Origin of the sequence: Streptomyces sp. NPDC046876, from assembly GCF_040645035.1 — a bacterium.
Lineage (GTDB): Bacteria > Actinomycetota > Actinomycetes > Streptomycetales > Streptomycetaceae > Streptomyces.
Genome location: NZ_JBEYXK010000002.1, coordinates 1 through 115,343 on the forward strand (window position 1 = coordinate 1; position 115,343 = coordinate 115,343).

Annotated in this window: 97 protein-coding genes and 1 pseudogene (1 of these 98 running past the window's edge); 42 read left to right on the forward strand and 56 right to left on the reverse strand. The window is 72.8% G+C overall.

The genetic code is table 11. The features are described from left to right. Positions 1–99: 99 nt before the first annotated feature. Positions 100–1,029 carry a sterol desaturase family protein gene (locus ABZ924_RS01730; protein ID WP_361902408.1) on the reverse strand — a complete coding sequence of 310 codons (930 nt, stop codon included), beginning with the start codon at positions 1,027–1,029 and terminating at the stop codon, positions 100–102. A 135-nt stretch (positions 1,030–1,164) separates the two neighbouring features. Between ABZ924_RS01730 and ABZ924_RS01735 the strand changes: the two genes are divergently transcribed. After that, positions 1,165–4,281 (forward strand): NACHT domain-containing protein, encoded by a 3,117-nt coding sequence (locus tag ABZ924_RS01735; RefSeq protein ID WP_361902411.1) that lies wholly within the window; start codon positions 1,165–1,167, stop codon positions 4,279–4,281. Between the two features lie 22 nt (positions 4,282–4,303). On the opposite strand, the gene ABZ924_RS01740 is transcribed toward ABZ924_RS01735, so the two are convergent. From ABZ924_RS01740 to ABZ924_RS01755, 4 genes are read right to left on the reverse strand one after another with little or no spacing between them, the layout of a single operon-like run. Then, complete coding sequence (locus ABZ924_RS01740; RefSeq protein WP_361902414.1) at positions 4,304–5,533, reverse strand: amidohydrolase family protein; 1,230 nt, start codon at positions 5,531–5,533, stop codon at positions 4,304–4,306. Continuing rightward, positions 5,523–6,815 carry an amidohydrolase family protein gene (locus ABZ924_RS01745; RefSeq protein WP_361902417.1) on the reverse strand — a complete coding sequence of 431 codons (1,293 nt, stop codon included), beginning with the start codon at positions 6,813–6,815 and terminating at the stop codon, positions 5,523–5,525. Before ABZ924_RS01745 ends, ABZ924_RS01740 begins: the two co-directional genes overlap by 11 nt. Before the next feature lie 13 nt (positions 6,816–6,828). Continuing rightward, positions 6,829–7,713, reverse strand: a complete 885-nt coding sequence (locus tag ABZ924_RS01750; protein WP_361902420.1) for an SDR family NAD(P)-dependent oxidoreductase — start codon at positions 7,711–7,713, stop codon at positions 6,829–6,831. Position 7,714: 1 nt separating this feature from the next. Then, a complete protein-coding gene (locus ABZ924_RS01755; protein WP_361902423.1) occupies positions 7,715–8,512 on the reverse strand; it encodes an acetoacetate decarboxylase family protein in 798 nt (265 codons plus the stop codon). Positions 8,513–8,645: 133 nt separating this feature from the next. On the opposite strand from ABZ924_RS01755, the gene ABZ924_RS01760 reads away from it, so the two are divergent. The 8 genes from ABZ924_RS01760 (at position 8,646) to ABZ924_RS01795 (ending at position 15,666) form a co-directional block, all read left to right on the forward strand. After that, a complete protein-coding gene (locus ABZ924_RS01760; RefSeq protein ID WP_361902427.1) occupies positions 8,646–9,278 on the forward strand; it encodes a helix-turn-helix domain-containing protein in 633 nt (210 codons plus the stop codon). A gap of 65 nt (positions 9,279–9,343) precedes the next feature. Then, positions 9,344–10,321, forward strand: a complete 978-nt coding sequence (locus tag ABZ924_RS01765) for a DEDDh family exonuclease (RefSeq protein WP_361902943.1) — start codon at positions 9,344–9,346, stop codon at positions 10,319–10,321. Positions 10,322–10,384: 63 nt separating this feature from the next. Further along, a complete protein-coding gene (locus ABZ924_RS01770; RefSeq protein WP_361902430.1) occupies positions 10,385–10,618 on the forward strand; it encodes a hypothetical protein in 234 nt (77 codons plus the stop codon). 72 nt (positions 10,619–10,690) lie between these two features. After that, positions 10,691–11,482 (forward strand): SURF1 family protein, encoded by a 792-nt coding sequence (locus tag ABZ924_RS01775; protein ID WP_361902433.1) that lies wholly within the window; start codon positions 10,691–10,693, stop codon positions 11,480–11,482. Positions 11,483–11,492: 10 nt separating this feature from the next. Further along, positions 11,493–12,248 (forward strand): SDR family oxidoreductase, encoded by a 756-nt coding sequence (locus ABZ924_RS01780; RefSeq protein ID WP_361902436.1) that lies wholly within the window; start codon positions 11,493–11,495, stop codon positions 12,246–12,248. Between the two features lie 427 nt (positions 12,249–12,675). Further along, the gene (locus ABZ924_RS01785; protein WP_361902439.1) at positions 12,676–14,058 is read left to right on the forward strand and encodes an FAD-dependent oxidoreductase; all 1,383 of its coding nucleotides are present in this window, start codon (positions 12,676–12,678) and stop codon (positions 14,056–14,058) included. Between the two features lie 59 nt (positions 14,059–14,117). Then, positions 14,118–14,867 carry a hypothetical protein gene (locus tag ABZ924_RS01790; protein WP_361902442.1) on the forward strand — a complete coding sequence of 250 codons (750 nt, stop codon included), beginning with the start codon at positions 14,118–14,120 and terminating at the stop codon, positions 14,865–14,867. A gap of 91 nt (positions 14,868–14,958) precedes the next feature. Then, the gene (locus ABZ924_RS01795; protein ID WP_361902445.1) at positions 14,959–15,666 is read left to right on the forward strand and encodes a hypothetical protein; all 708 of its coding nucleotides are present in this window, start codon (positions 14,959–14,961) and stop codon (positions 15,664–15,666) included. A 34-nt stretch (positions 15,667–15,700) separates the two neighbouring features. Here the strand turns inward: ABZ924_RS01795 and hemE are convergent, their stop codons facing one another. After that, positions 15,701–16,765, reverse strand: coding sequence for a uroporphyrinogen decarboxylase (hemE, locus tag ABZ924_RS01800; protein WP_361902448.1), 1,065 nt, complete (start codon positions 16,763–16,765; stop codon positions 15,701–15,703). Between the two features lie 91 nt (positions 16,766–16,856). On the opposite strand from hemE, the gene ABZ924_RS01805 reads away from it, so the two are divergent. From ABZ924_RS01805 to ABZ924_RS01815, 3 genes are all read left to right on the forward strand, one after another. Continuing rightward, positions 16,857–17,513, forward strand: a complete 657-nt coding sequence (locus tag ABZ924_RS01805) for a DUF3000 domain-containing protein (RefSeq protein WP_361902451.1) — start codon at positions 16,857–16,859, stop codon at positions 17,511–17,513. Between the two features lie 328 nt (positions 17,514–17,841). Then, entirely contained in the window at positions 17,842–18,504 is a 663-nt protein-coding gene (locus ABZ924_RS01810) for a response regulator transcription factor (RefSeq protein WP_007267191.1), read from the forward strand. A 259-nt stretch (positions 18,505–18,763) separates the two neighbouring features. Further along, a complete protein-coding gene (locus tag ABZ924_RS01815; protein WP_361902454.1) occupies positions 18,764–20,044 on the forward strand; it encodes a ribonuclease D in 1,281 nt (426 codons plus the stop codon). Between the two features lie 113 nt (positions 20,045–20,157). Here ABZ924_RS01815 and ABZ924_RS01820 read toward each other — a convergent pair whose 3' ends face one another. Next, complete coding sequence (locus ABZ924_RS01820; protein WP_361902457.1) at positions 20,158–21,327, reverse strand: alpha/beta fold hydrolase; 1,170 nt, start codon at positions 21,325–21,327, stop codon at positions 20,158–20,160. Positions 21,328–21,656: 329 nt separating this feature from the next. Here ABZ924_RS01820 and ABZ924_RS01825 point away from each other — a divergent pair, with 329 nt between their 5' ends. The 8 genes from ABZ924_RS01825 (at position 21,657) to ABZ924_RS01860 (ending at position 33,189) form a co-directional block, all read left to right on the forward strand. Next, positions 21,657–22,883, forward strand: coding sequence for an acetyl-CoA C-acyltransferase (locus ABZ924_RS01825; RefSeq protein WP_361902460.1), 1,227 nt, complete (start codon positions 21,657–21,659; stop codon positions 22,881–22,883). Continuing rightward, positions 22,880–25,018, forward strand: a complete 2,139-nt coding sequence (locus ABZ924_RS01830; protein ID WP_361902463.1) for a 3-hydroxyacyl-CoA dehydrogenase NAD-binding domain-containing protein — start codon at positions 22,880–22,882, stop codon at positions 25,016–25,018. Before ABZ924_RS01825 ends, ABZ924_RS01830 begins: the two co-directional genes overlap by 4 nt. A gap of 132 nt (positions 25,019–25,150) precedes the next feature. Next, positions 25,151–26,191 (forward strand): signaling protein, encoded by a 1,041-nt coding sequence (locus ABZ924_RS01835; protein ID WP_361902466.1) that lies wholly within the window; start codon positions 25,151–25,153, stop codon positions 26,189–26,191. 165 nt (positions 26,192–26,356) lie between these two features. After that, on the forward strand, positions 26,357–28,351 hold the full coding sequence (locus ABZ924_RS01840; RefSeq protein ID WP_361902469.1) for a hypothetical protein: 1,995 nt from the start codon (positions 26,357–26,359) through the stop codon (positions 28,349–28,351). Between the two features lie 87 nt (positions 28,352–28,438). Then, on the forward strand, positions 28,439–29,944 hold the full coding sequence (locus tag ABZ924_RS01845; protein WP_361902472.1) for a bifunctional cytidylyltransferase/SDR family oxidoreductase: 1,506 nt from the start codon (positions 28,439–28,441) through the stop codon (positions 29,942–29,944). A gap of 2 nt (positions 29,945–29,946) precedes the next feature. Further along, positions 29,947–30,753 (forward strand): rhamnogalacturonan acetylesterase, encoded by an 807-nt coding sequence (locus tag ABZ924_RS01850; RefSeq protein ID WP_361902475.1) that lies wholly within the window; start codon positions 29,947–29,949, stop codon positions 30,751–30,753. Positions 30,754–30,764: 11 nt separating this feature from the next. Continuing rightward, entirely contained in the window at positions 30,765–31,574 is an 810-nt protein-coding gene (locus ABZ924_RS01855) for an Ig-like domain-containing protein (protein ID WP_361902478.1), read from the forward strand. A 13-nt stretch (positions 31,575–31,587) separates the two neighbouring features. Then, positions 31,588–33,189: a glycosyltransferase family 2 protein gene (locus ABZ924_RS01860; protein WP_361902481.1), complete on the forward strand. Its 1,602-nt coding sequence runs from the start codon at positions 31,588–31,590 to the stop codon at positions 33,187–33,189. An 81-nt stretch (positions 33,190–33,270) separates the two neighbouring features. Here ABZ924_RS01860 and ABZ924_RS01865 read toward each other — a convergent pair whose 3' ends face one another. After that, on the reverse strand, positions 33,271–34,419 hold the full coding sequence (locus tag ABZ924_RS01865) for a hypothetical protein (protein ID WP_361902484.1): 1,149 nt from the start codon (positions 34,417–34,419) through the stop codon (positions 33,271–33,273). 126 nt (positions 34,420–34,545) lie between these two features. Here ABZ924_RS01865 and ABZ924_RS01870 point away from each other — a divergent pair, with 126 nt between their 5' ends. Continuing rightward, complete coding sequence (locus tag ABZ924_RS01870) at positions 34,546–35,670, forward strand: LCP family protein (protein ID WP_361902487.1); 1,125 nt, start codon at positions 34,546–34,548, stop codon at positions 35,668–35,670. A 6-nt stretch (positions 35,671–35,676) separates the two neighbouring features. Here the strand turns inward: ABZ924_RS01870 and ABZ924_RS01875 are convergent, their stop codons facing one another. The 6 genes from ABZ924_RS01875 to ABZ924_RS01900 form a co-directional block, all read right to left on the reverse strand. Continuing rightward, positions 35,677–37,173: an amino acid permease gene (locus tag ABZ924_RS01875; protein ID WP_361902490.1), complete on the reverse strand. Its 1,497-nt coding sequence runs from the start codon at positions 37,171–37,173 to the stop codon at positions 35,677–35,679. Between the two features lie 153 nt (positions 37,174–37,326). Further along, positions 37,327–39,243, reverse strand: coding sequence for a 1-deoxy-D-xylulose-5-phosphate synthase (gene dxs, locus ABZ924_RS01880; RefSeq protein ID WP_361902493.1), 1,917 nt, complete (start codon positions 39,241–39,243; stop codon positions 37,327–37,329). Positions 39,244–39,498: 255 nt separating this feature from the next. Further along, complete coding sequence (locus tag ABZ924_RS01885; protein ID WP_361902946.1) at positions 39,499–40,758, reverse strand: sugar ABC transporter permease; 1,260 nt, start codon at positions 40,756–40,758, stop codon at positions 39,499–39,501. Positions 40,759–40,799: 41 nt separating this feature from the next. Next, complete coding sequence (locus tag ABZ924_RS01890) at positions 40,800–41,588, reverse strand: ATP-binding cassette domain-containing protein (protein ID WP_361902496.1); 789 nt, start codon at positions 41,586–41,588, stop codon at positions 40,800–40,802. A gap of 276 nt (positions 41,589–41,864) precedes the next feature. Beyond that, positions 41,865–42,986: a substrate-binding domain-containing protein gene (locus ABZ924_RS01895; protein WP_361902499.1), complete on the reverse strand. Its 1,122-nt coding sequence runs from the start codon at positions 42,984–42,986 to the stop codon at positions 41,865–41,867. A 118-nt stretch (positions 42,987–43,104) separates the two neighbouring features. Beyond that, positions 43,105–44,307: an ROK family transcriptional regulator gene (locus ABZ924_RS01900; protein ID WP_361902502.1), complete on the reverse strand. Its 1,203-nt coding sequence runs from the start codon at positions 44,305–44,307 to the stop codon at positions 43,105–43,107. Positions 44,308–44,896: 589 nt separating this feature from the next. Here ABZ924_RS01900 and ABZ924_RS01905 point away from each other — a divergent pair. Together ABZ924_RS01905 and ABZ924_RS01910 are read left to right on the forward strand one after the other, a co-directional pair. Then, positions 44,897–46,153: a helix-turn-helix transcriptional regulator gene (locus ABZ924_RS01905; protein ID WP_361902505.1), complete on the forward strand. Its 1,257-nt coding sequence runs from the start codon at positions 44,897–44,899 to the stop codon at positions 46,151–46,153. Between the two features lie 85 nt (positions 46,154–46,238). Further along, positions 46,239–46,682, forward strand: a complete 444-nt coding sequence (locus ABZ924_RS01910; protein WP_361902508.1) for a hypothetical protein — start codon at positions 46,239–46,241, stop codon at positions 46,680–46,682. On the opposite strand, the gene ABZ924_RS01915 is transcribed toward ABZ924_RS01910, so the two are convergent. From ABZ924_RS01915 to acnA, 4 genes are all read right to left on the reverse strand, one after another. After that, positions 46,675–47,604, reverse strand: a complete 930-nt coding sequence (locus ABZ924_RS01915; RefSeq protein WP_361902511.1) for a carbohydrate ABC transporter permease — start codon at positions 47,602–47,604, stop codon at positions 46,675–46,677. The genes ABZ924_RS01910 and ABZ924_RS01915 overlap by 8 nt on opposite strands. Positions 47,605–47,617: 13 nt before the next feature. Further along, positions 47,618–48,562: a sugar ABC transporter permease gene (locus tag ABZ924_RS01920; protein WP_361902514.1), complete on the reverse strand. Its 945-nt coding sequence runs from the start codon at positions 48,560–48,562 to the stop codon at positions 47,618–47,620. 17 nt (positions 48,563–48,579) lie between these two features. After that, entirely contained in the window at positions 48,580–50,010 is a 1,431-nt protein-coding gene (gene ngcE / locus ABZ924_RS01925; protein WP_361902516.1) for an N-acetylglucosamine/diacetylchitobiose ABC transporter substrate-binding protein, read from the reverse strand. Between the two features lie 304 nt (positions 50,011–50,314). Continuing rightward, complete coding sequence (acnA, locus tag ABZ924_RS01930) at positions 50,315–53,029, reverse strand: aconitate hydratase AcnA (RefSeq protein WP_361902519.1); 2,715 nt, start codon at positions 53,027–53,029, stop codon at positions 50,315–50,317. Between the two features lie 241 nt (positions 53,030–53,270). On the opposite strand from acnA, the gene ABZ924_RS01935 reads away from it, so the two are divergent. Further along, the gene (locus ABZ924_RS01935) at positions 53,271–54,146 is read left to right on the forward strand and encodes an alpha/beta hydrolase (RefSeq protein ID WP_361902522.1); all 876 of its coding nucleotides are present in this window, start codon (positions 53,271–53,273) and stop codon (positions 54,144–54,146) included. Between the two features lie 756 nt (positions 54,147–54,902). On the opposite strand, the gene ABZ924_RS01940 is transcribed toward ABZ924_RS01935, so the two are convergent. After that, a complete protein-coding gene (locus ABZ924_RS01940) occupies positions 54,903–55,904 on the reverse strand; it encodes a LacI family DNA-binding transcriptional regulator (RefSeq protein ID WP_361902525.1) in 1,002 nt (333 codons plus the stop codon). A gap of 97 nt (positions 55,905–56,001) precedes the next feature. Here ABZ924_RS01940 and ABZ924_RS01945 point away from each other — a divergent pair, with 97 nt between their 5' ends. Next, the gene (locus ABZ924_RS01945) at positions 56,002–57,960 is read left to right on the forward strand and encodes an amidohydrolase (protein WP_361902528.1); all 1,959 of its coding nucleotides are present in this window, start codon (positions 56,002–56,004) and stop codon (positions 57,958–57,960) included. A 30-nt stretch (positions 57,961–57,990) separates the two neighbouring features. On the opposite strand, the gene ABZ924_RS01950 is transcribed toward ABZ924_RS01945, so the two are convergent. After that, entirely contained in the window at positions 57,991–58,875 is an 885-nt protein-coding gene (locus ABZ924_RS01950; protein WP_361902531.1) for a haloalkane dehalogenase, read from the reverse strand. Between the two features lie 122 nt (positions 58,876–58,997). Between ABZ924_RS01950 and ABZ924_RS01955 the strand changes: the two genes are divergently transcribed. Together ABZ924_RS01955 and ABZ924_RS01960 are read left to right on the forward strand one after the other, a co-directional pair. Further along, complete coding sequence (locus tag ABZ924_RS01955) at positions 58,998–59,501, forward strand: MarR family transcriptional regulator (RefSeq protein WP_361902535.1); 504 nt, start codon at positions 58,998–59,000, stop codon at positions 59,499–59,501. A gap of 81 nt (positions 59,502–59,582) precedes the next feature. Continuing rightward, positions 59,583–61,112: a UDP-N-acetylglucosamine 1-carboxyvinyltransferase gene (locus ABZ924_RS01960; protein ID WP_361902538.1), complete on the forward strand. Its 1,530-nt coding sequence runs from the start codon at positions 59,583–59,585 to the stop codon at positions 61,110–61,112. Positions 61,113–61,207: 95 nt separating this feature from the next. Here the strand turns inward: ABZ924_RS01960 and ABZ924_RS01965 are convergent, their stop codons facing one another. Together ABZ924_RS01965 and ABZ924_RS01970 are read right to left on the reverse strand one after the other, a co-directional pair. After that, complete coding sequence (locus ABZ924_RS01965) at positions 61,208–61,639, reverse strand: hypothetical protein (protein WP_361902541.1); 432 nt, start codon at positions 61,637–61,639, stop codon at positions 61,208–61,210. Between the two features lie 91 nt (positions 61,640–61,730). Beyond that, positions 61,731–62,615 (reverse strand): hypothetical protein, encoded by an 885-nt coding sequence (locus tag ABZ924_RS01970; protein ID WP_361902544.1) that lies wholly within the window; start codon positions 62,613–62,615, stop codon positions 61,731–61,733. 210 nt (positions 62,616–62,825) lie between these two features. On the opposite strand from ABZ924_RS01970, the gene ABZ924_RS01975 reads away from it, so the two are divergent. Further along, positions 62,826–63,026, forward strand: coding sequence for a ferredoxin (locus ABZ924_RS01975; protein ID WP_361902547.1), 201 nt, complete (start codon positions 62,826–62,828; stop codon positions 63,024–63,026). Continuing rightward, positions 62,990–63,538 carry an NUDIX hydrolase gene (locus ABZ924_RS01980; protein WP_361902550.1) on the forward strand — a complete coding sequence of 183 codons (549 nt, stop codon included), beginning with the start codon at positions 62,990–62,992 and terminating at the stop codon, positions 63,536–63,538. Before ABZ924_RS01975 ends, ABZ924_RS01980 begins: the two co-directional genes overlap by 37 nt. Before the next feature lie 23 nt (positions 63,539–63,561). Here the strand turns inward: ABZ924_RS01980 and ABZ924_RS01985 are convergent, their stop codons facing one another. The 3 genes and pseudogenes from ABZ924_RS01985 to ABZ924_RS01995 form a co-directional block, all read right to left on the reverse strand. Continuing rightward, positions 63,562–63,654 carry a DUF6193 family natural product biosynthesis protein gene (locus tag ABZ924_RS01985; protein ID WP_361902553.1) on the reverse strand — a complete coding sequence of 31 codons (93 nt, stop codon included), beginning with the start codon at positions 63,652–63,654 and terminating at the stop codon, positions 63,562–63,564. Positions 63,655–63,691: 37 nt separating this feature from the next. Then, positions 63,692–64,060, reverse strand: a pseudogene (locus ABZ924_RS01990) (DUF6193 family natural product biosynthesis protein); the annotation flags it as partial. A 268-nt stretch (positions 64,061–64,328) separates the two neighbouring features. After that, positions 64,329–64,970, reverse strand: a complete 642-nt coding sequence (locus ABZ924_RS01995) for an NAD(P)H-binding protein (protein ID WP_361902556.1) — start codon at positions 64,968–64,970, stop codon at positions 64,329–64,331. Between the two features lie 59 nt (positions 64,971–65,029). On the opposite strand from ABZ924_RS01995, the gene ABZ924_RS02000 reads away from it, so the two are divergent. From ABZ924_RS02000 to ABZ924_RS02015, 4 genes are all read left to right on the forward strand, one after another. Further along, a complete protein-coding gene (locus tag ABZ924_RS02000; RefSeq protein WP_361902559.1) occupies positions 65,030–65,395 on the forward strand; it encodes a helix-turn-helix domain-containing protein in 366 nt (121 codons plus the stop codon). A gap of 134 nt (positions 65,396–65,529) precedes the next feature. Continuing rightward, positions 65,530–66,177: an excalibur calcium-binding domain-containing protein gene (locus ABZ924_RS02005; RefSeq protein WP_361902562.1), complete on the forward strand. Its 648-nt coding sequence runs from the start codon at positions 65,530–65,532 to the stop codon at positions 66,175–66,177. Between the two features lie 122 nt (positions 66,178–66,299). Next, complete coding sequence (locus ABZ924_RS02010) at positions 66,300–67,727, forward strand: cytochrome P450 (RefSeq protein WP_361902565.1); 1,428 nt, start codon at positions 66,300–66,302, stop codon at positions 67,725–67,727. Between the two features lie 61 nt (positions 67,728–67,788). Next, positions 67,789–68,490, forward strand: a complete 702-nt coding sequence (locus ABZ924_RS02015) for a DUF1963 domain-containing protein (RefSeq protein ID WP_361902568.1) — start codon at positions 67,789–67,791, stop codon at positions 68,488–68,490. Positions 68,491–68,653: 163 nt separating this feature from the next. Here ABZ924_RS02015 and ABZ924_RS02020 read toward each other — a convergent pair whose 3' ends face one another. From ABZ924_RS02020 to ABZ924_RS02040, 5 genes are all read right to left on the reverse strand, one after another. Further along, positions 68,654–70,801, reverse strand: a complete 2,148-nt coding sequence (locus ABZ924_RS02020) for a xanthine dehydrogenase family protein molybdopterin-binding subunit (protein WP_361902571.1) — start codon at positions 70,799–70,801, stop codon at positions 68,654–68,656. Continuing rightward, positions 70,798–71,835, reverse strand: coding sequence for a xanthine dehydrogenase family protein subunit M (locus ABZ924_RS02025; protein ID WP_361902574.1), 1,038 nt, complete (start codon positions 71,833–71,835; stop codon positions 70,798–70,800). Before ABZ924_RS02025 ends, ABZ924_RS02020 begins: the two co-directional genes overlap by 4 nt. Continuing rightward, positions 71,832–72,377 carry a 2Fe-2S iron-sulfur cluster-binding protein gene (locus ABZ924_RS02030; RefSeq protein WP_361902949.1) on the reverse strand — a complete coding sequence of 182 codons (546 nt, stop codon included), beginning with the start codon at positions 72,375–72,377 and terminating at the stop codon, positions 71,832–71,834. Before ABZ924_RS02030 ends, ABZ924_RS02025 begins: the two co-directional genes overlap by 4 nt. 352 nt (positions 72,378–72,729) lie before the next feature. Continuing rightward, positions 72,730–73,146 (reverse strand): hypothetical protein, encoded by a 417-nt coding sequence (locus tag ABZ924_RS02035; RefSeq protein ID WP_361902577.1) that lies wholly within the window; start codon positions 73,144–73,146, stop codon positions 72,730–72,732. Positions 73,147–73,190: 44 nt separating this feature from the next. Further along, positions 73,191–74,639, reverse strand: coding sequence for an MFS transporter (locus tag ABZ924_RS02040; RefSeq protein ID WP_361902952.1), 1,449 nt, complete (start codon positions 74,637–74,639; stop codon positions 73,191–73,193). Between the two features lie 271 nt (positions 74,640–74,910). Here ABZ924_RS02040 and ABZ924_RS02045 point away from each other — a divergent pair, with 271 nt between their 5' ends. Continuing rightward, on the forward strand, positions 74,911–77,088 hold the full coding sequence (locus tag ABZ924_RS02045) for a prolyl oligopeptidase family serine peptidase (protein ID WP_361902580.1): 2,178 nt from the start codon (positions 74,911–74,913) through the stop codon (positions 77,086–77,088). Positions 77,089–77,222: 134 nt separating this feature from the next. Here the strand turns inward: ABZ924_RS02045 and ABZ924_RS02050 are convergent, their stop codons facing one another. The 5 genes from ABZ924_RS02050 to ABZ924_RS02070 all read right to left on the reverse strand — a co-directional run bounded on the left by ABZ924_RS02050 (position 77,223) and on the right by ABZ924_RS02070 (position 83,006). Next, positions 77,223–78,167: an oligopeptide/dipeptide ABC transporter ATP-binding protein gene (locus ABZ924_RS02050; RefSeq protein ID WP_361902955.1), complete on the reverse strand. Its 945-nt coding sequence runs from the start codon at positions 78,165–78,167 to the stop codon at positions 77,223–77,225. Positions 78,168–78,268: 101 nt separating this feature from the next. Then, a complete protein-coding gene (locus tag ABZ924_RS02055) occupies positions 78,269–79,312 on the reverse strand; it encodes an ABC transporter ATP-binding protein (RefSeq protein WP_361902585.1) in 1,044 nt (347 codons plus the stop codon). After that, positions 79,312–80,298 carry an ABC transporter permease gene (locus ABZ924_RS02060; RefSeq protein ID WP_361902588.1) on the reverse strand — a complete coding sequence of 329 codons (987 nt, stop codon included), beginning with the start codon at positions 80,296–80,298 and terminating at the stop codon, positions 79,312–79,314. Before ABZ924_RS02060 ends, ABZ924_RS02055 begins: the two co-directional genes overlap by 1 nt. Continuing rightward, a complete protein-coding gene (locus ABZ924_RS02065; RefSeq protein WP_361902591.1) occupies positions 80,295–81,254 on the reverse strand; it encodes an ABC transporter permease in 960 nt (319 codons plus the stop codon). Before ABZ924_RS02065 ends, ABZ924_RS02060 begins: the two co-directional genes overlap by 4 nt. 9 nt (positions 81,255–81,263) lie before the next feature. Then, complete coding sequence (locus ABZ924_RS02070) at positions 81,264–83,006, reverse strand: ABC transporter substrate-binding protein (protein ID WP_361902594.1); 1,743 nt, start codon at positions 83,004–83,006, stop codon at positions 81,264–81,266. 185 nt (positions 83,007–83,191) lie between these two features. Between ABZ924_RS02070 and ABZ924_RS02075 the strand changes: the two genes are divergently transcribed. Further along, positions 83,192–84,091 (forward strand): RICIN domain-containing protein, encoded by a 900-nt coding sequence (locus ABZ924_RS02075; protein ID WP_361902597.1) that lies wholly within the window; start codon positions 83,192–83,194, stop codon positions 84,089–84,091. On the opposite strand, the gene ABZ924_RS02080 is transcribed toward ABZ924_RS02075, so the two are convergent. The 9 genes from ABZ924_RS02080 to ABZ924_RS02120 form a co-directional block, all read right to left on the reverse strand. Next, positions 84,080–84,790, reverse strand: a complete 711-nt coding sequence (locus ABZ924_RS02080; RefSeq protein WP_361902600.1) for a GntR family transcriptional regulator — start codon at positions 84,788–84,790, stop codon at positions 84,080–84,082. The genes ABZ924_RS02075 and ABZ924_RS02080 overlap by 12 nt on opposite strands. 56 nt (positions 84,791–84,846) lie before the next feature. After that, the gene (locus ABZ924_RS02085) at positions 84,847–85,803 is read right to left on the reverse strand and encodes an ornithine cyclodeaminase family protein (protein WP_361902603.1); all 957 of its coding nucleotides are present in this window, start codon (positions 85,801–85,803) and stop codon (positions 84,847–84,849) included. After that, on the reverse strand, positions 85,800–86,852 hold the full coding sequence (locus tag ABZ924_RS02090; RefSeq protein ID WP_361902606.1) for a proline racemase family protein: 1,053 nt from the start codon (positions 86,850–86,852) through the stop codon (positions 85,800–85,802). The genes ABZ924_RS02085 and ABZ924_RS02090 overlap by 4 nt, the downstream gene beginning before the upstream one ends. Next, positions 86,849–87,853 carry a proline racemase family protein gene (locus tag ABZ924_RS02095; protein ID WP_361902608.1) on the reverse strand — a complete coding sequence of 335 codons (1,005 nt, stop codon included), beginning with the start codon at positions 87,851–87,853 and terminating at the stop codon, positions 86,849–86,851. Before ABZ924_RS02095 ends, ABZ924_RS02090 begins: the two co-directional genes overlap by 4 nt. A gap of 16 nt (positions 87,854–87,869) precedes the next feature. Beyond that, positions 87,870–88,733, reverse strand: a complete 864-nt coding sequence (locus ABZ924_RS02100; protein WP_361902958.1) for a dihydrodipicolinate synthase family protein — start codon at positions 88,731–88,733, stop codon at positions 87,870–87,872. Between the two features lie 183 nt (positions 88,734–88,916). Continuing rightward, positions 88,917–90,380 carry an NAD(P)/FAD-dependent oxidoreductase gene (locus tag ABZ924_RS02105; protein WP_361902611.1) on the reverse strand — a complete coding sequence of 488 codons (1,464 nt, stop codon included), beginning with the start codon at positions 90,378–90,380 and terminating at the stop codon, positions 88,917–88,919. After that, entirely contained in the window at positions 90,361–90,696 is a 336-nt protein-coding gene (locus ABZ924_RS02110) for a (2Fe-2S)-binding protein (protein WP_361902614.1), read from the reverse strand. Before ABZ924_RS02110 ends, ABZ924_RS02105 begins: the two co-directional genes overlap by 20 nt. A 235-nt stretch (positions 90,697–90,931) precedes the next feature. After that, the gene (locus tag ABZ924_RS02115; RefSeq protein ID WP_361902617.1) at positions 90,932–92,071 is read right to left on the reverse strand and encodes an FAD-binding oxidoreductase; all 1,140 of its coding nucleotides are present in this window, start codon (positions 92,069–92,071) and stop codon (positions 90,932–90,934) included. A gap of 103 nt (positions 92,072–92,174) precedes the next feature. Further along, positions 92,175–94,610, reverse strand: a complete 2,436-nt coding sequence (locus tag ABZ924_RS02120) for a collagenase (protein WP_361902620.1) — start codon at positions 94,608–94,610, stop codon at positions 92,175–92,177. A gap of 242 nt (positions 94,611–94,852) precedes the next feature. Between ABZ924_RS02120 and ABZ924_RS02125 the strand changes: the two genes are divergently transcribed. Beyond that, positions 94,853–96,223 (forward strand): aminopeptidase P family protein, encoded by a 1,371-nt coding sequence (locus ABZ924_RS02125; RefSeq protein WP_361902623.1) that lies wholly within the window; start codon positions 94,853–94,855, stop codon positions 96,221–96,223. Between the two features lie 142 nt (positions 96,224–96,365). Here ABZ924_RS02125 and ABZ924_RS02130 read toward each other — a convergent pair whose 3' ends face one another. The 3 genes from ABZ924_RS02130 to ABZ924_RS02140 all read right to left on the reverse strand — a co-directional run bounded on the left by ABZ924_RS02130 (position 96,366) and on the right by ABZ924_RS02140 (position 98,380). Continuing rightward, positions 96,366–96,746 (reverse strand): hypothetical protein, encoded by a 381-nt coding sequence (locus tag ABZ924_RS02130; RefSeq protein ID WP_361902626.1) that lies wholly within the window; start codon positions 96,744–96,746, stop codon positions 96,366–96,368. A gap of 81 nt (positions 96,747–96,827) precedes the next feature. Next, positions 96,828–97,241 (reverse strand): RidA family protein, encoded by a 414-nt coding sequence (locus ABZ924_RS02135; protein WP_361902629.1) that lies wholly within the window; start codon positions 97,239–97,241, stop codon positions 96,828–96,830. Next, positions 97,238–98,380 (reverse strand): acyl-CoA dehydrogenase family protein, encoded by a 1,143-nt coding sequence (locus ABZ924_RS02140; protein WP_361902631.1) that lies wholly within the window; start codon positions 98,378–98,380, stop codon positions 97,238–97,240. Before ABZ924_RS02140 ends, ABZ924_RS02135 begins: the two co-directional genes overlap by 4 nt. Positions 98,381–98,520: 140 nt before the next feature. Between ABZ924_RS02140 and ABZ924_RS02145 the strand changes: the two genes are divergently transcribed. The 5 genes from ABZ924_RS02145 to ABZ924_RS02165 all read left to right on the forward strand — a co-directional run bounded on the left by ABZ924_RS02145 (position 98,521) and on the right by ABZ924_RS02165 (position 102,822). Continuing rightward, positions 98,521–100,140 carry an AMP-binding protein gene (locus ABZ924_RS02145; protein WP_361902634.1) on the forward strand — a complete coding sequence of 540 codons (1,620 nt, stop codon included), beginning with the start codon at positions 98,521–98,523 and terminating at the stop codon, positions 100,138–100,140. Between the two features lie 4 nt (positions 100,141–100,144). After that, on the forward strand, positions 100,145–100,951 hold the full coding sequence (locus ABZ924_RS02150) for a PaaX family transcriptional regulator C-terminal domain-containing protein (RefSeq protein WP_361902637.1): 807 nt from the start codon (positions 100,145–100,147) through the stop codon (positions 100,949–100,951). A 129-nt stretch (positions 100,952–101,080) separates the two neighbouring features. Then, a complete protein-coding gene (locus ABZ924_RS02155) occupies positions 101,081–101,446 on the forward strand; it encodes a hypothetical protein (protein WP_361902640.1) in 366 nt (121 codons plus the stop codon). A gap of 81 nt (positions 101,447–101,527) precedes the next feature. Then, the gene (locus tag ABZ924_RS02160) at positions 101,528–102,367 is read left to right on the forward strand and encodes a GNAT family N-acetyltransferase (RefSeq protein WP_361902643.1); all 840 of its coding nucleotides are present in this window, start codon (positions 101,528–101,530) and stop codon (positions 102,365–102,367) included. Further along, positions 102,364–102,822 (forward strand): hypothetical protein, encoded by a 459-nt coding sequence (locus tag ABZ924_RS02165; RefSeq protein ID WP_361902646.1) that lies wholly within the window; start codon positions 102,364–102,366, stop codon positions 102,820–102,822. The genes ABZ924_RS02160 and ABZ924_RS02165 overlap by 4 nt, the downstream gene beginning before the upstream one ends. A gap of 170 nt (positions 102,823–102,992) precedes the next feature. On the opposite strand, the gene ABZ924_RS02170 is transcribed toward ABZ924_RS02165, so the two are convergent. From ABZ924_RS02170 to ABZ924_RS02200, 7 genes are all read right to left on the reverse strand, one after another. After that, the gene (locus tag ABZ924_RS02170; RefSeq protein ID WP_361902649.1) at positions 102,993–105,251 is read right to left on the reverse strand and encodes a bifunctional salicylyl-CoA 5-hydroxylase/oxidoreductase; all 2,259 of its coding nucleotides are present in this window, start codon (positions 105,249–105,251) and stop codon (positions 102,993–102,995) included. Between the two features lie 4 nt (positions 105,252–105,255). After that, positions 105,256–106,083, reverse strand: coding sequence for an enoyl-CoA hydratase family protein (locus tag ABZ924_RS02175; RefSeq protein ID WP_361902652.1), 828 nt, complete (start codon positions 106,081–106,083; stop codon positions 105,256–105,258). Between the two features lie 109 nt (positions 106,084–106,192). After that, positions 106,193–107,212, reverse strand: a complete 1,020-nt coding sequence (gene argF / locus ABZ924_RS02180) for an ornithine carbamoyltransferase (protein ID WP_361902655.1) — start codon at positions 107,210–107,212, stop codon at positions 106,193–106,195. Positions 107,213–107,401: 189 nt separating this feature from the next. Then, entirely contained in the window at positions 107,402–108,628 is a 1,227-nt protein-coding gene (locus ABZ924_RS02185) for an arginine deiminase (RefSeq protein ID WP_361902658.1), read from the reverse strand. A gap of 87 nt (positions 108,629–108,715) precedes the next feature. Further along, positions 108,716–109,216: a hypothetical protein gene (locus ABZ924_RS02190; protein WP_361902661.1), complete on the reverse strand. Its 501-nt coding sequence runs from the start codon at positions 109,214–109,216 to the stop codon at positions 108,716–108,718. Between the two features lie 158 nt (positions 109,217–109,374). After that, positions 109,375–111,951, reverse strand: a complete 2,577-nt coding sequence (locus ABZ924_RS02195; protein ID WP_361902664.1) for a polynucleotide kinase-phosphatase — start codon at positions 111,949–111,951, stop codon at positions 109,375–109,377. After that, complete coding sequence (locus ABZ924_RS02200; RefSeq protein WP_361902667.1) at positions 111,948–113,462, reverse strand: 3' terminal RNA ribose 2'-O-methyltransferase Hen1; 1,515 nt, start codon at positions 113,460–113,462, stop codon at positions 111,948–111,950. The genes ABZ924_RS02195 and ABZ924_RS02200 overlap by 4 nt, the downstream gene beginning before the upstream one ends. A 215-nt stretch (positions 113,463–113,677) precedes the next feature. Here ABZ924_RS02200 and ABZ924_RS02205 point away from each other — a divergent pair, with 215 nt between their 5' ends. After that, positions 113,678–114,100, forward strand: coding sequence for a hypothetical protein (locus ABZ924_RS02205; protein ID WP_361902669.1), 423 nt, complete (start codon positions 113,678–113,680; stop codon positions 114,098–114,100). Between the two features lie 33 nt (positions 114,101–114,133). Here ABZ924_RS02205 and mmuM read toward each other — a convergent pair whose 3' ends face one another. Both mmuM and ABZ924_RS02215 read right to left on the reverse strand, forming a co-directional pair. Further along, entirely contained in the window at positions 114,134–115,033 is a 900-nt protein-coding gene (gene mmuM / locus ABZ924_RS02210; RefSeq protein ID WP_361902672.1) for a homocysteine S-methyltransferase, read from the reverse strand. Positions 115,034–115,049: 16 nt separating this feature from the next. Further along, positions 115,050–115,343, reverse strand: partial view of an LLM class F420-dependent oxidoreductase gene (locus tag ABZ924_RS02215; RefSeq protein ID WP_361902675.1) — the 3' portion only. Its footprint extends 630 nt past the window's final position; 294 of the gene's 924 nt are visible here — the last part of the coding sequence; its start codon lies off the right edge, out of view — the gene reads right to left on this strand; its stop codon occupies positions 115,050–115,052.

A 115,343-nucleotide genomic window follows, 5' to 3' on the forward strand; every position in this document is an offset into this window, starting at 1 on the left:
GGGCCGGCGGGCGGCCCGGCGGCCGGGCGCGCGGCCGGGCCGCCGGCCGGGGCGCGGGGCCGGTCGCGGCGCCGCCCTGCGGCGGCACCGCCACCGCGCTCACGCGGCGCGCTCCGGGCTGCCGGCGGACCCGCGGCTCGGGGCCGAACCGGTCGCACCGGTCGTACCGGCTGCACCGGTCGCAGCGGCTGCGGCGGCGGCCGCGGGGCTCCAGCCCGGGCCGCGGAAGACGCGGCCCGCGCGCTCGCGCCAGGTGGCGGCCGCCCGGACGTCGCGGGCGATGGCGGCGTACTCGTGGGTGGCGACGCGCAGCGGGTTGTAGGTGCTGATGTTCTTCGTCAGCCCGAAGACGGGCCGCTCCTCCTCGCCGACCCAGGAGCCGAACATCCGGTCCCAGATGATCAGGATGCCGCCGAAGTTCCGGTCCAGGTAGCCGCCCTGGGAGGCGTGGTGGACGCGGTGGTGGGAGGGGGTGTTGAAGACGTACTCGACCGGGCGGGGCAGCTTGTCGATGCGCTCGGTGTGGATCCAGAACTGGTAGAGGAGGTTGACCGAGTAGCAGAAGGCCACGGCCGCCGGGTGCACGCCGAGGGCGATCATCGGCAGGTAGAACGGCCAGGAGGTGGCGCTGGTCCACGGCTGGCGCAGGGCGGTGGTCAGGTTGAACTTCCGGCTGCTGTGGTGGACGACGTGGCAGGCCCACAGGATCCGGATGACGTGGTGCCCGCGGTGCTGCCAGTAGTAGAAGAAGTCCTGGGCGAACAGCATGAGCAGGAAGGTCCACCACAGGAACGGCACCCGCAGCGGGGTCAGTTCGTAGACCGCGGTGTAGATGGCGACGACGGGGATCTTCCAGAGGAAGTCGAAGAAGATGCTGCCGATGCCCATGGCGAGGCTGGTGACGGCGTCCTTGGTCTCGTACCCCGCGGCGTCCTCGTCGGGATGGATCCGGTAGCTCACCACCTCGATCACGGTGAGCAGGACGAAGGCGGGTATCGACCACAGCACGACATCGGGCAGGTTCGGCATGCCCGCACCATAGAGGCGGCTCCCGGGGCGCCGCTAGGGGTTGTTACCGATCGGTATCCATCGGGGTTACCGGCGGTTCGCGCTGTAGGGTCCAAGGCCGGGAGAAGCGGACGAAAGGGCGGGGGCGCCGGGGAAATGACGGGCTTCGAAACGGCGGTCTTACGGGCGGCGAGCACGGCGGCGGGGTCGCTGCTGAGGTCGCGACTCGGGCAGGTGCCCGGCGCCGGACTCACGGACGGGGCGGTGCGCCCGGCACAGCGCTGGCGCCGCCCCGCGCAGCTCGCCGCGCCCGAACTCCGGCAGCTCGCCGCGGGTTTGGCCGAGCGGCTGGGGCCGGCCGCGGCCCGGCTGCCGGAGCACGAGCGCCTCGCGGCACTGGACGCGGCGGCCGATGCCTTCGCCGCACTGGGCAAGGTCGACGCCGACGCCCTGTTCGCGGCCGACCTGGACCCGGCGGCCCTGGCGGCCCGGCTGCCCGTGCCGCCGGCCGCGGGGCTGAGCGCGGCGGCGGAGGCCGCCTGCCGGGACCTGATCCGGCTGGCGTGCGTCCACGCGGTGGAGTACCTGACGACCCTGCCGGCGTTCGGGGCCCGGGCCGATGTGGAACTGGTCCGCAGGACCGGCGAGCTGGCGCGCGCCGTGGACCGCCTCGGCGAGGAGCGCAGCGGCGCCGCGCACGCCTTCGAGGAGCGGTACGCCCGCTACCTCGCCGAGGCGCACGGGCGGCTCCAGCTGTACGGGCTGACCACAGGGCGGGCCCGGGAGGAATGGCCGCTGGACCTCGCGTACATCAGCCTCGCGGTCAGCGGGGTGGGCGCGGAGCAGCAGCTGCTGCCCGGCGAGCCCGGTGTGCACCACCGGAGCACCGTCAAGGCCGAGCAGGCGCTCGGCACGGCGGACCGGGTCCTGCTGCGCGGCCCGGCCGGCTCGGGCAAGAGCACCCTCGTCCAGTGGCTCGCCCTGAACGCGGCCCGGCAGACCGCCGGGCCCTGGAGCACCTGCGTGCCGTTCGTGCTGCGGCTGCGCGCGTTCACCACGGCCGAGAACCTGCCGCTGCCGGAGGACTTCCTCAAGGCCTCGGGGATACCGCTGTCGGCCCCGGCCGGCTGGGTCGAGGACCTGATGCTGAGCGGGCGGGCGCTGGTCCTGGTCGACGGGGTCGACGAGGTCCCGCAGCGGCTGCGCACGCGTACGGAGACCTGGCTGCGCTCCCTGGTCTCGGCCTTCCCGAAGGCCCGGTACGTGGTGACCACCCGGCCCTCGGCGGTCCCGGAGGACTGGCTCGCCGGGCAGGGGTTCACCCCGCACACGCTGCTGCCGATGGAGCGGCAGGACATCGGGGCGTTCATCGCGCACTGGCACCGGGCCGCGCGCGCCGAGTGCGGCCCCGGCGGGCCCGGCTGGCCCGGCTCCGCCCGGGAGGAGCTCGACGCGTACGAGGCCTCGCTGCTGGAGGCCGTCTCCGCCCGCCGGGACCTGGGCCGACTGGCGACGAACCCGCTGATGTGCGCCCTCCTGTGCGCCCTGAACCGGGACCGGCGGATGCAGCTGCCGCGGGCCCGCAAGGAGCTGTACGACGCGGCCCTGGACATGCTGCTGGTCCGGCGCGACACCGAGCGGGAGATCGCCGGGGTCGAAGGGGTCTACCTGACCCGCGACGAGCAGATCCTGCTGCTCCAGCGGTTCGCGTACTGGCTGATCCGCAACGGGCAGGTGGAGGCGGGGCGCGACGAGGCCGTCGAGCTGGTGGACGAGTGGCTCGAGGCGATGCCGCAGGTGCGGGAACAGGGCGCTGCGGAGCAGGTGTTCGCGCACCTGCTGATCCGCAGCGGGCTGCTGCGCGAGCCGGTGAAGGGCTCGGTGGACTTCGTCCACCGCACCTTCCAGGACTACCTGGGCGCCAAGGCGGCGGTGGAGTCACGGGACTTCGGCGTGCTGGTGAAGAACGCGCACGACGACACGTGGGACGACGTCGTCCGCATGGCCGTCGGCCACGCCCGCCCCGACGAGCGCACCCGCATCCTGCGGGGGCTGCTGCGCCGCGCCGACAAGGTCAAGGGCGCCAGCAGCCGCCTGGTCCTCCTGGCCGCGGCCTCCCTGGAACACGCCCCCGAACTGGACCCGGCCCTCCGCCGCGAAATCCAGTCCCGCACGGCCGAACTCCTGCCGCCGCGCACGCCCGAGCAGGCGGAGGAACTGGCCAAGGCCGGGGAGCTGGTGCTGGACTTGCTACCGGGCCCCGAGGGACTGTCCGAGGACGAAGCGGCCGCGTGCGTACGGACGGCGACGACGGTCGGCGGGGCGCGGGCGATGGCGGTCGTCGCCCGGTTCCGGCAGGACGGGCGCACCTCCGTGCAGTGGGAGGTGGGCCGGGGCTGGCAGTACTTCGACGCGGGGATGTACGCCGACGAGGTGCTGGCCGATGCGGTCCTCGGAAGGACGATGCTGATGGTCCGCACACCCGAGCAGATGGCCGCCCTGCCCAAGGTGCAGCAGGTGGAGAGCCTGCACATCAGCGACGCCGAGGGCATCCCGGAGTCCCTGGCCGGCCTGCCTCTGAAGAGCCTGGTCCTCTTCCAGAGCGGGCTGACGGACCTGGATGCCCTGACGGTCAACGAGGAACTGGACTACCTGGGCCTCTACAGCTGCACGAACCTGTCCGGGCTGGGACCGCTCACCGCCCTGCCCCGGCTCGCCACCCTGGTGCTGAGCAACCTGCCCTTCGGGCTGGACGCTTCGCCCCTGGCCGAGCTGCGGGCCCTCGAATGGCTGACGCTCAACACGCCCTCGAGCGTGGCGCTGGTGTCCCACCTCCCGGCCCCGCAGTCGCTCAAGGGACTCGCCCTGCGCCATCCCGGGATCCTGCTCGACTCCCTGGAGCGCTGGCCGGGCCTGGAAACGCTGACCGTCAGCGAGCCCGCGCACGTCAGCCGGTTGAAAGCGCTGCCGCCGCTTCCGCACCTGCGCTCCCTCAACGTGGCCGACCATGGGGAACTGGACCTCACGACCCTCCTCGGCCAGTCCCGGGTGGAGAGCGTGCACCTCGGCAACTGCCGCTGCCCGGACGGGCTGGCGGCGCTCCGCGACCTCCCCGCGCTGCGGCGCTTGGTCCTGACGGGCTTGAGCAGCCACTACGACCTGGCCCCGCTCGCCGACCTGGAGCAGCTCACCATCGAGCTCGGCTCGAACGTCCGGGCCGACGGCCTCGACCGGATCCCGCCCGAGCGGATCAAGAGGCTGAGCCCCTGGTGACCCGCCCCGGCGGAGCCCGGCGTCACCAGACCCGGACCGAGCCCCCGCGGGCGAAGGCCGGGCTGGTGGCGTCCGGCGGGGGCGCGGCCAGCGGCTCGGCGATCTCCGCGACCAGCGGCCCGTGCTTCGCCGCCACCGCATCCAGCAGCGCCAGGTCGAAGCCGTACACGCGGGCCGCGTTGCCGCCGACCATGGCGGCGACCTCCTCCCGCGGCACCCCCGCGTAGGCGATCCGCAGGCCCTCGCGGGAGTACGGGGTGGTTCCCTCGTCGTGGGGGTAGTCGCTGCCCCACATGATCTTGTCGAGGCCGATCCGCTCCCGCAGCGGGACCTCGTGCGGCCGCATGAAGCTCGCGCCCACGAAGCAGTTGTCCCGCCAGACATCGCTCGGCCCCTTGCCCATGGCCTCCGCGAGCCCCGCGCCGAACTTGGACTCCGCCGTGGCGGCCCTGGTCGCGGCGGAGACCAGGCGGCCGTGGTAATAGTCCAGCATGTCGAGCACGCCCGGGATCCAGCCCGAGCCCTGCTCGGTCAGGACCAGCTTCAGCCGCGGGTGGCGCCGGAACGCACCGCCGAAGATCAGGTGCCACAGGGCCCGGTGCGAGAACCAGGTCGTCTCCACCATGAAGACCGCCCGCGCCGCCGGTTCCGGTCCCAGCGGCGGCGACGCGGAGCCGCCGTGGTGGTTGACCGGGACGTCCAGCTCGTCGCAGACCGCCCAGATCGGGTCGTACGCCTCGGAGTACAGCTCGGGGACCGCCGAGCCGGGCGGGACCCCGGGCAGCAGGATGCCGCCGGTCAGGCCCGCCTCCCGGGTGCGGCGGATCTCCGCGACCGCCGCGTCCACGTCGTTGAGGAGGATCTGCGCGACGCCCGCCCGCCGGCCCGGGGCCTGCGCGCAGAAGTCGGCGAGCCAGCGGTTGTGCGCCTGCAGCCCGGCCCAGCGCTGCTCGTACTCGGCGCGGGTGGGCGGCTGTGCCATCAGCGAGGCGTTGGGGAAGAAGGGCGGGATGGTGTTCGGGAAGACGACCTCCGCCACGATGCCGTCGGCCTCCAGCTCGGCGAGCCGGCGGTCGGAGTTCCAGTTGCGGTCGGCGGTGTCGGCGAGGAGGTCCTCGTACGGGTTGACGTACGCGGCCGCCCAGGCGTCGAAGTCGTCGTGGTGCTTCTTGGCCAGGTACGGCTTGTAGTCGAGGAGGTCGGCGCCCGCGTGGCAGTCCGCCGAGACGACCGTGTAGCGGTCATCGGCCATCGCAGACCCCCAGCACCGGGAAATCGTGCTCGGTCAGCCAGTGCCGGCCCACCTCGCGCGAGCGGGCCCAGGAGGCCTCGACGGCGGCCTGGTCGGGCGACTGGCCGAGCTCCGCCGGCGTGGGGCCGATGCGGCGGGCGATCGGCGCCAGCTCCGCCGTGTCGAAGCCGAAGACCTCCGCCGCGGCCAGGCCGAGCATCCGGCGGGTCTCCGCCACCGGGATGTCGTGGAAGGTCTTGGCCAGCCAGTTGCGGGTGTCGGGCCAGGTGCCCTCGGGGTGCGGGAAGTCCGAGCCCCACAGGATGTTGTCGACGCCGATCTCGTAGCGCTGGGCGAGTTCGCGCCGCTTGGTGTTGGTGGCGCAGACGAACACCTGGCGGTCGAGGTACTCGCTCGGCGGCCGCTTGAGCTCGGCGAACGGCGACAGCTTCTTGCCTCCGTGCGCGCCGAGGTAGAGCCGGTCCATGAACCAGAGCTGGTTGGGCAGCCACCAGCAGCCGGATTCGGCCACGCCGAACTTCAGCCCGGGGTGCCGCTCGAAGACCCCGGACCAGAGCAGGAACCACAGCGGGCGGGCCGGCCACCAGGTGACCTCGGAGACGTAGATGCCGAGGTGGTCGCCGTACTCGTGGCGGGGCGCGGCCCCCGAGTGGGTGACGATCGGCATGGCCGTCTCGGCGGCCGCCGCCCACACCGGGTCGTAGCGGCGGTCGTGGTAGGGCGCCCGGTCCACCCACATGGACGGGATCATCAGGGCGCCGAGCCCGGACTCCTTGGCCCGGTGGATCTCGGCGACGACCCGGTCCGGCTCGCCGGTGATCGGCAGCAGGGCGACCCCGCAGTGCCTCTCGGGGTGCTCCGAGACGAACTCGGCGAGCCAGCGGTTGTGCGCCTGCGCTCCCGCCATGCCGAGCTCTGGGTCCTGGTCGCCGGAGAGGCCGAGGCCCACTCCGAAGGGGGCGGCGGTCTGGCTGTCGACGGCGTCCGCGTCGGGGAAGACGACCTCGGCGGCCACGCCGTCGCCGTCGAGCTCCTTCAGGCGCTGGGCGACGTCCCAGCCGCCGCGCAGGCCCTCCTCGTTGTCGTGGAACCACTTCTCGGCGAAGGCCTCGTTGCGGATGCCGAGCCGGGTGGCCTCGGCGCGGCGGGCGTCGCGCTGTCCGAGGAACTCGTCGAAGGCGCGGTGGAAGCGGGAGTCGAGGTAGGGGCGGTACTGCTCGGTCGGCAGGCCGGCGTGGCAGTCGGAGGAGATGATCAGGTAGGGGTCTTCGTGCGCGCTCACGGTGTGTCCCTCCTCAGTCGAGGATGAAGCTCTCCAGGTAGGCGGGGTTGGCGCGGTCGAGCATCGACTGCGACCGGGCGCGGATCTGCCGGTCGCTGTGCTCGCTGGCCGGGAGCATCCAGAAGCGGTCGGCGCGGATGCCGTCGACGACGTGCTCGGCGACCTCCTCGACCGGGGTGAAGGCCACCTCGTGCCCGGCCGCGCGCATCGCGGCCTCGTACTGGTCGAGGGTCCGGTACGGGGACCTGCGCGGCCGCTCCTTGGCGTAGCGCTCGGGCCGGTTGCGGTGCGACTCCCACAGCCCGGTGCGCAGCATGTGCGGTCCGGGGAAGAGGACGGAGGCGCCGACGGAGGCGCCCTCGGCCTTGAGGTGGGCGTAGAGGGATTCGGTCATGGTGACCACGGCCGCCTTGGTGACGGCGTAGACGGAGGCGGTGGGCAGGGGCGCGATGCCGCCGTCGCCGGAGGAGGTGTTGACGACGTGGCCGGGCCCGCCGCCCGCGATCATGTGGGGGACGAAGGCCTGGATGCCGTGGAAGACGCCCCAGACGTTCACGGAGAAGGCCCACTTCCAGTCGTTGGGCTCGTGCTCCCACATGCGTCCCTCGGCGCCGGAGCCGACGCCCGCGTTGTTGCACAGGACGTGGACGGCGCCGAAGGCCCCGTACGCGGCGTCGGCGAGGGCCTGGACGGCCTCGCGGTCGCTGACGTCGACGGTTTGGGCGAGCACCTCGGCCCCCTCGGCCCGCAGGTCTGCGGCGGCCTTGCCCAGGGCGCCCTCCTCGACGTCGGCGAGGACGACCTTGAGTCCCTCGGCGGCGAAGCGGCGGGCCATGGCCAGGCCGATGCCGCTCGCGGCGCCGGTGACGACGGCCACCTGTCCGGTTTCGAGCCGCATGTCAGGCACTCCCCTCCGGCGGGCCGTCGAAGGCCTGTTGCGGGTCGTCGTAGCGCTGGTGGAGGTACGGGAGCAGGGCCCGGGCGCTGACCCGTTCGACGACCCGGCCCTGCTGGTCGGTGGTCTTCTCGCCGATGGTCAGCTCCACGAGGCGGCGTACGGGCAGGTCGGCGACCGGGTCGAACATGGACTCCCGGAGGACCACGTCACCGGTGAGGTGCTCCAGCCTGCGGACCTTCTCGTTGCGCGTGCAGTGCACCAGGACCGGGTCGCTCTCGAAGCCGGAGCCGTCGACCGCCGGGAGGAACTTGAAGTAGAAGTCGGTCTTCTGCGCCGGCTCGGGCACCGGCAGTTCGCGGTCCACCGCCCCGCGCACCTCGACGAAGGCGATGCCGTGCCGGGCGAGGGCGGCCCGGACCACCAGACCGTCGCGTTCGACGGTGACCTCGCCGAGCTTCTTGGGCTCGCCGAAGACCTCGCGGCCGCCGGTCAGGGCCCGCTCGTGCGTCATGGGCATGACCAGCGGGTACCAGCCCTCGACCCCGCCGTGGCGGGCGGCGACGGCCACCGATCCGGCGCCGAGCGGGTAGCCGGGCAGGTCGACCTTGCTGATGTTGGCCCGTACCAGGGGCCGTTCGGCCGGCTTCAGCGGCGGCGGCAGGACGGCCGCCACCACGTCCGGGTCGGTCTCCCAGACGGCCACGACTCCGGTGGACCAGATGTCGGGGAGGTTCGAGCTCTTCTCGCGCGACGCGGCGATCTCCGCCTCGGTGCGCGCTCCGTACCGTACGCGTGCCATGTTCCGCACCATCCTTCGGTCGGGCCTGTAACACAGTTACACCGCCGCCGATGAAGGGTAAAGAGGGCCGCACACAAGGAAACTGACGGTGCATCGGAAATTCGTCGAACGGTCCGACCCGGGGAGGACGCCCATGGCGAGGAGCCCGCTCACCCGCGAGGCGGTCCTGGCGGCCGCCGCCGCGCTGGTCAGACGGCACGGCCCGGTCGCCCTCACCATGCGGGGGCTCGCCGCCGAGCTGGGCACGGCGGTCACCTCGATCTACTGGCACGTGGGCAACCGCGAGCAGCTCCTGGACGCGCTCGTCGAGCGGACCGTGCGGGACATGGAGGCCATCCGGCCGGCCGGCCGCACCCCCGCCGAGCGGATCCTGTCCGTCGCCCGCACCCTGCGCCGCGAGCTGCGCGAGCGCCCGCACCTGATCGCGATGGTGCACGAACGCGGCCTCACCGACCGCATGTTCCTGCCCGCCCAGCAGGCGCTGGTCCAGGAGGTGCACGCGGCCGGGCTGCGCGGCACCCGGGCCGCGGACGCCGTCCGCGCGATCCAGTTCCAGATCATCGGCTTCGTCCTGGTCGAGCGCCACCGCGAGCGCTCCCCCGCCCAGTCCCCCGCCGAGAGCGAGCTGTGGGACCCGGCCGACGCCCCGCACGACGCCCCGCTCGCCCGGGCCCTGTCCCGGCCGGCCGATCCGGAACACCTCTTCCTGCTCTCCGTACGGGCCCTGGTCCGCTCCCTGCTGGCACCGGCCGCGCCCCCGCGGTGAACCGGCCGCGGCGGCCGGGCCGCTGCCCGCCGGGGCCGGGGTGTCAGTCGGTGCCGATATCCTCTGTGACCATGCTCGACGACCGTACGACCGCAGAGACGACGTGGCCGACCGCGTACCCCCAGGGGTACGCGGTCGTCGACGTGGAGACCACCGGGCTCGCTCGCGACGACCGGATAGTGTCCGCGGCCGTCTACCGGCTCGACGCGCAGGGCAACGTGGAGGACCACTGGTACTCCCTGGTCAACCCGCAGCGGGACCCGGGCCCGGTGTGGATCCACGGGCTGACCAGCGAGATGCTCCAGGACGCCCCCCTGTTCCAGGACATCGCCGCGGAGTTCGCGACCCGGCTCGCCGACCGGGTCCTGGTCGCGCACAACGCCATCTTCGACTGGCAGATGATCGCCCGGGAGTACGCGCGGGCCGCCGTGACCGCGCCGGTCCGTCAGCGGCTGTGCACCATCGCCCTGTCGAAGGAGCTGAACCTGCCGCTGCCCAACCACAAGCTGGAGTCGCTCGCCGCGCACTTCGGGGTGGTCCAGCAGCGCGCCCACCACGCCCTCGACGACGCCCGCGTCCTCGCGGAGGCCTTCCGCCCCTCGCTGCACGCCGCGGCGCAGGGCGGCGTGCGGCTGCCGCTGCTGGAGTGCCGGCCGCTGACCGAGTGGACGGACTCCCCGGTCACCGCGCGGATCGGCCACCAGGCCTCGTACCGGGGCGGCAGCTGGCGGCCCTCCCGCAAGCGGCCGCCGTGCCCGCACCCCAACCCGGGGCGCTTCGAGGACGGCAAGCCGCTGAAGCAGGGCATGCGGGTCGCCTTCTCGGGCGACACCTCCATCGACCGCGAACTGCTGGAGGACCGGGCGGTCGAGGCGGGGCTGCACGTCGCGACGAGTGTGTCGCGGCTCACGAGCCTGCTCGTCACCAACGACCCCGACTCGGCGACCTCGAAGACCGTCAAGGCCAAATCCTTCGGCACCCCGGTCGTCGACGAGGCCGCCTTCACCCAGCTGCTGCGGGACGTGGCTGCGGCAGACGGGTGAGCCTCGGGCGACTCGCCCGGCGCCCGCTTCCCCGGCCCGCCGCCGCGTCCCACCCTGTGGCGCATGGCACGTTGTGAGGTCTGCGGAAACGATTACGGCATGTCCTTCGAAGTGCACGCGCAGGGCGCGGTGCACGTCTTCGACTGCTTCGCCTGCGCCATCCACCGCATGGCGCCCATCTGCGAGCACTGCCGGGTCCAGGTCATCGGACAGGGCGTGGAGGTCGGAGGGCAGTGGTACTGCGGGGCGCACTGCGCCCGGGCGGAGGGGAAGGTGGGCATCGTCGACCGCGTGTGACGTCCCTCTCCCCCGGCCCCGGACGGCCACCCGGCCGCCGGGGTCCTCCCGGCTGGGGGTACCGTCGTGGGCGTGTACCGCTTTGTGCTGACCCGGCAGTGGGTGACCCTCACCCTCGTCGCCCTCGTCCTCATCCCCGTGATGATCAAGCTGGGCTTCTGGCAGTACCACCGCCACGAGCACCGCGTCGCGCAGAACGAGCTGATCACGTCGAACCTGCGCGCGGAGCCCGCACCCGTCGCCGAGGTCACCTCCCCCGGCCACCGCGTCCCCCGCTCCGACTACTGGCGCGCCGTCACCGCCACCGGCACGTACGACTCCGCGCACGAGGTGGTCGTCCGGATGCGGACCTCCAATGACGACAAGGTCGGCTTCCACGTCCTGACCCCGCTCGTCATGGGCGACGGCCGGGCGGTCCTGGTCAACCGCGGCTGGGTGCCCGCCGGCGACGACCCGGCCGGCTATCCGCCGGTGCCGCCCGCCCCCTCCGGCGAGGTCACCGTCACCGGCCGGCTCAAGGCCGACGAGACCAGCGGCGGCAGCGGCATCAAGGACCGCAAGGGCCTCCCGGACCGCCAGGTGATGCTGATCAACAGCGCGCAGGCGGCGGAGTACCTCGGACGGCCCGTCCTCGGCGGCTACCTGGAGCTCACCGCGCCGCTCCCGGCGAGCGGGGGCCCCGAGGCGATCGCCGACCCCGACCACGACTCGATCGGCCCGCACATGGCGTACGCCGTGCAGTGGTGGCTGTTCGCCGCGGCGGTGCCGGTGGGCTGGCTGGTCCTCGTACGGCGCGAGCGGCGCGACCGGGAGGCCGCCGCGGCGGCCGCAGCCCCCGTGCGGGAGCCGGCGCCGACCGCGTAGGTTGTCCGGCATGGATCTTGGACTGAAGGACCGTGTCTACGTCGTCACCGGAGCCACCCGCGGGCTGGGCTTCGCCGCGGCGCGCGAACTCACCGCCGACGGCGCGAAGGTCGTGCTGACGGGCCGCGATGCGGCGCGCGCCGAAGAGGCCGCGGCCGCACTGGGCCCGAACGCCGTCGGGGTCGCCGCCGACAACGCCGACCCCGCGGCCGCCGAGCGGCTGATCGCCACGGCGAAGGAACGCTTCGGCCGCTTCGACGGCATCCTCGTCAGCGTCGGCGGTCCGGCGCCGGGTTTCGCGGCCGACCTCACCGATGCGCAGTGGGCGGGCGCGTTCGAGTCGGTGTTCCTGGGCGCGGTGCGGCTCGCGCGGGCGGCCGCGGCCGAGCTGGGCGAGGGCGGGGTCATCGGCTTCGTGCTGTCGGGCTCGGTCCACGAGCCGATCCCCGGCCTGACCATCTCCAACGGCCTGCGGCCGGGGCTGGCGGGCTTCGCGAAGTCCCTGTCGGTGGAGCTCGGGCCGCGCGGCATCCGGGTGCTCGGGCTGCTGCCGGCGCGGATCGACACCGATCGGGTGCGGGAGCTGGACGCACTGTCCGGCGACGCCGCCGCTGCCCGGACGGCGAACGAGGCGCACATCCCGCTGCGGCGCTACGGCACGCCCGAGGAGTTCGGGCGCACCGCCGCGTTCCTGCTCTCGCCGGCGGCCTCGTACCTGACCGGCATCATGCTGCCCATCGACGGCGGCTTCCGCCACGGCTTCTGACCCGCTGCGCGGAGCCGTTCCCCCACCCCGCCCCTTCTCCCCCAGCTACCGCTGGGAGGTGCCCCCAGAAACCGGAGCCTGCGGCCCCGGGCCCCGCTCGCCTCAATCGCCGGCGGGCTCAAAGATCGGGGCTCCGCCCCGGACCCCGTTCCGGGCGCTCCGCGCCCGGTGCGCTCAAACGCCGCGCGGGCTGGATATTCCAGCCTCGCCGGCGTTTGAGGCGCGGGGTCTGGGGCGGAGCCCCAGGCGGGGTCCGGGGCCGCAGGCCACGGATTCGGGAAGGGGCGGGGTGGGGAAACGGCTCCGCGCAGCGGTCAGCCGCGCCGCGGACCCGACTGAGTCTGCCGGGGATTCCGACTGAACACCCGTACGCCCGTAGCGTGTTCCCCGAAGATGGCGGCGGCGGCAGCGAAGGACGGTGCGGACGATGGCAGCGGAGCGACTGGTGGTGGTCGGGGGTGACGCGGCGGGCATGTCCGCCGCGTCCCAGGCCCGACGGCTGAAGGGCCCGGCGGAGCTGGAGATCACCGCCTTCGAGCGCGGGCACTTCACCTCGTACTCCGCCTGCGGGATCCCGTACTGGATCGGCGGCCAGGTCCCCGACCGGGACCGGCTGATCGCCCGTACCCCCGAGGAGCACCGGGCCCGCGGCATCGACCTGCGCACCCGCACGGAGGTCGTGGAGCTCGACCCGGCCGCCGCCCGGGTCCGGGTCCGCGACCTGGACTCGGGGGCCGAATCCTGGACCGGCTACGACAAGCTCGTCCTGGCCACCGGCGCCCGGCCGGTCCGGCCGCGGCTGCCCGGGATCGGCGCGCACGGGGTCCACGGGGTCCAGACGCTGGACGACGGGCAGCGCCTGATGGACACCCTGGAGCGCACGCCGGGCCGGCGGGCGGTGGTCGTCGGCGCGGGCTACATCGGCGTGGAGATGGCCGAGGCGCTGGTGCACCGCGGGTACGAGGTCACCGTCCTGCACCGCGGCGAGCAGCCGATGGCCACCCTCGACCCGGACATGGGCCGCCTGGTGCACGGGGCGATGAACCGCATGGGCATCGCCACCGCCTCCCGCGCCGAGGTGGTGAAGATCCTGACCGACGAGGAGGGCCGGGCCCGCGCGGTGGCCACGGCGGCCGGGCAGGAGTACCCGGCGGACGTGGTGGTCCTCGGCATCGGCGTGGAGCCGCGCACCGCGCTCGCCCGGGCGGCGGGCCTGCCGCTCGGGGAGTCGGGCGGCCTGCTGACGGACCTGTCGATGCGGGTGCGCGGGCACGGGAACATCTGGGCCGGCGGCGACTGCGTGGAGGTCCTGGACCTGGTCGCCGGGCGCCACCGGCACATCCCGCTGGGCACCCACGCGAACAAGCACGGGCAGGTCATCGGCTCGGGCGTGGGCGGCGGCTACGCCACGTTCCCGGGGGTGGTGGGGACCGCGGTCAGCAAGGTCTGCGACCTCGAGATCGCCCGGACCGGCCTGCGCGAGAAGGACGCCCTGGACGCGGGCCTGCGCTTCGTGACCGCCACCATCGGCTCCACCACCACGGCCGGCTACTACCCGACGGCGGCCGACATGACGGTCAAGATGCTGGCGGAGCGGCGCACCGGGCGGCTGCTCGGCGTGCAGATCGTCGGCGGGGCGGGATCGGCGAAGCGGGTGGACATCGCGGCGGTCGCCCTGACCGCGGGCATGACGGTGGAGCAGGTCGTCGCCCTCGACCTCGGCTACGCGCCGCCGTTCTCCCCGGTGTGGGACCCGATCCTGGTCGCGGCCCGCAAGGCGGTGTCGGCCGTACGCGCGGCGGGGGCGTAGCGGCCCCCGATATCCTGAAACCGGACATCGGGGGCTTTCCTCTCACGAAGGGCAGCACGATGAACCGGCACCGGCGCAACGCGCTCCTCGCCGTCCCACTCCTCGCGTCCTCGGTCGCCCTCGCCCTCACCCCTGCCCACGCGGCTCCGGGCCGCACGTCGGGGACCGGCTCCGCCCGTCCCGTGCCCGCCTGCGCGTTGATACCGCACGCCACCGGCGGGGCGGGCGGGAACAAGGGCTACGACCTCCACCTGAGCGGGTTCTCCCCGCAGCAGCCGGTACGGATCGAGGGGCCGAAGACGTCGTTCAAGACCACGGTGGACGCCCAGGGCAAGCTGGAGCGGCAGGACGTCCGGTACGGCACGTACCAGGTCAGCTACAAGCCGGAGGGCGCGGACCAGAGCGAGAGCGTCCACTGCCAGACGCCGCCGCGCACGCAGCAGGACGGCGGCAAGCACGAGGGCGTCCAGGGGGACGTGACGGTCACCAGGATCGGCGTCCTGACCCTCACCAAGGACCAGACGGTCGACTGCAACGCGCCGCAGAAGGCCGAGTTCGACGGCCTCATCGAGGTGACCGGCACCGGCACGGTCAGCTGGTACTGGACCCTGTTGTCCAGCGCCGACCCGATACAGAAGCGCTCCCACACCTTCGAGCCCGGCAACACGGGGCACAGCGACCTTCTGGTGGTGCCGGCGGGAACGCCCACGACCGCCTCCAAGGCAGAGGTCCGCGTCACCCTCCACGTGCCGAAGTTCAACCTGGTCAAGGAGAGCGATCTGGTGACCTTCACCTGCAAGAAGCCGTGATCCCGTCCGCGCCGGACGGCCGGGCATCGCCCCTGGTGCGCCGATATCGTGAAAGGGAAGCTCGGGGGTCCCGCTTCAGAAGGTCGCCACCATGAAACGCCGCCGCCGTCTGCTGTTCCTCGCGCCGCTCCTGGCCTCCTCGGTCGCCGTCACCCCCGCCTTCGCCGCCGTGCAGCCCCGTGCCGGGGAGCCGGCAGCCGTGCCGGCCGTCGGCCTCTGCGCGCTGATTGCGCACGGACCGGGCGTGACCGTGTACGACCTCCAGCTTTCCGGCTTCCCGGCCGGCCAGTCGGTCAAGGTCGAAGGCCCACGGACGGACTCCCGCGTCACCGTGGACGACCTCGGCGAGTTCAGCAAGCCGGACGTCCCGTACGGCAGGTATGCGGTCAGCTTCAAGGACCCGGAGAAGAACGGCTGGCAGCGCGTCCAGTGCCAGATCCCTCCGCGGGAGAAGGCGGGCGGCAAGGGGAACGTCAAGGTCACCCTGGTCGAGATCGTGGACAAGACTCCGGCGACCGCCGTCGACTGCTCCAAGGAGAACGAGGTGGTCTTCGAGGGGAAGATCCACGGCGCCGGCAAGGGCAAGGTCGGCTATTACTGGCTGCAGTTCTCCAGCCAGGATCCCGTCGACCCCGGCACGGCCGAGTTCAACGGCCAGACCGAGGTCGTCTCCGTCCCCCGGGTGGTCAAAGTTGCGCCGAACTCGATCCAGCGCGACATCGCCGCCACGCTGCACGCGCAGAACATGACGTCGGAGAAGCTGACCGTCCACCTGACCTGTACCAACGCCAAGCCGTGACGACCCGCCGGGGCGGCCCCCGGCGGGCGACGGGTCAGCGGGCGGTGCGGGTGTGGACGTAGTCCACCAGGCGGGTCAGGGCCTCCGGGTCCGTGGTCGGCAGGACGCCGTGGCCGAGGTTGAAGACGTGGCCCTCCAGGCCGGCCGCGGCCGCGAGGACCTCGTCCGTCTTGGCCTCCACGGCCTCCGGGGTGGAGAACAGCACCGCCGGGTCCAGGTTCCCCTGGAGCGCCTTGCCGGGTCCGACCCGCCGGGCCGCCTCGTCCAGCGGGATCCGCCAGTCCACGCCGACGACGTCCGCACCGGCCTCGCCCATCAGGCCGAGCAGTTCGCCCGTGCCGACACCGAAGTGGATCCGCGGGACGCCGTACGAGGCGACGGACTCGAAGACCTTCGCCGAGGCGGGCATCACCGAGCGGCGGTAGTCCGCCGGGGCGAGGGCGCCGACCCAGGAGTCGAACAGCTGGACCGCCGAGGCGCCGGCCTCGATCTGGACCTTCAGGAAGGCGGAGGTGATCTCGGCCAGGCGGTCGAGGAGGTCCGCCCACAGCTGCGGGTCCCCGTACATGAGGGCCTTGGTGTGCTCGTGGTTGCGCGACGGGCCGCCCTCGACGAGGTAGCTCGCAAGGGTGAAAGGCGCACCGGCGAAGCCGATCAACGGCGTGGAGCCGAGTTCACCCGTGAGCATGCCGATCGCCTCGGTGACGTACGAGACGTCCTCGGGGGTCAGGTCGCGCAGCTGTGCGAGGTCCTCGCGGCGCCGGATCGGCTGGGCGACGACCGGCCCGATGCCCGGCTTGATGTCGAGGTCGATGCCGATGGCCTTCAGCGGGACCACGATGTCGGAGAAGAAGATCGCGGCGTCCACCTTGTGGCGGCGCACCGGCTGGAGGGTGATCTCCGTGACCAGGTCGGGCCGCATGCACGACTCCAGCATCTGGGTCCCCTCGCGCACCTTGCGGTACTCGGGAAGCGAGCGCCCTGCCTGCCGCATGAACCAGACCGGCGTGTGCGGTACCGGCTCGCGGCGGCACGCCTTCAGGAAGGCGGAATCGTACGTCTGACTCGGCTGGCCCGTGGGGCGGTCGTTGGCGCTCACGCGCCAAATCTTCGCACGTATGAAGAAGTGCCCGGCCCGGCGCGGGTGTCCCTGCGCCGCAGGAGCCCTCGTTCCGCCTAGTCTTCCGGGCATGGCTGCGGCTCAGGGACGATTTTCAGATGGCGCCGACGGTATGGACAGCGGGAAGGAGAGCTCCGTCCCGCTCCCGTTCCGACGGGCGGTCGAGGGCTTGAAGAAGGCGCGCCTGCGACCGGGGATCGAGATCGATCCCGCCAGACCGCCCCAGCGGCTGGCCCCGTACGCGTACGCGCTGGAGGCGGCGGTCGTGGACGGCGAGGACGACCTCGCCGACGGCCGGCTGATCCTGCTGCACGACCCGGCGGGGCACGACGCCTGGCGCGGGACCTTCCGCCTGGTGACCCTCGTACGGGCGGAGCTGGAGCCGGAAATGGCCGCGGACCCCCTGCTGCCGGAGGTGTGCTGGTCCTGGCTGACGGGGGCGCTGGACGCGCGCGGGCTGTCGTACGCCGAGACCGGCGGCACCGTGACCATGGCCGCCTCGCACTACTTCGGCGGGCTCGCCGAGCGGCGTGCGGCGACGCAGATCGAGATCCGGGCCTCGTGGACGCCGCGCGAGGGCGTGGGCGGGGTGCCGGACACGCCGGGCCACCTGGCGGCCTGGTGCGAGCTGCTGTGCCAGATCGCGGGGCTGCCGCCGATCGGCCCGGGCGAGTCGGGCACGGGCGTGGTCTCCCTGCCACAGCGGCGCGGTCCGCACCATCCGTAGCGGGGGCGGCGTACGGCCGCACCCGTGCGGACGGTGCCGCCGTACGGAGGCGCCCGCCCGGGGGCCGTGGCCCCGTGCGGGCGACGGCGGGTGGAACGGCTGATCGAAAGGCTTCGGCCCGGCGCCCGAAAGCGGCACAGATTGTGGGCATCTGATCACCCGATGATCGATCGTGCGTCCGAATTGCCCGAATTGTTACTCACCAAATCGTGATCATTCCCTAAAGCCGGGCGGGTGACGTGCCGAAGGAGTCAGTGACCATCCGCACGGTTCGCACCGGCTTCCTTCCCCAGAGCCGGCCGTCCCGCCACTCCCCCAGGAGGCCTAGGTGTCCGTTCTTCTCGAGCAGCCCGCAAGCCTGGTCGCCTACCGCCCGAACAAGCCGACGGCCATGGTCGTCGTGGCCGACCCGCGCGTCCGTTCCACCGTGACCCGCCATCTGTGGGCCCTCGGAGTCCGCGATGTGATCGAGGCGTCGTCCATCGCGGAGGCCCGCCCCCGCGTCGGCAGCCCGCGCGACATCTGCGTGGCCGACGTGCACCTGCCCGACGGTTCCGGTCTGACCCTGCTCTCCGAGACCCGCGCGGCGGGCTGGCCGAACGGCCTGGCCCTGTCCGCCGCCGACGACATCGGTGCCGTGCGCAACGCCCTCGCGGGCGGAGTGAAGGGCTACGTCGTCACCGGCACGCGGACCAACATCGGGCTCCCCACCCGCCCCGGCGCCGCCCCCATCGGCGCCGCCGCCGCGCGCATGCACCGCCGCCCCCCGGGTGCCCCGAGCCACCCGGGCGGCTACCGCGAGCTCTCCGGCCGCGAGGTCGAGGTCCTGCGCCTCGTCGCCGAGGGCCAGTCCAACAAGGCCATCGGCGTCTCGATGGGCCTGTCCGCCCTGACCGTGAAGTCCCACCTCGCCCGCATCGCCCGCAAGCTCGGCACCGGCGACCGCGCCGGAATGGTCGCCGTCGCCCTGCGGACCGGGATCATCCACTGACCTCGAAGAAGACACCGCCGAAGACACCGCCGAAGAGACCACCGAAGGCAAGACCGAAGGCAACGCCGAAGTCACCACCAAAGGCAAGACCGAAGTCACCACCGAAGGCAAGACCGAAGTCACCACCGAAGACACCACCGAAGGCAACGCCGGGGGCAACGCCGCAGTAACCCCGGGCAAACGGCGGGACCCCGCCAGCGCGCCCGTCGACGGAACGTTCCGGCGACGGGCGCGTCCGATCCGCGGATACCCTTGAGCGGTGACCGACGCCCAAGAGACCGCAGCACACCTGCGCACCACCCCCGGGGGCGGCCCCCCGGACGACGACACTCCGTCCGATGGGCTGCCGATTCCGCTGCTCGAACCCCGCGAGGGCATCCCTCCGGTGGTCGCCGACGAGGAGGCCCTCGCCCGCGTGGTCGCGGCCTTCGCCGCGGGCACCGGGCCCGTGGCCGTCGACGCCGAGCGCGCCTCCGGATACCGCTACGGCCAGCGCGCCTACCTCGTGCAGCTGCGCCGCGAGGGCGCGGGATCCGCGCTGATCGACCCGGTCGGCTGCCCCGACCTGTCCGCGCTGGGCGAGGCCCTGTCCGGGACCGAGTGGATCCTGCACGCCGCCACCCAGGACCTGCCGTGCCTGCGCGAAATAGGCATGGTCCCCACCTCCCTCTTCGACACCGAGCTCGCCGGCCGCCTCGCCGGCTTCCCCCGGGTCGGGCTGGGCGCGATGGTCGAGAGCGTGCTCGGCTACGCGCTGGAGAAGGGGCACTCCGCCGTCGACTGGTCCACCCGTCCGCTCCCCGAGCCGTGGCTGCGCTACGCCGCGCTCGACGTGGAGCTGCTGGTCGACCTGCGGGACGCGCTGGAGAAGGAGCTGGACCGGCAGGGCAAGCTGGAATGGGCCCGGCAGGAGTTCGCCGCCATCGCCGCCGCACCGCCCGCCCCGCCGCGCAAGGACCCCTGGCGCCGCACCTCCGGCATGCACAAGGTGCGCCGCCGCCGACAGATGGCCGTCGTCCGGGAGCTGTGGGAGGTCCGCGACCGCATCGCCCAGCGCCGCGACGTCTCGCCCGGCAAGGTCCTGAGCGACGCCGCGATCGTCGAGGCCGCGCTCGCCGTGCCGGCGCACCTCCACGCGCTGTCGGCCCTGCCCGGGTACGGGCAGCGGATGGGCCGGCGCCAGCTGGAGCAGTGGATGGCCGCCGTGGACCGGGCCAGGGCACTGCCCGAGAACGAGCTGCCGCAGCCGGGTGCCGCCCCGGCCGGCCCCCCGCCGCCGCGCTCCTGGGCCGACAAGGACCCGGCCGCCGCGGCCCGGCTGTCGGCGGCGCGCACCGCCGTGTCGGCGCTGGCGGAGCGGCTGAACCTGCCGCAGGAGAACCTGGTCACCCCGGACACGGTCCGCCGGCTGTGCTGGGAGCCGCCGCAGCGGCTGGAGCAGGACACGGTGTCCGAGGCCCTGGCGGGCTACGGCGCCCGCCCGTGGCAGATCGAACAGGTGACCCCGGCCCTGGTCAGAGCCCTGGCCACGACCGCCTGACCGTCAGCGCCCGCCCGCGGGCGCACGGCGCGAGAGCCCCCGGCCCTCCCGGCCGGGGCTCTCGCGCGGGCCGGCCCCGCGAGTACGCCGCCGCCCCGGCGCCCCGGGGCGCCCTACGGCACGGGCTGCGGCGTGACGTCGTCGTTGTCGTCCAGGTGGAAGCTGCCCTTGTCCTTCCCGAACACCTTGCCGTGCTTGAGCCACTGCTTCGACATGGTCTGCAGCGTCGTGCGCCGGCCCTCCCAGGCCATCTGGTGGCTGGCGCAGGACACCTTGAACATCAGCTTGTTCTCACCCGCGATGGCCTTGTAGAGCTCCGTGACGGACAGGGGCCCGGTGGTGACGGTCTTGTCGAGGTCCCCGTACACGATGAAGACGGGGACCGGACCGCCGAGCGTGCCGTGCAGGGGCGCGGTCTTCTTGTTCCAGCCCCACCAGAAGGTCTGGCGCTGGCGATTGATCCCTTCCGCCCCGCCGCCCGGCAGCGGCTTGCCCCACGTGCGGCCCACGGGGTCGCTCGCCATGATCGCTTCCCAGACCGTGTCCACGATGCCCGGCGCCTTCTGGCTCGGGCAGTCGGGGCTGGTCTCGGCCTTCCAGGCGTCGTCCACGCCCTTCTTGATGCCGAGGGCCATCGGGTACGGCGGGGTGTTCGTGGGCAGCTGGACCGGGGCGCCGAACTCGGTCCCGGGGGCGCTGTCGGTGCCGTTGGGCGGGAAGACGGGTGCCTGGAACATCAGGCTGCGGACGTTGTCCTTGTGCTGGATGGTGTAGGGGCCCAGCGCGTACGCGGCGGCGGAGTTGCCGATCAGGTCCACCTGCTTCACGCCGTGGAGGTCCTTGATGTACTCGACGACCGTGTGGAGCTCGTCCCAGTCGCTCTGCGAGTTGCCCAGCTGGTGGGGGTACGTAGGGGGGCCGTCGGAGGGCAGCGGCAGGTTGGGGTACGTGACGCGGTCGTGCTGGGCCGGGTTGCCGTTGTACGCGGTGTCCATCTCCGGGCGGGGCGAGAGCCCCATCCCCTGGAGGTCCATCATGAACACGTCGTAACCGGCGTGCGCCAGCACCCTGGACCAGCTGTAGTCGCCGAGACCGATGTCGTACACCGCCAGGACCGGAACGGTCCTGCCGTGCAGCATCAGGACGGCGCGGCGCTCCTCTGGCGGGGTGTGCTCCGGTGTGCCGTCGTATTCGCGGACGAAGAGCTTCACGAGGCTGTTGTAGTTGGCGGGCACGGTCGACTTGTGCTCGACGGCGTGGTCGGTCTGCTTGATGGGCGCCATGCGGGACTCCGATCCTTCGGGGCAGGCCGGGAGGCGGGCGCCCCCGGGCGGAGCCAAGGATCGGCGCCGCCGGGACTGCCGGTCGGCAGCCGGGCCGGGCCGACGGCCGGGAACGACCCCATCGGGGCGTCCGGCCGCTCCGATCGGGCGGGCGCGCGCAGGGGGCGCGCGGGGGTCTTGGCGGCGGGCGCGGGTGTGACGTTCACCGCGTATGGGGGGAGGGCTGTGCACATTGGTTACCCGCAAGTAGCATGACGGGGTGAGCGGGCGCTCAGTCTCTGCGCCCGTCACGCGCAGCAGTGCCATCCCGCACCTGGAGGAGAGCCAACGTGCCTCGTACCGTCAGGGACGTCGTCTTCGTCGACGGCGTCCGCACCCCGTTCGGCAAGGCGGGCCCGAAGGGCATCTACCACGAGACCCGCGCCGACGACCTCGTCGTGAAGGCGATCCGGGAGCTGCTGCGCCGCAACCCGGACCTGGACCCCAAGAAGATCGACGAGGTGGCCATCGCCGCCACCACGCAGATCGGCGACCAGGGCCTCACGCTGGGCCGCACGGCCGGCATCCTCGCGGGCCTGCCGCAGTCGGTCCCGGGCTACTCCATCGACCGCATGTGCGCCGGCGCGCTGACCGCCGTGACCGCCGTCGCGGGCGGTGTGGCCTTCGGTGCGTACGACGTCGCCCTCGCCGGCGGTGTCGAGCACATGGGCCGCCACCCCATGGGCGAGGGCGTCGACCCGAACCCGCGCTTCGTCTCCGAGAAGCTGGTCGACGAGTCCGCCCTGTTCATGGGCATGACCGCCGAGAACCTGCACGACCGGTACCCGACGATCACCAAGCTCCGCGCCGACGAGTACGCCGTGCGCTCGCAGGAGAAGGCCGCCAAGGCGTACGCCGACGGCAAGATCCAGCAGGACCTGGTCCCGATCTCGGTGCGCAACACCAACGCGGAGGTCGGCGAGACGGGCTGGGGCCTGGTCACGTCCGACGAGCCGATGCGCCCGGGCACCACGCTGGAGAACCTGGCGAACCTGAAGACCCCGTTCCGTACGCACGGCCGGGTCACCGCGGGCAACGCCGCCGGTCTCAACGACGGCGCCACCGCCGCGATCATCGCCTCCGAGGACTTCGCCCGCGAGAACAACCTCCCGGTCAAGATGCGCCTCGTGTCCTACGCCTTCGCCGGCGTGGAGCCGGAGGTCATGGGCTACGGCCCGATCCCGGCCACCGAGAAGGCCCTCGCCCAGGCGGGCCTGTCCATCGAGGACATCGGCCTGTTCGAGATCAACGAGGCCTTCGCCGTCCAGGTCCTCGCGTTCCTGGAGCACTACGGCATCGCCGACGACGACGCCCGCGTCAACCAGTACGGCGGCGCCATCGCCTTCGGCCACCCGCTGGCCTCCTCCGGTGTCCGCCTGATGACGCAGCTGGCCCGCCAGTTCGAGGAGCAGCCGCACGTCCGCTACGGCCTGACCACCATGTGCGTGGGCTTCGGCATGGGCGCGACGGTCATCTGGGAGAACCCGAACTTCAACGCCGAGGGAGACTCCAAGTGAGCACCACCGCTGAGCTCCTGAAGGGCGCGGCCGAGCTGTTCCCGGACGAGGTCGTCACCCAGGCGCACGTGCGCCACCTGGACCTGCCGTTCGGCGCCGGGCGCTTCGCGCTCATCACGCTGGACAACGGCTTCGACCACACCAAGCCGACCACCTTCGGCCCGCAGTCCCTGGCCAACCTGAACGCGGCCGTCGACCAGGTCGAGCAGGAGGCCATCGCCGGCTCCATCGTCGGCGCGGGCATCACCGGCAAGCCGTTCATCTTCGCGGTCGGCGCCGACCTCAAGGGCGTCGAGCTGCTGAAGAGCCACGACGAGGCGCTGGCCATCGGCAAGGGCGGCCACGACGTCTTCAAGCGCCTGTCGGCGCTGGCCGTCCCCACCTTCGCGTACTACAACGGCGCGGCGATGGGCGGCGGTGTCGAGGTCGGTCTGCACTGCACCTACCGCACCGTCTCCAAGGCCATCCCGGCCTTCTCGCTGCCCGAGGTCTTCCTCGGCCTGGTCCCCGGCTGGGGCGGCTGCGCCATCCTGCCGAACCTGATCGGCGCCGAGCGCGCGGTCTCGGTGATCATCGAGAACTCGCTGAACCAGAACAAGCAGCTGCGCGGCAAGCAGGTCTTCGAGCTCGGCATCGCCGACGCGATCTTCGAGGGCGCGGACTTCCTGGAGCAGTCGCTGCTGTGGACCGCGAAGGTCCTCAAGGGCGAGACCGAGGTCGTTCGGGCCGAGGTCGACCGCGGCGAGGCCTGGGACGCGGCCGTGGCCAAGGGCCGCTTCATCGCCGACTCCAAGGTGCACGGCGCGGCCCCGGCCGCCTACCGCGCGCTCGAGATCATCGAGGCGGCCAAGGACGGCGACCTGCAGAAGGGCTTCGACGCCGAGGACAAGGCCCTGGCCGACCTCATCATGGGCGGCGAGCTGCGCTCGGGTATCTACGCCTTCAACCTGGTCCAGAAGCGCGGCAAGCGCCCGGCCGGCGCCCCGGACAAGTCCCTGGCGCGCCCGGTGACCAAGGTCGGCGTCGTCGGCGCGGGCCTGATGGCCTCGCAGCTGGCGCTCCTGTTCCTGCGCCGCCTGGAGGTGCCGGTGGTCCTCACCGACATCGACCAGGAGCGCGTCGACAAGGGTGTGGGCTACGTCCACGCCGAGATCGAGAAGCTGCTGGGCAAGGGCCGGATCAACCAGGACAAGGCCAACCGCCTCAAGGCGCTGGTGAGCGGTGTCCTGGACAAGGCCGAGGGCTTCGCGGACGCGGACTTCATCATCGAGGCCGTGTTCGAGGAGATGTCCGTCAAGCAGAAGGTGTTCGCGGAGGTCGAGGCGGTCGCCCCGGCGCACGCGATCCTCGCCACCAACACCTCCTCGCTGTCGGTGTCGGAGATGGCCTCCAAGCTGCAGCACCCGGAGCGCGTGGTCGGCTTCCACTTCTTCAACCCGGTCGCGATCCTCCCGCTGCTGGAGATCGTCCGCGGTGAGAAGACCGACGACGCCTCGCTGGCCACGGCCTTCGGTGTCGCCAAGAAGCTGAAGAAGACCGCGGTCCTCACCAAGGACGCCCCGGCGTTCGTCGTGAACCGCATCCTGACCCGCTTCATGGGCGAGATCCAGAACGTCATCGACGAGGGCACCCCGGTCGTCACGGCGGAGAAGGCCATCGAGCCGCTCGGCCTGCCGATGTCCCCGCTGGTGCTGCTGGAGCTCGTGGGCCCGGCGATCGGCCTGCACGTCTCCGAGACCCTGAACGCCGCCTTCCCGGAGCGCTTCACCGTCTCGCCGAACCTCAAGCGCGTGGTCGAGGCCGGCAAGCGCGGCTTCTACGTGTACTCCGCAGAAAACAACTTCAAGCCGGAGCTGGACCCCGAGGTCGCCGCGCTGCTGGTCCAGGGCGACTCCGTCCTGACCGAGGAGCAGGTCCGCGACCGCGTCCTGGACGCGGTGGCGCAGGAGATCGGCCTGATGCTGGAGGAGGGTGTCGTGGCCGAGGCCCAGGACATCGACCTCTGCCTCATCACGGGCGCCGGCTGGCCCTTCCACCTGGGCGGCATCACGCCGTACCTGGACCGCGAGGGCGTCTCGGAGCGCGTGAACGGCAAGAAGTTCCTCGCCCCGGGTCTGGCGAGCGTCCCGGCCTGACACCGGCCGCCGCCGCCACGGCTTGACGCCGTGTGAGCAAACGGACGCCCGTCCCCGCGAGCGGGGGCGGGCGTCCGCGCATTGCGGGGCCCGGCGCCGGGGCGGGCCGGGTGAGCTGGCAGAATACGGACCATGGCGGATGGCAAGAGACCCTTCAGCCGCCGGACCCTGCTGTTCGCGGGCGGCGCGGTGGCCGCCGGGCTCGGTACGAGCGGCCTGGCGTGGGCGCTGCGGCCCGGCCCGGGCGAGCAGGGCGACCCCCAGCCCTTGGCCGGCGAGTTCGACATGCGCACCGGTGCGCAGCTGCTGGCGCCGTCGCCCCTGTTCAACACCACGGGCCCGCAGTCGTTCGCGTTCGACGACACCAACGGGCAGGTCTACGTGCTGCAGACGGTGCAGAGCGGTCTGCAGCTCGACGGCGAGGACGAGGCGCGCGACTCCGGCGAGCGCAAGTCCGCCGGGGATATGTGCCTCACCCGGCTGAGCAGTTCCGGGAAAACCCTCGGGCACATGTATCTGCGCGGCTTCGGCCACGGAATTTCCTTCGGCGTGGAGCCGACGGGATCGCGTACGTTCATATGGCTGGAGGGCCGGGCCGATCCGGAGAGCGGCTACGGGCGCACGGTGGTGCGCGTGCCGTTCAAGGACGGCGAGGTCCTCGACAGTTCCCACGAATCGGTCCGGCATTTCGACCCGGTGCCCGGTTCCGTCGACGTGTGTCCCGCGCTCGACCTGGAGGACGAGCGGGTCCTGGTGAGCCACGAGGAGGAGGGCGTGCACCGGTTCTCGGTGTACGGGATGGCCGACTTCCTCGACGGGCGCTTCGACGCGGCGCAGACGATTCGGGCCGGTGTGCAGGTCAAGGAAGAGGAGTGGTTCCAGGGCTGCGCGCTGTACGGCGACTACGTGTACGTGCTGACGGGCAACCCCTACAGCGGGAAGAACGGCAAGAATCCGCGAAAGTCGGGCGGAAATACCTATATCTCCGCAATCGACGTGCGCACCGGCAAGGCGCAGGGGCGCCACCACGTGACGGTGGCCCCGGATCTGGCGTTTCGGGAGCCTGAGGGAATCGCGGTGAGTCGCGTCGGCGGGCAACCCGCTTTGTGCATCGGATTTTCCGTGAAGGAGAAGGACCGGCGCGACCTGGCGCTCTATCGGTTCACGCCCTGAGATCGAGATCGCCCGCCGAGGGGATCGTCGTCACATATTCGCGCAACAAGGCCCTTAATCATTGGCCTGTGGTTCACGGCACGTTCTAGAGGCGTCCACCAGGCTGCTTATACTACTGCGACACTTCACGCGACCCTTATACCTCCACGGGGGAGGCACCGCACCATGGGCTCCAAGCGGCTGCGCGCCGCGCTCGGCGTCGGAATCACCGCCGCGCTCATCCTCAGCTTCCTCGGGATGCTCGTGGCCGTCGCGTTCGTCTCGCTCCCCCTCTTCACCGGCTGCGCGGCCCTCAGCTACGTCGCCGACCTGATGCTCCACAACACCGAGTCGCCGACCCTGGAGAAGCTGCGCGACTCGCGCTTCGGCCTGACCATGCGCTTCCTGATCCGGCAGTTCCTGCTGCTGGGCCTGTGCGGAGCCGTGGCCGACATCGAGTCGTTCGTGGCGCAGATGACCACCATCGGCCTGCTGCTGCTGTTCATCCTCCAGCTCGCCTACGGGGCCCTGCTCAAGCACGTCCGCAAGATGCGCAACGAGCTGCCCTTCACCACCCGCGGACTGGACCTGGAGGCACTCGGCATCCGCCGCATGCCCCACCCGTTCCTGATGAACAAGCACGTCAGGAAGACCCTGCACCTGGACATCCCGCTCGTGGCCGGAGCGCTGGCCACCATCGCCACGGACGACTGGCGCTGGGTCACGTACGGCATGATCACCACCGTCTTCCTCGCCTACTTCTCCCTGCTGGTGCTGGTGCCCGACGCGCGCAACGCGCTCAAGCTGCCCACCACCGACGAGGCCATCGACGAGCTCAACCACCAGCTGGCCGAATACCGCCCCCAGGTCGCGCTGTACTTCACGTTCGCCGCCATCTCCAAAGACTTCATGTACCAGGTGAACATGTGGCTGGAGGCCCTGGAGGCGCTGGACCTGCGGCCCATCATCGTGCTGCGCGAGCGGGCCACCCTGCGCTACCTGGACGCGACCTCCGTCCCCGTCATCTGCATTCCCAAAGCGGACAATCTCGCGCGAATAGAGATGAACGAGCTCCGTGTCGCCCTTTATCCGGGCAATGCGGGCAAGAACGTGCACATGCTCCAGCGCGCCGAGGTCAAGCACGTCTTCATCGGCCACGGCGACAGCGACAAACTCGCCAGCAGCAACCGCGTCAGCAAGGTCTTCGACGAGATCTGGGTCGCCGGCCGGGCGGGCCGCGACCGCTACGAGCGCATCAAGCACGCCGTCTCCCCGCACCAGATCGTCGAGGTCGGCCGCCCCCAGCTGATGCCCCTGCACAGCTGGACCGGCAGGGTCTCCGGGCCCATCCCCACCGTCATCTACGCCCCCACCTGGGAGGGCTGGACCGACGACGCCTGCTACACCTCCGTCATCCCGGCCGGCGAGAGGCTCATCAAGGCCCTCCTCGACTACGACCGCGAGATCCGGATCATCTACAAGCCGCACCCGCTGACCGGCTCGCGCTCCCCCGTCGCCGCCGCGGCCCACCGGCGCGTCATCGCCCTCCTGGAGGAGGACAACGCCCGCCGCTTCGGGCGCAACCTCACCGACTCCAAGGCCGCGGCCAAGAAGCTCGCCCGGATCGACCAGCGCATCGCCGACCTCTCCGAACGCGGCGTCCGCTCGAAGTACCCCGACCTCACCGAGGAGGAGCGCACCGCGCGCATCCGGCGCAGCCGCAACCAGGCCGGGGCCCTGTACTGGAGCGCCATGCCCGACGCCGCGCACCACGTGGTCACCGAGCGCATCCCGGCCCTGTACGACTGCTTCAACCAGTCCGACCTCCTCATCGGCGACATGTCGAGCGTGGTCTCCGACTTCGTCGCGACCCTGAAGCCGTACGCGATCTTCAACCTGGAGGGCCTGCCCGACCAGGACTTCCGCAACGAGCAGCGCACCGCGTACGCCTCGTACCTGCTGGACGCCGACTGCAACGGCCTGGCCGAGGCCATCGAGGCCACGCTCAACCCCTCGCAGGACGTCATGGCCCCCTACCGCGAGCAGCTCAAGGAGTACCTCCTCGGCGGCGAGTACCCGCCCTCGATCGTCCGCTTCAACGCGGCGGCCAACGACCTCTACCGGCGGGGACTGCGCGACTTCCCCATCGAATACCCGGAGCAGGCGCCCTTCCCCGTCTAGCCGCCGCGCCCCGGATCCTCCCGTCCCACCGCGTCGCCGGCGTCCCCACCGCAGTGCCGCATCCCCCCGCTCAGGAAGAAGCAGACCGTGCCCCCGAGACCTGTCCCCCATCGCACCATCGCCGTCGTCCTCGCCGGTGGCACCGGCCAGCGCATCGGGCTCGAGATACCCAAGCAGCTGCTCAAGATCGCCGGGAAGCCGATCCTGGAGCACACCCTGCACGTCTTCGAGAACGCGCCGGACGTCGACGAGGTGCTCCTCCTGATGACGCCCGCCTACCTGGAGGACGCCCGCCGCATCGTCGAGCGGGCCCGCCTCGGCAAGGTCACCGCGGTCCTGGCGGGCGGCTCGACCCGCAGCGAGACCACCCGCATCGCCATCCGCGCCGCCGCCGAGCGGCTCGCCGAGGGCGAGGACTGCAACCTCCTCTTCCACGACGCCGTGCGCCCGCTGCTCTCGCAGCGCGTGGTGCGCGAGTGCGTCGAGTCCCTGGAGCGCTACCAGGCCGTCGACGTCGCCATCCCCTCCTCCGACACGGTCATCGTGACCCGGACCCACGGCGACGACGGCGAGTTCATCACCGAGGTGCCCGACCGCTCCCGGCTGCGCCGCGGCCAGACCCCGCAGGGCTTCCGCCTCTCCACGATCCGCGCCGCGTACGAGCGGGCGGCCGCCGACCCGTTCTTCCAGGCCACCGACGACTGCTCCGTGGTCGTCAAGTACCTGCCGGACGTCCCGGTCCACGTGGTCACCGGCGACGACTACAACATGAAGGTCACCCAGCCCGTCGACGTGTTCATCGCCGACAAGCTGTTCCAGCTCGCCTCCCACGCCGCGCCCGCGCAGGCCGGCGAGGCCGCCTACCGCGAGCAGCTGGCCGGCAGGACGATGGTGGTCTTCGGCGGCTCGTACGGCATCGGCGCCGACATCTGCCGCATCGCCGAGGGCTTCGGGGCCCGCGTCTACGCCCTGGGCCGCTCCACCACCGGCACGCACGTGGAGAACCCCGCCCACGTCGAGGAGGCCCTGGCCAAGGCCTACGGCGAGACCGGCCGGGTCGACTACGTCGTCAACACCGCGGGCGTGCTGCGCGTCGGCCGCCTCGACGAGACCGACAACGACACCGTTCGCGAGGCGCTGGAGGTCAACTACCTCGCGCCCGTGAACATCGCCCGGACCTCCTACAAGTACCTCAGCGAGACCGGCGGCCAGCTGCTGCTGTTCACCTCCAGCAGCTACACCCGCGGCCGCGCCGAGTACAGCCTGTACTCCTCCACCAAGGCCGCCATGGTCAACCTGACCCAGGCGCTGGCCGACGAGTGGGCCGAGGACGGCATCCGCGTCAACTGCGTGAACCCCGAGCGCACCGCCACCCCGATGCGGACCAAGGCCTTCGGCCAGGAGCCCGAGGGCTCGCTGCTGACCTCCGAGTCGGTGGCGCTGACCTCGCTGGACGTCCTGCTCTCCGAAATGACCGGCCACGTGATCGACGTACGCAGGCAGGACCCCACCTCGACCCCGGCGCAGCGCTCCGGTTTCGAGGAGGCGCTCGCGAACGTGCTGATCCAGACCACGGAGGACCAGGGGGTCTAGGCGTGACGTACGCACCCTCCCCGCAGCCGGGCCGCCGCCCGAGGATCTTCGTGGTCGGCGGCTCCAACGCGGTCAGCCGCCCGTACAGCTTCCTGCCGATGGCCGGATGGGCGCAGACGCTCCCGCTCTTCCTCACGGACGAGGTGGAGGTGGTCGCCTGCGCCCGGGCGCGGGCCAGCTCCAAGAGCTTCCGCGAGCGCGGCCGGCTCCAGTGGATCCTGGAGAACATGGAGCCGGGCGACTACCTGCTGTTCGGCTTCGGCCAGAACGACATCAAGCCCGACCCGGGCCTGCACACCGAGCCGTACTCCACCTTCCTGGAGCACATGGCCGCGTACGTGCACGGCGCGCGCGAGCGCGGGGGCCACCCGGTGATCTACCTGCCGTACGAGCGGCGGCGGATCGACCGGCACGGCAACGTGGCCCGCTTCCTCGGCGACTACCCGGCCGCCGCCCGGCTGCTGGCCGAGGAGGAGCACGTACCGGTCGTCGACGTGTACGGGCAGAGCCTGCAGTGGTGGGAGGAGCTCGGGCCGGAGGCGAGCAAGGCCGTCTTCGTGTACCTGCGCCGCGGCGAGCCCCTCCAGAAGCACATCCTGGACGGCGACAACGTGCACCTGAGGGCGGAGGGTGCGATCGAGGTCGCGCGCTTCACCGCGCGCAGCATGCTGGAGCAGGGCATCATCCCGGCCCACTGGGTCCGGGACCTGGACCGCACGCGCTTCGACTACAGCGAGATGGGCTGGCTGGACGAGGAGACCTTCCGCCACCGCACCGCGTCCCGCGTCTCCACGTACCCCGGCGCCTGAGGAGTCGTCCCGTGAACCACCTCCTGTGCCGCGGCCGGGCCCTCGGCGAGGGCGCGGCGCCCGGCGCCGTGTACGCGGCCCTGTACAGCTCGGCGGACCCGCGCCGCGGCGTCGCGCCCGGCGAGACGCTCCAGCTCGGCCTGTCCGTGGCGCCCGACCAGGGCGCCCCGCGCGGCTGCGGCTACCTGCTCCAGGCCCCCCTGGCCGAGGCGGCCGACATCGTCGGCATGCAGGGCCTGGAGTTCTTCCCCAAGCAGCGCTGGTTCCGCCTCCGCGCCGAGGCCGGCGAGACCGCGACCGGTGTCCTGCACCTGCGGGTACGCGACACGGCCGCGGCCCGGCGGATCCGGCCGCAGATCATGGTCGGCGTCCCGGACGCGAGCGGGCGCAGGACCACCCGCACCGCGAAGCTCGACGCCGAGGCGCTGCCGCTGCGGGCGCCCGCCGCCCGGGGCCTGCGCCTGACGGCGCAGCCGGGCGGGTCCGGCTCGGTGAACGTGCTGTCCGCGTGCCCCGCGGGCAGTACGGCGATCGGCGTGTCGGCGCCCCGCCACGGCGAGGCGCAACTGTCGTACGACGGCTGGGTGACGTACAGCCCGGCGCCCGGTTTCACCGGGTACGACCGGTTCGCGTACACGGTGGGCACCCCGGCCGGGGAGCAGCAGACCTCGCACGTGAACGTCTTCGTCGGCTCCCTGGACCACGCCCCGGGAGCCTTCCCGGCGCACCCGACGGAGGTCGCGTTCCGGCCCTGGCAGTGGCCGGAGCTGACCGGCGAGATGCCATGGCCCCGCCCCGACCAGTCCGCGCACACCCGATGAGGAACACAGCAGCATGAACACCGCCGTCGTGAGCCCCGCCGACGTCAAGGACGTGTCCGTCGCGATCCGGGTCTCCAACCAGGCCGCGGCGCTCGACGCCTGCCTCGCGTCCGTCCTCGCGCAGACCATCGGCACGGACCGGCTGGAGATCATCGGCGTCGACGACGGGTCGACGGACGAGAGCGGCTCGGTCCTGGCCCGGGCCGCGCACCAGTACCCGGCGTTCGTCCGCGTGGGGCAGGTCTCGCAGGGGCTGAGCCCGGCGGCGGCCCGCAACTGGGCGCTGAGCCAGGTGCGCGGACGGTACGTCATCTTCCTGGAGGCGACGGACCGGCTGGCGCCGGACGCGCTGGAGCGGATGGTCGCGGCGGCCGATGCCAACGAGGCCGACGTGGTGCTGGGCAAGCTGGAGAGCTCGGGCCGGCACGCGGTCGCGACCTCGATGTTCCGCAAGAACCAGGCGTACACCGACGCGTACGACTCGCGCGTGTACTGGTCGCTGACCCCGGACAAGCTGTTCCGCACCGCGCTGCTGCACCGCCGCGGACTGGTCTTCCCCACCGACATGCCGATCGGCGACGACCAGGTCTTCACCGCCGGTGCGTACCTCGGCGCGGACAACGTGTCGGTCGTCGGCGACGCGGTCTGCATCGTCAAGGGCCCCTCGCCCGCGAACCGGGCCACCCTGTCGGACCGGGTCGCGCTCGCCTCGCGGATGCTGGCGATGATCGCCTCGCAGCTGCCGCCGGGACCGCGCCGGGACCGGCTCCAGTCGCGCCACCTGGAGGTGGAGCTCGGCAAGGCCTCCGCGGCGGCGCTGCTGTCGGCGACCGACCCGGCCGAGCGGGACCAGGCGCTGTGGGCCGCGGCCGAGGTGCTGCGGGGCCAGGCGGCGCCGGGGGCGCTGGCGCTGCTGCCGCGGATGGTGGCCGTCCGGTTCGCGCTGCTCGCGCAGGGCCGGTTCGCGGAGGCGCAAACGATGGCCGCGTTCGAGGCCGACAAGGACCGGCCGGCCGTCCGCAAGACGGTCGAGAACGGCCGGGTCTACACGACGCTGCCGTTCTTCCGGGACCCGCAGGTCCCGCTGCCGGACGAACTGTTCGACATCACCGGTGACATGACGGTCAGTCAGCAGCTGCAGCGGGCCCGCTGGGACGGGCCGATGCTGCTGCTCGACGGCTACGCCTTCTTCGAGCAGCTGTCCACGAAGGACCGGGCCACCCGGGTGGTGCTGCGCGAGCGGACGAGCGGCGCGCAGGAGAGCCACGCGGTGACGGCCCGCCGGGACGACACCCTGACCAACTCCAAGGGCAAGGCCCGGGCGATGGGCCGGTTCTCGGCGCGCGTGAACCTGGCGCAGACCTCCAGCGGCTGGCCGCTGCCGCCGGGCACCTGGGACCTGTACCTCTCCGTGTCCTTCGAGGGCGTCCGGCAGGAGGTGCGGCTCGGCGCGCGGCGCGCGCCCGAGCTGGACACGACGGCCCGGATGCCGGTGCGGATCGCGGACGCGCCCGGTGCGCCGGGGATGGAGCTGGCGGCGACTCCGTACTACACGCAGGACGGCGGCCTGAGCATCGAGGTCGTGCAGCGGGCGCCGCTGCCGGGGAGCGCCTGAGCCGGACGCGTGCCCGGGCACCCGCCCGGGCAGTGCTCAGGCCCGGCCCCAGGCCCGGGCCAGGCGCGCGCTCAGGCGCGCTCAGGTCAGGGGCTCCCACGGGCCGAAGGCCAGCCCCTGGGCGCCGGTGTCCTGGCGGGCGCACATCGGGGCGCCCGTCTCGTCGAACGCGGCGACGACGAGCCGGCCGGCCGCATCGACCGCCACCTGCGGGGCGTAGGCCCCGTGGCCGCCGAGGGAGGCCCACCAGGTGCCGTAGCCCTCGTTCTCGGTGACGTACGCGGTGACCTCGATGTCGCGCTCGGCGCCGGTCTGCGCGAGCACCGTGCAGTCGTAGCCCCCGACCATGGCGCGCGCGACGCCGGGCGCGCCGCGGCCGCCCGCCCCGCCGAGGCTCATCAGCCCGCCCTGGACGCCCGGTCGGGCGGCCCGCCAGGCGACGAGCGAGCCGTCGCCCGGGTAGCGCCAGAAGTACGTGACCCTGCGGGCGCCCGTCTCGCAGACGGCCGGGCTGCCGGGGACGACCGGCGTGGGGATGGTCTCGGCGAGCCCGAAGCGGCCCTGGCCGATGCCCGTCCAGCGGTCGGCGCCGGAGGGCCCGACGGCGAGCATCTCCAACTGCCCGCCGGCCGGCATCATCGGGGTCACGTCGCCCCGATAGCTCTGCGCGGCCACCGGCTTCCAGCCGCCCCAGGCGCCCTCGGCGTTGCGGCTGCGCCGCAGGATGCCGGAGTGCTGGAGGGAGACGATGACGTGGATCGAGCCGGAGCGCTGGTTGACGGCGATGCGCGGGGGGCCGGTCAGCCGGTCGTCGGCGGGGCCGCCGCGCAGGCCGGGAACGCCCAGGCCGTGCCAGTCGATCATGCCGCGGCCGGACTGGAACTGCGTGGAGACGATCACTTCCGGCCGCTCCGAGCCGTCCTCCGCGGCCCTGAGCGCGACGAAGTGCACGTACCCCTCGCGGCTCTGCGCCATGGCGGCGGGGCCCAGCCAGCCGGGGACCTCGAAGGCCTCGGGGCCGGTCCAACCGCTGTGCGGGGCTGCGGTCTCGGTCCAGCGGTGCAGGCCGCTGCGGGTGCAGGCGTACGCGGTCAGGCGGCCGTCGGCCCCCGCGAACAGCCACTTTCCGGCCGGCGGGGAGGTCAGGCGCGGGCCCGGTCCGCCCGTGCGGGCGTCCTGCGTCCCGGGAGCCGAAGAGGCGGTTCCGTTCCCGCCTTTGCCTCGGTTCACGCCGCTGTCCACCCTTCTGCCGACTATGTCCGAGCCCGAGGAGCCGGGCCTTCACCCGAAAGAACCAGCCACTCGAAAGCGTGTCTTATGATGCACCCCATTCGATGATAGAAGGGCACTGCCTCCATGACCGACCGCCCCTCGGCCCCCTCTCCGACGCCCGGGCGCAAGGCCCGGCGCGGCGGCCGGCGCGTCCTGCGGATCCTTCTGCTGACCGTGGCAGTGCTCGTCCTCGCGGCGGGCGGCGCCGGCTGGTGGGCGTACAGCCACCTGAACGGCAACATCGACAGCGTGGACCTGGACCGGGCGATCGGCGACGACCGCCCGAAGAAGGTCGTACCGGGAGCGCAGAACGTCCTCGTCCTCGGCTCGGACTCACGCGCCGGCGCCAACGCGGACCTGGACCACGGCGACGTCAGCGGCGCCCGCTCGGACACCGCGATGCTGATCCACCTTCCCGAGGGGCGCTCCAAGGCCACCGCGATCAGCATCCCGCGCGACACCCTGATATCCCGGCCCGAATGCAAGGACGCCGACGGCAAGACCGTCGACGGCGCCGACCGGGTGATGTTCAACTCCGTCTACTCGCTCGCCGGACCGGCCTGCGTGGTCAAGACCGTCGAGCAGATGTCCGGCATCCGCGTGGACCACTTCGTCGAGGTCGACTTCGCCGGCTTCAAGGGCCTGGTGGACGCGCTCGGCGGGGTCACCGTCACCCTGGACAAGCCGATGAGCGGGGCGAAGGGCGGCCTGAAGCTGGATGCCGGCACCCACCGGCTGAACGGCACCGACTCGCTGAAGTTCGTCCGCACCCGCTACGGCTACGGCGACGGCAGCGACCTCGGCCGCATAGGCCTGCAGCAGCAGTTCATGATGGCGATGCTCTCCGAGATCAAGAAGCAGGACGCCCTCGGCAACCCGGCCCGCCTCTACAAGCTCGCCGACGCCGGCACCAAGTCGCTGACCACGGACTCCGAACTCGCGTCGCTGACCGCGCTGGCCGACTTCGCCCAGAGCATGAAGGGCGTCAACCCGGACACCCTGGAGACCATCATGCTCCCGGTCGCGTACGACAAGGTGGACCCGAACCGGGTCGTGGTCGCACAGGAGCAGGCCTCCCGGCTGTGGGAGGCCCTGCGCACCGACCAGAAGGTGCCCGCCTCGGCGAAGGACTCCCCCGCCAAGGGCGGCGGCGAGGGCGCCAGGTCCAAGTCCCCGGCGCCCTCGCCGTCCCCGTCGCTCTTGCGGTAGGCGTTCCTAGTACTTCGCGTCCCGGCCCTCACGGCCGAGCCGGCTGTGCCAGACGCCGTAGAAGGAGTAGATGACGAAGCCGATGGCCATCCAGATGCCGAACCGGGCCCACGTCTCCGCCGGCAGGTTCAGCATCAGCCAGAGCGAGGCCAGGATCGACAGGATGGGAATCAACGGCACCCACGGGGTGCGGAAGGAGCGGTGCAGATCGGGGCGGGTGCGGCGCAGGATGATCACACCGAGCGCGACGACCACGAAGGCGAAGAGCGTTCCGATGTTCACCAGTTCCGCAAGCTTCTCCAGGCTGATGAACCCTGCGAGGACGGCGATGAGCACACCGAGCAGGATGGTCGCCCGGTAGGGGGTGCGGTACTTGGGGTGGGTGACGGAGAAGACCCGCGGGAGCAGGCCGTCACGGCTCATCGCGAAGAACACCCGGGTCTGGCCCAGCAGCAGGATCATGCAGACGGTGATCAGGCCTACGGACGCACCGAGGCTGATGGCACCGGCGAAGAAGGGCTGGTTCACCGACTTGAAGGCCTCGGCGAGCGGGGCGGTGGGCGACATCTGCGTGTAGTGCTGCATACCGGTGACCACCAGCGTCACGGCCACGTAGAGCACCGTGCAGATGAGCAGCGAGCCCAGGATGCCGCGCGGCATGTCACGCTGGGGGTTCTTGGTCTCCTCGGCGGCGGTGGCCACCACGTCGAAGCCGATGAAGGCGAAGAAGACCAGGGAGGCGGCGGTGAAGATGCCCATGACGCCGAAGTTGGTGGGCGCGTATCCGAAAATCAGCTGGACCAGCGGGGCCTTCCAGCCGCTGCCTCCGGCCTGTGGCTCGGCCGGCGGGATGAACGGCTTGTAGTTGTCCGCCTTGATGAAGAACAGGCCCGCGATGATGACGAGCAGGACCACGGTCACCTTGATGGCGACGACGATGGCGGTGATCCGGGCCGACAGCTTCGTCCCGATGACGAGGATCGCGGTCAGCACCAGAACCAGCAGGCAGGCCAGCAGGTCGAAGGTGCCGCCCTCGTCGGGCCCGGAGAGCCCGGCGGGCAGGTTCCAGCCGAGGTTGGTGTGCATGAGGTGGCGCACGTAGCCGGACCAGCCGACCGCCACGACGGCGGTGCCGAGGGCGAATTCGAGCACCAGGTCCCAACCGATGATCCAGGCGGGCACCTCTCCGATGGAGGCGAAGGAGAACGTGTACGCCGAGCCCGCCACCGGCACGGTGGACGCGAACTCGGCGTAGCAGAGCGCCGCCAGGGCGCAGACCACGCCGGCGGCCACGAAGGCGAGGGCCGTGGCGGGACCGGCGTTGTTCCGGGCGGCGATGCCGGTGAGAACGAAAATGCCGGTGCCGATGATGACGCCCACACCGAAGACGGTCAGGTCCCAGGCGGAGAGCGACTTGCGGAGCGCGTGTTCCGGCTCCTCCGTGTCCCGGATGGACTGTTCCACCGTCTTGGTGCGGAAGGGGCTGTTGAGATCCGTACTCACCGACGCACCTCCGAAAGGTGACGACGCACGCGGACGGGCCGGGAGGCCCACCCTTCCCAGGGTGATCTCCCGGCCCGTGACGTGCAACCGCGCATCGGTCCACGGCCCGGCGCGCCGGGCGGCTTTCGGACGGGTCAGCCGCCCCCGGGCCGTCTAGTCGACCGCGGCGGCCGGCTCGCTGTCGAAACGGCCGTCCAGCTTGGCGACCAGGCCGGTGACCTGCCGGGCGATGTCCGGTGCGGTCAGGCCGATCTCCGCCAGGATCTCCTTGCGCAGGGCGTGGTCGAGGAAGCGCTGCGGGATGCCGAAGTCGCGCAGCGGTACGTCGACGCCCGCGTCGCGCAGCGCCTGCGAGACGGCGGCGCCCACACCGCCGGTGCGGCCGTTGTCCTCGACGGTGACGACGACGCGGTGCTGCTCCGCGAGCGGGGCGAGGGCCTCGTCGACCGGCTTGACCCAGCGCGGGTCGACGACGGTGGTGGAGATGCCCTGCTTGTCGAGGAGGTCGGCGATCTCCAGGCACATCGGGGCGAGCGCGCCGACCGAGACGAGCAGTACGTCCGGACGGGTGACCTCGGGGGCGGGGGCGCGCAGCAGGTCCATGCCGCCGATCCGGCCGACGGCCGGGACGGCCGGGCCCACCACGCCCTTGGAGAAGCGGACCACGGTCGGGGCGTCCTTGACCTCGACGGCCTCGCGCAGCTGGGCGCGCAGCTGCTCGGCGTCGCGCGGGGCGGCGAGCCTGAGGCCGGGGACGACCTGCAGGATCGACATGTCCCACATGCCGTTGTGGCTGGCGCCGTCGTCACCGGTGACGCCGGCCCGGTCCAGGACGAAGGTGACGCCGCACTTGTGCAGGGCGACGTCCATCAGGACCTGGTCGAAGGCCCGGTTGAGGAAAGTGGCGTACACGGCGAAGACCGGGTGGACGCCGCCCGTGGCCAGGCCCGCCGCGGAGGTCGCGCCGTGCTGCTCGGCGATGCCGACGTCGTAGATGCGGTCCGGGAACGCCTCGGCGAACTTGTTGAGGCCGACCGGGTGGAGCATGGCGGCGGTGATGCCGACCACGTCCGGGCGCTCGTGGCCGATCTTGACCATTTCGTCGGCGAAGACGGAGGTCCAGCTGGCGGCGGCCGTCTTGACCGGCAGGCCGGTGTCGGGGTGGATGACGCCGACCGCGTGGAAGCGGTCCGCCTCGTGCTCCAGGGCCGGGGTGTAGCCGCGGCCCTTCTGGGTGAGGCAGTGCACGATGACCGGGCCGCTGAAGCGCTTGGCGCGCTGGAGGGCGGACTCCAGGGCCTCGATGTCGTGGCCGTCGATGGGGCCGATGTACTTCAGGCCCAAGTCCTCGAACATGCCCTGCGGGGCGATGAAGTCCTTCAGGCCCTTCTTGGCGCCGTGCAGGGTCTCGAAGAGCGGCTTGCCGACGACGGGGGTGCGCTCCAGGATCTCCTTGCCGCGGGCGAGGAAGCGCTCGTAGCCGTCGGTGGTGCGCAGGGTGGCCAGGTGGTTGGCGAGGCCGCCGATGGTGGGGCCGTACGAGCGCTCGTTGTCGTTGACGACGATGACCAGCGGGCGGTCCTTGGCGGCGGCGATGTTGTTCAGCGCCTCCCAGGCCATGCCGCCGGTCAGGGCGCCGTCGCCGATGACCGCGGCCACGTGGTGGTCGGCGCGGCCGAGCACCTCGTTCGCCTTGGCCAGGCCGTCGGCCCAGCCCAGCACCGTGGAGGCGTGGGAGTTCTCGATCACGTCGTGCTCGGACTCGGCGCGCGAGGGGTAGCCGGAGAGGCCGCCCTTGGTGCGCAGGCCGGCGAAGTCCTGGCGGCCGGTGAGGAGCTTGTGGACGTAGGCCTGGTGGCCCGTGTCGAAGAGGACCTTGTCCTTGGGCGATTCGAAGACCCGGTGCAGGGCGATCGTCAGTTCGACCACGCCGAGGTTGGGGCCGAGGTGCCCGCCGGTCTTGGAGACGGCGTCGACGAGGAAGGACCTGATCTCGGCGGCGAGCTGAACCAGCTCCTCCTGGCTGAGCCGGTCCAGATCGCGCGGTCCCTTGATGCGGGTCAGCAGCACCCGTGCCTCCTTGCAGTTGCTTGCTGGTCTGTCGAGTCTAATGTTCCGTCGCCGACCGCGGTCATCGGGCTGCCGCAGGCGGGTCACAGCTTTGTCATTCCTGTACGGATCCGTCCGAAGTCACACATCACATTCGGGCGTATTCCCACACAGTTGCCCGCATGTGCGTACGTCCGGACGGACGCACAGATGCCCGGCGCCACCGCGGGGTGGCACCGGGCACTGTGACCGGTCTGACCGCGCCGGGGCGCGGTGTCAGGCGCGTCCGGCCGACTTCTGGGTCTTGCGGGTGACCGAGTCGATCACCACGGTGGCCAGCAGCACCGCACCGGTGATCATGTACTGGATGGGCGTGGCGATTCCCTCGAGAGCCAGACCGTACTGGATCGAGGTGATGACCATGACGCCGAGGAGGGCGTTCCAGGTCCGGCCGCGGCCGCCGAAGAGGCTGGTGCCGCCGATCACGGCCGCCGCGATCACGTTCATCAGCAGGTCGCCGGCGCCGGCGCTCTGGTTGGCCGCCGCGATCTTGGAGGCCCAGAAGAGGCCGCCGACCGCCGCGAAGGTGCCGGAGATGGCGAAGACCGCGATGCGGATGCCGGTGACGTTGATGCCCGCGCGGCGGGAGGCCTCGACGCTGCCGCCGAGGGCGAACACGTTGCGGCCGAAGGTGGTGCGGCGCAGGAGGAAGTCCGTGCCGACCAGGACCAGGACGAAGAGCACCACCGCGAGCGGGAGGCCCTTGTACTGGTTAAACACCGCGGCGGGGCCGAAGGTGAACACGGCGAGCAGGCCGGTGCGCAGCAGGATCTCGCTGGTGGGCCGGGAGGGGACGCCCGCGGCCTGGCGGCGGCGGTTGTCGGAGTACGCGCCCACGAAGTACACGGCCGTGGCGATGGCGGCCAGGCCGTAGGCGGCGGCCACGTCGGCGAAGTAGTACGTGGTGAGCTGCCCCACGACACCGTCGGCGTCGATGTTGATCGTGCCGTTGCTGCCGAGGATCTGGAGCATGGCGCCGGACCAGAACAGCAGGCCGGACAGGGTGACGGCGAAGGCCGGCGCGCCGATCTTGGCGAAGAAGAAGCCGTGGATCGCACCGATCAGGGCGCCGCCGGCGACGGCCACGAGGATCGCCACCCACTCGTTGACGCCGTTGGTGACGGCCAGGACGGCGAAGAGGGCGCCCGAGACACCGCTGACGGAGCCCACGGACAGGTCGATCTCGCCGAGCAGCAGCACGAAGATGATGCCGACGGCCATCATGCCGGTGGCGACCATCGTGATGGCGATGTTGGTGAGGTTCTCCGGGGAGAGGAAGTTCGAGTTCAGCCCCTGGAAGATGCCCCAGATGACGATCAGGCCGATGACGACCGGGAGGGAGCCCAGGTCGCCGGACTTCATCTTGCGGCCGAACTCGCTCAGGTAGCCGGACAGGCCCTGCTCGCGCACGAGCAGGCGCGGGTCCACCGCGGGAATGGCGTCGGCCGGGGCGGCGGGGTTGGCCAGCTTGGCCACGTCCTCCGCGGTGTGGTGCCCCGCGGTGTGGTGTTCGGTGCTCACTTGCGCGCCTCCCCGGTGCGGGCCGCCCGGCGGGTCACGGCGTTGTCCGTGGCTCCGGTGATGGCGGAGATGATCTCTTCCTGCGAGGTTTCGGCGACCTTGAAGACACCGTTGTTGCGGCCCAGCCGCAGCACCGCCACCCGGTCGGCGACGGCCTTCACGTCGGCCATGTTGTGGCTGATGAGGATGACCGCGTGGCCGCGCTCGCGCAGCCGCTCCACGAGGTCGAGGACCTGTGCGGTCTGCTCGACGCCGAGGGCCGCGGTGGGCTCGTCGAGGATGACGAGCTGGGGCTCGCCCAGCATCGAGCGGGCGATCGCCACGGTCTGGCGCTGGCCGCCGGAGAGCGAGGCGATGGGGATGCGGACACTGGGGATCCGGATGGACAGGGTGGTCAGGAGCTCGCGGGCGCGGCGCTCCATCTCCACCTCGTCCAGGACGCCGCGGCGCTTGAGCTCGCGACCCAGGAAGAGGTTGCCGACGACGTCGATGTTGTCGCACAGCGCGAGGTCCTGGTAGACCGTCGCGATGCCCAGGTTCTGGGCGTCGTGGGGCTTGCCGATCGAGACCGGCTTGCCCTGCCACTCGATGACGCCGTCATCGATGGGGTGGACGCCGGCGATCGTCTTGACGAGCGTGGACTTGCCGGCGCCGTTGTCGCCGACCAGGGCGACCACCTCGCCGGAGTGGATCTCGAGCTCTACGTCGGTGAGCGCCTGGACGGCACCGAATCGCTTCGAGACCCCTCGCAACGCCAGCACGGGCGCAGCGGACACATGAACCATCTCCTTCGCCGCCTGACCGGCGGGGATGTCGTGCAGAAAGTGCAGGAGCGGGGTGGGTGAGGAATCGTTTCTGCCCGGCGCCCCGCGGTGGCGGGGAAAGCGGGGGCGGGGCGCCGGGCAGGCGCGGGGGTCCCGGTGGGCCGGAGGCCGCGGGGGCGGGCCTCCGACCGGCGGGGACGCTGTGGCCTCGCACCGCCGCAGGGCCGGTGCGGGGCCTCGGCCGGCCCGATCGGGCCGGCGTGGCCTACGTGCGGCCCGGACGGGGGCCGCGGGGGCCTACTTCAGGCCGAGGGCGGAGCAGGCGGCCGCGTACTTGTCGGTGCAGATCTCGTCGGCCGTGTAGACACCGTCCTTGATGACAGTGTCCTTGATGTTGCTCTTGGTCAGCGAGACGACCGGGACGAGGACCGAGGGGACGTCCTTGGTGGTGGGGCTGTCGTACTTCGACGTGGCCACCGAGTCGAGCTTCTCACCCTTGGCGAGCGCGACGGCCATCTTGGCGGCGGCCTCGGCCTCGGGGGCGTACGGCTTGTAGACGCTCATGAACTGCTCACCGGCGACGATGCGCTGCACGCCGGCGAGTTCGGCGTCCTGGCCGGTGACCGGGGGCAGCGGGCTCATGCCGGCGGCCTTCAGGGCGGTGATGATGCCGCCGGCCATGCCGTCGTTGGCGGAGTAGACGCCGATGATCTTGTCCTTGCCGAGCGCGGAGATCGCGCCCGCCATGTTGGTGTTGGCGTTCTCCGGCTTCCACTCCTTGGTGTCGTACTCCTTGCCGATGTTCACCTTGCCGTCGAGGACGGAGTGGGCGCCCTTCTTGAACAGGGCGGCGTTGGGGTCGGTCACCGACCCGTTCATCATGACGATGTCGCCGTCCTTGGCCTTGTCGCCCAGGGCCTCCAGCAGGGCCTTGCCCTGGACCTTGCCGACCTCTTCGTTGTCGAAGGAGGTGTAGGCGTCGATCGGACCCTCGGCGAGGCGGTCGTAGGAGACGACCGGGATGCCGGCGTCCTTGGCCCGCTTGACCGCGCCGGCGATCGCCTTGGAGTCGACCGCGTCGACGATCAGGACGTTCACCTTGTTGGTGATCATCGTGTCGACCTGCGAGTTCTGCGTGGTCGCGTCCTGCTTGGCGTTGGCGTAGACGACCGTGCCCTTGCCGCCGGTGAGCTCGGCGACCTTCTTCTCGATGAGCGGCTTGTCGAACTTCTCGTAGCGCGCGGTCTGGTTCTCGGGCAGGAGCAGACCGATCTTGATGGCCCCGCCGGAGGCCGCGGCGGAGGCGGCGGACTCCTTGGGCTTGGTGCCGGCTTCCTTGGCACTGCCACAGGCGGCGAGGGACACGGCCGCAGCGCCGGCGGCGACGACAACGGCAGCTCTACGGATACGCGCGTTCATTTCCTGAACCTCCCTGACGAGGCCGCAACGCTGCGGCCGAGGTGGGTGTGAGTCAACCTCGGCCGCAAGTTTGTCGTCAAGGAGTGAATCCTTAACGAGATGACAACGGTGCCATCCGTTATCTAACTGAAGGCAAGAGCTTCAGCGACGACGAATCGGCCAGAAGGGTCGAATCACCCATCTCGCTGAGCACTAGGGCCAGCGCCCCCAGCACCTCGGCGCGGGGGCCCAACGAGCCGGTGAGAACGGAGAGTTGGCGGGCCGCACTGGGGATCGCGTACCGCCCTACGGACTCGCGTATGGGCGCCAGCACCAGCTCACCGGCCTCGGCGAGCGAACCGCCGAGCACCACGCGGCTCGGGTTCAAAACGTTGCAGAGGTTCGCGACACCACTACCCACATGGCGGCCCACGTCGGCGATGACCCGGCGGCATCCCGGGTCGCCCTCGCGGGCCAGCTCCACCACCCGCTCCATCGTCAGCTCTGGCCCGTGCGTGCTCTGCAGCAGCGGCAGCACGTAGCGGGCCGCCGCGAAGGTCTCCAGGCAGCCGCGGTTGCCGCAGCGGCAGACGGGGCCGGACTCGTCGAGCGTGATGTGCCCGATCTCCCCGGCCGTGCCGCCCGGGCCCCGGTAGATCTGGCCGTTTATCACCAGGCCGGCGCCCACACCGCTCGCCACCTTGATGTACGCGAGGTCCTTGACCCCCCGGCCGCTGCCCCACACCAGCTCGCCCAGCGCGCCGAGGTTGGCGTCGTTGTCCACGTACACCGGCACGCCCAGGCGCTGCGACAGCTCCTGGCGCGGGTTGATCCCCGCCCAGCCCGGCAGGATCGCCGTGGAGCCGAGCGTCCCGGACTCCACGTCGATCGGGCCCGGGACGCCGAGACCGACGCCGATGACCTTCTCCAGGCCGACCCCTATGGTCTGGATCAGCCGCCCGACCAGGGCTTCCGCCCGGTCGAAGCCGTCCGCCCAGGAGGCGTCCACGTCGAGCGGGGCGGACTCCTCGGCCAGCACCTGGTGGGCCAGGTTGCCGACCGCGACCCGCAGGTGGGTGTGGCCGAAGTCCACGCCGATGACGATGCCCGCGTCGCCGCTGAGGGAGACGCTGCGCGCCCGGCGGCCGCCGGAGGAGGTGTCCGTGACCTCGACCGTCCCGCCGTCCTTGAGTTCCCGGACGATGTTGGAGACCGTGGCCGCCGACAGTCCGGTGGACCGGGCGATCTCCGCCTGGGTCAGCGAACCCGCGAGCCGCACGGCCCGCACGACCCGTTCGAGATTCGCGCGGTGCAGCGAAGACTGCGATCCGGGAGTCTGCACGACTCATCCACTCCTGCCCATAAGCGACGGCGACCGTCGCCCCCCGGCCGGCGATCGCGGCTGCTGGCTCCGAGACCCCGGCGTCTCTACAACTTGTGAACCTTAAGTCGAGCCTTTGGGCCTCCACACGTCAAGAGGCGGACACATCACGAAACGGACCTTCCCGGTCATAAGTATGAGAGACATCCTTCTAGATCGTGCCACGGCCGCCGAGACGCCGGCCCTCTGTGGCCCTTCCCCCCTCGCCGCACCCCCGCCGGCCGACGCGCCCCGCCTCCCAGGCCGCCGCCCCCGGCCGATGCCCGCGATCATGCTGCGGGTGCAGAACCCGGCCTACGCCCTCGCGCAGCCGGCCCCGCCGCGATACCGCACGGGCGGTGGCGGCGGGTACCGCCGGGCCTCTGGCTGCCGTTCTCGCCGACGTCGGCGCGTGGGCTTCGTCCCGCTGACGCCGTTGCCGTCTGACGGGACGCGGGGCGCCGGTCAACCCGCGGTCGCAGGGGCGCACTTGGGCGTTCTGGATCACACGCGACCGGCCGCGCCCCCTACCCTGACAGCGTCGAGCTGCAAGGAGAGAGGCGAGGCCGCCATGTCACCTGATGCTACTCCGGGGCCGTACGACAACCCCGTCGCGTTCGGGCAGAGAGTCCAGATCTACCGCAACCGCCGAGGCATGACCCGCGAGCAGCTGGCGGGGCTCCTCGGCCACCATCCGTCATGGGTGAAGAAGGTCGAGACCGGCAGCCTGCAGATGCCACGGCTGCCGGAGATCCTCCGCATCGCCGAGATCCTCCGCGTCCGCCGACTGGACGACCTCGTGGGCGAGGTCGGCGCGGAACCGCACGTCGACCTGTTCGCCGGGCCGGGGCACGACAGGCTGCCGGCCGTCTCCGCCGCCCTGGACGCGTTCCCGTCCTGCGGCGAACGCCAGGCGCCGGAGGCCGCCTACCTGCGGGCCGCCGTGGACTCCGCCTGGTCGGCACGGCACGGTGCACCGCACCACCGGGAGGTGCTGGGCGGCCTCCTGCCCGGCCTCATCCGGGACGCCCGGCTGCTGGTGCGCCAGGCGGACACGGCGCAGGACCGGCGCACGGCGCAGGCGCTGCTGGCCGAGGTGTACTTCCTCGCCCAGTTCTTCGTCGCCTACCAGCCGGATGCCTCGCTCCTGTGGCGCATCGCCGATCGTGGCATGGTCGCGGCGCAGGAGTCCGAGGATCCGCACGCGATCGGAGTGGCGGCCTGGCTCACGGCGCAGGCCCACCGCGACTCGGGCCCCGGCCACTACGACGCGGCGGACGCCGTCGTCATGGACGCCCTGCGGCTCTTGGAGCCGCTCCTGCCCGGCGCTCCCGTCGACGTCCGGGCCGCGGCGGGCGCCCTGAAGTTCGAGGCGGGCCATACCGCGGCCCGGCGCAGGGACAGCGGCACGGCGTGGGGCTGGTGGGACCGGGCCGACCTCATCGCGCAACGGCTCCCCGCGGCCTACTTCCACCGCGTGACCAGCTTCGGCCGGGCCGTGATGGGTGCCCACGGCGTCACGGTCGCCGTGGAACTGCGCGCCGGGGGCGAGTCCGTACGGCAGGCCAACCGGGCCGGGGCCCTGTCCATCGCCTCCCGACCGCGAAGGGCCCGGCACCGGATCGAGCAGGCCCGCGCGTACCACCTCGACGGCCAGTACGAGGCGGCGCTGACCACGCTGGAGCAGGCTCACGCGACCGCACCGGAGACGGTCCGGTACAACGGCTACGCGAAGCGGATGGTGCTGGAGGAGGCGGCTTCCCGGATGCCCGAGCGCCGGCAGCGCGCGAGCCGGCTCGCCGTCGACATCGGCATGCCGGCCGCTTGAGCAAAGGGGCCGAAACCGGCCCCCCACCGGCCCGAAGGGCGCCTACTGTCGTCCCATGGCCCGCGGACGACGGTAGGGAGCAGCCGTGCACGGCGAAGAGGGGCACGACCAGGAGCAGGAAGCGGTCGGGATCGGATGCACCGACCTCGGTGCGCTGCTCCTCGACCTCGCGACCGTCATCGAGGCGGCCGTGGAGGCCGAGGCCGAGCGGGACGTCGTCGCGGCGCTCACCACCGAGCCTGCGGCGCAGGCGCTGGCCGGGCTGACCGACCGGCTGATCACGCACTGCAAGACCCTCGCGGTCGGCCTCGGCGAGATCCCCCCGCCCCAGCGGTCCGCGCGGGCGGTCGGCGCCCTGCGGGACTGGGCCGACCTGGCCTCGGGGGACCCGGCGGCGGAGGCCCGCCAGGACCGGAGCGGCAACCTCGCGTACGCCCGCCTGCTGGCGCTGCTCGCCCGGACCATGCTCAGGGCCCTGCGCGAGCACCGCGCGAAGCCCAGGCAGCGGGCGCCGCATCCGGCTACTTGAGCGTGGCCGACGTCAGGCCGGCCTGGATCTGCCGTTGGAAGGACAGGTAGACCACCAGCATCGGGATCATCGCGATGGTCACGCCGGCGAACAGCACGGGCAGGTCGGTCTCGTAGCCCATCTGGTACTGCAGCTGGATCAGGCCCTGGGTCAGCATGTAGCGCTCGGGGTCCGAGCCGGTCTGCGGCTGCATCAGCACCGAGGGCAGGATGTACTGGTTCCACTGGCCCAGGACGTTGAAGATCCCGACGCTGATCAGGCCGGGCCGGGCCATCGGGAGCATCACCTGGAAGAAGATCCGGGTGTCGGAGGCCCCGTCGATCACCGCCGCCTCGTGCACGGCCGTGGGCAGCGTCCGGAAGAAGGAGTGCATGAAGAAGACGGTGAACGGCATCGAGTACGCGACGTACACCAGGATCAGGCCCTGGTAGGTGTTGAGCATGTCGAAGCGCTTGACCATGAAGAACAGCGGGACGAGCGCCAGGAAGACGGGGAACATGGCCCCGCTGACGAAGAAGTAGTAGACGACCCGGTTGCCCGGGAAGGGGTAGCGGGCCAGCACGTACGCGGCCATCGAGCCCAGCAGCATGGTCAGCGGGACCGAGAAGGCCATCACGATCAGCGTGTGGGCGAAGTAGTCGCCGATGCCCTTGTCCCAGGCCCGGGAGAACGCGTCGAAGTGCCAGTTCGAGGGCCAGCTGAGGGCCGAGCCCCCGATCTGCGCGTCCGTCTTGAACGACCCGAGGGCCAGCCAGACGAGCGGCAGCACGATCAGCACCGCCCAGACGGCGAGGAAGCCGTGGGAGAAGACGTTCAGCGCCGTCCCGTCGGAGCCCCGCCCGGCGCCCGGCGCGGAGCGGCCGCCGCCGCCCCCGGGCTTCTCGGCCGAGGACTCGCCCGGCGCCTTGATCACTGTGGTCATGGTGGTCTCCCGCTCAGAACTCGATGCGCTCGCGGCGGGTGGCGCGCAGCGTGACGACGGAGAGGATCATGGTCAGCAGGAGCATCACCACGCCCATGGCGCAGGCGTAGCCGCTCTTGCCGAAGTAGAGGAAGTTGCGCATCAGGACCGTGGCCATGACCTCGCTGTGGTGGTCGGGCCCGCCGCCGAACTGGCCCGAGGTCATCGTCGAGACCAGCACGAACATGTCCATGGCGGCGATGCCGAGGTAGACCGCGGAGGTCTGCACGGTGTCCCACAGCAGGGGCAGCGTGACCTTCAGGAAGGTCTGGGCGCGCCCCGCGCCGTCGAGGAGGGCGGCCTCGTAGATGTCCTTCGGTACGGACTGCATGGCCGCCGAGAACAGCACGAGGTAGAAGCCGACCCCGTGCCAGACGACCACGAGCAGCAGGCACCACAGGACGAGGTCGGGCTCGTTGAGCCATTCGACGGGGTGGCCGGGGTCGACCAGGCCCAGGCGGGTGAGGAAGCCGTTGAGCAGGCCGCCCTCGTCGCTGCGGTACACGGCGCCGAAGAGGACGGCGAGGATGGCCAGGGAGAGGACCTGCGGGAAGAAGTAGACGATCTTGTACACGGAGGAGCCGCGCACGCCCCTCACCCCGCCGGCCCCGCTGCGCCCTCCCGCGTTCACCATGAAGGCGAAGAAGAGGGCCAGCAGGATGGTGACGGTCGGGACGAACACCAGGAGCAGCAGGTTGTGCCACAGGGCGCCGCGGAAGACCTCGTCCTTCATCAGGGCCGTGTAGTTGTCCCAGCCCACGAAGTTGAACGTGGGCGACTGGCCGGACCAGTCGGTGAAGGAGTAACCGAAGGTCTGGACGTACGGCCAGATGACGAACGTGAGGTACAGCGCGAGCGGCAGGACGAGGAAGCCGGTGATGAAGCCGATCCGTCCTCGGGTCCGGTCTACGTGGCTCATGGGGTCCGTCCCTGACGTCAGCTGCGGCGGTTGTTCTTCGCGTTCGGGTCCTTGGCGGCCTTGTCCACCGCGGCCTGGGCCCGCTTGATCCACTCCTTCGGCTGGATGCGCTTGGCCATCAGCTCATTGGAAGCGTTCTGGATCTCGTTGTCCATTTCGCTGTACCAGTCGGGGTAGAGGTAGTTGAACGTGTTCGCCCCGGCGGCCTTGACGGCGGCCACGGCCGACTGGGTGCCCGGGCGCAGCTTGACGCCCGGGTCGACGCCGTCCTTGACGACGGTGAGGGAGTTGGCCTGCTGGGCGAAGAGGGTCGACCATTCGCGCGACAGCATGGTGCGCAGGAACTCCAGGCCGGCGGGCTTGTTCGCGGCCTTCTCGGGGACGATGAAGGGCTCGCCCGCGCCCGCCCGGATGGCCTCGAAGGGCAGCTTGCTGTCGGCCAGCAGCGGCACGGGCAGGAACTTCATGTCGAAGTCGTCGGGGGTCTGCTTGAGCTGCTCGTTCTCCAGCCAGGAGCCGGAGGGGATGAAGGCCGCCTTGTACTGGTTCCAGGCGGTCTGGGACTCGGTGTGCGTCAGGCCGTTGGTGCCGGCCATGAGCAGGCCCTTCTCCACGATCTCGTAGACGGCCTCGACCGCGGCGAGGGCGGCGGGATTGCCCTCGAAGGCGTTCGGCTCGAGGTTGTCGATGGCCTTCATGGCCTCCAGACCGCCCTTCTTGGCGATCAGGTCCATGATGACGACGTTGATGTAGTACGGGTACTTGCCCTGGTGGGCGAGGCCGCCGATGCCGGCGTCGCGGGCTTTGGTGCAGATGTCGAGGAACTGGTCCCAGGTCTTCGGCTCGGTCCAGCCCTTCTCCTTGAAGAGCTTGCCGGAGTACCAGAAGCCGTACACGGTGTAGACGTAGTAGAGGGCGACGAACTTGCCGCCCTGGGTGCCCTGTTCGATGGTGCCGGGGATCAGGGAGTCGCGGACCTTCCTGTTCGGGTCGTCGAGCGAGGGGGCGTCGAGGACCGGTGTGAGGTCGGCGAGCTGGCCGCCCTTGGCCAGGACGTCGATCTTGATCTGCTGGGCGCCGGAGTCGTCGACGACGTCCGGCGGGTTGCCGCCGTTGAAGCGGGGCTGGAGCTTGGCGGCGATCTCCTGGGTGCCCAGGTGGGAGCTGGTGGTGCCCCATTTCTTGTCGAAGGCGGCCTCCCAGGCCTTCGCGTAGTCGTCGCCGAACCCGCCCTTGAAGACGACGACGTCCAGCTTGCCGTTCTTGGCTACGCCGAACGGGTTCTCCTTGGTCACCGCGGCCTTGTCCGGGCCCTTCGCGGTCGCCTCACCGCCGGAGGCGCAGGCGGACAGGAAGCCCATCGTCGGCACCGAGACAAGTCCGAGTGCTGCGGAGCGCTTGATCAGGTCACGGCGCCCGAGGCCCTCACCAGTGGATCCCATGCTCATGTCCTCGCCTTCGTCAGAAGTGTGAAGGAAGCCGGAGATCACGGCGGTTTCCGCCCGTGCGGACGCCGCCGCAGGTCCCCGCCCCTCCCCCCGGTCCGGGGCCGCTGCACCGCGGTGGGCCGGACGCGCACAGGTATAGTCCACTCCCGTTCATGTGAGCAAGATCATGCACAGCCATGTCTGTCAGCTTTTCCGAGTTGAGACCTCCCCGAAACCCGGCTCCGCCTCCCGGACGCGCGAAAGGGCCGTACCCCCCTCTGGGGGATACGGCCCTTTCTGGCGCGATCTCGCGCCCGATCCGTGTTTAGCCGCGGATCAGGTTGCGGAGCACGTACTGCATGATGCCGCCGTTGCGGTAGTAGTCCGCCTCACCGGGGGTGTCGATGCGGACGACCGCGTCGAACTCCACGCCGGAGTCGGTGGTGACCTTCACGGTGCGCGGGGTGGTGCCGTTGTTCAGCTCCTCCACACCGGTGATGGAGAAGGTCTCCTCGCCGGTCAGGCCCAGGGAGGCCGCGGAGGCGCCCTCGGGGAACTGCAGCGGCAGAACGCCCATGCCGATCAGGTTCGAGCGGTGGATGCGCTCGTAGGACTCGGCGACGACGGCCTTGACGCCGAGCAGCGCGGTGCCCTTGGCCGCCCAGTCGCGGGACGAGCCGGAGCCGTACTCCTTGCCCGCCAGGATGACCAGCGGGATGCCGGCGGCCTGGTAGTTCTGGGAGGCGTCGTAGATGAAGGAGACCGGGCCGCCCTCGACGGTGAAGTCGCGGGTGAAGCCGCCCTCGGTGCCCGGCGCGATCTGGTTGCGCAGGCGGATGTTGGCGAACGTACCGCGGATCATGACCTCGTGGTTGCCGCGGCGGGAACCGTACGAGTTGAAGTCGCGGCGCTCGACGCCGTGCTCGGTGAGGTACTTGCCGGCCGGGGTGTCGGCCTTGATCGCACCGGCCGGGGAGATGTGGTCGGTGGTGACCGAGTCGCCCAGCTTCGCCAGCACGCGGGCGCCGGCGATGTCGGAGACCGGGGTGGTCTCCATGGTCATGCCCTCGAAGTACGGGGGCTTGCGCACGTAGGTCGACTGCGGGTCCCACTCGAAGGTGTTGCCGGTCGGGATCGGCAGCGCCTGCCACTGGGCGTCGCCCGCGAAGACGTCCTGGTAGGACTTGTTGAACATGTCCTCGCCGATGGCGTTGGCCACGACGTCGTTGACCTCGGCCTCGGAGGGCCAGATGTCCTTGAGGAAGACCGGGTTGCCCTCGGTGTCGGTGCCGATGGCGTCCTTGGTGATGTCCACCTTCATGGAACCCGCGATGGCGTACGCGACGACCAGCGGCGGGGAGGCCAGGTAGTTCATCTTGACGTCGGGGTTGATGCGGCCCTCGAAGTTGCGGTTGCCCGAGAGGACCGAGGTGACCGCGAGGTCGTGCTCGTTGATCGCCTTCGAGATCTCCTCGTCCAGCGGACCGGAGTTGCCGATGCAGGTGGTGCAGCCGTAGCCGACCAGGTTGAAGCCGATCTTGTCCAGGTACGGCGTGAGGCCGGCCTTGTCGAAGTAGTCGGTGACGACCTTCGAGCCCGGGGCCAGGGTGGTCTTGACCCACGGCTTGCGGGTCAGGCCCTTCTCGACCGCCTTCTTGGCCACGAGCGCCGCGGCGACCATGACGTAGGGGTTCGAGGTGTTGGTGCAGGAGGTGATCGCGGCGACGGTGACGGCGCCGTGGTCGATCTCGAAGGAGGAGCCGTCGGCCAGGGTGACCAGGGTGGGCTTCGACGGGGCGCCGGCGGAGATCGCCGGGGCGTCGGAGGCCGGGAAGGACTCCTTGCCCGCCTCGTCGACCTCGTCGACGTAGTTGCGGACGTCCTGGGCGAACTGCTCGGCGGCGTTGGCCAGGACGATGCGGTCCTGCGGGCGCTTCGGGCCGGCGATGGACGGGACGACCGTGGACAGGTCCAGCTCGAGCTTCTCGGAGAAGTCCGGCTCGGCCTTCGGGTCGAGCCACAGGCCCTGCTCCTTGGCGTACGCCTCGACGAGCGCGACCTGCTGCTCGGAGCGGCCGGTGAGCTTGAGGTACTTCAGCGTCTCGTCGTCGATCGGGAAGATCGCGGCGGTGGAGCCGAACTCCGGGGACATGTTGCCGATGGTGGCGCGGTTGGCGAGCGAGGTGGCGGCGACGCCCTCGCCGTAGAACTCGACGAACTTGCCGACGACGCCGTGCTTGCGCAGCATCTCGGTGATCGTGAGCACCAGGTCGGTGGCGGTGGTGCCGGTCGGCAGCTCGCCGGTCAGCTTGAAGCCGACGACGCGCGGGATCAGCATGGAGACCGGCTGGCCGAGCATCGCGGCCTCGGCCTCGATGCCGCCGACGCCCCAGCCGAGGACGCCGAGGCCGTTGACCATGGTGGTGTGCGAGTCGGTGCCGACCAGGGTGTCCGGGTACGCCACGCCGTTACGGACCATGACGGTGCGGGCCAGGTGCTCGATGTTCACCTGGTGGACGATGCCGGTGCCGGGCGGGACGACCTTGAACTCGTCGAAGGCGGTCTGGCCCCAGCGCAGGAACTGGTAGCGCTCCTTGTTGCGGCCGTACTCCAGCTCGACGTTCTGGGTGAACGCGTCCGGGGTGCCGAACTTGTCGGCGATGACGGAGTGGTCGATGACCAGCTCGGCCGGGGCCAGCGGGTTGATCTTGGACGGGTCGCCGCCGAGCGCCTTCACGGCCTCGCGCATGGTGGCGAGGTCCACGACACAGGGGACGCCGGTGAAGTCCTGCATGATCACGCGGGCCGGCGTGAACTGGATCTCCTGGCTCGGCTGGGCCTGCGAGTCCCAGCCGCCGAGGGCCCGGATGTGGTCGGCGGTGATGTTCGCGCCGTCCTCGGTGCGGAGCAGGTTCTCCAGCAGCACCTTCAGGCTGTAGGGAAGGCGGGCCGAGCCCTCAACCTTGTCCAGCCGGAAGATCTCGTACGACTCGTCGCCCACCTGCAGCGTGCTGCGGGCGTCGAAGCTGTTCGCCGACACGACAGTCTCCTTCATGCATGAAATTCGCGCGTATAACCGCAATCCTGCCGCCACGCCCTGGCGCCAATCCGTTAAGGTAAGGCTAAGTTAGGTAGTCCTTACCGGCAGGGGCGGCTGCGGTACGCCTTCGGCAGATATCTCGATGTCGAGATAACTCTAGTGCATTGCCGCGCCGTGGTCATGCGCGGCATGGCGGGAAACCCGGTTGCCGGGCCGCGGCGGCACTGCGAGGGTCGCCCGCATGCCCACTTCACCTGCTCTTACCTCTACCTTCACCTCGTACGACGGCACCGAGCTGGCCTACCGCGTGACGGCCGGGCCGGCCGCCGCGGACGCGCCGGCCCTGATCTGCCTGCCCGGGGGCCCGATGCGCGACTCCGAGTACTTCGGCGACCTCGGCGGGCTCGCCGAGCACCGCCGCCTGATCAAGCTGGACCTGCGCGGAACGGGCGGCTCCGCGGTGCCGGCGGACCCGGCCACGTACCGCTGCGACCGGCTGGTCGACGACGTGGAGGCCCTGCGGGTCCACCTCGGGCTGGACCGGATGGACGTCCTGGCCCACAGCGCCGGCGCGAACCTGGGCGCCCTGTACGCGGCCCGGCACCCGCAGCGCGTCGGCCGGCTGGCCCTGATCACCCCGAGCGTCATGGCCGCCGGCATCGGGATCGGCGGCGAGCTGCGGCTGGAGACGGCACGGCTGCGGGCGGACGAGCCGTGGTTCGCGGAGGCGTTCGCGGCCCTGGAGCGGATCGTCGCGGGCGAGGGCGGCGCGGCCGAGTGGAAGGCGGCCGCGCCCTTCTTCCACGGGCGCTGGGACGAGGCGGCGCAGCGGCTCGCCGCCGATGGCGACGCCCACAAGAACCAGGAGGCCGGGGCCGTCTTCGGCAGCGAGGGCGCCTGGGACCCGGCGGCCCTGCGCGCCGCCCTCGCCCGCTTCGAATCGCCGGTCCTGGTCCTCGCCGGCGACGTCGACGTGCAGGGTCCGGTGTCGGTGATGGCGCAGTACGCCGGCCTGTTCCCGAACGCGGCCCTCGTCGTCCAGCCCGGCGCCGGCCACTTCCCCTGGCTCGACGACCGAGCCGCCTTCACGGCAGCCACGGCCTCCTTCCTGGGCTGACCCCCGGCCCCCGCCAAGGCCGCCGCCGACAACACCAGCCCCGCCGGCGCCCGCGCAGCCGGGTCCGGCAACTCCAGCCACGCCGGCGCTCCGAAGCCGGGGTCCGGGCATTCCGGCCCCGCCGGCGCTTGAGGCGCGGGGTCCGGGGCGGAGCCCCGGCAACCCCGGCTCCGCCAGTCTTCGCAGCCGGGGTCCGGGCACTCCAGCCCGCCGGCGTTCAGGCGCGGGTTGGGGCGGAGCCCCAGCAACCCCGACTCCGCGCCGCCTTCGCAGCCGGGGTCCGGGCACTCCAGCCTCGCCGGCGTTTGAGGCGCGGGGTTTGGGGCGGCGCCCCAAGGAACCCGGCTCCGCCGGGCACCGGGCTCTGCCCGGACCCTCCCCCAGACTCCGTCCGGGGGACCCCCACTCAAACGCCGGCGAGGCTGAACATGTCGGACTCCCGTCATGGAGGCAGGGCCACAAGGCCAGCGCCGGTCGGGCCACGTGAGACAGCACCCCGGGGCACCACCGGCGCCCTTCGAAGCCGAGGGTCGGCAAATTCAGCCTCGCCGGCGCTTGAGGCGCGGGGTCTGGGGCAGCACCCCAGAAAACCCGGGCACCACCACCTGCCTTCGAAGCGAGGGGTCGACAAATCCAGCCCCGCCGGCGATTGAGGCGCGCGGTCCGGGGCGGAGCCCAGGGAACCCGGCGGCGGCGCCGCGCTTCCGGAGCCGCGGCTCGGCAAGCTCAGCCCCGCCGGCGCTTGAGGCGCCGGGGTCAGGGGCGTTGGGACGACGTGCGGGGCGTCAGGGTGGTCGGGACGGGGGCCGGCGGCGTCGGGGCGGCGTGCGGCGGCTCGACCAAGGCGACGAGGGCAGCCACGGCCCGCTCGGCCAGCAGCTCCGGCTCCAGGCTCAGCGTCGTCACCGCCGGCTCCCCCACCCCGTACCCGGGATCCTCACTCGCGCACACGAGCAGCAACTCCCCCGGCACCCGCAACCCGTGCCGCGCGGCAGCCGCCAGCACCTGCCGCCCGCCCGGGTCGTACACGCAGTGGACGGCGTCGGGCCGCCGTCCGGGCGGCGCCGCGAACACGGAGTCGAAGGCGTGCCCCGCCGCGTCCTCCGGGTCGAAGGGGACCACCACCGCCGGCATGCCCCGCTCTGCGCACCACCGCCGGTACGCCGCACCGACGGCCTCGGTGTAGTGCTCCCGCCCATACGCGGCGTGCAGCGCAATGCGCCGGGCCCCGGCACCGGCCAGATGGTCCAGCACCTCCCGCGTGGCGGCCTCGTGGTCGTTGTCCACCCACACGTCCCCGGGCCGCGGATCCGGCGGCCGCCCGTCGAAGACCACCGGCAGCCCGCGCGCCCGCAGGGCCGCCAGCACCGGATCCCCGGCCGGGCTGTCGAGCAGCAGCATCCCGTCGACGGCCAGGGTGTGCCACAGCGGCTCGGCACCCCGCTCGGCCGGCAGCACGGTCAGCGCGTAGCCGCGGGCGTGCGCGGCGGCCGTGGCCGCGGTCAGCAGCCGGGAGAAGTAGGCGATTTCGACGAAGTTCCAGGCCGAGCCCGCGTACGTGGTGACGGCAAGGCCGAGGTTGCGGGTCCGGGGTCCGCGCCGGGCGGCGCTGTACCCGAGGGCCGCCGCCACCTCCCGTACCCGGCGCCGGGTGGAGTCGCCGAGCCGCCCGGTCCCCGTCAGGGCGTGGGAGACCGTCGCCGTGGAAACCTCCGCGGCGCGCGCGATGTCGGCGATGGTCGGTCCGGGCCCTGGCACGGGGCCATCGTACGGATTTCGTCGGCGCGGACGGGTTCTGGTTAACCCGTTAATCACCCAGGGTCCACCTACCGAACCCTGACGTCTGGAGTGGCCCATGACGGCTTCAGCCTCATCCTCATCCTCAGATTCCGCTTCCGCTTCCTCCCCCGCCCGCCTCTCCCGCCGCCGCCTCCTCACGGCCACAGCAGCCACCGCAGCCACCGGCGCGGCGGGCCTGCTCGGCGCGGCTCCCGCGGCCGCGGCCCCCTCGACCGGCCGCGGTTCGGCCGCGATGGTGATCCACAACGCCCGCGTCTTCACGGGAACCGGCACCGCGGCCCCGGTCGAGGCGGTCGCGGTCGGCCGGGACGGGAAGATCCTCGCCACCGGGACCGACGCGGCCGTACGCCGCCACGCCGGCCGGGACACCGAGGTGGTCGACGCCCGCGGCGCCACGGTGATGAGCGGCATCCACGACGGCCACGTCCACCCGCTCGGCGCCGGCGACCGCTCCCTGCGCCCTTCGCTGGAGGGCGCCGAGACCACCGTGGCGCAACTCCAGGAGCTGCTGACGGGATTCCTCGCCGACACCGGCGGCGCGGAGGCCGAGCCGGACCGCTGGCTGGTGGTGGAGGACTGGAACCCGGTCGGGCTCCTGCCGGCGGGCACCGCGGCGCACCACACGATGCTGGACGCCCTGCCGACCCGCCGGCCGGTGGTCCTCGTCGGCGGCGACGGGCACAACCTGTGGGCCGGCCGGCGGGCCCTGGACATCGCCGGGATCACGGCCGACACCCCCGATCCGGTCGGCGGCCGGATCGTGAAGGGCGCGGACGGTCAGCCGACGGGCGTCCTCAAGGACGACGCCCAGGACCTGGTCAAGCGGCACGTGCCGGAGCCGTCCACGGCCGAGCTCGTCGCGGCCTGCGCGAAGGTGCTGGAGCTGGCGGCGGCGTCCGGGGTGACCACGATGATGGACGCCCTCGTGGGCCGGCACGAGCTGCTGCTCTACCGCGCCCTGGCCGAGGGCCGCAGCCTCCCGCAGCGGATCGTGCCCGCGATCCGGCTGGACGCCGAGCAGACCCGGGACCCGGCGGCCGCCCTCGCGTACGCGCGCGGGCTGCGACGGGAGTTCCAGGGGGTGCCGGGGCTCCGGTTCGGGACGGCCAAGGTGTTCCTGGACGGGGTCATCGAGTACCCCGCGCAGACGGCCGCCCTGCTGGAGCCGTACCTCGACGGCAACGGCAGACCGACCGCGAACCGCGGCGAGCTGTACACCTCGGCGGCGGACTACGGCCGGCTCACCGCGGCCTTCAACCGGGCCGGCTGGCAGATGCACGCCCACGGCCTGGGCGACCGGGCGGTACGTACCGCTCTGGACGGATATGCGTACGCGGCCCGGGAGACCGGACGGCGCGACGCCCGCAATGCGGTGGCGCACCTCCAGCTCGTCGACCCGGCGGACCTGCGGCGGTTCGCGCCCCTGGGCGTCGCGGCGTGCATGCAGCTCCAGTGGGCGGCGCAGGACACCTGGACCATGGAGGCACTGCTGCCGTACATCGGCCCGCAGCGGCACCGCCGGATGTACCCGGCGCGGAGCCTGGAGCGGGCGGGGGCCCGGCTGTCGGGCGGCTCGGACTGGCCGGTGGACGCGTTGCAGGTGTGGAACCAGCTGCGGACCGCGATCGACCGGCAGGGCGCGTACGGTACGGGGCCGCTGTACCCGGAGCTGGAGGGGCTCGGCCGGAGCTCGGTGCTGCGGATGCACACGGCGGGTACGGCCTGGCAGCTGCGCCAGGACTCCCTGACGGGCACGGTGGAGCCGGGCAAGGAGGCGGACCTGGTGCTCCTGGACCGGGACGTGACCCGCTGTCCTGTGGCCGACATCAGCGGGACCGGGGTGCGGCTGACGCTGGTCGGCGGCCGGGTGGTGCACGACGCCGGGTCGGCGGCGGGGCGCGCGGCCGCGAGCCGTGCGGCCCGTGCGGCCGCCGCCCCGCGACCGGCCTCGTACGCGGCGGTCCACGGCGGCCGCCACCGCGCCTGCGGCTGCACGACCGGCAGCGGGCACTGAGGGGAGTCCCCCGCCCGTCCCCCCGCCGGCCTACTTGGCGAGCCCGTGCCGCGCCGCCCAGCCGTTGACGGCGGCCGCGATCTCCTCGGGCCGGTCCTCCGGGCACAGGTGGGCCGCCTGCCCGCAGTACTCGGTCTCCAACGCGGCGATGTTCTCCTCGCACCAGGCGGTCAGAGCCGGGCCGACCATCAGGGCGGGCGAACCGTCGAAGGTCAGCAGCAGCTTGGGCACGTCCGCACTCGCCGCGAGCCAGGTGTCGTACGCCTCCACGCGGTCGACGACGTCGGCCGGTTCGCCGCCGAGTGGCATCGACCGGGCCCACTGGAGCATGGGCAGGCGGCTCTCGCGGGTCGGGTAGGGGGCGGCGTAGACGGCGCGGTCGGTCTCGTCGATCCCGGTCAGGACCGTCTGCCCGATGCTGTCCTCGATGAAGAGGTTCCGGTCCAGGACCATCTCCTCGCCGACGCCCGGGGTACGCAGCGCCTCGAACCGGGCGCGGGCGCCCTCGGGGTACTCCTCCCAGGTCATCGGCCGCAGGATCGTTTCCATGAAGGCGATCCCGCGGACGCGGCCGGGGTGCCGGGCGGCCCGGTCGAAGGCGAGGGCCCCGCCCCAGTCCTGGCCGACGAGGACCACGTCGGCCAGGCCGAGGGCGTCGAACCAGGCGTCCAGGTAGCGGGCGTGGTCGGCGAACCGGTAGGCGCCGCCGGGCTTGCCGGAGCGGCCCATGCCGATGAGGTCCGGCGCCAGGAGGCGGACCCGGCCCTCGTCCACCCCCTCGATCCGGGGCAGGACGCCCCGCCAGAGGTGGGAGGAGGTGGGGTTGCCGTGCAGGAAGACGAAGACGGTCGCGGCGTCCGCCGCGCCGCGCTCCTCGTAGTACATCGTCGAGTCGAGAACGCCGACCGTGGCCATGGGAGCCCCCTCGGATCAGTTGGTGCATCAGGTGGGTGCATCAATTAGTGAACCTAACGTTCGTGGCACGAACGAAATTACATCGTTAGTCGCACCAACACAAGGGTCGATACCATCCCCGCATGAGCACCGAGGAGCACGAGACCGTTCCGGCGCGCCTGCGCGAGCTGCCCAGCCGCCTGCTGGCACAGGCCGCCACCCACGCCCAGCGCCTGGTGGCCGAGCAGCTGACCGCCGTGGACGCCCGCACCTGGCACTACGCGACCCTGGTGGCGCTGGACGCGTACGGCCCCGCCAGCCAGGCCGGCCTGAGCAGCCGCACCGGCATCCACCGCAGCGACCTGGTCGCCGTCATCAACGAACTCGCCGGAAGCGGGCTGGTGGAGCGGGCCCCCGACCCCGCCGACCGCAGGCGCAACACGGTCTCCCTCACCGCGGCCGGGCGGGGCCGACTGCGTCGGCTGGAGCAACTCCTCGACACGGCACAGGAGGAGCTTCTGTCCCCTTTGTCCGCATCGGAGCGCACGCAGCTCATCCATCTCCTCGGCCGCATCGTGGACCACCACGCAGCCACGACGGCACCAACGATGACACCGATGCCGCAAACCACCCCTGACGCCCCATAAGGCCCACAACCCGCACCCCTCACCACCCGTCCGCCACGCCCGTTTCGGATCTCATCTCATATCTGAGATACGGTGCACCCCATGGCAGACGACTACCTCGTACGCATCGGCAAGCTCATCCGTGACGCCCGGCAACACCGTGGCTGGACGCAGAGTCAGCTCGCGGACGCCCTGGGCACCAGCCAGAGCGCCGTGAACCGCATCGAGCGCGGCAACCAGAACATCAGCCTTGAGATGATCGCCCGAATCGGTGAAGCGCTCGACAGCGAGATCGTCTCCCTGGGCTACGCCGGCCCGATGCACCTGCGCGTCGTCGGCGGCCGCCGCCTGTCCGGCGCGATCGACGTCAAGACGAGCAAGAACGCCTGTGTGGCACTGCTCTGCGGCTCCCTCCTCAACAAGGGCCGCACGGTGCTGCGCCGGGTCGCCCGCATCGAGGAGGTCTACCGCCTCCTGGAGGTCCTGAACTCCATCGGTGTCCGCACCCGCTGGATCAACGACGGCGTCGACCTCGAACTGATCCCGCCGGCCGACCTCGACATGGACGCCATCGACGCGGAGGCGGCCGTACGGACCCGGAGCATCATCATGTTCCTGGGCCCGCTGCTGCACCGGATGGACCAGTTCCGCCTGCCGTACGCGGGCGGCTGCGACCTCGGCACCCGCACCATCGAGCCGCACATGATCGCCCTGCGCCGCTTCGGCCTGGACATCACCGCGACCGAGGGCATCTACCACGCCAAGGTCGAGGCCGGCGTCAGCCCGGACCGCCCGATCGTGCTGACCGAGCGCGGGGACACGGTCACCGAGAACGCCCTCCTGGCTGCGGCCCGGCACGACGGCGTCACCGTCATCCGCAACGCCTCCTCCAACTACATGGTCCAGGACCTGTGCTTCTTCCTGGAGGCACTCGGCGTACGGGTCGACGGCGTCGGCACCACCACCCTCACGGTGCACGGCGTCCCGAACATCGACGTGGACGTGGACTACTCCCCCTCCGAGGACCCGGTCGAGGCGATGAGCCTGCTCGCGGCCGCGGTGGTCACGGAGTCGGAGCTGACGATCCGCCGGGTCCCGATCGAGTTCATGGAGATCGAGCTCGCTGTCCTGGAGGAGATGGGCCTCGACCACGACCGCTCCCCGGAGTACTTCGCCGACAACGGCCGCACCCGCCTGGTCGACCTGACGGTCCGTCCCTCGAAGCTCGAGGCGCCGATCGACAAGATCCACCCGATGCCGTTCCCCGGGCTGAACATCGACAACGTCCCGTTCTTCGCGGCCATCGCGGCCACGGCCCAGGGCAAGACCCTGATCCACGACTGGGTCTACGACAACCGCGCCATCTACCTCACGGACCTCAACCGCCTCGGCGGCCGCCTCCAACTCCTGGACCCCCACCGCGTCCTGGTCGAGGGCCCCACCCGCTGGCGCGCGGCAGAAATGATGTGCCCCCCGGCCCTCCGCCCGGCGGTGGTCGTCCTCCTGGCGATGATGGCCGCCGAAGGCACCTCGGTCCTGCGCAACGTCTACGTCATCAACCGCGGCTACGAAGACCTCGCCGAACGCCTCAACTCGGTCGGCGCCCAGATCGAGATCTTCCGCGACATCTAGGCACAGGGACCGTCGACGCAAGCCCTCCCCCGACGCAGGCCCCGCCGTTCTCGCCCCCGAGAGCGGCGGGGTCTGCGTCTGCGTCTTCGTCCTGTCTACCGGCCGCCGAGTGCCCGGTCGACGAAGTGGCGTGCCTCGGCAGGGGTGTAGCCGAGTTTCAGCATGCGGTCGAGGCCCGTGAGGACCAGTTGAGCTGCGATGTCGCGCCCCCAGGTGTTGCCCTGCTCCCCGGAGCGCTCGGGGTCGGACGGGTCGTCCGCGCTCCACTCGTAGAGCTTCTCCACGCCGAGGTCGTACAGGAGGATGCCGTGTTCGCGGAAGACCGTTCCGGCCACGCGGGCGACGGCCTCGAAGCGGGTCGGGGCCTCGATCCCGCATTTCAGGCCCGGGTACTGCCCCCAGACCAACGGGTCGTACGTACAGCCCTCGGGCGGTGCCGCGGCCAGAGCGGTGAAGGCCTCGGGGAGGCTGCGGTCGGCGCGGCCGTAGCCGGGCCATGGGTCGACGAGCGTGAACGTGTGGATCACGGGGCCTCGCGGTGTCGAGCCGGATGTTCTTCGGCTCAGGATGCAGGGCGACACTGACAACGCCGGGGCGTTGGAACCGGTCGGGCCTCCGTCAGGGCTGGAGCGGGAGCGGCGGGGGCAGGGTGGTGAGAGTGCGGTCCGGGGTGTTTGCGGCGTAGGCCTCGCGGGTCGGGTAGAGGTGCCAGGTGCCGTCCCGGCGGGCGGCCACCGGGTCCGGCCAGTACTCGTCCGGTTCCGGGTCGACGACGTGGGTGGTGTGCGTGGTCACGTCGTGGATGACCAGGGAGAGGACGTCCGCCAGGATGCCCATCGCGGAGTGGCCCTGGCGGGGGTGGTCGGCCGGGCCCACCATCTCCACGACGTAGTACCGGTCGTCCACCCAGTACCCGGTCTCGTCCAGGAACGTCGGCGCCTCGACCCGGACGCCGTCCACCCACAGCATCACCCCGGAGTACCGGCTCTCCACGACCACCGCCCGGTGGCGGTCGTCGGCGGTGAAGTCCGCGCGCATCCCGAGCGAGGTGTGGCAGTCCACGAAGCTGCTGCACGCACCCGCCACCGGGCCGTGCCGCTCCCGGCGCGCCTCGCCCGGCGCGGGCGGGACGGGGTCCAGGGAGCAGGTCTCGGGCGCCCGGCAGGAGCGGTCGATGCGGCGGTTGCAGCCGAGGCCCAGGGCCGCGAAGTCGCGCGGTGCCAGGCGGGAGAGGACCTCGCCCAGCCGTTCGCGGTACGCGTCCTCGCCGAGCATGATGCGCAGCTCGTCGGCGTTCGCCCACCACATCTGCGCCGTCAGCGCCTCGGGGGAACGGCGCAGCCATGCCTGCCAGTCCGCCATGCGGCCCCATGCCTTGACCAGGTCGGGGGGAGGGGTCTCGTCCGGCTCCGCCTGCGATTCCCTCCCCTGCGCCGGCTCCTTGGAACCGCCTTCTTCGGCGCTGGTCTGTGCGGTGCTGTGTCTCCTGCGTCGGCGCCACATGGCGTACCACCCCCGGGGGCCGATCGTAGGTGGCCCGGGGGCCGGGGCGCCCGTCAATTGTCCGCCGGTGGCGTGCGGCTCCACGGCAGGCGGCCCGCCTCGCCCGTCGGGGTGAATGTCGGGGCGGCTCGCCCGTACGGGCACCCCCGCACGCGATCATGAGCAGCGCATGCGACCGCGTGCGCCGGAGGCTCTCGAAGGGCAGGATCCATGGCCGACAGGATCAGCATCGACAGCAACGTCTGCATCGGCAGCAGCCAGTGCGCGCTGAGAGCGCCGGGGGTGTTCACCAGCGACGACGACGGGTTCGGGATGGTGATCCCCGGCCGCGAGGACGGTGCGGGCGAGCCGATGCTGAAGGAGGCCGCCCGGGCATGTCCCGTACAGGCGATCACCCTTCCGGGCGAGTGACCTCCGGCTGGCTGCCGCCGGAGCAGTTCGCGGAGACCCTCCCCAAGGCCTCCGCCTTCGCCTGCCTGTTCTTCACCGACGAGCACGAACGCCCGGTGCAGCTGCACGCGGTGTACTCGCGCAGCCACCCGTGGCAATGGCCCGGCGGCTGCATGGACGAGGGCGAGCGCCCCTGGGAGACCGCCCTGCGCGAGTGCCGGGAGGAGACCGGCATCGTGTACGGGGGTCCCCCGCGGCTGCTGGCCACGGTCTTCGGCCTGCCGGGCAGGAAGTGGCCGCTGAGCACGGTCGGCTTCGTCTTCGACGGGGGCCGGCTCACCGCCGACCGGATCAGGGCCATCACCCTCAACCCGGCCGAGCACGACGAGGTACGGGCCCTGGCGCCGGAGGAATGGCGCACCCTGATGCCGGCGCGGGACTTCGAGCGCCTGGAGGCGGTCATGCGGGCCCGGCGGACCGGGGTGGCCGCGTACTTCGACACCTGGGACTGGGGGGAGGACGGCGGGGACTGACACCCCCCGCCCTCTACGTCGCCTCAGCCCGCCGCCCCGAGCCCCTCCGGGAGGGCGGCCACCACCAAGGCGACGGCTTCCTCCGGCGTCTCGGTGCGCGCGACCGCGGATGACATACCCGACCGGCCTCTTCCCGAACTCCTCGGCACCGTTGGAGAACCAGAGATCGAAGTGGCTGTTGACCGGCATCAGCCGGCGGGGCACCGGCTGGGCGTACGCCGCCGCCAGCAGCGCGTGGGGGCGCGGGTGCCGGTCGTACGGCGGCATGTGGATGCGGTCGAGCTTGACGCGCCACGCCAACTCGACGACACCGAACGGCTCCCGCTCGTGGAGGAGGGCCCAGGGTCTGAACCGGACGAACGGGGCGTGCTCCTGGGTCTCCACGAGCCCCGCGCCGCCCGTCCACGCCGCCGTCGCCCTGACCACCCCGGCCAGGTCCGCGGTCCACCCACAGCCCAGGCGCGTGCCGTTGACCTGGAGGTTCACCTGGAAGGTCCGCGGTCCGGCGGGCGGATACACCATCACGCGCCGACCGCTCCCCGCGGCGACCAACTCCGCGAGGCGACCCCACTTCGCGTCCGACTCGGGCAGGGCGAGCCCGAGCCCCTCGGCGCCGGAAGGGTTTGCCGGGTCGCGGCGTCCGGTGCGGTGCCTCGCAAGGCGGAGGGCCTCGGCTCGTACTGGACGTACTTGCGAGGTCCGACAACGCGGCGAGGTGCCGTGCCTGGGGGCACCTCCCAGCGGTAGCCGGGGGAGCGTCGCGACCCGGTGAACCTTTCCGGTCGCAGCACTAGTGCGTCCCCTCGGCCACGGCTCCCGTCACGCCGGTGTGCGTGCCGTGCAGGGTCGGCGCCGCGGCCTCGTCGACCACCGCGCGGGCGAAGTCGGCCGGGGTGATCCGGGCGTCTGCCCGGGCCGGGGCCAGGGCGTAGCCGCCGGCCGGCACGCCCTCGTGGTCGAAGTCCCCGGCGGGACTGAGCACCGCCCAGTCGAGCCCCGCCGGGGCAGCCGCCCGCAGCGTGTCGGTACCGGCGCCGTGGCCGACGTAGAACTCCCGCCACTCCTGCGGGTACCCGGGGGTGTCCATGAGCAGCTCCCCCGTCTCCGTCGGCAGTACGGAGGCCAGCCCGACCGAGACCAGCCGCCGCACCCCGGCCGCCGGCAGCCCCTCGGCGAGGGCGCGTGCCACGGCGGGGAAGTACGTGCCGGGCGGGGCGGACGGGTCGTACACGGCGACGACGGCCGCGTCGTGCCCGGCGGCGAGGCGGGCCGCGTCCGCCGGGTCGGTGACCGAACCCTCGGCCCGCCCGGCCTCCGTGACGGCGAGCCCGCGGCGCCGCGCCTCTGCCACCACGGCCCGGCCGGTGCGGCCGGAGGCGCCGAACACGATGAGCCTGGGGGCCGGTTCTTCTCTCAGCTGTGTCTGTGTCATGCCGGCGACCCTAGGAGAGGGCCTGGTTACCGATCGGATACCGGCCTAACGTGGCGATCATGACGACGCCGAAGCCCCAGCCCCTGGACCCCGACCTGTTCGACCCCGTCTGCCCGTCGCCCCTGGTGCCGTTCCGTGTGGGCGACAAGTGGGCTGCGTCCGTGCTGCGCTGCCTGGAGGAGGCCCCGCGCCGGTTCTCGGAGCTGAAGGTGCCGCTGCGCGGGATCAGCTCGAAGTCGCTGACCCAGTCGCTGCGGCTGCTGGAGCGGGACGGGTTCGTCGTACGGGAGGAGGCCGGCGGGTATGCGCTCACCCCGCTCGGGCGCGGACTGCTCGGCCAGCTGGACGCGGCGTGCGCGTGGACGCGCGAGCACTGGGACGAGCTGATCGACGCCCGCGAGGCGGGACTGGCGGCCGGGCTCTGACCGCGCGAGGAGAAAATGGCGTGAAACGGGGTCACCGATCGGGGCACGGCGCCCGTACGCTACGGCAGTTCTCGGCAGTTTGATCTTGGCGGCGTGATCTGGGGGCCAGAATGTTCCACCGGCGGGGGTTCGCCTTGGCAGCGGTCGTGGGGGCGGTGGTGCTGCTGGGGAGCGGGTGTCAGGATCCGGCGCCGGCCAAGGCGGACAAGCCGGCCGTCGCCGCGCCGACACCGGTCACGAGCCCTGCGCCGGTCATGCCGGACCTGGTCGGGCAGAAGTTCGCGGATGCCGAGGCCGCCGTGAAGAAGCTGGCCACCACCCCCGTCGAGGCCCGCAGCGCCTACACGGACGTCTCCCTCGCCGGCGACCACGCCCAGTGGGCGGTGTGCTTCCAGACCCCTGCAGCGCAGAGCCCGCTTCCGCCGGGCACCGCCGTCGAGCTCACCCTGGTCGCGCCGGGTACGGCCTGTCCGGCGAAGGCGGGCGCCGCGCTGCAGCCGTCGAAGAGCCCCACCGCCCCCGCCCCCGGGCCGGCGGCCTCGCGGTCCGCCGCCGGCACGACCGGCGGCTCGGGCAGCAGCGGCGGCTCCACCGGAGGCACCGGAGGCAGCGGCAGCAGCGGCGGAAGCGGCGGAAGCGGCGGAAGCGGCGGAAGCGGCAGCGTCAGCTTCAAGAGCTGTGCCGAGGCCCGCGCCGCCGGGGCCGCCCCCATGCGGCGCGGCGAGCCCGGATACAGCCGCAGCCTCGACCGGGACAACGACGGGATCGCCTGCGACAAGTGACCCCGCGGCGGGGCAACGAAACCCCTGGGGGCGGTATTCAGCCTGATGGCCGAGCCTCCCTCGCCCCCGGTCCCGCGGAGCAGGCAGAATCGGCCCGTCGGTACGGTGTCGAGGGGGCGGCCATGGCAGTGGGAGCACACACGGATACGCAGGCGTCGGGCGGCGGCGGTGCGGAGGGCCGTGACGCGCCCTCGCTCGCGGGACTGCCGGTGCTGGGCTCCCTTTTCGACCTGAAGTCGGACTCGCTCGGCACCTACCTGCGCGCCCAGCAGCAGCACGGCGACGTCGTACGGATCACGGCCGGCCCGCCGGGGCTGCGCGCCGAGCTGTACTGCGTCTTCTCCGCGGAGGGCGCGCAGCAGGTCCTGGCCTCGGAATCGGCCAACTTCCGCAAGGACAACTCCTTCTACCAGGAGATCCGGGAATCCTTCGGCAACGGCCTGCTGACCAGCCAGGACGCGGACTACCTGCGCCAGCGGCGGCTGGTGCAGCCGCTGTTCACCAAGCGCCGGGTGGACGGGTACGCGGGGGCCGTCGCCGCCGAGACCCGGGCCACCCTCGCCGCCTGGGAGCAGGCCCCCGGAGGCACCGTGGACGTCTCCGAGGAGATGATGCACCTCGCGCTGCGCGCGGTGGCCCGCATCCTGTTCGGCACCGACGTGGACGCCACCGTCGATGTCGTCGCCCGGTGTTTTCCGGTCATCACCGAGTACGTGCTGCGCCGCGGCTACTCCCCCGCCAACATCCCGCGCAGCTGGCCCACGCCGGGCAACAAGCGGGCGGCCGCCGCGATGGACGAGCTGTACGCGGTGTGTGACCGGATCATCGCCGAGCGCCGCGCCGCCGGTGCGGGGACGACCGGCACGGCGGGCGCCGCCGGCGAGGACCTGCTGACCCTGCTGTCCGCCGCCACGAGCACCGAGGACGCCGCCTTCGACGCCGCCGAGCTGCGCGACCAGGTGCTGATCTTCCTGCTCGCCGGGCACGAGACCACCGCGACCTCGCTCGCCTTCTCCCTGCACCTGCTGGCCCGCCACCCCGAGCACCAGGCCCGGGCCCGGGAGGAGATCACCCGCGTGCTCGGGGACCGCACGCCCGAGGCCGCCGACATGGAGCGGCTGCCGTACCTGACGCAGGTGCTGAAGGAGGCCATGCGGCTCTACCCGGCGGCTCCGGCCATCGGCCGCAGCTCGGTCGCCGCCACCGAGGTCGGCGGGGTCACCATCCCGGCCGGCGCCGACGTCATCCTGGCCCCGTGGGTGACGCACCGCCACCCGCGCTACTGGCCCGACCCGGACCGCTTCGACCCGGACCGCTTCGCTCCGGAGGCGGAGGCGGGCCGGCCGCGGTACGCGTGGTTCCCGTTCGGCGGCGGCCCGCGCGCCTGCATCGGCCAGCACTTCTCGATGCTGGAGTCGGTGATCGCACTGGCGATGCTGCTGCGGGCGTACGAGTTCGAGGCCGTCGACGTGGACGTCCCGGTCAGCGTCGGCATCACCCTGCGGACCGACGGCCCGATGCGCTGCCGGATCCGGAGCTCGGCCGGGTAGCGGCCGGCGGCCGTCATGACCGGAGCGTTCTGCGTCACAGCCGTGATCTAGTGTCATGGCCGTGACGACGTTGATGATCGACTCCGGTCCGACCGCGGCGGATGCGCCGGTGACCCGGGTGGGCGGTGTGCCCCTGGCTCCGGCGGGTACGGCATGGCCCCACTGCTCGGCCTGCGAGGGCCCCATGCAGTTCCTCGCCCAGATCCTGCTGGACGACCTCGAGGGCACCGCCCGCCCCGACGGGGCCGGGCCGGGATCGGTGCTCGCCGTGTTCGCCTGCCAGAACGACCCGGGCGGCTGCGCGGATTGGGACCCGGCCTCGGGCGGCAACCGCGCCCTGGTCTTCCCGGCCGAGGGCCTGGAGCCGATACCGCTGCCCGAACTCGAGCAGAGCGACGACGAGGACAACGACGAGGACGACGAAGACGAGTACGAGGACGACGAGGACGTCCGCCTGCTCGACGGGACCCGGGCCGTCGCCCTCGCCCGCGAGGAGGAGTCCGACTACGACGTGGCCCGCAAGGCGTGGGCCGCCCGCTCCGGGCGCCCCACGTCCGATGTGCTCGGGCAGCTCGGCGGCGCCCCCGCATGGCTCCAGTGGGACCAGACCCCGTCCTGCCGCGCCTGCGCCCGCCCGATGCCCCTGGTCGCCCAGCTCCAGGAAGGCCGTGATCCCGGCCCCGTGATGAACTTCGGGAGCGGCAGGGCCTACGCCTTCGCCTGCGAGCCGTGCGCCGAGGCCGCGTTCCTCTGGCAGTGCTGACGCCGACCGACGCCCAGGCCGCCTCCTGAGGATCATCGGATCGCTGGCTGACGAACGGGCTCGCCTCGGCTGCTCGGTCCACGAGGCCCTGGGCATCCTCCGGTCCCGCTCGGAGTACCTGCGTCGCGACCGGGGGTGCTGAGCGGACGCCCCTGCCCCACGCCTACGCGCCCCCGGCGGAGCCACCCCCGTCGCCGAGGGCGGCCAGGACCCGGTCAGGGGTCAGGGGCAGCTCGCGCAGGCGCCGGCCGGTCGCCCGGCTCACGGCGTTGCCGATGGCCGCCGCGGCGCCGACGATGCCGATCTCACCGATGCCCTTGCTTCCCATCGGGTTGAGGTGCTTGTCATGCTCGTCGATCCAGTGGGCCTCGATGGCGACGGGGACGTCGGCGTTGACCGGTACGTGGTAGGCGGCCAGGTCGCGTTCCGCGAAGTCACCGAAGGCCGGGTCCAGGCCGCTGTGTTCGGTCAGGGCCATGCCCAGCCCCATCACCATGCCCCCGATGAACTGCGAGCGGGCCGTGCGCGGGTTGAGGACACGGCCGGCGGCGAAGACCCCCAGCATCCGGCGCACCCGTACCTCGCCGGTGACCGTGTCGGCCTGCACCTCGGCGAAGTGGGCCCCGAACGCGTGACGCGCGTACGGAGACGTCTGCTTCGCCGACTGGGTGGTGTCCGCGGACGCGGAGAGCCCCGCGTCGGGCAGTGGCCCGGGGTGGCGGGCCAGCCGGTCGGTCAGGGCGGTGCACGCGTCGTGCACCGCCCAGCCCCAGGACGCCGTCCCGGTGGAGCCGCCGGCCACGGGGCCGGCCGGCAGCGCGCTGTCGCCGAGCGACAGCGAGACGGCGTCGAGCGGGACACCCAGCGCGTCGGCGGCGATCTGGGAGAGGACCGTACGGGCGCCGGTGCCGATGTCGGTGGCGTTGACCTCGACGAGGTAGCTCCCGTCGGGCCGGGCGTGGGCCCGGGCGCCGGCCGGAGCGATGTACACGGGGTAGGTGGCCGCCGCCATGCCGCTGCCGATGAGGAGCGACCCCTCCCGCCGGGGCGGCCTGCTGCCGGCCCAGCCGAAGCGGTCGGCGCCCTCGCGCAGACACTCCACGAGGTGGCGGCTGCTGAAGGGGCGGCCGCTGTCGGGCTCGGTGGCCGGGTCGTTGCGTACGCGCAGCTCGACGGGGTCCATGCCGAGGACATCGGCCAGCTCGTCCATGGCCGACTCCAGCGCGTACATGCCGGGCGTCTCGCCGGGGGCGCGCATCCAGGAGGGGGTGGGCACGTCGAGCGCGGCGACGCGGTGCGTGGTGCGGCTGTCCCGGACCGCGTACATCACCCGCGCGGGTACGGCGGCCTGCTCGACGAACTCGCGCACCCGCGAGGTGTGCGTCGTGACCTCGTGGCCGAGGGAGGTGAGCGTGCCGTCGGCGCGGGCGCCGAGCCGGACGCGGTGCAGGGTGGGAGCGCGGTGGCCGACGGTGGCGGCCATGTGCTGCCGGGGCAGGGCCACCGTGACGGGGCGTCCGCACTGCCGGCTGGCCATGACGGCGAGGACGACGTGGGGCCGCGGCGTGCCCTTCGAGCCGAAGCCGCCGCCCACGTGCTCGGCCAGCACCGTGACCCGGTCCTCGGGCAGCCGGAACAGCCCGGCCAGGACGGCCCGCACCACCGTGGTGCCCTGGCAGGAGTCGTGGACGGTGAGGTGGCCGCGCCCGGCGTCCCAGTCCGCGGTGGCGGCGTGCGGCTCCATCGCGTGGTTGTGCAGCGGCGGCACCGCGTAGCGGACGTCGATCCGTACGGGCGCGGCGGCGAACGCCGCGTCCGGATCCCCCTGTTCGCGGTGCGCGGGGTAGCCTCCGTTGACCTCCTCCGGGGTGTACAGGTCGGGGTGACCCTCGCGCAGTACGACGTCGTGCGGCTCCTCCTCGTACGTGACGCGCACCGCGTCGGCGGCGGCGCGGGCCCCCTCCAGGGTGTCGGCGACGGCCAGCGCCACGTACCAGCCGCGGTGCGGTACCCGCAGGTCCTGGAGCAGCTGGAGGGTGGGGTCGTCGGAGGGGCCCAGGCGCGGTGCGTCGTACGGGGTGAGGACGCCCAGGACGCCGGGCAGGGCCAGGGCGGCGGCGGTGTCGACGGCGGTGATCCGGCCGCGGGCGATCGTCGCGGGCACCGGCCAGCCGTAGGCCCGCCGCGGCAGGTGCCGTTCGGCGGCGTACAGCGCGGTGCCGGTCACCTTCTCCCGGCCTTCGCGCCGTGGGACGGGGGCGCCGAGCAGGGCCTCGGCGGCGGTGTCGAGGGTGGCGGAGGCGGAACTCATCGTGGCTCCTGTGGTCCTGTCCTGTGGTCTGCGGAACCGGGATGCGTACCGGCCAGCGTGGCGATGGTGTCGCAGGCGAGGTTGCGGGCGAGGGGGATCTTGTACGCGTTGTCGCGCAGGGGCTCCGCCCGGGCGAGCTCGGCGTCGACCGCCGCGCGCACGGCGTCGGGGCGCGGCTCGGCGCCGGTCAGCCGCGCCTCGGCCGTGGTGGCCCGCCAGGGCCGGTGGGCGAGGCCGCCGAAGGCGAGGGCGATCCGGCGCACGAGGCCCGCGTCGGGGTCGAGGTCCAGTACGACGGCGACCGAGGCGAGGGCGAAGGCGTACGACGCGCGCTCGCGCGCCTTGCGGTAGGAGGAGACGGCGCCGGGTGCCGGGGCCGGCAGCAGCACCGCCGTGACGATCTCTCCCGGGCGGATGACGGTGTCCTGCTCGGGGCGGTCGCCGGGCAGCCGGTGGAACTCGGCGGCCGCGACCGTGCGGGTGGTGTCCGGTCCCCCGTACAGCTCGACGCCGGCGTCCAGCGCGGCGAGGGCCACGGCCATGTCGGAGGGGTGGGTGGCGATGCAGTACTCGGAGTGGCCGAGGACCGCGTGGTCGCGGTGGACGCCGTCCCGGGCTCCGCACCCGCTGCCCGGTTCGCGCTTGTTGCACGGCTTGGAGAGGTCCTGGAAGTAGGCGCAGCGGGTGCGCTGGAGCAGGTTGCCGCCGGTGGTGGCGACGTTGCGCAGCTGGCCGGAGGCGCCGGCGAGCAGGGCCTGCCCGAGCAGCGGGAAGCGGGAGCGCACCCGGGGGTCGGCGGCCAGGTCGCTGTTGCGGACCGTGGCACCGACGCGCAGGCCCCCGTCGGGGAGTTCGGTGATCTCGTCCAGGGGGAGCCGGGAGATGTCGATCAGGGCGGTGGGGGTCTCGACGCCCAGTTTCATCAGGTCCACCAGATTGGTGCCGCCGCCCAGGTAGCGGGAACCGGGGTGCGCGGCGTGGGCGTCGGCGGCCTCGCGGAGACTGGTGGCGCGTACGTAGGCGAAGGGCTTCACACGATCACGTCCGCATCCGCACCGGTCCTGGTGGCCGCGGCGTCGGCGGCGGCCTCGGCGACGGCCCGGACGATCGCCGGGTAGGCGCCGCAGCGGCACAGGTTGCCGCTGAGCCGCTCCCGGATCTCCTCCGCGGTCAGCGCGGCGGCCCCTGCCCGGGCACCGGCGGCGGTGACGTGCGACGGGTCGCCGGCTGCGGCTTCGCGCAGGGCGCCGACGGCGGAGCAGAGCTGGCCGGGGGTGCAGTAGCCGCACTGGAAGGCGTCCTGCTCGATGAAGGCGCGCTGGAGCGGGTGCAGGGCGCCGTCGGGCCCCGCGAGGCCCTCCACGGTCGTGACCGCGCACCCGTCGAGGGTGACGGCGAACAGCAGACAGCTGTTGGCGCGCCGGCCGTCCACGAGGACGGTGCACGCACCGCACTGCCCGTGGTCGCACCCCTTCTTGGCGCCGGTCAGGTCCAGGTGCTCGCGCAGGGCGTCGAGGAGCGTGACGCGGTGGTCGAGGTCGAGGTCGTGAGGGGTCCCGTTGACGCGCACGCTCACGCGGGAGCGGGTCTCGCCGGCGGACCCGCCCTCCGGCGTGCCGTGCGCCGTCCGGGGCGGCGGGTCGGATGGGTGGGCCACGACGAGCTCCCTGTCGTCCGCTGGGGGAGGGACGTCCGCCCCCTGCCCAGCCTGTCCCCTCTCACCCCCACCGGCGCCGCACACCTCCGGCACCCTGCCCGAGCCTCCCCCGTACGGCCGACGCGGAGGCGGGGGGGGCGGACGCCTCCGCCGTACCGGACGTACTCGGGGCCCCGCCAAGGCGGTGAGGTGTGGTGCCGGGCGGCGCGGGTCTGGGGGCACCTCCCAGCGGTAGCCGGGGGAGCACGAACCGGAAGATCTCCGACTCAGTTCACTGCGCCGGGCCGGCGCCCCCGGCCCGCGCGGCGGCCGCCGCCTCCAGCAGGGGCCAGCCGTCGAGCTCCGCCGGGCGGCGGTCCTCCGGCTGCCACCCGTGGGCCAGGGCGGCGTCGAGCAGGGCCCGTACGGCGCCCGGTTCGTGCAGGTTCAGGTCCGGTCCCCGGACGTACCCCACGTCACCGGAGCCCAGCGGAGCCCCGCCCGGGACGTACCGGCCCGGGGCCGCGACGAAGACGATGCGCAGCGGGCCGCCGCTGCCGGCCGGCTGCGGGAACAGGCTGAGGGTGTGGCGGCACTGCCGCGCCGTCCGGCCGCCGTCCGGGAGCATGCTGTGGCCGTGGCGGAGCGACCACAGGTACGTACGCCCGTCGGCGACCAGGCGGCGGGACTTCTTGGGATTCCGGGGCACGGGAGCGAGCGTACGCGGGCGGCCGCGCGCGCACACGGGCTTTTCTAGGCGGCCGTGGGGGTGTGGCGGCCCTGGAGTCTGGCCAGGTCGGAGGGGCGGACCTGGATCGCGAACAGCGCGATGAGCGCGCCGGTCAGGGCGAACAGGGCCGCCACGGTGAAGGCCGAGCTCACGCCCGCGGTGAGCACCTGGTCGCCCCACGGGTCCGGGAGCTGCCCGGTGCGCTGGAGGAACAGCCGCTGCTCGGGGCTCGCGGAGGCCATGAACGCCGGGAGCTGGCTCCGGGCCTCGTGTCGGCTGGCCGTGCCGAAGACGGTGACGAGGATGGACAGGCCCAGCGAGCCGCCCACCTGCTGGGTGGTGTTGAGCAGTCCCGAGGCCGCGCCGGACTCCCGGTCGCGCACGTTGGACAGCGCCGTCAGCGTCAGCGAGACGAACTGCAGGCCCATGCCGAGGCTGAAGAAGAGCATCGGGCCCAGGATGCTGCCGAGGTAGGTGGAGTGGACGTCGGTCTGCGTCAGCCAGGCCAGGCCGGCCGCCGAGCACAACGCGCCCCCCACCATGAAGGGCTTGGGCCCGAACTTGGGCAGCAGTTGGGAGGTGATGCCCGCGCCGACCGCGATGACCGCGCTCACCGGCAGGAAGGCCAGGCCGGCGCGCAGCGGGCTGAAGTCCAGCACGTTCTGCACGAACAGGGTCAGGAAGAAGAACATGCCGAAGATCGCGCAGGCGAGGAAGAGCATGATGCCGTAACTGGCGGCGCGGTTGCGGTCGGCGAACATGTGCAGCGGGGTGATCGGCTGCACGGAGCGGCGCTCGTTGACGACGAAGAGGGTCAGCAGCACCACGGCCAGGCCGAAGGAGCCGAGCGTGAGCGGGTCTCGCCAGCCGTCCTGGGCCGCGCGGATGAACCCGTAGACGAGCGAGACCATGCCGACGGTGGACAGCAGGGCGCCGGCGAGGTCGAAGTGGCCGGGGCGGCGCTCGGACTCGTGCAGGACCCTGGTGGCGAGCAGGCCGATCGCCAACGCGATGGGTACGTTGACGAACAGCACCCAGCGCCAGTCGAGCCATTCGACGAGCATGCCGCCGGCGAGGAGGCCGATCGCGCCGCCGGAGGAGGAGACCGCGGCGAACACGCCGAAGGCCCGGTTGCGGGCCGGACCCTCGCGGAAGGTCGTGGTGATCAGGGCGAGCGCCGTCGGGGAGGCGATGGCCGCGCCCACGCCCTGAAGGGCGCGGGCCCCCATCAACTGGCCGGAGTTCTGGGCGAGTCCGCCGAGCAGGGAGGCCAGGCCGAAGAGCAGGACGCCGAAGACGAAGACCCGCTTGCGGCCGAGGATGTCGCCGGTGCGGCCGCCGAGGAGCAGCAGCCCGCCGAAGGTGAGCGTGTAGGCGTTGACGACCCAGGAAAGGTTCTCGGTCGAGAAGCCCAGCGCGGTCTGGATGTGCGGCAGCGCGATGTTCACGATGGTGATGTCGAGGACGACCATGAGCTGGCACGAGGCGATCACGGCCAGGGCGAGCAGGTGGCGCTTGCCGGTGCGGTTGCCGTTGCCGTTGCCTTTGGTGCCGTTGCCTTTGGTGCCGTTGCCTTTGGTGCCGTTGCCGCTGTCGCGGGCCTTGTCGTCGGCACCGTCCGTCATCGGCGGGAGGTTCGGATCCACCTTTTCGACGCTAAACCTGCACACCGGGGTACACCACTCGGATGGGCCAGCGTCCGCGCCATATACACTGTGCCATGTCACATGACACACTCCGATCATGGACGATTTCCTCAGGCTCTCCGCCGCCACGGCGCGCTTCACGCACGGCGCCCCGCGCGCCTTCTCCTTCGGTGACGACGGCCGGCTCCTCTGGTTCCTGCGCTCCACCGGCCCCACCGACGCCTTCGACGGACTGTGGGTGCTGGACACCGCCACCGGCACCGAGACCCTCCTCGCCGACCCCCGCGCCCTGGTCCCCGAGCCCGGTCCGCTGCCGGCCGCCGAGCGCCGGCTGCGCGAGCGGATCCGGCTCGTGGCCGCCGGGATCGGCTCGTACGCACTCTCCGGCGACGGGCGCAGCGCGGTCTTCGCGCTGTACGGGCGGCTGTTCAGGGTGTCGTACGAGCCCACCGCGGCCGGGGGCGCCACGACCGGGGGCGCCGCCGCCGGGGGCACCACGAACAGCGGCGCCGCGGCCGAAGGCACCCCGCACGACGGCACCCCGTACGACGGCGCCCCGCCCCAGGAGATCCCCGCCGCCGGCCCCGTCTTCGACCCCCGTCCCAACGCCGACGGCTCCCGCACCGCCTACGTCAGCGGCGACGCCCTGTACACCGCCCCCGGCGGACGCATCAGCCCCGCCGACGGGGCCCGCTGGGGCGTTGCCGAGTTCGCCGCCGCCGAGGAGCTGGGCCGCGCCCGCGGCCACTGGTGGTCCCCCGACGGGGTCACCCTGCTGGCCGCCCGCGTCGCCGAATCCGCCCTCCAGCGGCGCCACTTCGCCGACCCCGCGCACCCCGAGCTGCCGCCCGAGGACTTCGCCTACCCCGAGGCCGGCGGGCCCAACGCCGAGGTCCAGCTGTGGGTCCTCGGGCCGGGCGGGCACCGCGTACGGCTCGACTGGGACGCCGGGCAGTACCCGTACGTCTCCGACGCGGGCTGGGAGTCGTCCGAGGAGATCCTGCTGACCGTGCAGGACCGGCTCCAGCAGAACGTGCTGCTGCTCGGCGCCGACCCGGCCACCGGCCGCACCCGGGAGCTGTCGCGCACCACGCACCCCCAGTGGGTCGACCCGCTCGTACCCGGCACCCCGGCCCGCCTCCCCGACGGACGGATGCTCACCGCCGCCGACACCCCCGGCGGCGCCGCCCGCGCCCTCGCCCTGGACGGCAAGCTGCTCACCGGTGACGACGTCCAGGTCCGCGGCGTCGCCGGCCTCCACCGGGGCCGGCTGCTGATCGAGGCCGGACTGCGCGACCCGGCCGAACAGCAGGTGCTGCTGCTGGACCCCGACACCGGGGAGCTGAGCGTCCTGGCCGACGACACCGAGGTGCCCACCGTGCACGGCGTCCAGGCCTCGGGCGGCGCGCTGCTGCTGACCGCCGCCGGCCGGGACGGCATACGCCGGACCCTGCGCACCGCCGACGGGCGCGAGTTCACCCCCGCGGACCTGTCCGAGCCGCTGCCGTACCGGGTCGCCCCCGTCCTGGAGCGCGTCACCGAGCACCGCGTCCCCACCTCGCTGGTGCTGCCCCGCGGGCACGTCCCCGGCAGCCGGAAGCTGCCCGTGCTGGTGGACGGCTACGGCGGCCCCGGCTTCCAGGACGTCAGCGCCGAGCCGCGCCGCTGGCAGCACCGCCAGTGGTGGGCCGACCAGGGCTTCGCGGTGGTGACCGTCGACAACCACGGAACCCCGTACGTCTCCCCCGCCTTCACCCACGCCATGTACCGCCGGTTCTCCGAGGTCACCCTCGAGGACCAGGTCGCAGCCCTCCAGGCGCTCGGCGCCCGCCACGGCGACCTCGACCTCGGCCGGGTCGGCGTGCGCGGCTGGTCGTACGGCGGCTACACGGCGGCGCTCGCGGTGCTGCGCCGCCCGGACGTCTTCCACGCGGCGGCCGCGGGGGCCGCGCCCACCGACTTCCGGCACTACGACACCGCGTACACCGAGCGCTACCTGGGCCTGCCCGCGGAGAACCCCGAGGTGTACGAGCGGGAGTCGCTGGTCCGTGAGGCGCCGAAGCTGACCCGGCCGCTGCTGCTGGTGACCGGCCTGGCCGACGACAACGTCCACCCCTCGCACACCCTGCGCCTGTCGCAGGCGCTGACCGACGCGGGCCGCCCGCACCAGCTGCTGGCGCTGCCCGGGGTCACCCACATGACCCCGAACGGCACGAAGGAGAAGCTGATGGCCCTGGAGCTGGAGTTCTTCCGCCGGGAGCTGGCCGTCGCCTGACGGGGCGTCGCCTGACAGGGCGTCGTCTGCCGGCCGACCCACCGTGCCGGCCCGGTCCTCCGGTCCGGATAGGTGAAGGGCCCTCGAGCCGATCGTGTCGGCTCGGGGGCCCTTGCGGTTTCCCGGGATCCCCGTCAGTCCCCCGGGAAGTGGCAGGCCACCTCGCGCGAGGTGGCGCCCTGCGTGATCCGCAGCAGCGGCCGCTCGGTGCGGCACACCTCCTGCGCCTTCGGGCAGCGCGGATGGAAAGTGCAGCCCGGGGGCGGTGCGGCCGGGCTCGGCGGGTCGCCGAGGAGCACGATCCGCTCGCGCCGCCGCTCGGCCGCCGGGTCCGGCAGCGGCACGGCGGACAGCAGCGCCCGCGTGTACGGGTGCTGGGGGCTCTCGTACAGGGCCCGCTTGTCGCCGATCTCGACGATCCGGCCGAGGTACATGACAGCGACCCGGTCGCTGACCCGCTTCACCACGGACAGGTCGTGCGCGATGAACACGTAGGCCAGGCCCAGTTCGGAGCGCAGCCGCTCCATCAGGTTGACGATCTGCGCCTGGACGGAGACGTCGAGGGCGGAGACCGGCTCGTCGGCGACGATCAGCCGGGGGCTGGTGGCCAGCGAGCGGGCGATCCCGATGCGCTGCGCCTGCCCGCCGGAGAACTCGTGCGGGTAGCGGTCGATGTGCTCCGGGATCAGCCCGACCAGATCCATCAGCTCGGCCGCGCGGCGCCGGGCGTCGGCGGCCGACCAGCCCTGCACCAGCAGCGGGTCGGAGATGATCCGGGCCACCGTCTGGCGCGGGTTGAGCGAGGAGTGCGGGTCCTGGAAGACCATCTGCAGGTGCCGGCGCAGCGGGCGCAGGGTGCTCTGCGGGAGCCGGGTGATGTCCTGGCCCTCGAAGGCGATGCTCCCCGAGGTGGGCTCCAGCAGGCGGACGATCATCCGGCCGGTCGTGGACTTCCCGCAGCCCGACTCGCCGACGAGGCCGAGGGTCTCGCCCGCGGCCAGGTCGAAGGAGACCCCGTCGACGGCGCGCACGGGCGCCCCCCGGCGCCCGGTCGCCGACCGCCGGCCGGGGAAGGCCATGGTCAGGTCGCGTACGGAGAGCAGCGGGGCGGTGCCCGTCCCGTCGCCGCTGCCGACCGGGGCGGGGCTGGTGGTGGGGGTCGGGGTGGTGGGGGTGGGCGTCATCGGGCCGCCTCCTCGGCGATCGCGGATCCGGCGAAGTGGCAGGCGGCCGTCCGCCCGGGCTGCTGCCCGTACGGCTCCAGCGCCGGGCGTACGTCGGTGCAGCGGGCCGCGGCCTTGGGGCAGCGTGGGGCGAACGCGCAGCCGGGGGCCGGCGCCAGGAGGGAGGGAGGGGAGCCGGGGATGGCGCGCAGCGGCTCGTCGTCGGCGTCGTCCAGCCGGGGCAGCGAGTCGAGCAGGCCGCGGGTGTAGGGGTGGGCGGGCTCGGCGAACAGGGCGTCGGCGCCGGCCTGTTCGGCGGCGCGGCCGCCGTACATGACGAGCACCTCGTGGGCCACGCGGGCGACGACGCCCAGATCGTGGGTGATCATCACGATGCCGAGGCCGCGCTCCTGCTGGAGGCGGGCCAGGAGGTCGAGGATCTGCGCCTGGACGGTGACGTCGAGGGCGGTGGTCGGCTCGTCGGCGATGAGCAGGTCGGGCTCGCAGGCCAGCGCCATGGCGATCATCGCGCGCTGGCGCATGCCGCCGGAGAACTGGTGCGGGTACTCCCCCGCGCGGCGGGCCGGCTCGGGGATGCCTACCTCGCCGAGCATCTCCACGGCCCGCTTGCGGGCGGCGCCGCGGCGCGCCTTGAAGTGGACGCGGACGTGCTCGGCGATTTGCTCGCCGATCGTGTAGTAGGGGTGCAGGCTGGAGAGCGGGTCCTGGAAGATCATGGCCATCCTGCGGCCGCGGAGCCGGGACAGCTCCTTCTCTCCCGCCGTGGTGAGCTCCCGGCCCGCGAGCCGGATGGAGCCGGTGACCTCGGCGCCGCGGTGCAGGCCCATGACGGCGAGGGAGGTCACCGACTTGCCGGAGCCGGACTCGCCGACGATGCCGAGGGTGCGCCCGGCCTCGACGGTGAAGCCGAGTGAGTCGACGGCGCGGACGGGGCCGCGCGGGGTGCTGAAGGTGACGCTCAGGTCGCGCACTTCGAGCAGGGGGGACGGGGCGCTGTCCGGGCTGGTGGCGGAGGCGGAGGCGGAGACGGAGGCGGGCATCAGTACCTCACCCTCGGGTCGACGACGGCGTACAGGAGGTCGACGGCGAGATTGGCGACGACGATGAAGAAGGCGGCCATCAGGGTGACCCCGAGGACGACGGGCTGGTCGGAGCTGACGAGCGCCCCGTAGAACAGCCGCCCGACGCCGGGGAGTCCGAAGATGGACTCGGTGATGACGGCGCCGGCGAGCAGCCCGCCGAGGTCCATGCCGAAGATGGTGAGGATCGGGGTCATCCCGGAGCGCAGGCCGTGCTTGACGACCACGGTCCGCTCGGGCATGCCCTTGGCGCGGGCGGTGCGGATGTACGGCTCGGCCATCGCCTCGATCATGGAGCCGCGGCTCTGGCGGGCGTACATGGCGGCGTACAGCAGGGCGAGCGCGGTCCAGGGCAGCAGCAGGTTGGAGGCCCAGCCGAGCGGGTCTTCGCCGAGGGACCGGTAGGAGGGGTAGGGCAGCAGCCCGGCGACGCGGATGACCCCGTAGATGAGCATCACGGAGGTGAAGTAGACGGGCAGGGAGGCGGCGGCGACCGCGCCGACCATCAGCGTCTTGTCGGTGGCGGTGTCCTTGCGCAGGGCGGCGGTGACGCCGGCGCCGAGGCCGAGGACGAGCCAGAGCACGGCGGCGCCGAGGGCGAGGGAGGCGGAGACCGGGAGGCGGTCCATCAGCAGGTCCCACACGGGCAGGGAGTTCTCGTACGAGTAGCCCAGGCACGGGAAGTCGCAGCGGACGGCGTACTGCCCGCTGCCGAGGGTGCGGCCGGTGAAGATGCCGGTGAGGAAGTCCCAGAACTGGCGCCACAGCGGCTGGTCCAGACCCAGGTAGGCCCGGACGTCGGCGATGCGCTCGGCACTGCAGGTCTTTCCGCAGGCGGCCGCGGCCGGGTCGGAGGGCAGCACGTAGAAGATGAGGAAGGTGACGGCGGCGATGGCGAGCAGGACGCCGGCGAGGGCGAGGAGCCGGCGCACGAGGTAGAGGATCAACTGCGGGCTCCCCTCGGGTCGAGGATGTCGCGCAGGGCGTCGCCGAGGAGGGTGAAGGCGAGGACCGCGAGGAAGAGGAAGGTGCTGGGGATGACGAAGTACATCGGGTCCGTCTCGTAGAAGGCGACGGACTCGGCGATCATCTGGCCCCAGGAGGGGGTGGGCGGGCGGACGCCCACGCCGAGGTAGCTGAGCGCGGCCTCGGTGCTGATCATGCCGGGGATCAGCAGGGTGGTGTAGGCGATGACCGGGCCGGAGACGCCCGGGAGGATGTCTCGGGTGAGGATCCGCCAGGGGCCGGAGCCGCCGACGCGGGCGGCGTCGACGTACTCGCGGTGCTTGAGGGAGAGGGTCTGGCCGCGGACGACGCGGGCGACGCCGGGCCAGCCGAAGATGCCGATGACGGTGGTCATGAGGACGATGCGGTTGACGTCCTTGGCGACCGACAGCATCGCGATCATGAAGATGAGGGACGGGAAGGACATGGTCAGGTCCATCAGGCGGGACAGGACGGCGTCGGTGCGGCCGCCGAAGTAGCCGGCGGCGATCCCGGCCGCGGTGCCGGTGACCACGACGATGGCGGTGGCGGCGAACGCGATGAGCAGCGAGACCTGGGCGCCGGTGACGACGCGGGCGAACAGGTCGCGGCCGGTGACGGGTTCGACGCCGAGCCAGTGCTCGGGGCTGATCCCGCCGAGGGAGCCGAGTGGCTGCCCGCCGAGGTAGGGGTCGACGGCGGCCTTGTCGAACTCCTGCGGGGACCAGCCGCCCAGGGAGCCGAGCCAGGGGGCGGTGGCGGCCATCAGGACGAACAGGGCGACGACGCAGAGGCTGATGCGGACGGCGGTGCGGCGGCGGAGCTCCCGCCGGGCGAGCTGCCAGGGGCTGCTGCCGGGCGGGAGGTCCTTGGCCGACGCACCCTGGGGGGCGGCGGCGGTGGTGGCGGAGGCGGTCATGGCGGTGGCTCAGCCCTGGCTCTTCGCGGGGTCCTTCAGGCCGACGGTCCCGTAGTCGATGGTTCCGGTCCACACGGGGTGGCCGTAGGCGCCGGCGATGTTGGGGCCGATGAGCAGGGGCTTGCGCTCGAGGAGGATCGGGACGGCCGGGGCCTTCTTCATGATCTCGGCGTCGAGGTCGATCCAGGCCTGGTTGGCCTGCTTGGCGTCGGCCATGGCGTTGATCTCGTCGATCCGCTTCATGGTGGCCTCGTCGCGGAACTGGGCGTAGTTGCCCTGGTTGCCCTTGTCCTTGATGGTGCGGCCGTCGAAGACGAACGGGATCCAGGTGGAGCCGGAGGGGTAGTCCGGGCACCAGCCGGTGAGCGTCATGTCGGGGGTGGTGGACAGGTCGCCGATGACGTCGTAGTACGCGCCCGGGTCGACGGTGTCGATGACGACCTCGACGCCGGCGCGGGCCAGGCCCTGCTGGAGGGCCTCCGCCCTGCCCTTGTCGCCGGTGGAGACGGTGAGGGAGACCTTCAGCTTCTCCTTGCCGGCGGCCTTGAGGAGTTCCTTGGCCTTGGCGGGGTCGCCGGCCGGGGCGATCCCCAGGGTGTCGGCCTGCTTTCCGCCGGTGAGGGCGGGCGGCAGGTAGGCGGTGGCGACCTCGTTGAGGGCGGGTCCGCCGGCGGCGGTGACCACGGCCTCCTTGTCCACGGCGTACTGCATGGCCTCGCGGACCTTGGGGTCGTTGAAGGGGGCGCGGGAGTTGTTGAGGTGCAGCATGCTCGTACAGCCCTGGGACTCGGCGAGCATGCGGGCCTTGATCTCGGGCTTGGGCAGGACCTTGGGGGCGCTTTCGGGGCGCATGTTGGAGTACTCGACGGCGGAGGCGTCGGCGCCCTCGCCGGCGATGATGCGGTCGTCGATCTGGCCGCCCTTGAGGCCCATGACGACGACGAACTTGTCGGGGTAGGCCTTGCGGACGGTGTCGGTCTTCTGGTCCCAGTGCTCGTTGCGGACGAGGACGAGCTTCTTGTCGCGGTCGTACGTCTCGATCTTGTACGGGCCGGAGGAGAACGGGCGGGCGTCGTACTGGGTGCCCTTCTCCTGGGACTGCGGGACGGGCGCGAAGGTGGGGAGGGTGGCGGTGGCGGAGAACTCGGCGACCGGCCGCTTGAGTTCGAAAACGATGGTGCGGTCGTCGGGAGTCTTGACGGAGTCCAGGTGCTGCCCCTGGAGCGGCCCCTTGTAGCCCTCGGTGCCGGCGAGGTACTGGGCGGCGTAGTCGGGGCCGCCGGTGAGGTCGGGGGCGAAGGAGCGCTCGACGTTGTACTTGATGTCCTGGGCCTTGATGGGCGAGCCGTCCTCGTACTTGACCCCCTCCTTCAAGGTGAAGGTCCACGTACGGCCCCCGTTGGAGGGGGTGCCGAGGTCGGTGGCGAGGTCGGGGACGAGCTCGCTGCCGGCCTTGCCGGGCTCGGCCTTGAAGGTGACGAGGGTGCGGTAGAGCAGCCGCGTGCCGAAGTCCATGGTCGGCATGACCCAGTTGCGGGCGGGGTCGAGGTGGGCGAAGTCCTGGTTGGACAGGACGGTGAGGGTGCCGCCCTTGACGGGGGTGCCGCCGAGGACCTTGCCGTCGTTGGCGGAGGCGGGGTTGGACGCACCCCCGCCGGCGGAGCCCTTCTTGGGGTCGGAGCAGCCGGAGGCACCGAGTGCGAGAGCGGCCACCAGGGCGGTGGCGAGGGCGAGTTGGGTGCGCTTGGTCATGGTCACTCCAGTGAAGGGCCGCGCTCTATGATGTGACCGGTAACATAGTAATGTGAAATTGCACTGCACAAGGGGTCGGCATCGCCGTTATCCAGCCGTGTCCAAATGGTGCTGTTCACAGGGGAGTTGGCGACGGCACCCCTAGGCCTTTCCCCGCGCGGCAGTCCGTGGCGATGATGACGCCCATGGGGGAAGACGAGAAGAACGGCGGCGGGGGCCGGACCGAAAACTCCATCGGCGGTGGGGACTTCCACGGGCCCGTGATCATGGCCGGGAGCATCGACGGGGCGTTGTTCGGAAGCCGCCGCCCGAAGGCCGCGCTGCTGCGGACCGGCCTGCCGGTGGCGGTCCTCCTCGGCCTGGTGCTGGCCGGGGGCGCGTACGCCGTGCGCAACCACCTCGCCGACACCGCCGCCCGGGAGTCCCGCTCAGCGGGCAACGCGCCCACCGGACCGATCAGCGCGTCCCCGGCGCCACCCTCACCGAGCCCGTCCGGCTCGGACCGGCCGTCGCCGGAGCCGTCGGCGACACCTTCACCTGCGCCCGCACCCTCGACCCCGGCTCCGGGCCCTTCGGCACCGCCACCCGCTCCCCGGCCGGAGGGCCAGGGTGCGGCGCCGCTGAAGAACAAGGTCCTGCGCAACCGGTCCACCCGCATGTGCGTCGGCACTCCCGTCGGCGCCGGTGCGCCGAGCCAGGGCACGCCCGTACAGCAGGTGTCCTGCCGGGCCGGGGACGCCGACCAGCGGTTCGACCTCGTCCCCGGCGCGGGCGGCGACTACCTCGTCAGCCCGGCCAAGAACCCGGACCTGTGCCTGGACCCGCCGGAGCTCGGCATCCCGGCCAACTCGCAGATCGGCCTGTTCCCGTGCTGGGACGGCAAGGGCGACAACCAGCTCTGGCGACTCAAGTGGGACACCGCCCGCACCGCCTTCCGACTGGTCAACGCCCTGTCCGGTGACACCGACCGGCCGATGTGCCTGGACGTGCCCGGCCTCGGCGAGCGCAGCGAGGGGCTGCCGCTGGGCGTGTACCCCTGCAACGGCTCGGGCGAGGACGACCACTGGTGGACCCTAGAGTCCTGAGCCGAGGCCGCCCGGGGTGCGGCCCACCGGTTCGTTGCGGCCCTGGGCCCACAGGGAGCGGACGTGGCCGAGGTGGCGGAGCATGCAGGCCTCGGCGGCCTCCGCGTCGCCCGCGAGCATCAGGTCCAGGAGTTCGATGTGCTCCTCCGCGCTGGAGACCAGCTTGCCCGCCTCGTCCAGGCCGGTCAGGCCGTACAGGCGGGAGCGCTTGCGCAGGTCGCCCACCGTTTCGACCAGGCGGTCGTTGCCGGCCAGGCCGAGGAGGGTGAGGTGGAAGCGGCGGTCTGCTTCGAGGTAGCCGATGAGGTTGTGCTCGCGGGCGCTGGTGACGATCTCCTCCGCGATCGGGCGGAGGGCTTCCAGCTGGTCCTTGGTGGCGATCTTGGTGACCTTGCCCACCGTCGGGACCTCGATCATCGTGCGGAGTTCCGTGTACTGGTCCAGGTCGCGCTCGCTGACCTCGGTGATCCGGAAGCCCTTGTTGCGGACCGGTTCCACCAGGCCCTCGCGGGCCAGGTCCAGCATGGCCTCGCGGACCGGGGTGGCGGAGACGCCGAGCTCGGCGGCGAGACCGGGCGCCGAGTAGACGCTGCCGGGGCGCAGTTCGCCCGCTATCAGGGCTGCTCGCAGGGCGTGGCCGACCTGGTCGCGGAGCCGCTCCTGGGCCTTGATGAGACTGTGCTGCTTCAGGTCACCCATTGCTTTCCTCCGAGACCCCTTCACACCACCGAGGTGCAGAGGAACAGCGTACAATGTCACGTTTCGCTGTTCGTCCCGCCCGCCCCGGCCGCGTGGTACATCGCCACCGCCACCGCCAGATCCTCCCAGGCCATGCCCACGCTCTTGAAGAGCTGTGGACAACCCGGCGGTCCCGGCGCCGGCATCCGGCCCGCCACCAGGTCGGCCAGGGTGCCGTTGATATGACCGGGGCCGATCGCCCCCTCCGCCTCCGGGATCAGCAGGTCCCCCGCCTCACGCAGCGCCGCCGAGCGCGCCTCCACGTACACGGCCGAGCGCCGCACCAGGGCCGTGTCGGTCTCCCGGGCGTCCGGCTCGTGCGAGCCGACCGCGACGACCACCGCTCCGGGGTCCACCAGGCGCCCGTCGAAGAGGGGGGTCCGGGCCGTCGTGCAGCACAGCACCAGGTCGGCGCCGGCCACGTCCGCCGCCGTCCCCGCGCGGGCGGGGATCCCGAGGAACTCGGCGTGCCCGACCAGCTTCCGCACCCCGCCCGGGTCCCGGGCCACCACCACCGCCCGCCCCAACTCCCGTACTGCCGCCGCGGCTTCGAGGTGCCCGTAAGCCTGCGGCCCGCTGCCGAACAGCACCAGCCGCAGCGGCCGCCCCTCGGGCGCCAGGTGCCGCAGCGCCAGCGCCGAGACCGCGGGCGTGCGCAGCGCCGTGAGAGCGGCGCCGTCCAGCAGGGCGACCGGGCGCAGGGTGGCCCCGTCCAGGAGCAGGTACGAGCCGGTGATGCGGGGCAGGCCGCGCGCCGGGTTGCCGGGCGCGACCCCCGCGATCTTCACCCCGGCGTACGCCCCCTGCGCGGCCGGCATCAGCAGCAGCTCTCCCCCGCCCGGCACGGCCACCGCGCTGCGCTGCGGGCAGGACTCCGGGTCCAGCCCGGCCCGCAGCGCGTCGGCCAGGGCGTCGGCGGCCCCGGCCGGGCCGAGCAGCCCGGCGAGCTCCTCGGCCCCGAACTGCCGGATCACAGTTGGAAGCCCGGGCCGAGGGCGTCGTGCGGCGCGAGGGTGAACAGGTGCTCGCCGGTCCGGTACGCCGTGCCGGTGACCTCCGTGACCACTCCCTCGGCCTCGTGGCCCGCGTCCGGCGCGAGCAACCGGCCCGTGAACACCGTGCCGACCACCGACTCGTGCAGCAGGTCCTCCCCCGCCCCCAGCCGCCCGTCCTCCGCCAGCAGCGCGAGCCGCGCCGAGGTGCCGGAGCCGCAGGGCGAGCGGTCGATCTGCCCGTCGGCGAAGACGGTGACGTTGCGCTGGTGCGGGCCGAATGGGGTGTCGGGGAGCTCCTCGTACAGGATCACCCCGTAGACCCCGGAGAGCAGCGGCCCGCCCGGATGCCAGGTCGCGGGGTGGGTGGCGAGCGCGGTGCGGATCTCCCGGCCGGCGCGCACCAGGTCGGGCAGGGCGGCCCGGGAGACCTCCAGGCCGAGGTCGCGGGCGCGCACGGAGGCGTAGCAGGCGCCGGCGTGCGCGATGTCCGCCTCCGTGAGCCCGAGGGTGGTCGCGACGGGCACCTTGCGGGCGGCGACCCGGGCCGGCACGTTGCGGAAGGTGACCCCGGTGGTGCGGCCGCCGTCGCGGTGCACGGTGGCCGCGACCCGCCCCGAGGGCACGTCGATCCGCACCTGCACCTCCCCGTGGTCGGGGGCGGCGACGAGGCCGGTGTCCACCGCCCACGCCCCGAGGGCCATGGTGCCGTGGCCGCAGGCGGTGGAGTAGCCGTCCTTGTGCCAGAACAGCACCCCGAGGTGGGCGCCGTCGTCGTCGGGCGGCACGACGAACCCGCCGTACATGCCGGCGTGCCCGCGCGGCTCCTGCACGAGGAGCCGCCGTACGTCGTCCAGCTCGCCCCGCCGCGGGGCCGTCCCGGAGCCGCCGGGCCCGATGGCGGTCGCGCAGCGCTCGGCGACCGTGTCGCCCGGCACGGGCGGGAGTCCGGCGGCACGCGTGTCGACGATCCGGAAGGGCTCGCCGCCCGTGTGGTAGTCGACGGTCCGTACGGCGGTCGGCTCGGTCACAGGAGAAAGCCTCCGGGGAAGGGGTCGGTCGGGTCGAGGAAGTACTGGGCGGTGCCGGTGATCCAGGCGCGGCCGGTGACGGTGGGGACGACGGCCTCGTACGGGCCGACCGTGGTGCGTCCGACGAGGCGGCCGGTGAACTCGGTGCCGATGAAGGACTCGTTGACGAAGTCGGTGTCGAGGTCGAGGAGGCCGCGCGCGTGCAGCTGGGCCATGCGCGCGCTGGTGCCCGTACCGCAGGGCGAGCGGTCGAACCAGCCCGGGTGGATGGCCATGGCGTGGCGGGAGCGGCGGGCGTCGGAGCCGGGGGCGGCGAGGTAGACGTGCTTGACCCCGGCGATGGAGGGGTTCTCGGGGTGGACGGGACGGTCGTCGGAGGCGTTGATCGCGTCCATGACCGCGAGGCCGGCGGCGAGCAGGTCGTCCTTGCGGGCGCGGTCGAAGGGGAGGCCCAGGGCGTCGAGTTCGACGAAGGCGTAGAAGTTGCCGCCGTAGGCGAGGTCGTAGGTGACCGTGCCGAGGCCGGGGACTTCGGCCTTGAGGTCGAGGCCGGCGCTGAAGGCGGGGACGTTGGTGAGGGTGACGGCGGTGGCCGCCCCGTCCTCGACGCGGACGTCGACCGAGACGAGTCCGGCCGGGGTGTCGAGCCGGACGGTGGTGACCGGCTCGACGGCCGCCACCATGCCCGTCTCGACGAGGACGGTGGCGACCCCGATGGTGCCGTGCCCGCACATGGGCAGCAGGCCCGACACCTCGATGTAGAGCACGCCGAAGTCGGCGTCGGGCCGGGTGGGGGGCTGGAGGATCGCGCCGCTCATCGCGGAGTGGCCGCGCGGCTCGTACATGAGCAGGGTGCGGACGTGGTCCATGTGCTCGATGAAGTGGAGCCGCTTGTCGGCCATGGTGGCGCCGGGGATCACCCCGACACCCCCGGTGATCACCCGGGTCGGCATGCCCTCGGTGTGCGAGTCCACCGCGTGGTAGATGTGGCGCGTGCGCATGGGATCCCCCGGTCGGCTAGTTGAGTCCCTCGGCGAGGGCCTTCTCGGTCGCGGCGCGGACGGCCGCCTCGGTCTCCCCGGTGAGCGGGAAGCGGGGCGGGCGGGTGGCGCCGCCGGGACGTCCGGCCAGGTCCATGGAGAGCTTGATCGCCTGGACGAACTCGGTCTTGGAGTCCCAGCGCAGCAGGGAGTGCAGGGACTTGTAGAGCGGCAGGGCGGTGGCCAGGTCCCCGGCGACGGCGGCCCGGTAGAGGTCGGCACAGGAGCGGGGCAGGGCATTGGGGTAGCCGGCGATCCAGCCGACCGCGCCGGCGAGGGCGAGTTCGAGCAGGACGTCGTCGGCGCCGATGAGGAGGTCCAGGCCGGGGGCGAGTTCGGCGATCTCGTAGGCGCGGCGGACGTCGCCGCTGAACTCCTTGACGGCGACGATGCTGCCGTCGGCGTGGAGCCGGGCGAGGAGGGCCGGGGTCAGGTCCACCTTGGTGTCGTACGGGTTGTTGTACGCGACCACCGGCAGGCCTGCCTTGGCGACCTCGGCGTAGTGGGCGCGTACGGTCTCGTCGTCGGCGCGGAAGGCGTTGGGCGGCAGGAGCAGGACGGAGCCGGCGCCGGCCTCGGCGGCCTGGTCGGCCCAGCGGCGGGCCTCGGCACTGCCGTAGGCGGCGACGCCCGGCATGACGCGGCTGCCGTCGCCGGCGGCCTCGACGGCGGTGCGGACGACGCGGGCGCGCTCCTCGTCGGTGAGGGTCTGGTACTCGCCGAGGGAGCCGTTGGGGACCACGCCGTCGCAGCCGCTCTCGATGAGCCAGGCGACGTGTTCGGCGTAGGCGTCGTAGTCGACGGAGAGGTCCTCGCGCAGCGGCAGGGCGGTGGCGACCATGATGCCGTGCCAGGGGCGGGTGCGGGTGTCCGCCGGGGCGGAGGGCGTGGCGGGCGCGGGCGCGGTGGTGTGCGCGTCGGTCATTGAGAGCTCCCTAGAGTGGTGTGTGACATTTTACTTGGGGGTGTGACTCGGCCACAAGAGGCCGGAGCCCGACGGTTCCGGCGCCGGCGGGCCTGCCGATCAGCCTTGGGCGGGCGGAAGTTCGGCCAATTGGCGCAGGGGCACCGGACAGGACAGGGGCCGCCGGTCCGGCGCCGGCTCCTCGCCGGCCAGCGCCGCCACGGCCGGGCCGCACATCCGGCCCTGGCACCAGCCCATTCCGGCGCGCGTGAGGAGCTTGGCGGTACGGGCGTCCCGGGCGCCGAGGTCGCAGACGGCCTCCCGGATCCGGCCGGCCGGAACCTCCTCGCACCGGCAGACGTCGGTGTCGTCGGTCAGCCAGCCGGTCCAGCCGGCGCCGGGGCGGTGGGCCGCGCCCATCGCGTCGGCGAAGGCGCGCAGCCGGGCGCGGCGGCGGGACAGGGCTCCGGGCACGGGCCGGCCGGCGATCGCGTGGGCCGCGATCTCGCCCTCGACCAGGGCCAGTTGGGCGCCGCCGATGCCGCCGGTCTCCCCGGCGGACCAGATGCCGGGGACGGAGGTGCGCTGGCGCGCGTCCAGCTCCAGGGCCACCGTGCCGTCCGCGGCGCGGCGGGTGGCGCAGCCGAGGGAGGTGGCCAGCTCCAGCTGCGGGACCAGCCCGTGGCCGACGGCCACGGCGTCGCAGGGGATCCGGCGGGCCGTACCGGGCAGCGGGCGCCAGTCGCGGTCCAGGCGGGCCACCGTGACGGCCTCGACGCGGTCGGTCCCGTGGGCGGCGGTCACCGCATGGCGGGTCAGGAGCCGGATGTGACGGCGCAGCAGGGCACCGCCGTACGTGGCGCCTTCGGCGAGCTTGGCCGGATTGCGCAGCAGGGCCTGCAGGTGCGGGGCGTACGCGGTGTAGGCGCCGGCCTCGACCGCGGCCGGCACCCGGGCCCCGGCCGCGGCGAGGGAGCCGGCGACGGCGAGGAGCAGGGGGCCGCTGCCGGCCACGACGACGCGGTGGCCCGGCAGGACGAGGCCGGACTTGAGCATGGCCTGTGCGCCGCCGGCGCCGACCACGCCGGGGAGGGTCCAGCCGGGGAAGGGAAGTTGGCGTTCGTACGCGCCGGTGGCCAGGAGGACGGCTCCGGCGTGGACGGTTGCGGGATGGTCGTCGGGGGTCGCGACGGCGTGCAGGGTCCAGGGGGCCGCCTCGCCGGCCGCCTCGCCGGTTCCGGGGGCTTGCGCCCCTGGGACCACCGTCCAGACGTGGTGGCCCGGGAGGTACGTGACGCGGCCCGCCGCCACGTGGGCCGCCAGGGCGGCGTCCCGCTCGGCGAAGGCGGCCCAGCCGTGGTGCAGGGCCTCGGGGCGGTCGGCCCCGAGGGCGGGGGCCGGGTGCCGGTAGAACTGGCCGCCGGGCCGCTCCCCCGCGTCCAGCAGGACGACGCGCAGGCCGAGCGCGGCGGCGGCCACCGTGGCGGCCAGGCCGGCCGGGCCGGCGCCGACCACCGCGAGGTCGGCCGGGGGCTGCGGCGGCTGCGAAGGCTTCGGTCGCGGGTCAGACGGCGAGGTCGGCACGGCCGGTCCCTTCCTGGGTGGTGATGGTGTCGCCCGGCTGGGCGGGGACGAGGCAGGCGCGCTGGTTCGGGCGGCCGTTGACGGTGACGAGGCAGTCATAGCAGCTGCCGATGCCGCAGAACGCGCCGCGGGGGCGGCCGCCGACGCGGGTGGTTCGCCAGGCGAGGATCCCGGCGGACCAGAGGACCGCGGCGATGCTCTGGCCCGCGCTGGCGGTCAGTTCGCGGCCGTCGAAGCGGAGGGTGTAGGTGGCGTCCGGGTGGCCTCCGACCAGGGTGCGGGGGGTCCGGTCCGGCCGGGGGGCGGGGTGGGTCATCTCGTGTCTCCCTCGGCGGGTGGGGCCGGTTGCCACCGGGTGGGCGGGGTGGTCCGGGCGGGTGGCCGTGTTGCGGTCAGGCGGGGGGGTGGGCTGTGGTGCGGTCGGGCGGGGGTGGGTGGGGCGGTCCGGGGTGGGGGCCGCTGCGCGGAGCCCTCTCCCCGCCCCGCCCTTTCTCCGTATCCCGGGGGCTCCGCCCCCGGACCCCCGGTCCTCAAGCGCCGGACGGGCTGGATCATGCGAAGCGGTTCGGGTGGAACGGGGTGAGGGGGACGGGTAAGGGGGTGTGGGTCAGGGACGAGGCGATCAGCACCCCCGTGGCCGGGGCCAGGCCGATGCCTGCGCCCTCGTGGCCGCAGGCGTGGTGGAGGCCGGGGACTCGGTGGTCCGGGCCGATGGCCGGGAGGTGGTCCGGCAGGTAGGGGCGGAAGCCGTGGTAGGTGCGCAGCACCCGGACGTCCGCCAGGACCGGGAACAGCGCGGCCGCCTGGGCGGCGAGGCGGCGCAGGGCCTCCACGGACAGGGTGCGGTCGAAGCCGACGCGCTCCCGGGTGGCCCCGATGAGGACCGGGCCGGCGGGGGTGCCCTCGACCACGGCCGAGGACTGCAGGGCCGCGGAGCCGCTGGCGACGTCCGCGATGTAGTCCGCGGCGTACACCTTGTGCCGGACCACCCGCGGCAGCGGCTCCGTCACCAGGACGAACCCGCGCCGCGGTAGCACTGGGAGGGTGGTGCCGGCGAGTTCGGCGATGCGGCCGCCCCAGGTGCCGGCGGCGTTGACCACCGCGGGGGCGAGGAGTTCACCGCGCGCCGTGCGGACCCCCCGGACGCTGCCGTCGGCCGTGCGCAGGACGGCCGTGACCTCCTCGCCCAGGTGCAGTTCGGCTCCCGACGCGGCGAGGAGCCGGGCCGCCGCCTGGGCGGGCTGGACCTGGGCGTCTTGGGGGTAGTGGAAGCCGCCGGCCATGCCGTGCGCGAGGTGCGGCTCCAGTGAGTGGAGGTCATCGGGGGCCGCCTCCAGCGCCTCCACCCCGGCGGCGCGCTGCCCGGCGGCGAAGTCGCGCAGTGCCTTCAGGGTGGCTTCGTCGGGGGCGACGACGAGGCCGCCCTTGGGCTCGTACTCGATCTCCTGCGGGAGCTCCGCGGCGAGTTCGCGCCACAGGCGGGCCGACAGCAGGGCGAGGTCGAGCTCCGGGCCGGCCTCCTTGTCGGAGACGAGCAGGTTGCCCTCCCCCGCCCCGGTGGTGCCGCCGGCGACGGGGCCTCGGTCGACGACGGCCACGCGCAGGCCGGCGCGGGCGGCGTAGTACGCGCAGGCGGCGCCGACGACGCCGGCTCCGATGATCACGACGTCCAGGGGATGTCTCTTGGGCACGGCAGTAATATGTCACATTCTTTAGTGGGTGCCTAGGTCCCGGCGCCGCACCGGCGGCCGGTCCCGCCCCCCGTGGCACGGGGCCGGCCGCCGCGGGCACCGGTCAGCTGCGCAGCGGTCCCTCGCAGCTGTAGCCCGAGGTGCCCGCCCTGTGGTCGGACCACACCTCCACCGGGGCGAAGGTGCAGTTCATGTCGGCGAGGTTGTTGGAGGCCGCGCCCGCCCGGTCGAGGAGGAAGTAGTCCACCGTCTCCGACATGTCCTTGAAGTTCTGGTCGTCGCTGCGCCAGTTCTTCAGGTTCGCCGTGATCCGCCCGGTGCAGGTGAACCGCCGCTTGCCCGGGTCCCCGTTCTCCACGCAGTCCGGCGTGCTGTACGTGGCCGTCGCGAAGGAGGACTTCACGGCCGCGAGCGCGGAGTCGCGCAGCTGCTCGTTGGGGGTGAAGACGGTGTTCGGCACGTACAGGTCGTTCACCTTGGCGATCTGCGCGTCCAGGAAGCGGTCGTAGTCGCGCTGGAGGTACGTGTCCGAGCCCATCCGGTGGCGCCAGGCGTCGAAGCCGGCCACGTCGTCGCTGCGCAGGCGGGTGTACATCTCGCGCAGCAGCGAGGGCTTCTCGGTCCACAGGAACTCGAAGAACGTGCCCGCGTAGTTGTAGAAGCGGAAGCCGTCCCCGTCGTAGGTGGCGTGCAGGAGCTGGTCGACGCTCATGCGCGGGCCGCCGCCGGCGGTGTCGCTGATGATGCCCCGGACCAGGGACTTGCGGACGGCGATGCCGTTGTCGCGGGTGGCGCCGTCGAAGAACTCGGCGGTGCCCTCGTCCATGGCGGTCGTGCGGTCGTTCTCGTACCAGGGGCCCTGGCCGAAGAAGCCGGGGACGGCGAAGCGCCCGTTGAGGTAGTGCGTGTACTCGTGCCGGAAGAGCTCCTCGAGGGTGAGGGAGGAGTCCTGCGGGACGCGCCGCTGGTAGGTGTAGAAGGTGGCGCCGTTCTCGATGTAGATGCCGCCGTTGTTGGTGCCGTAGCCCGTCAGGATCGGGTGGTAGTTCACGTAGTCGGCGCGGGAGGCGTACAGCACGATGTTCAGGGTGGTGTTCGGGTCGCCGGCGAGCGGCTGGTCGGTGCCCAGGACCCGGTGGAACTGCGTCTTGACCTGCTTGCTCGCGTAGTAGAGCTGGTCGACGGTGGCCCGGTCGAGGGCGGTGCGGACCTTGATGCCGCCGTTGTCGTAGGTGTAGGTGTTCGGGAAGAGCTGCTTCTCGATGTCCTCCTTGCACACCCCGTACGGCTTGCACGCCCCGTAGAAGTTGAGCCAGGAGACGACCTTCGCCCACTGCTCGCTGCCGTCGCCGAAGGTGGAGCGGGCGACCGGGAGCAGGGCGCCGAGGTCGGCGACGGTGCGGTCCTTGACCGCGTCGACCTGGCCGAAGCGGCCGAACTCGCCGAGCGCGTCGCGCGCCACCCAGGAGTTGGCGGTGCCCTTGAGGTGTCCGTAGCCGGCGAAGGCCTTGAAGAAGTCGCGGTAGGAGGCGTCGGCGGCCACCGCCGCGTGGAAGGCGGTGTCCTGGTTGCCCGGGTAGACGCCGAGGTAGTTCACGGACAGGGCGGCCAGGGCGGCGCCCGCCCAGGCGGTGTCCTGGTTCGTGGCCGGGTGGGCCGGGTCCATGGTGGCCAGGACCTTCTTGATGAGCTCCAGCTGGTGCTGGCGCAGGCCGGGTGCGCTGGCGGCGTAGAGGGCCTCGCGCAGCGTGCGGGCGTTGGAGGCCGTGGCGTCGAAGGTGCGGGCGGCGGCGCCGAAGTCGGCGATGGCCCGGCGCATGGCGTCGACGGTCGGGGGGTCGGTGACGTCGATCTCGGAGCGCGAGTAGTCGTGGTAGGCCACGGCGTGCAGGTAGGTGAACATCTCCTCCAGGTGGGAGGAGCCCTTCCCGTCGTGGGCGGCGGCCAGGGCGGATATCCGGCGGGACACGGCCTGGACGTGGGCGTCGGACATGACCGGGGCCAGGCGGGCGTCCCAGGTCCAGATCAGCCCGCGCAGACAGCCGTCGGCGGTGACGGCCTGGTCGCCGAGGAAGTCGGCGAACTGCTCCGGGGACAGGCCGGTGATCCCGTCGAGGGTGCAGGGGACGCCCGCGGCGAGGGTCCTGCCGGTCGGGGCGGCCTGGGCGGCGACGGACTTGCGGCTCTTCTCGGTGCGTTCGGCGGGCGCGGCCGCGGCCGTGGCGGCGCCGGGTGTGCGGCCGGCGGCGGGCGCGGGGGCCGGGGCGGTGCCGGGGGCCCGGTCGGCGCCGGGCGCGGGGGCCGGGGCGGGAACGGCCTCCTGCTGCGTGGCCACGCGGTCGACCTCGTCGAACGGGTTCGCACCGGGCGCACCGCCGGTGAAGGCCGCGGGCGCGGCGGCGGCTCCGGCCGCCCGGGCGGGGGCGGGGGCCGCCGCGGTCTCGGCGGCCTGGGTCACGGCCTGGCCGGCGGTGGCGAGCAGGGTGACGGCGACGGCGGCCGAGAGGAGGGACGTACGCACAGCTCTGTGCTGGGACACCAAGGACTCCTGAAGGGAGGGGAGGTGGGGGACATGGCGCGCAAGGTGCTGCGTGAGGCGTGGTGCGTGAGGCGTGGTGCGTGAGTGGTACGCGAACTGCCCTGCGCCACTCGAACTGCCTTGTGTCATACGGCGTTTGACGGGGATTAACGCACCGCGGTGTGAGCTGTAACATAGTAATGTGAAATTGCACTGACAAGACCTGTGCACCCACCAGTTCTCGTCTTCCCCAGGGAGCCCTTGTGTCCGACGCCTCCTCCCGCCTCAACATCGGCAGCCACGACCTGCCGGTGTCCCCCGAGTTGTCCCGCTTCATGGCGGGCAACTGGGCCCCGTCGCCGCTCCCCGACACCGCACGGATCCCCGCGTACGAGGTCACCCCCGCCCGGCGCGCCCGGCTCTCGGCGCTGTTCCCGGGCGAGCGGCTGATCGTCCCCGCCGGGGAGCTGAAGGTCCGCTCCAACGACTGCGACCACCGCTTCCGCCCGCACAGCGCGTACGCCTGGCTCACCGGCCTGACCGGGGAGGACCAGGTGGGCCACGTCCTGGTGCTGGAGCCGGCCGGCCCGCACGGCCACGAGGCCGTCCTCTACCTGCGCCCGCGCTCCGCACGCACGGGCGGCAACGAGGAGTTCTACCGGGACCGCCGCTACGGCGAGTTCTGGGTCGGCCGCCGCCCCGACCTGGCGGAGGCGGAGCGCCTGACCGGGCTGCGCTGCGCCCACCTGGACACCCTCGGCACTCCGGACGGGCGCAATCCGGCCACCGACCCGGAGCTGGCGGCCGCGCTCTCCGAGCTGCGCCTGGTCAAGGACGCCTGGGAGGTCGAGCAGCTCCAGCTCGCGGTCGACCACACCGCCGCCGGGTTCGAGGACGTCGTACGGGCGCTGCCGCGGGCCCTGGCGCACCCGCGCGGCGAGCGGTGGATCGAGGGCGTCTTCGACCTGCGCGCCCGCGCCGAGGGCAACGGCACCGGGTACGACACCATCGCGGCGTCAGGGGCGCACGCATGCGTACTGCACTGGATCCGCAACGACGGCCGGCTCGACCGGGACGAACTGCTGCTGCTCGACGCGGGCGTGGAGACCGACACCCTCTACACGGCCGACGTCACCCGCACCCTTCCGCTGTCGGGGCGCTTCTCCCCCGTCCAGAAGCAGGTGTACGAGCTGGTGCTCGCCGCCCAGGAGGCCGGGATCGCGGCGCTGCGCCCCGGCGCGAGCTTCCGCGACTTCCACCGGGCCGGGATGCGGGTGATCGCCGAGGGCCTCGCGGAGTGGGGCGTGCTCAAGGACGCGCAGGGCGACCTCCACCGGCGCTACACCTTGTGCAGCAGCGGCCACATGCTCGGCCTGGACGTCCACGACTGCGCCAAGGCGCGCGCGCAGACGTACCTGGACGGGGTCCTGGAGGAGGGCCAGGTGCTCACGGTCGAGCCGGGCCTGTATCTCCAGCCGGACGACGAGACGCTGCCGCCGGAGCTCCGGGGCATCGGGGTCCGCATCGAGGACGACCTCGTGATCACGGCGACCGGGGCCCGGCTGATGTCGGGGGCGCTGCCGCGCACCGTCGCCGGGATCGAGGAGTGGATGGGGACGCTGCTGGAGGGCTGAGCGCCGGCGTCCGACGAGTCACGCCGGTCCGCAGCGTGCGAGGGGCCGGCCCGGGTGCCCCGGGCCGGCCCCTCGTCGCGCGCGAGCAGGACTCGGGCTGGGTTCAGAGGTGCGCTTCAGGGGTGCGCTTCAGCGGTGCGGTCTAGTGGCGGTGGCCGTTGTCGTAGCGGCCGTTGTCATAGCCGTTGTAGTGGTTGTAGTAGTCGTTGTAGTGGCCGTAGTCGCCGCGGTCATAGTTCGAGTAGTAGCGGTTCCAGTTGTCGTACCGGTAGTCGTTCCGGTAGTCGTACCAGGCGTCGACGTCCCAGCACCGGTCGTAGCGGTCGCGGCGGTAGTTCCAGTCGCAGCAGTAGCGCCAGTCTCCGCGCCAGTCGTCGCACCACCTGTAGTTCTGCGGAACCTGCGTGCTGGAGCTCTGCGGAACCTGCGTGTGCTCCGCGGCGAAAGCACCGCTCACCGGCATGAGGCCGAGCGTGACGCCCGCGGCCCCCGCCACGACCGCTGAAATGATCCCTCGGCGCATGACCATGCACCTCCGAACATGGTTGACGATGTCACAAAGGGGACATATCCACCCTCCCTCGTCCTCCTGCCCCTGTCAAAGTCATGACGGAGCCGCCCCGTCGAGAACGGCAATACCGTCCAGTTCGACCAGCGCCTCGACGTCCCAGAGCCGGACGATGCCGACGACCGCCATCGCCGGATAGTCGCGGCCCGCCAAGCGGCGCCAGATCCGGCCCAGTTCGCGGGCGTGGGCCCGGTACTCCGCCACGTCCACCGCGTACACCGTCACCCGCACCAGGTCCGCCGCGGTGCCGCCCGCTGCGGCCAGGGCGGTCAGCAGCCCGGACAGGGCCCGCTCGAACTGCTCGGGCAGCGTGTCGCCGACCACCTTGCCCGCGGCGTCGAGGGCCGTCTGGCCGGCCAGGAAGACCAGCCGGGAGCCGGTCGCGGCCACCGCGTGGGAGAAGCCCGTCGGCGGGGAGAGCTCGGGCGGGTTGATGCGCTCGGGGCTCACCGGTACAGCTCCCGAGCGATGATCGTGCGCTGGACCTCGCTCGCCCCCTCGTAGATCCGCGGGGCGCGGACCTCCCGGTAGAGGTGTTCCAGCAGGTGGCCGCGTTGCAGGGCGACGGCCCCGTGCAGCTGGACGGCGTGGTCGACCACGTACTGCGCCGTCTCCGTCGCCAGCAGCTTCGCCATGGCCGAGCGGCGCGGCACGTCCGGGGCGCCCGCGTCGTACGCGCCCGCCGCCGCGTAGACCAGCAGCCGGGCGGCCTCGGTCCGGGTGGCCATCTCGGCGACCCGGTGCCCCACCGCCTGGAGGTCGCCGAGCACCCCGCCGAACGCGGGCCGGCGCGCGGTGTGGGCCAGCGTCGCGTCCAGCGCGGCCCGTGCCATGCCGACCGCGAAGGCCCCCACGCTGGGTCGGAACAGGTTGAGGGTGGCCATCGCCACGGCGAAGCCCCGGCCCGGCTCGCCCAGGAGGTCTGCGGGACCCACCGGGACCCCGTCGAAGACGAGGCGGCCGATGGGGTGCGGGGAAAGCATGTCCAGGGGCTCGCCGGACAGGCCCGGCCGGTCGGCGGGGACCAGGAAGGCGGTGACGCCCTTGGCGCCCGGCCCCTCACCCGTTCGGGCGAACACGGTGTAGAAATCCGCCTCGGGGGCGTTGGAGATCCAGCACTTCTCCCCGGTCAGCCGCCACCCGCCCGCACCGCGCGCGTCTCCCCCGCCCCCCGCCGCCGGGTCCGGCTCGGCCGCCAGGGCCAGCGCCGCCGCGTCCGACCCGGCCCCCGGCTCGCTCAGCGCGAAGGCCGCCACCGCCCGCCCGGCCCGCACCCGCGGCAGCCAGCGGTCCCGCTGCTCCGCCGTGCCCGCGCTGAGCACGGGGTGGGCGCCGAGCCCCTGGAGGGCGAGGGCCGTCTCCGCCTCCGTGCAGCCGTACGCGAGGGACTCGCGCAGCAGGCACAACTCCAGGGCGCCCGCGTCGAAGACCCGCTCCAACAGGCCGAGCGCGCCGAGCTCGGCCAGCAGCGGGCGGTTGACCCGCCCCGGTTCCCCCTTGTCGGCCAGCGGGCGCAGCCGCGCGGCCGCCACGGTGCGCAGCTCGGCGCACCACTGCTCTTGTTCCGCTCCGAGCGCGAATCCGGTCATCCGAACATCCCCGCTTCTATCGCGTCGTATTGACTGCCGTCACCATCACGATACGCTCGTGGCGAACACCGCACGGCCGGCTCCACCCACTTCGGTCCCCCACCAGGGGGCCGCTGCCGTTGCAAGGGGGCGAATCCGCCTTGGAGCTCAAGCCATCCGCCCACACCGACACCTTCGCCCGCGACCACCTGCCGCCGGCCCACACCTGGCCGCAGCTCGTCTTCGAACTGCCCGAACTGGCCTATCCGGACCGGCTCAACTGCGGGACCGAGCTCCTCGACGGCACCATCGCCCGCCTCGGCCCGGAGCGCCCCGCCTTCCGCAGCGAGAGCGGCGAGGTGTGGACGTACGGGGAGCTGCGCGACCGCGTGGACGCACTGGCGCACGTGCTCACCGCCGACCTCGGCGTGGTCCCCGGCAACCGGGTGCTGCTGCGCGGCCCGACCGGGCCGTGGCTGGCCGCCTGCTGGCTCGCGGTGATGAAGGCGGGCGCGGTGGCCGTCACGGTGCTCGCCCAGCAGCGGGCCCAGGAGCTGGCCACGGTGTGCGCGATGGCCCGGGTGCGGCACGCGCTGTGCCACGTCACGGTGCTGGACGACCTGGCCCGCGCCGCGGCGCCCGGCCTGCGGATCACCCCGTACGGCGGCGAGGGCCCCGGCGACCTGCTGCAGCTGGCCGAGCGCCACCGCGAGCCCTTCCCGGCCGTGGAGACCTCCGCCGACGACGTGGCCCTGATCGCCTTCACCTCCGGGACCACGGGCCGCCCCAAGGGCTGCATGCACTTCCACCGCGACCTGCTCTCGGTCGCCGACACCTTCTCCCGCACCGTGCTCAGACCCCGGCCCGACGACGTCTTCGCAGGCAGCCCGCCGCTCGGCTTCACCTTCGGCCTCGGCGGCCTGGTCGTCTTCCCGCTGCGCGCGGGCGCCTGCGCACTGCTGATGGACCAGGCGGGGCCGCGCCGGCTGCTGCCCGCCCTCGCCGAGCACCGGGTGACGGTGCTGTTCACCGCCCCCACCGCGTACCGGGCGATGCTGGACGCGCTGGGCCCGTACCACGTCGGGGCCTACGACCTCTCCGCGCTGCGCCGCTGCGTCTCGGCGGGCGAGAACCTCCCGGCCGCGACCTGGCAGGCCTGGTACGAGCGCACCGGGCTGCGGATCATCAACGGGATCGGCGCCACCGAGCTGCTGCACATCTTCATCTCCGCCTCCGACGACGACATCCGGCCGGGCACCACCGGCCGCGTCGTCCCCGGCTGGCAGGCCCGCGTGGTCGACGCCGCGGGCCGGCCGGTCGCGGACAACGAGCCCGGGCTGCTCGCCGTGCGCGGGCCCGTGGGCTGCCGGTACCTGGCCGACCCGCGGCAGGAGGAGTACGTACGCGGCGGCTGGAACCTGACCGGGGACACCTACGTCAGGGATCCGGAGGGCTACTTCCGCTACGTCGCCCGCGCCGACGACATGATCGTCTCGGCGGGGTACAACATCGCGGGCCCGGAGGTGGAGGAGGCGCTGATGCGCCACCCGGACGTGGCCGAGGCGGCGGTGGTCGGGCGCCCGGACGAGCGGCGCGGGCAGATCGTGGTCGCGTACACCGTGGCCCGGCCGGGCACCACCCTGTCCGAGGAGGCGCTGCGGACGTTCATGCGGGCCGAGCTCGCGCCCCACAAGTGCCCGCGCGTGTTCGTATTCGTTCCGGCGCTGCCGCGGACCGCGACCGGGAAACTGCAGCGGTACCGGCTGCGCGATCTAGAGTGAGCCCGTGGCAGAGCAGCACACCCCGCGATCCCTGATCGTCACCTTCTACGGCGCCTACGGGCGGTCCTTCGAGGGACCGGTCCCGGTGTCCGCCCTGGTCCGCCTGCTGGGCGCGGCCGGTGTGGACGCGCCATCGGTCCGCTCCTCGGTGTCCCGGCTCAAGCGGCGCGGCTTCCTGCTGCCCGCGCGCGCCGCGGACGGCTCGGCCGGGTACGAGCTCTCCGCGGAGGCCCGCCGGCTGCTGGACGACGGCGACCGGCGCATCTACGGGGAGCGCGGAGCCGAGGCCTCGGGGGAATGGCTGCTGGCGGTGTTCTCCGTCCCGGAGCAGGAGCGCCACAAGCGGCACCTCCTGCGCTCCCGCCTGGCCCGGCTGGGCTTCGGCGCGGTGGCTCCGGGCGTGTGGATCGCCCCCGCCCATGTGGAGGAGGAGACCGGGCACACCCTGGAGCGGCTGCACCTGACGGCGTACGTGGAGCTCTTCCGCGGCGCGCACCTGGGGTTCGCGCCGACCGCCGAGGCGGTGGCCCGCTGGTGGGACCTGGCGGCCCTGGCCAAGGCCCACGAGGAGTTCCTCGACCTGCACGAGCCGGTGCTGCGCGCCCTGCAGCAGGGCGGCGAGCCCACTGCGGAGGAGGCCTACCGGGGCTACCTGCGCGCCCTGGACAGCTGGCGGCGGCTGCCGTACGCCGACCCGGGGCTGCCGCGCGAGCTGCTGCCGTCGGACTGGCCCGGCGACCGGGCCGCGGCCGTCTTCGGCGAACTGCACGCCCGGCTGCGGGACATCGGGGCGCGGTTCGTGGAACCGTAGCGGACGGCGGGGACGTCAGGACCCGATGTGACGAGAGCCGGTCTTCCGCCTGGAGCTCCGCCGCCCGGATTCGGGCCGCCGGCGCCGCCACCGCCCCTGCAGCCGCCCACCGCCCCGTCGCGCAAGCGGGTGCGCCTGTGGACCGTGGCGGTGGCGGCGCTGGGCGGCGCCCTCGCCGGCTACCTGGCGTACGTACTGGCCGCCAACGCCAGGGCCTACTGCGACGCGGGCTGGGAGGCGGGCGGCAGGTTCGGCCTGCTCTTCGAGATGGTCGTGATGCTCGTCCCGGGGTGCGCGCTGCTCGCCGCACTGGTCTGGCTGCTCGCCCGGCGCGTGAACCCGGCGGTCGGCGTGGCGGCCGTGGTGCTGGTCCTGGCGGTGGTGGTCCTCTGGTACTTCGCCGCCGAGGGCACCTTGGCCGGCTACCCCGGGGACTCCGGGCTGTGCGGCCCGGACAACGTGCCGCCGTGGTGGCCCGGCTGGCTGCCCTCCTGATCTCTCGGTGACCTCTCGGGCGGGGTCCGCCGGGCCGGAATTTCGGGTGCGGGCTGGTGGCGGGCCGCGCCATCATGAGCCATGCCCTGGACCTTCACGCACGATCTGGCCGCCTACCGGACCGCGGCCGGGCCCGCCGTGGCCGCCGACCCGGTGTCGAACACACTGCTGCTGACGGTGGAGGGCGCCCTGGTGCGCCGCGGCCCGCACGCCTACTCCGACCACGACCCGGTGTTCGGCTGGTGGACCGGCGCGGACGGGGCCGTCGCGGGCGCCCTGGTGTGCACCCCGCCGTTCCCGCTGGTGCTGGGCCGGGTCCCGGACGAGGCCGTCGCGGCGCTCGGCGAGGCGCTGCACCGGGAGCCGCTGCTGGGCGGCATCGGCGGGTTCAACGCGCGGCGCGCCGACGGGGAGCGGCTCGCGCAGGCCTGGGGGCGGCCGGTCGGCGACCCGGAGGTGCTGCGGCTGTACCGGCTCGGCGACCTGGTGGCGCCGGAACCCGCGCCGGCGGGGCGGGCCCGGACCGCGGGCGAGGCGGACCTGCCGCTGGTGCGGGAGTGGTTCACGGCGTTCGCTCTCGAGCTGGACGACCCCGTGCCGGGGGATGCGGTGACGCGCGACCGGGTCGCGCAGCGCGGGGTGGTGCTGTGGGAGGACGGCGGCGGCCGGCCGGTCGCGGTGGCCTCGTTCAGCGCCGAGGTGGGCGGGGCCTCGCGGATCGGCCCCGTGTACACCCCGCCGGCCGAGCGCCGCCGCGGGTACGCGGCCGGGGTGACGCATGCCGCGGTCGGGGCGGCGCGGGGGGCCGGGGCCTCGGAGGTGCTGCTGTTCGCGGACACGGCGAATCCGACCAGCACCGGCGTGTACCTCCGCCTCGGCTTCCGCCCGGTGGAGGACCGCGCGGTGGTGGTCCCGGCGTGACCGGCTCACACGAGGCGCAGGAAGCGCAGGAGCAGGGCCTCGAGCCGCTGTGGATGGTGGTGGCGAACGTCGTGCAGTGGCGCCGCTACGGCGAGGGCGGCCAGGGGCAGCGCCCGGGCACGAAGAGCTTCAAGGGCGGCTCCCGGGTGTACGTCCAGGAGTCGGTGGACGGAGCGGAGAACTGCATGGTGATCGGGCGTCCCCGGCACACCCGGCGGTACGTCGCGGCGTTCGTGTCCACCCGCCACCTGCACACCTTCCGTCCCAAACTGGTGCGCAGCCCGGCCGTCCTGCGGACCGCCGAGTGGTCCGGCTTCCCGGACGGGGCGGCCGCGGCGCGCGCCGCGGCCGTGTACGAGCGCAAGGCGCGCGAGCTGCGGACCTGGCGCTGGGCGGACTGGCACCATCCCGAGCCGTGCCTGTGCCACGAATGCCTGACCTCGGCCGCCGCCTGAGCGAACCGGCGGAACCGGGTTCCGTGCGCTCCGCGTCCGGTGCGCTCAAACGCCGCGCGGGCTGGATTTATCCAGCCCCGCCGGCGTTTGAGGCGCGGGGTCCGGGGCGGAGCCCCGATCTTTGACGGGGCCGGGTGGGGGAACGGCTCCGCGCAGCGGGGGCGGAAGGGTCAGGCCCTGCCCGTCGGGGGCTTGCGGCTGCCGGCGCGGTACGGGGCGGGCCACGGGGCGGCCGGGCCCGTGTAGGACTGGTCGGCGGCCGCGTGCAGCGTCCAGTGCGGGTCGTACAGGTGGGGCCGCCCGATCGCGCACAGGTCGGCGCGGCCCGCCAGGAGGAGGGAATTGACGTCGTCCCACGAGGAGATCGCGCCGACGGCGATGACGGGAACGCCCAGCGCGTTGCGGATCCGGTCGGCGTACGGGGTCTGGTACGAGCGTCCGAACTCGGGGGTCTCATCGGCGACGACCTGCCCCGTGGAGACGTCGATGGCGTCGGCCCCGTGGGCGGCGAAGGCGGCCGCGATGGCCACGGCGTCCTCGGCCGAGGTGCCGCCGGGCGCCCAGTCCGTGGCGGACAGCCGCACCGTCATCGGCCGGTCCTCGGGCCACACCTCGCGGACGGCGTCGAAGACCTCCAGCGGGAAGCGGAGCCGCCCGGCCAGGCTGCCCCCGTAGGCGTCCTCGCGCCGGTTGGTCAGCGGGGAGAGGAAGCCGGACAGCAGGTAGCCGTGGGCGCAGTGCAGTTCGAGCAGGTCGAAGCCGCAGCCGGCGGCCCGGGCGGCGGCGCCCGCGAACTCGGCGCGGATCGCGGCCAGATCCCGGCGGGTGAGGGCGCGCGGGACGGCCGAGACGCCGGGCCGGTACGGCAGCGCCGAGGCGGCCACCACCGGCCAGTTGCCCTCGGGCAGCGGGTCGTCCATCCCCTCCCACATCAGGCGGGTGGAACCCTTGCGGCCCGAGTGGCCGAGCTGGACGCCGAGGGCGGTCCCCGGCGCGGAGGTGTGCACGAAGTCGGCGATGCGGGTCCAGGCGGCGGCCTGCGAGTCCGTGTACAGGCCGGTGCAGCCGGGGGTGATGCGGCCCTCGGGGGACACGCAGACCATCTCGGTCATGACCAGGGCGGCCCCGCCGAGGGCGCGGGCGCCGAGGTGGACGAGGTGGAAGTCGCCGGGCATGCCGTCCCCGCCGGCCGCGGAGTACATGTCCATCGGGGAGACCACGACCCGGTTGCGCAGGGTCAGCCCGCGCAGGCGCAGCGGGGTGAACATGGGCGGGGTCGCCTCGTCGGGGCAGCCGAAGTCCCGCTCCACGGCCCGGGTGAACCGTTCGTCGCGCATCCTCAGGTTGCCGTGGGTGACGCGGCGGCTGCGGGTGAGCAGGTTGAACGCGAACTGCCGCCCGGGCTGGTCGACGTACCCGGCGAGCTCCTCGAACCACCGCATGCTGGCGGCCGCGGCGCGCTGGGTGGAGGCCACCGCGGGCCGGCGGGCCGCCTCGTACGCGGCGAGGGCGGCGGGCACGTCGGGCTCGGCGGCGACGGCCTCGGCGAGGGCGAGCGCGTCCTCCACGGCCAGTTTGGTGCCCGAGCCGATGGAGAAGTGCGCGGTGTGCGCCGCGTCGCCGAGGAGCACCACGTTGCCCTGGGACCACCGCTCGTTGACGACGGTGCGGAACCCGGTCCAGGCGGAGCGGTTGCCGCGCAGCGGGCGGCCGCGCAGGGCCTCGCTGAAGACCTTGGCGCAGCGGGCCGCCGATTCGGCCTCGTCGCACAGGTCGAAGGCGGCGGCCCGCCAGACCTCCTCGCGCATCTCCACGATGACGGTGGAGGAGTCCTGCGCGTACGGGTAGGCGTGCAGCTGCATGACGCCGTGCTCGGTCTCGGCGATCTCGAAGCGGAAGGCGTCGAAGGCGAAGTCGGAGGCGAGCCAGATGTACCGGCAGCGCCCGCCCGTCACGGTGGGCCGGAAGTGCGCGGCGCCGCTGCGCCGGGTAGCGCTGTGCACCCCGTCGGCGGCGACGACCAGGTCGTACGAGGCGGCCAGCGCCTCGGCGTCGGGCGCGGGCGTGCGCAGGCGCAGGTGGACGCCGAGGTCGGCGCAGCGGGCGTGGAGGATCTCCAGGAGCCGGCGCCGGCCGAGGGCGGCGAAGCCGTGGCCGCCGGAGGTCAGCATGCGGCCGCGGTGGACGATGTCGATGTCGTCCCAGCGGACGAACTCGGCGCTCAGGGCGGCGTAGACCTCCGTGTCGGCCCGTTCGATGCCGCCGAGGGTCTCGTCGGAGAGGACCACGCCGAAGCCGAAGGTGTCGTCGGGTGCGCCGCGCTCCCAGACGTGGACCGTGTGCCCCTGCCGGGCGAGCAGCGCAGCGGCGTACAGCCCGCCCGGCCCCCCGCCGATCACCGCGACGCCGAGTGTGCTCGCGACGGGCATGGCGCTACCTGCCCTTCCACTCCGGGGGCCGCTTCGCGGTGAAGGCGGCGTGGAACTCGGCGTAGTCCTGGCCGTTCATCAGCAGGGCCTGGGTGTTGGCGTCCAGCTCCACGGAGGCGCCGAGCGGCATGTCGAGCTCGGCGGTCAGCAGGGCCTTGGTCTGGGCGTAGGCGAGGGCGGGTCCGGCGGCGAGGTGGGTGGCGAGTTCGGCGGCCCGGGCGTCGGCCTTGCCCTCCTCGGTGAGCTCGCTGAGCAGCCCGATCCGCTCGGCCTCCGGGGCGCGTACGGGCTCTCCGAGCATCAGCAGCCGGGTGGCGTGGCCGAGGCCGACGACGCGGGGCAGCAGGTAGGCCGCTCCCATGTCCCCGCCGGAGAGGCCGACGCGGGTGAAGAGGAACGCGAAGCGGGCGGTGGGGTCGGCGATGCGGAAGTCGGCGGCGAGGGCGAGGACGGCCCCGGCGCCGGCGGCGACCCCGTGCACGGCGGCGATCACCGGGAAGGGGCATTCGCGGACGGCGCGCACGACCTGGCCGGTCATCCGGTTGAAGTCCAGGAGCTGGGCGGTGTCCATGGCGAGGGTGGCGCCGATGATCTCGTCGACGTCGCCGCCGGAGCAGAAGCCACGGCCCTCGCCGCCGAGGACGAGGGCGCGCACGGAGCGTTCGCGGGAGAGTTCGGCGAGGAGGTCGCGCAGGTCCGCGTAGGCGCCGAAGGTGAGGGCGTTGAGTTTCTCGGGGCGGTCGAGGGTGACGGTGGCCACGCCGTCCTGCCGGCTCACCCGCAGGTGGCGCCACCGTTCGGTCGCTGGTGTGGAACCGATGAAGGGGCTCACGGCATCGACGGTATCACCGCGTCATGACTTCCGTCACAGAAACGCGATACGCCGATCGGCCGATGCCGCGAGCACGGGCGCCGCTCCCGCCCGCATGAGTATGCGGTGGTTATGCGGCTGCGGGGGCAGGGGCGGCGAGGGTGGCGACGAGTACGGCCTTGATCGTGTGCAGCCGGTTCTCGGCTTCGTCGAAGACGACCGAGTGCGCCGACTCGAACACCTCGTCGGTGACCTCCAGCGACTCCAGGCCGTGCCGCTCGTGGATCTCCCGGCCGACCTTGGTGCCCAGGTCGTGGAAGGCCGGAAGGCAGTGCAGGAACTTCACGTCCGGGTTGCCGGTGGCGCGCAGCACGTCCATGGTGACCGCGTACGGGGCCAGGGCGGCGATCCGCTCGTCCCAGACCTCCTTGGGCTCGCCCATGGAGACCCACACGTCGGTGGCGACGAAGTCGGCCCGGTCGACGCCCTCGGCGACCTCCTCGGTCAGGGTGATCCGGGCCCCGCTCGCGGCGGCGAGCTCGTTCGCCCGGGCCACGACGTCCTCGGCCGGCCAGTAGGCCTTGGGCGCGACGATGCGGACGTCCATGCCGAGCAGGGCGCCGGTCACCAGGTAGGAGTTGCCCATGTTGAAGCGGGCGTCGCCGAGGTAGGCGAAAGCCATCCGGTCCAGCGGCTTGGCGCAGTGTTCGGTCATGGTGAGGACGTCGGCGAGCATCTGGGTGGGGTGCCATTCGTCGGTGAGCCCGTTGAAGACGGGCACGCCGGCGTGCTCGGCGAGCGCCTCGACGGCCTCCTGGCTGTCACCGCGGTACTCGATCCCGTCGAACATCCGGCCCAGCACGCGGGCGGTGTCCTTGACGGACTCCTTGTGGCCGATCTGGGAGCCCGCGGGGTCGAGGTAGGTGGTGTGGGCGCCCTGGTCGGCGGCGGCGACCTCGAACGCGCAGCGGGTGCGCGTCGAGGTCTTCTCGAAGATCAGCGCGATGTTCCGGCCCTGGAGGCGCCGCTGCTCGGTGCCGGCCCGCTTGGCGGCCTTCAGCTCGGCGGCCAGTTCGACCAGGCCGCGGAACTCGCCGGCGGTGAAGTCGAGCTCCTTGAGGAAACTGCGGCCGAGGAGGTCGGTGGCCATGGGCGTACTCCAGGGTGGGACGACAGGGGATGCCTGGAAGTCTATACGAACATCTGTATTCATATACAGCCCGCCCCCTGTGTTCCTCGCCTCGCCTCCTCGCCCCTCCCTCCTCGTGGTCTTCCGATCATGCCTGGTAGGGCGCCGCCCGGCCTCCTCGGACCGGCCCGGACTGACCCGAGCGGGCCTTCAGACGGGGTCCCGCTCCACCGGACAGCTCATGCAGCGCGGGCCGCCCCGGCCCCGCCCGAGCTCGCTGCCGGGGATCTCGATGACCTCGATGCCCTGCTTGCGCAGGTGCGTGTTGGTGGTCACGTTCCGCTCGTACGCCACGACCACCCCCGGCTCCACCGCGAGGACGTTGCAGCCGTCGTCCCACTGCTCGCGCTCCGCCGCGTGCACGTCCTGCGTCGCGGTCAGCACCCGGATCGAGTCCAGCCCGAGGGCCGCCGCGACGGCCCGGTGCATGTGCTCCGGCGGGTGGTCCGTCACCTTCAGCTCCTGGAGCCCGGCGCCCGGCTCGATGGTGTACGAGCGCAGCATGCCCAGGCCCGCGTACTGGGTGAACGTGTCCCCGTCGACCATCGTCATCACGGTGTCCAGGTGCATGAAGGCCCGCCTCTTCGGCATGTCGAGGGCCACGATCGTGGTAGCCGACCCGGCCGCGAACAGGCCCCGCGCCAGCATCTCCACCGCCTGCGGCGTGGTCCGCTCGCTCATCCCGATCAGCACTGCGCCGTTGCCGATGACGAGCACGTCCCCGCCCTCGATGGTCGAGGGGTAGTCGGCCTGGCCCTGCGACCAGTAGTGGAAGGCACCGGAGGCGGTGAACAGCGGGTGGTGCTTGTAGATGGCCTCGAAGTGCACGGTCTCGCGCTGCCGGGCCGGCCAGCGCATGGCGTTGATGGACACCCCGTCGTAGATCCAGGCCGAAGTGTCGCGGGTGAACAGGTGGTTGGGCAGCGGGCCGAGGAGGAAGTCGTCGAGTTCCATGGCGTGGAAGCGGACGGAGACCGGCTCGGCGTGCCGTTCGAGGAACTCGCGCTTGGTCATCCCTCCGACCAGGGCCTCGGCGAGGTCGGCCGGCGGCAGCCCGTCGAACACCGCCCGCAGGTGGTCGGTGGCGAGCGGCCCGTACTCCTTCTCGTCGAAGACCCGGTCCAGGACCAGGTGCCTGGCCTCGGGGATGTCCAGGGCCTCGCGCAGCAGATCGCCGAAGAGGTGCACCTCCACACCCCGGTCCCGCAGCACGTCGGCGAATCCGTCGTGCTCCTGGCGGGCCCGGCGCACCCACAGCACGTCGTCGAAGAGCAGTGCGTCCTTGTTGCTCGGAGTGAGCCGCTTCAGCTCCAGATCGGGCCGGTGGAGGATGACGCGGCGAAGCCGTCCGGCCTCGGAGTCGACATGGAATCCCATGGCGTACACGTTCGCAGACCGGACGGCTTTTTGACGTGGCGTTCGACCAGTTCCGGGCAGAGGCCCCGGCGGGCCGCGCCGCGCGGGTCAGTGCAGCCCGAGGAGCGCCGACGGGGTCCCGATCAGCTCCGGGGCGATCACGCCGAGTTCGGGCTTGGCCAGGTTCGGCACACCCGCGTTGCCGGCGTCCGGCGCCGTCAGCAGGCCGCCGAGGACCACGCCGGGGGTCTTGGCGCGCAGGGGGGTGGCCGGCGCCTCCAGCCCGCCCTCCGCGTCGGTGGCCGGGTCGCCGAGCAGGTTCGGCACCGGGGTGCTGACCAGGGTGCTGCCGAGGTCGGTGCCGATGGGCACCACGGGCACGAGGGAGGTGGGGAGCAGGTCGCCCGAGTGGTGGCGGACCTCCGGGGCGCCGACGACCGGTACCGGCACGCCGGTGCCCACGCGCGGCGTGTCCACGCCCAGGGTGGTCTTCACGGCGTCCAGCGGGACCGACACCGGCACCGCGTCGGCCGCGGCCGGGGTGGCCGCGCCCGCCGCGGCCATACAGGTCATGAGCGCCGCAAGGCTTCCGCGCGCGGTCATCTTCATAGGTGACGTTCCGTCCTTCCAGGGTCGCGGACATTCCGCTGCCCTGGATGAACGATCCCGCCCGCGGTTTTCCCGGCGTTCCCGGGGAAAGTTCCCCCATACGACCTAATTAGGGGCCGTACGGGGGCACTCGCTTTACGCCGGGGCGGCGCCCGCGGTCACAGCCGCGGGTCGACCGGCTCCGACTCCAGGGCCAGCACCGCGAACACCGGCTCGTGGACCCGCCACAGCGGCTCGCCGGCCGCCAGCCGGTCCAGGGCCTCCAGTCCGAGTGCGTACTCGCGCAGCGCCAGGGACCGCTTGTGCCCGAGGAACCGCCCGCGCAGCCGCTCCAGCTGCTCCGGACGCGTGTACTCCGGGCCGTAGATGATCCGCAGGTACTCGCGGCCGCGCACCTTGATGCCCGGCTGGACCAGGCGCCCCTTGGCGTCCCGGGCATACGCCTGGAGCGGCTTGACGACCATGCCTTCGCCGCCCGCGGCCGTGAGCTCCAGCCACCAGTCGGTGCCCGCCCGTACGGAGTCCTCGTCGGCCGGGTCGACCAGGATCCGGGCGGTGCGCCGCAGCAGCCCGGTGCCGGCGGCCTCGTCGGCGTCGACCAGCCGGTCGATCCAGAACAGCTGCTCGTCGTGGGGCACCGCGGCCAGCGACCGCCCGGCCGCGGCCAGCAGCTGGAACGGCGCGAACCGTACGCCGTCCAGCCCGTCCGTGGTCCAGCAGTAGCGCCGGTAGGCCTCGGTGAACCGGGCGGTGTCGGCGGCCCGGTCCCGCTGGCGGTCGGCCAGGCCGCCGGTGTCCACGCCGCGGGCGGCGGCCGCGTCCAGGGCGGCGAGGGCGTCCGGGAAGACGGCGCGGGAGGCCGCGCCGACGGCCGCGTACTGGTGGCGCAGCAGGCCGGCGGACTTCAGCGACCAGGGCAGCAGTTCCCCGTCGATCAGCAGCCAGTCGGTGGCGAGCTCCTCCCACAGCCCCGCGGCGGTGACCGCCCGGCGGATCCGGTCGAGGACCTGCTCGGTGGTGGCGGGGTCGGCGAAGAAGGGCCGGCCGGTGCGGGTGTAGACGGAGCCGGTGGCGGCGCCGTCGGTGCCGAAGCGGGTCCGCGCCGCCTCGGCGTCCCGGCAGACCAGGACGGTGGCGCGGGAGCCCATGTGCTTCTCCTCGCAGACCACCTGGGCGATGCCGTCGGCCCGGTACTGGGCGAACGCCTGCGCCGGGTGCTCCAGGAAGGAGCCGTCGGCGGCGGTCGCGGCCGGGGCCATGGTGGGCGGCAGGTACGGCACCAGCCGCGGGTCCACCGCGAAGCGGCTCATGACCTCAAGGGCGGCGGCCGCGTTCTCCTCGCGGACGGCGACGTTGCCCAGGTGGCGGGTCTCCACGGTGCGGCGGCCGTGCACGTCGGCCAGGTCGAGCGGGCGGCCCTCGTGGCCGTCGGGCGCAGCGGCGGCGAGCGGCTTGACCGGCTCGTACCAGACCTTCTCGGCCGGGACGTCGACCAGTTCGCGCTCGGGCCAGCGCAGCGCGGTCATGCGGCCGCCGAACACGGCCCCGGTGTCGAGGCAGATGGTGTTGTTGATCCAGGAGGTGTCCGGGACGGGGGTGTGTCCGTAGACCACGGCCGCCTTGCCGCGGTAGTCCTCGGCCCACGGGTAGCGCACGGGCAGCCCGAACTCGTCGGTCTCGCCGGTGGTCTCCCCGTACAGGGCGTGGGAGCGGACGCGGCCGGAGGTGCGGCCGTGGTACTTCTCGGGCAGCCCGGCGTGGCAGACCACGAGCCGGCCGCCGTCGAGGACGTAGTGGCTGACGAGGCCGGCGATGAACGCGCGGACCTCGGAGACGAACTCCTCGGGCTCGCGGGCCAGCTGCTCGACGGTCTCGGCGAGGCCGTGGGTCAGCTGGACCTTGGAGCCCTTCAGGTAGCGGCTGAGCTTGTTCTCGTGGTTGCCGGGCACGCACAGGGCGTTGCCGGAGGCGACCATGCCCATGACGCGGCGCAGGACGCCCGGGCTGTCCGGGCCGCGGTCGACGAGGTCGCCGACGAACACGGCGGTACGGCCCTCGGGGTGGGCGCCGTCCTCGTAGCCGAGCTTGGCGAGCAGGGTCTCCAGCTCGGAGGAGCAGCCGTGGATGTCGCCGATGATGTCGAAGGGGCCGGTGAGGTGGGTGAGGTCGTTGAAGCGCTTCTCGCGCACGATCTCGACGCTCTCCACCTCCTCGACGGAGCGCAGTACGTGCACCTTGCGGAAGCCCTCGCGCTCCAGGCCGCGCAGCGAGCGGCGCAGCTCGCGGCGGTGGCGCTGGATGACGTGGCGGGGCAGGTGGGCGTGGTCGGGGCGGGCGGCGTTGCGTTCGGCGCAGACCGCCTCGGGCAGGTCGAGGACGATGGCGATGGGCAGCACGTCGTGCTCGCGGGCGAGGCGGACGAGCTGGCGGCGGGCCTCCTGCTGGACGCTGGTGGCGTCGATGACGGTGAGGCGGCCGGCGGCCAGGCGCTTGCCGGCGATGTAGTGCAGGACGTCGAAGGCGTCCTTGCTGGCGCCCTGGTCGTTCTCGTCGTCGCTGACCAGGCCGCGGCAGTGGTCGGAGGAGAGGACCTCGGTCGGCTTGAAGTGCCTGCGGGCGAAGGTGGACTTGCCCGAGCCGGTGGCCCCGACGAGGACGACGAGGGACAGGTCGGTGACGGGCAGCACGCGGTGGGTGCCGGTGGTGCCGGCCGGGGTGGTGTCGGTGGTGGTCATGCCGCCTCGCCCTCCTTCGGGGTGTCGGTGCCGGTGCCGGTGTCGGTGTCGGCCGTGTGGGTGGTGTCGCCGGCGGCCAGGGTGAAGACAGCCATCTGTGTGGGCGGTCCGACCTCGGGGTCCTCGTCCCCGACGGGCACGAACTGCGCGGTGTACCCGTACCGTCCGGCGACGGCGCCCGCCCACTCGCGGAACTCCGCGCGCGTCCACTCGAAGCGGTGGTCGGCGTGCCGGACGTGTCCGGCGGGCAGGCTCTCCCAGCGCACGTTGTACTCCGCGTTCGGGGTGGTCACGAGGACCGTGCGGGGGCGGGCCGAGCCGAACACCGCGTACTCCAGGGCCGGTAGCCGCGGCAGGTCCAGGTGCTCGATGACCTCGCTGAGCACGGCCGCGTCGTAGCCGGCCAGCCGCTTGTCGGTGTAGGCCAGCGACCCCTGCAGCAGCCGCACGCGCTGCGCCTGCTTCTCCCCCATGCGCTCCAGCCGCAGCCGCCGCGCGGCGGTGCCGAGGGCCCGCATGGACACGTCGACGCCGACGATCTCGGTGAAGGAGACGTCCTTCAGCAGCTCCTGCACCAGCTGGCCCTGGCCGCAGCCGAGGTCGAGGACGCGGGCGGCGCCGGCGGAGCGCAGCGCGGCGAGGACGGCCTCGCGGCGCCGCACGGCGAGCGGGACCGGCCGCTCCTCGGTGTCGGTGGTCTCGTCGACGGCGTTGTCGAGCTCCTCGGCCTCGCTGCCGTCGGCCTCGGCGAGGCGGGCCAGTTCCAGGCGCTCCAGGGCGCTCTGGGTGAGCCGCTTGTGCCGGGCCAGGTAGCGGGAGGTGATCAGGGCGTTGTCGGGGTGGGCGGCGAGCCAGCCGTCGCCGGCCCGCAGCAGCTTGTCCACCTCGTCCGGGGCGACCCAGTAGTGCTTGGCGTCGTCGAGCACGGGCAGCAGGACGTACAGCTGGCGCAGCGCGTCGGTGAGCCGCAGCTCGCCCTCCATGACGAGCCGCACGTACCGGGAGTCCCCCCACTCGGGGAACTGCTCGTCGAGCGGGACCGGCTCCGGGCGTACGAGGTCCCAGCCGAGCGGGTCGAACAGCCGGTGCACCAGCTCCGGGCCGCCGCGTGCGGGCAGGGCCGGTATCTCGATCCTCAGCGGGCGGACCCGGTCCACGAGCTCGGGGCGGGCGGCGCACCTGCCGTTCAGCGCACTGCGGAAGACCTTGCCGAGCGCCACGGCGAGCAGCGAGGAGGCCGCATACGGCCGGTCGTTGACGTACTGCGCGAGTGCGGCGTCGGGCGCACCGCCGCAGCCTTTGCCCTGACCGCGCCGCACGAGGGCGACGGGGTCCACCTCCAGCAGCAGCGCCGCCGTGCAGCGCTCGGCCGTGGCCTCGGGGTAGAACACGTGGGCGCTGCCGTGGGAGGTGGCGAACGCCTGCGCCTTCCCCGGGTGCTTGTGCAGCAGAAAGCCCAGGTCAGTCGCCGGGTCCGCGGCGGTGCCGGTGGTGGTGATCGTCAGGAACATGCGCCTGAGTATGTGCTCGCGCCACGGGTCGGACCAACGGGTTTTGTGCACGCGGGCGGGCTCGCGTGCACTGCCGTGGCGGGCCGGCCGCCGGGATCCGGGGCGCAGGGGTGAAGACGTATCCATCATGACAGGTCAGAGGCCGTTTTCGTAGGACGAAGGGCACAGCCGATTGCCCTTGTTTGGGCCCCTGTGCGGCTTTCAGAATCTCCCTCATGAATCCCACGGAGAAGATCAATCACGACGCCGTGCTGCGGGCCCGGGTGGCGCTCCTCGCATCGGGGACCCTGCCGGTCGCCCGGCAGGTCGCCGCCTATCGCGTTCTGGTCCAGGTGAGCCCGTTGGCCTATCTGCCCCTGCTGGCGGTCGCGTTGTTCGGGTACAGCCGTCAGGAGTTCGCCCACCGGCCCGCGATAGCGCTCGCCCTGCGCGCCGAGTCCGTGGCCGCCGCCCGCCGGATGTGCGCGCTGGAGCCCGGGCGGACGCAGCTGCTCCTCACCTCGCTGGTCCACTACCGCGAACAGCTGGCCGTGGCGGGGCGGCCCGAGGAACTCGCCGCCGTCGAGGCGGAGATGACCGCCCTCGTCGCGTCGGGCGCCGGGGTGCTCGGCGAACGCTGGGACCTCGGGGGCGTGTAGCGGGCTCCGACAGCCCGGGGGATCGGGCCGCGGTCACCGCCCGGCGGCCAGTGCGGCGATCCGGTCGGGGCCGATGCGGCAGCAGCCGCCGATGAGGCGGGCGCCGGTGCGCTGCCAGGCGGCGGTGGGCCACGGCGCGGGGGCGGGCGGGTACCGCCAGGTGCCGGTGGCCCCGTCCCACACGGAGCCGTCGTTGGGGTAGGCCAGCAGCGGCTTTCCGGTGACGGAGGCGGCGGCCTCCAGTGCGGGCAGCACGTCCTGGGGGTCGCAGCAGTTGACGCCGACCGCGATGACCTGCGGGGACTCGGCGGCGAGGGCGAAGGCCTCGGCGAGGGGGCCGCCCGCGCGGGTCCGGCCGGCGGCGACGGTGTAGCTGATCCAGGCGGTGGCCCCGGTCTCGGCGAGGACGGCGGTCAGCGCCCCGGCCTCGTCGGCGTCGGGGATGGTCTCCACCGCCAGCACGTCGGGGCCGGCCTCCAGCAGGGCCTCGATGCGGGGCCGGTGGAAGGCGGCGAGCTCGCGCCGCCCCAGGCCGTACCGGCCGCGGTACTCGGAGCCGTCGGCGAGCACCGCCCCGTACGGGCCGATGGAGGCGGCGACCCACACCCCGTGGTCGGCGGCCTCGGCGACCCGGGCGGCGAGGGCGACGCTGCGGTGCAGCAGGGCGGTGGTCTCGGCGCGGCCGTAGCCGTGGGCGGCGAAGGCCTCGTACCCCACCTGGTAGCTCGCGGTGATCAGCACTTCGGCGCCGGCCCGCGCGTAGGCGGTGTGGGCGGACTCGACCTGGTCCGGCCGCTCGGCGAGCACCCGGCCCGACCAGAGGCCGCCGGACAGGTCGCAGCCCTGGTCGGCGAGCTGGTTGCTGAGCCCGCCGTCCAGGACGACCGTCCGGCGCGAGAGGGCTTCGGCGAGCGGGCCGGACGCACGGGGCACGGGTCCTCCACCTCCCTCAGCCGAGCTGCGACAGGACCTGGGCCGAGATCAGCTCCAGGTGGTCGAGGTCGTCGAGGTCGAGCACTTGGAGGTAGATGCGGGAGCAGCCGATGGCCTCGTAGGCGCCGATCTTGTGGACGACCTCGGCGGGCGAGCCGGCCAGGCCGTTGGCCTTCAGCTCGTCCACCTCGCGGCCGATGGCGGCGGCGCGGCGGGCGACCTCCGCGTCGTCCTTGCCGACGCAGACGACGAGGGCGTTGGAGTAGACGAGGTCGTCGGGCTTGCGGCCGGCCTCCTCGGCGGCCCGGCG

Excerpts from the sequence above, each read along its gene's own strand:
- ABZ924_RS02050 (WP_361902955.1), bottom strand. The coding sequence starts at position 78,167 with ATGGCCTTCCCCGGCCGGCGGTCGGCGACCGGGCGCCGGGGGGCGCCC.
- ABZ924_RS01890 (WP_361902496.1), bottom strand. The coding sequence starts at position 41,588 with ATGGTTCATGTGTCCGCTGCGCCCGTGCTGGCGTTGCGAGGGGTCTCG.
- ABZ924_RS02130 (WP_361902626.1), bottom strand. The coding sequence starts at position 96,746 with ATGCGCCGAGGGATCATTTCAGCGGTCGTGGCGGGGGCCGCGGGCGTC.
- ABZ924_RS02040 (WP_361902952.1), bottom strand. The coding sequence starts at position 74,639 with ATGGTCGTCCTCGACATCACCATCGTGAACATCGCGCTGCCGCACATC.
- ABZ924_RS01995 (WP_361902556.1), bottom strand. The coding sequence starts at position 64,970 with ATGACACAGACACAGCTGAGAGAAGAACCGGCCCCCAGGCTCATCGTG.
- ABZ924_RS02190 (WP_361902661.1), bottom strand. The coding sequence starts at position 109,216 with ATGAAGATGACCGCGCGCGGAAGCCTTGCGGCGCTCATGACCTGTATG.
- ABZ924_RS01795 (WP_361902445.1), top strand. The coding sequence starts at position 14,959 with ATGAAACGCCGCCGCCGTCTGCTGTTCCTCGCGCCGCTCCTGGCCTCC.
- ABZ924_RS01820 (WP_361902457.1), bottom strand. The coding sequence starts at position 21,327 with ATGGCGCCCATCAAGCAGACCGACCACGCCGTCGAGCACAAGTCGACC.
- ABZ924_RS02160 (WP_361902643.1), top strand. The coding sequence starts at position 101,528 with ATGCCCTGGACCTTCACGCACGATCTGGCCGCCTACCGGACCGCGGCC.
- ABZ924_RS02110 (WP_361902614.1), bottom strand. The coding sequence starts at position 90,696 with ATGACCCACCCCGCCCCCCGGCCGGACCGGACCCCCCGCACCCTGGTC.
- argF (WP_361902655.1), bottom strand. The coding sequence starts at position 107,212 with ATGGCCACCGACCTCCTCGGCCGCAGTTTCCTCAAGGAGCTCGACTTC.
- ABZ924_RS02070 (WP_361902594.1), bottom strand. The coding sequence starts at position 83,006 with ATGACCAAGCGCACCCAACTCGCCCTCGCCACCGCCCTGGTGGCCGCT.
- ABZ924_RS01920 (WP_361902514.1), bottom strand. The coding sequence starts at position 48,562 with ATGAGCCACGTAGACCGGACCCGAGGACGGATCGGCTTCATCACCGGC.
- ABZ924_RS02195 (WP_361902664.1), bottom strand. The coding sequence starts at position 111,951 with ATGACCACCACCGACACCACCCCGGCCGGCACCACCGGCACCCACCGC.
- ABZ924_RS02045 (WP_361902580.1), top strand. The coding sequence starts at position 74,911 with ATGGACGATTTCCTCAGGCTCTCCGCCGCCACGGCGCGCTTCACGCAC.
- ABZ924_RS02095 (WP_361902608.1), bottom strand. The coding sequence starts at position 87,853 with ATGCGCACGCGCCACATCTACCACGCGGTGGACTCGCACACCGAGGGC.
- ABZ924_RS02170 (WP_361902649.1), bottom strand. The coding sequence starts at position 105,251 with ATGCCCGTCGCGAGCACACTCGGCGTCGCGGTGATCGGCGGGGGGCCG.
- ABZ924_RS01945 (WP_361902528.1), top strand. The coding sequence starts at position 56,002 with ATGACGGCTTCAGCCTCATCCTCATCCTCAGATTCCGCTTCCGCTTCC.
- ABZ924_RS02000 (WP_361902559.1), top strand. The coding sequence starts at position 65,030 with ATGACGACGCCGAAGCCCCAGCCCCTGGACCCCGACCTGTTCGACCCC.
- ABZ924_RS02080 (WP_361902600.1), bottom strand. The coding sequence starts at position 84,790 with ATGGGTGACCTGAAGCAGCACAGTCTCATCAAGGCCCAGGAGCGGCTC.
- ABZ924_RS01860 (WP_361902481.1), top strand. The coding sequence starts at position 31,588 with ATGAACACCGCCGTCGTGAGCCCCGCCGACGTCAAGGACGTGTCCGTC.
- ABZ924_RS01950 (WP_361902531.1), bottom strand. The coding sequence starts at position 58,875 with ATGGCCACGGTCGGCGTTCTCGACTCGACGATGTACTACGAGGAGCGC.
- ABZ924_RS01735 (WP_361902411.1), top strand. The coding sequence starts at position 1,165 with ATGACGGGCTTCGAAACGGCGGTCTTACGGGCGGCGAGCACGGCGGCG.
- ABZ924_RS01955 (WP_361902535.1), top strand. The coding sequence starts at position 58,998 with ATGAGCACCGAGGAGCACGAGACCGTTCCGGCGCGCCTGCGCGAGCTG.
- ABZ924_RS01835 (WP_361902466.1), top strand. The coding sequence starts at position 25,151 with ATGGCGGATGGCAAGAGACCCTTCAGCCGCCGGACCCTGCTGTTCGCG.
- ABZ924_RS02055 (WP_361902585.1), bottom strand. The coding sequence starts at position 79,312 with ATGCCCGCCTCCGTCTCCGCCTCCGCCTCCGCCACCAGCCCGGACAGC.
- ABZ924_RS01755 (WP_361902423.1), bottom strand. The coding sequence starts at position 8,512 with ATGGCACGCGTACGGTACGGAGCGCGCACCGAGGCGGAGATCGCCGCG.
- ABZ924_RS01980 (WP_361902550.1), top strand. The coding sequence starts at position 62,990 with ATGTCCCGTACAGGCGATCACCCTTCCGGGCGAGTGACCTCCGGCTGG.
- ngcE (WP_361902516.1), bottom strand. The coding sequence starts at position 50,010 with ATGAGCATGGGATCCACTGGTGAGGGCCTCGGGCGCCGTGACCTGATC.
- ABZ924_RS01780 (WP_361902436.1), top strand. The coding sequence starts at position 11,493 with ATGGATCTTGGACTGAAGGACCGTGTCTACGTCGTCACCGGAGCCACC.
- ABZ924_RS02100 (WP_361902958.1), bottom strand. The coding sequence starts at position 88,733 with ATGGTCGCCACCGCCCTGCCGCTGCGCGAGGACCTCTCCGTCGACTAC.
- ABZ924_RS01760 (WP_361902427.1), top strand. The coding sequence starts at position 8,646 with ATGGCGAGGAGCCCGCTCACCCGCGAGGCGGTCCTGGCGGCCGCCGCC.
- ABZ924_RS01805 (WP_361902451.1), top strand. The coding sequence starts at position 16,857 with ATGGCTGCGGCTCAGGGACGATTTTCAGATGGCGCCGACGGTATGGAC.
- ABZ924_RS01915 (WP_361902511.1), bottom strand. The coding sequence starts at position 47,604 with ATGACCACAGTGATCAAGGCGCCGGGCGAGTCCTCGGCCGAGAAGCCC.
- ABZ924_RS02200 (WP_361902667.1), bottom strand. The coding sequence starts at position 113,462 with ATGTTCCTGACGATCACCACCACCGGCACCGCCGCGGACCCGGCGACT.
- ABZ924_RS02065 (WP_361902591.1), bottom strand. The coding sequence starts at position 81,254 with ATGACCGCCTCCGCCACCACCGCCGCCGCCCCCCAGGGTGCGTCGGCC.
- ABZ924_RS02020 (WP_361902571.1), bottom strand. The coding sequence starts at position 70,801 with ATGAGTTCCGCCTCCGCCACCCTCGACACCGCCGCCGAGGCCCTGCTC.
- ABZ924_RS02185 (WP_361902658.1), bottom strand. The coding sequence starts at position 108,628 with ATGGGATTCCATGTCGACTCCGAGGCCGGACGGCTTCGCCGCGTCATC.
- ABZ924_RS01970 (WP_361902544.1), bottom strand. The coding sequence starts at position 62,615 with ATGTGGCGCCGACGCAGGAGACACAGCACCGCACAGACCAGCGCCGAA.
- ABZ924_RS01960 (WP_361902538.1), top strand. The coding sequence starts at position 59,583 with ATGGCAGACGACTACCTCGTACGCATCGGCAAGCTCATCCGTGACGCC.
- ABZ924_RS01935 (WP_361902522.1), top strand. The coding sequence starts at position 53,271 with ATGCCCACTTCACCTGCTCTTACCTCTACCTTCACCTCGTACGACGGC.
- ABZ924_RS02010 (WP_361902565.1), top strand. The coding sequence starts at position 66,300 with ATGGCAGTGGGAGCACACACGGATACGCAGGCGTCGGGCGGCGGCGGT.
- ABZ924_RS02075 (WP_361902597.1), top strand. The coding sequence starts at position 83,192 with ATGGGGGAAGACGAGAAGAACGGCGGCGGGGGCCGGACCGAAAACTCC.
- ABZ924_RS01750 (WP_361902420.1), bottom strand. The coding sequence starts at position 7,713 with ATGCGGCTCGAAACCGGACAGGTGGCCGTCGTCACCGGCGCCGCGAGC.
- ABZ924_RS01840 (WP_361902469.1), top strand. The coding sequence starts at position 26,357 with ATGGGCTCCAAGCGGCTGCGCGCCGCGCTCGGCGTCGGAATCACCGCC.
- ABZ924_RS02205 (WP_361902669.1), top strand. The coding sequence starts at position 113,678 with ATGAATCCCACGGAGAAGATCAATCACGACGCCGTGCTGCGGGCCCGG.
- ABZ924_RS02140 (WP_361902631.1), bottom strand. The coding sequence starts at position 98,380 with ATGACCGGATTCGCGCTCGGAGCGGAACAAGAGCAGTGGTGCGCCGAG.
- ABZ924_RS01790 (WP_361902442.1), top strand. The coding sequence starts at position 14,118 with ATGAACCGGCACCGGCGCAACGCGCTCCTCGCCGTCCCACTCCTCGCG.
- ABZ924_RS01785 (WP_361902439.1), top strand. The coding sequence starts at position 12,676 with ATGGCAGCGGAGCGACTGGTGGTGGTCGGGGGTGACGCGGCGGGCATG.
- ABZ924_RS01870 (WP_361902487.1), top strand. The coding sequence starts at position 34,546 with ATGACCGACCGCCCCTCGGCCCCCTCTCCGACGCCCGGGCGCAAGGCC.
- ABZ924_RS01770 (WP_361902430.1), top strand. The coding sequence starts at position 10,385 with ATGGCACGTTGTGAGGTCTGCGGAAACGATTACGGCATGTCCTTCGAA.
- ABZ924_RS01975 (WP_361902547.1), top strand. The coding sequence starts at position 62,826 with ATGGCCGACAGGATCAGCATCGACAGCAACGTCTGCATCGGCAGCAGC.
- ABZ924_RS01985 (WP_361902553.1), bottom strand. The coding sequence starts at position 63,654 with ATGTCATCCGCGGTCGCGCGCACCGAGACGCCGGAGGAAGCCGTCGCC.
- ABZ924_RS01895 (WP_361902499.1), bottom strand. The coding sequence starts at position 42,986 with ATGAACGCGCGTATCCGTAGAGCTGCCGTTGTCGTCGCCGCCGGCGCT.
- ABZ924_RS01730 (WP_361902408.1), bottom strand. The coding sequence starts at position 1,029 with ATGCCGAACCTGCCCGATGTCGTGCTGTGGTCGATACCCGCCTTCGTC.
- ABZ924_RS01905 (WP_361902505.1), top strand. The coding sequence starts at position 44,897 with ATGTCACCTGATGCTACTCCGGGGCCGTACGACAACCCCGTCGCGTTC.
- ABZ924_RS01740 (WP_361902414.1), bottom strand. The coding sequence starts at position 5,533 with ATGGCCGATGACCGCTACACGGTCGTCTCGGCGGACTGCCACGCGGGC.